The sequence below is a fragment of the Flavobacterium sp. DG2-3 genome, assembly GCF_030730925.1.
Taxonomy (GTDB): domain Bacteria; phylum Bacteroidota; class Bacteroidia; order Flavobacteriales; family Flavobacteriaceae; genus Flavobacterium.
The window spans coordinates 1-102,474 of sequence record NZ_JAVAMB010000017.1 but is presented as its reverse complement, the minus strand read 5'-3'; the positions used below and the strand labels follow the sequence as shown (position 1 = coordinate 102,474).

Annotated in this window: 86 protein-coding genes and 1 tRNA gene; 25 read left to right on the top strand and 62 right to left on the bottom strand. The window is 34.7% G+C overall.

The features are described 5' to 3' along the window. Positions 1-294: 294 nt before the first annotated feature. Entirely contained in the window at positions 295-2,136 is a 1,842-nt protein-coding gene (locus tag Q9Q97_RS19165) for an endonuclease (protein WP_306160048.1), read from the bottom strand. Between the two features lie 706 nt (positions 2,137-2,842). Further along, positions 2,843-4,354 carry a right-handed parallel beta-helix repeat-containing protein gene (locus Q9Q97_RS19160; RefSeq protein WP_306160046.1) on the bottom strand — a complete coding sequence of 504 codons (1,512 nt, stop codon included), beginning with the start codon at positions 4,352-4,354 and terminating at the stop codon, positions 2,843-2,845. A gap of 241 nt (positions 4,355-4,595) precedes the next feature. Here Q9Q97_RS19160 and Q9Q97_RS19155 point away from each other — a divergent pair, with 241 nt between their 5' ends. The 4 genes from Q9Q97_RS19155 to Q9Q97_RS19140 all read left to right on the top strand — a co-directional run bounded on the left by Q9Q97_RS19155 (position 4,596) and on the right by Q9Q97_RS19140 (position 7,281). After that, positions 4,596-5,027 carry a PaaI family thioesterase gene (locus Q9Q97_RS19155; RefSeq protein WP_213258162.1) on the top strand — a complete coding sequence of 144 codons (432 nt, stop codon included), beginning with the start codon at positions 4,596-4,598 and terminating at the stop codon, positions 5,025-5,027. A gap of 3 nt (positions 5,028-5,030) precedes the next feature. Further along, positions 5,031-6,095, top strand: a complete 1,065-nt coding sequence (locus tag Q9Q97_RS19150; RefSeq protein ID WP_306160044.1) for a chorismate-binding protein — start codon at positions 5,031-5,033, stop codon at positions 6,093-6,095. Positions 6,096-6,411: 316 nt separating this feature from the next. After that, a complete protein-coding gene (gene bshB1, locus Q9Q97_RS19145) occupies positions 6,412-7,128 on the top strand; it encodes a bacillithiol biosynthesis deacetylase BshB1 (protein ID WP_306160042.1) in 717 nt (238 codons plus the stop codon). Positions 7,129-7,207: 79 nt separating this feature from the next. Further along, positions 7,208-7,281, top strand: a tRNA-His gene (locus tag Q9Q97_RS19140). 285 nt (positions 7,282-7,566) lie between these two features. Here Q9Q97_RS19140 and Q9Q97_RS19135 read toward each other — a convergent pair. From Q9Q97_RS19135 to Q9Q97_RS19100, 8 genes are all read right to left on the bottom strand, one after another. Then, a complete protein-coding gene (locus tag Q9Q97_RS19135) occupies positions 7,567-8,418 on the bottom strand; it encodes a neutral zinc metallopeptidase (protein ID WP_306160040.1) in 852 nt (283 codons plus the stop codon). Between the two features lie 139 nt (positions 8,419-8,557). Continuing rightward, the gene (locus Q9Q97_RS19130; RefSeq protein ID WP_306160038.1) at positions 8,558-12,610 is read right to left on the bottom strand and encodes a PAS domain S-box protein; all 4,053 of its coding nucleotides are present in this window, start codon (positions 12,608-12,610) and stop codon (positions 8,558-8,560) included. Between the two features lie 91 nt (positions 12,611-12,701). Beyond that, a complete protein-coding gene (locus tag Q9Q97_RS19125) occupies positions 12,702-13,499 on the bottom strand; it encodes a hypothetical protein (protein ID WP_306160036.1) in 798 nt (265 codons plus the stop codon). Between the two features lie 120 nt (positions 13,500-13,619). Further along, entirely contained in the window at positions 13,620-14,948 is a 1,329-nt protein-coding gene (locus Q9Q97_RS19120) for an aldehyde dehydrogenase (RefSeq protein WP_306160035.1), read from the bottom strand. Between the two features lie 75 nt (positions 14,949-15,023). Continuing rightward, positions 15,024-15,713, bottom strand: coding sequence for an RluA family pseudouridine synthase (locus Q9Q97_RS19115; RefSeq protein WP_306160033.1), 690 nt, complete (start codon positions 15,711-15,713; stop codon positions 15,024-15,026). 192 nt (positions 15,714-15,905) lie between these two features. Continuing rightward, the gene (gene panB, locus Q9Q97_RS19110; RefSeq protein ID WP_306160031.1) at positions 15,906-16,724 is read right to left on the bottom strand and encodes a 3-methyl-2-oxobutanoate hydroxymethyltransferase; all 819 of its coding nucleotides are present in this window, start codon (positions 16,722-16,724) and stop codon (positions 15,906-15,908) included. Positions 16,725-16,775: 51 nt separating this feature from the next. Next, complete coding sequence (locus Q9Q97_RS19105; protein ID WP_306160029.1) at positions 16,776-17,969, bottom strand: SH3 domain-containing protein; 1,194 nt, start codon at positions 17,967-17,969, stop codon at positions 16,776-16,778. 108 nt (positions 17,970-18,077) lie between these two features. Next, on the bottom strand, positions 18,078-19,505 hold the full coding sequence (locus Q9Q97_RS19100) for an L-serine ammonia-lyase (protein WP_306160027.1): 1,428 nt from the start codon (positions 19,503-19,505) through the stop codon (positions 18,078-18,080). Between the two features lie 296 nt (positions 19,506-19,801). Here Q9Q97_RS19100 and Q9Q97_RS19095 point away from each other — a divergent pair, with 296 nt between their 5' ends. Both Q9Q97_RS19095 and Q9Q97_RS19090 read left to right on the top strand, forming a co-directional pair. Next, entirely contained in the window at positions 19,802-21,949 is a 2,148-nt protein-coding gene (locus tag Q9Q97_RS19095) for a cation:proton antiporter (protein WP_306160025.1), read from the top strand. 179 nt (positions 21,950-22,128) lie between these two features. After that, positions 22,129-22,488 (top strand): glyoxalase, encoded by a 360-nt coding sequence (locus Q9Q97_RS19090; RefSeq protein ID WP_306160023.1) that lies wholly within the window; start codon positions 22,129-22,131, stop codon positions 22,486-22,488. 45 nt (positions 22,489-22,533) lie between these two features. Here the strand turns inward: Q9Q97_RS19090 and Q9Q97_RS19085 are convergent, their stop codons facing one another. From Q9Q97_RS19085 to truA, 36 genes are all read right to left on the bottom strand, one after another. Further along, positions 22,534-23,217 (bottom strand): 2'-5' RNA ligase family protein, encoded by a 684-nt coding sequence (locus tag Q9Q97_RS19085; protein WP_306160021.1) that lies wholly within the window; start codon positions 23,215-23,217, stop codon positions 22,534-22,536. Between the two features lie 8 nt (positions 23,218-23,225). Beyond that, complete coding sequence (locus tag Q9Q97_RS19080) at positions 23,226-24,119, bottom strand: TlpA disulfide reductase family protein (RefSeq protein WP_306160019.1); 894 nt, start codon at positions 24,117-24,119, stop codon at positions 23,226-23,228. 26 nt (positions 24,120-24,145) lie between these two features. Continuing rightward, entirely contained in the window at positions 24,146-24,514 is a 369-nt protein-coding gene (locus Q9Q97_RS19075) for an iron chaperone (RefSeq protein ID WP_306160017.1), read from the bottom strand. 568 nt (positions 24,515-25,082) lie between these two features. Further along, entirely contained in the window at positions 25,083-25,550 is a 468-nt protein-coding gene (locus tag Q9Q97_RS19070) for an SRPBCC family protein (protein WP_306160015.1), read from the bottom strand. 81 nt (positions 25,551-25,631) lie between these two features. After that, entirely contained in the window at positions 25,632-26,213 is a 582-nt protein-coding gene (locus Q9Q97_RS19065; RefSeq protein WP_306160013.1) for a TIGR00730 family Rossman fold protein, read from the bottom strand. 105 nt (positions 26,214-26,318) lie between these two features. Then, positions 26,319-26,846, bottom strand: coding sequence for a GNAT family N-acetyltransferase (locus Q9Q97_RS19060; RefSeq protein WP_306160011.1), 528 nt, complete (start codon positions 26,844-26,846; stop codon positions 26,319-26,321). A gap of 29 nt (positions 26,847-26,875) precedes the next feature. Beyond that, complete coding sequence (locus tag Q9Q97_RS19055; RefSeq protein WP_306160009.1) at positions 26,876-28,000, bottom strand: lactonase family protein; 1,125 nt, start codon at positions 27,998-28,000, stop codon at positions 26,876-26,878. Positions 28,001-28,114: 114 nt separating this feature from the next. Then, the gene (locus Q9Q97_RS19050) at positions 28,115-29,218 is read right to left on the bottom strand and encodes an MBL fold metallo-hydrolase (RefSeq protein WP_306160008.1); all 1,104 of its coding nucleotides are present in this window, start codon (positions 29,216-29,218) and stop codon (positions 28,115-28,117) included. Position 29,219: 1 nt separating this feature from the next. Further along, complete coding sequence (locus tag Q9Q97_RS19045; RefSeq protein WP_306160006.1) at positions 29,220-29,642, bottom strand: DUF1801 domain-containing protein; 423 nt, start codon at positions 29,640-29,642, stop codon at positions 29,220-29,222. Between the two features lie 2 nt (positions 29,643-29,644). After that, positions 29,645-30,694, bottom strand: a complete 1,050-nt coding sequence (locus Q9Q97_RS19040; protein ID WP_306160004.1) for a serine hydrolase — start codon at positions 30,692-30,694, stop codon at positions 29,645-29,647. A 62-nt stretch (positions 30,695-30,756) separates the two neighbouring features. Further along, the gene (locus tag Q9Q97_RS19035; RefSeq protein ID WP_306160002.1) at positions 30,757-31,125 is read right to left on the bottom strand and encodes a nuclear transport factor 2 family protein; all 369 of its coding nucleotides are present in this window, start codon (positions 31,123-31,125) and stop codon (positions 30,757-30,759) included. Between the two features lie 146 nt (positions 31,126-31,271). Beyond that, on the bottom strand, positions 31,272-31,760 hold the full coding sequence (locus Q9Q97_RS19030; protein ID WP_306160000.1) for an SRPBCC domain-containing protein: 489 nt from the start codon (positions 31,758-31,760) through the stop codon (positions 31,272-31,274). A gap of 176 nt (positions 31,761-31,936) precedes the next feature. Beyond that, positions 31,937-32,530 carry an NAD(P)H-dependent oxidoreductase gene (locus Q9Q97_RS19025; protein ID WP_306159998.1) on the bottom strand — a complete coding sequence of 198 codons (594 nt, stop codon included), beginning with the start codon at positions 32,528-32,530 and terminating at the stop codon, positions 31,937-31,939. Between the two features lie 78 nt (positions 32,531-32,608). After that, positions 32,609-32,815, bottom strand: coding sequence for a helix-turn-helix transcriptional regulator (locus tag Q9Q97_RS19020; RefSeq protein ID WP_057116634.1), 207 nt, complete (start codon positions 32,813-32,815; stop codon positions 32,609-32,611). Between the two features lie 10 nt (positions 32,816-32,825). Next, the gene (locus tag Q9Q97_RS19015; protein WP_306159995.1) at positions 32,826-33,368 is read right to left on the bottom strand and encodes a DUF2975 domain-containing protein; all 543 of its coding nucleotides are present in this window, start codon (positions 33,366-33,368) and stop codon (positions 32,826-32,828) included. A 136-nt stretch (positions 33,369-33,504) separates the two neighbouring features. Continuing rightward, positions 33,505-34,185 (bottom strand): DUF4919 domain-containing protein, encoded by a 681-nt coding sequence (locus tag Q9Q97_RS19010; protein WP_306159993.1) that lies wholly within the window; start codon positions 34,183-34,185, stop codon positions 33,505-33,507. A 110-nt stretch (positions 34,186-34,295) separates the two neighbouring features. Then, on the bottom strand, positions 34,296-34,682 hold the full coding sequence (locus Q9Q97_RS19005; protein WP_306159991.1) for a YdeI family protein: 387 nt from the start codon (positions 34,680-34,682) through the stop codon (positions 34,296-34,298). Positions 34,683-34,786: 104 nt separating this feature from the next. Then, positions 34,787-35,521, bottom strand: coding sequence for a DUF2625 domain-containing protein (locus Q9Q97_RS19000; protein WP_306159989.1), 735 nt, complete (start codon positions 35,519-35,521; stop codon positions 34,787-34,789). 34 nt (positions 35,522-35,555) lie between these two features. Beyond that, positions 35,556-35,942 (bottom strand): DUF1801 domain-containing protein, encoded by a 387-nt coding sequence (locus Q9Q97_RS18995; RefSeq protein ID WP_306159987.1) that lies wholly within the window; start codon positions 35,940-35,942, stop codon positions 35,556-35,558. 17 nt (positions 35,943-35,959) lie between these two features. Beyond that, positions 35,960-36,394 carry a GNAT family N-acetyltransferase gene (locus Q9Q97_RS18990; RefSeq protein WP_306159985.1) on the bottom strand — a complete coding sequence of 145 codons (435 nt, stop codon included), beginning with the start codon at positions 36,392-36,394 and terminating at the stop codon, positions 35,960-35,962. Positions 36,395-36,406: 12 nt separating this feature from the next. Further along, the gene (locus Q9Q97_RS18985; protein ID WP_306159983.1) at positions 36,407-37,060 is read right to left on the bottom strand and encodes a suppressor of fused domain protein; all 654 of its coding nucleotides are present in this window, start codon (positions 37,058-37,060) and stop codon (positions 36,407-36,409) included. A gap of 126 nt (positions 37,061-37,186) precedes the next feature. After that, complete coding sequence (locus Q9Q97_RS18980; protein WP_306159982.1) at positions 37,187-37,870, bottom strand: carbonic anhydrase; 684 nt, start codon at positions 37,868-37,870, stop codon at positions 37,187-37,189. 165 nt (positions 37,871-38,035) lie between these two features. Beyond that, on the bottom strand, positions 38,036-38,527 hold the full coding sequence (locus tag Q9Q97_RS18975; protein WP_306159980.1) for a YgcG family protein: 492 nt from the start codon (positions 38,525-38,527) through the stop codon (positions 38,036-38,038). 140 nt (positions 38,528-38,667) lie between these two features. Continuing rightward, positions 38,668-39,417: a DUF2314 domain-containing protein gene (locus tag Q9Q97_RS18970; protein WP_306159978.1), complete on the bottom strand. Its 750-nt coding sequence runs from the start codon at positions 39,415-39,417 to the stop codon at positions 38,668-38,670. A gap of 85 nt (positions 39,418-39,502) precedes the next feature. After that, positions 39,503-39,886 carry a DUF5367 family protein gene (locus Q9Q97_RS18965; RefSeq protein WP_306159977.1) on the bottom strand — a complete coding sequence of 128 codons (384 nt, stop codon included), beginning with the start codon at positions 39,884-39,886 and terminating at the stop codon, positions 39,503-39,505. Continuing rightward, positions 39,883-40,725 carry an NmrA family NAD(P)-binding protein gene (locus tag Q9Q97_RS18960; RefSeq protein ID WP_306159975.1) on the bottom strand — a complete coding sequence of 281 codons (843 nt, stop codon included), beginning with the start codon at positions 40,723-40,725 and terminating at the stop codon, positions 39,883-39,885. Before Q9Q97_RS18960 ends, Q9Q97_RS18965 begins: the two co-directional genes overlap by 4 nt. A gap of 72 nt (positions 40,726-40,797) precedes the next feature. Further along, positions 40,798-41,676 (bottom strand): AraC family transcriptional regulator, encoded by an 879-nt coding sequence (locus tag Q9Q97_RS18955; RefSeq protein WP_306159973.1) that lies wholly within the window; start codon positions 41,674-41,676, stop codon positions 40,798-40,800. Positions 41,677-42,020: 344 nt separating this feature from the next. Next, on the bottom strand, positions 42,021-43,409 hold the full coding sequence (gene lpdA / locus Q9Q97_RS18950) for a dihydrolipoyl dehydrogenase (protein WP_194139878.1): 1,389 nt from the start codon (positions 43,407-43,409) through the stop codon (positions 42,021-42,023). Between the two features lie 701 nt (positions 43,410-44,110). Then, complete coding sequence (locus tag Q9Q97_RS18945; protein WP_306159970.1) at positions 44,111-44,695, bottom strand: NUMOD4 domain-containing protein; 585 nt, start codon at positions 44,693-44,695, stop codon at positions 44,111-44,113. Positions 44,696-44,920: 225 nt separating this feature from the next. Then, positions 44,921-45,685, bottom strand: coding sequence for a LytTR family DNA-binding domain-containing protein (locus Q9Q97_RS18940; RefSeq protein WP_306159968.1), 765 nt, complete (start codon positions 45,683-45,685; stop codon positions 44,921-44,923). A gap of 147 nt (positions 45,686-45,832) precedes the next feature. Next, complete coding sequence (locus Q9Q97_RS18935; RefSeq protein WP_306159966.1) at positions 45,833-47,152, bottom strand: RagB/SusD family nutrient uptake outer membrane protein; 1,320 nt, start codon at positions 47,150-47,152, stop codon at positions 45,833-45,835. Between the two features lie 11 nt (positions 47,153-47,163). Continuing rightward, a complete protein-coding gene (locus Q9Q97_RS18930) occupies positions 47,164-50,502 on the bottom strand; it encodes a SusC/RagA family TonB-linked outer membrane protein (protein ID WP_306159964.1) in 3,339 nt (1,112 codons plus the stop codon). Positions 50,503-50,518: 16 nt separating this feature from the next. Continuing rightward, positions 50,519-53,116: a zinc-dependent metalloprotease gene (locus Q9Q97_RS18925; protein ID WP_306159962.1), complete on the bottom strand. Its 2,598-nt coding sequence runs from the start codon at positions 53,114-53,116 to the stop codon at positions 50,519-50,521. An 86-nt stretch (positions 53,117-53,202) separates the two neighbouring features. Next, entirely contained in the window at positions 53,203-54,777 is a 1,575-nt protein-coding gene (locus Q9Q97_RS18920; RefSeq protein WP_306159960.1) for a histidine kinase, read from the bottom strand. A 16-nt stretch (positions 54,778-54,793) separates the two neighbouring features. Next, positions 54,794-56,548, bottom strand: coding sequence for an ABC transporter ATP-binding protein (locus tag Q9Q97_RS18915; protein WP_306159957.1), 1,755 nt, complete (start codon positions 56,546-56,548; stop codon positions 54,794-54,796). Positions 56,549-56,686: 138 nt separating this feature from the next. Then, a complete protein-coding gene (gene truA / locus Q9Q97_RS18910; RefSeq protein WP_306159955.1) occupies positions 56,687-57,433 on the bottom strand; it encodes a tRNA pseudouridine(38-40) synthase TruA in 747 nt (248 codons plus the stop codon). A gap of 433 nt (positions 57,434-57,866) precedes the next feature. On the opposite strand from truA, the gene Q9Q97_RS18905 reads away from it, so the two are divergent. After that, the gene (locus tag Q9Q97_RS18905) at positions 57,867-58,361 is read left to right on the top strand and encodes a metallophosphoesterase (RefSeq protein WP_306159953.1); all 495 of its coding nucleotides are present in this window, start codon (positions 57,867-57,869) and stop codon (positions 58,359-58,361) included. Here Q9Q97_RS18905 and Q9Q97_RS18900 read toward each other — a convergent pair whose 3' ends face one another. From Q9Q97_RS18900 to Q9Q97_RS18890, 3 genes are all read right to left on the bottom strand, one after another. Then, positions 58,362-59,276: a sensor histidine kinase gene (locus tag Q9Q97_RS18900; RefSeq protein WP_306159951.1), complete on the bottom strand. Its 915-nt coding sequence runs from the start codon at positions 59,274-59,276 to the stop codon at positions 58,362-58,364. 11 nt (positions 59,277-59,287) lie between these two features. Beyond that, positions 59,288-59,947, bottom strand: coding sequence for a response regulator transcription factor (locus tag Q9Q97_RS18895; RefSeq protein WP_306159949.1), 660 nt, complete (start codon positions 59,945-59,947; stop codon positions 59,288-59,290). Positions 59,948-60,095: 148 nt separating this feature from the next. Beyond that, positions 60,096-60,506, bottom strand: coding sequence for a DUF4293 domain-containing protein (locus tag Q9Q97_RS18890; protein WP_306159947.1), 411 nt, complete (start codon positions 60,504-60,506; stop codon positions 60,096-60,098). Between the two features lie 181 nt (positions 60,507-60,687). Between Q9Q97_RS18890 and rho the strand changes: the two genes are divergently transcribed. Further along, entirely contained in the window at positions 60,688-62,532 is a 1,845-nt protein-coding gene (gene rho / locus Q9Q97_RS18885; protein WP_306159945.1) for a transcription termination factor Rho, read from the top strand. Between the two features lie 185 nt (positions 62,533-62,717). On the opposite strand, the gene Q9Q97_RS18880 is transcribed toward rho, so the two are convergent. From Q9Q97_RS18880 to Q9Q97_RS18865, 4 genes are all read right to left on the bottom strand, one after another. Continuing rightward, positions 62,718-63,734: a M28 family peptidase gene (locus tag Q9Q97_RS18880; protein WP_306159943.1), complete on the bottom strand. Its 1,017-nt coding sequence runs from the start codon at positions 63,732-63,734 to the stop codon at positions 62,718-62,720. Positions 63,735-63,742: 8 nt separating this feature from the next. Continuing rightward, the gene (locus Q9Q97_RS18875; RefSeq protein WP_306159941.1) at positions 63,743-64,744 is read right to left on the bottom strand and encodes a DUF3667 domain-containing protein; all 1,002 of its coding nucleotides are present in this window, start codon (positions 64,742-64,744) and stop codon (positions 63,743-63,745) included. Positions 64,745-64,781: 37 nt separating this feature from the next. Beyond that, entirely contained in the window at positions 64,782-65,555 is a 774-nt protein-coding gene (locus Q9Q97_RS18870) for a dienelactone hydrolase family protein (RefSeq protein ID WP_306159939.1), read from the bottom strand. A 108-nt stretch (positions 65,556-65,663) separates the two neighbouring features. Beyond that, the gene (locus Q9Q97_RS18865; RefSeq protein ID WP_057116602.1) at positions 65,664-66,116 is read right to left on the bottom strand and encodes an Lrp/AsnC family transcriptional regulator; all 453 of its coding nucleotides are present in this window, start codon (positions 66,114-66,116) and stop codon (positions 65,664-65,666) included. Positions 66,117-66,340: 224 nt separating this feature from the next. Here Q9Q97_RS18865 and rocD point away from each other — a divergent pair, with 224 nt between their 5' ends. Then, complete coding sequence (rocD, locus tag Q9Q97_RS18860) at positions 66,341-67,594, top strand: ornithine--oxo-acid transaminase (RefSeq protein WP_306159936.1); 1,254 nt, start codon at positions 66,341-66,343, stop codon at positions 67,592-67,594. Between the two features lie 139 nt (positions 67,595-67,733). Here rocD and Q9Q97_RS18855 read toward each other — a convergent pair whose 3' ends face one another. The 9 genes from Q9Q97_RS18855 to Q9Q97_RS18815 all read right to left on the bottom strand — a co-directional run bounded on the left by Q9Q97_RS18855 (position 67,734) and on the right by Q9Q97_RS18815 (position 85,796). Next, a complete protein-coding gene (locus Q9Q97_RS18855) occupies positions 67,734-69,386 on the bottom strand; it encodes an arylsulfatase (RefSeq protein ID WP_306159934.1) in 1,653 nt (550 codons plus the stop codon). A 389-nt stretch (positions 69,387-69,775) separates the two neighbouring features. Next, positions 69,776-71,227, bottom strand: a complete 1,452-nt coding sequence (locus Q9Q97_RS18850) for a RagB/SusD family nutrient uptake outer membrane protein (RefSeq protein ID WP_306159932.1) — start codon at positions 71,225-71,227, stop codon at positions 69,776-69,778. Between the two features lie 10 nt (positions 71,228-71,237). After that, the gene (locus tag Q9Q97_RS18845) at positions 71,238-74,285 is read right to left on the bottom strand and encodes a TonB-dependent receptor (RefSeq protein ID WP_306159930.1); all 3,048 of its coding nucleotides are present in this window, start codon (positions 74,283-74,285) and stop codon (positions 71,238-71,240) included. 894 nt (positions 74,286-75,179) lie between these two features. After that, positions 75,180-76,799: a sulfatase-like hydrolase/transferase gene (locus Q9Q97_RS18840; RefSeq protein WP_306159928.1), complete on the bottom strand. Its 1,620-nt coding sequence runs from the start codon at positions 76,797-76,799 to the stop codon at positions 75,180-75,182. A gap of 151 nt (positions 76,800-76,950) precedes the next feature. Beyond that, the gene (locus Q9Q97_RS18835) at positions 76,951-77,667 is read right to left on the bottom strand and encodes a thioredoxin domain-containing protein (protein WP_306159926.1); all 717 of its coding nucleotides are present in this window, start codon (positions 77,665-77,667) and stop codon (positions 76,951-76,953) included. A gap of 10 nt (positions 77,668-77,677) precedes the next feature. After that, positions 77,678-78,736, bottom strand: a complete 1,059-nt coding sequence (locus Q9Q97_RS18830) for a sterol desaturase family protein (RefSeq protein WP_306159925.1) — start codon at positions 78,734-78,736, stop codon at positions 77,678-77,680. Between the two features lie 243 nt (positions 78,737-78,979). Beyond that, on the bottom strand, positions 78,980-80,896 hold the full coding sequence (locus Q9Q97_RS18825; RefSeq protein WP_306159923.1) for an arylsulfatase: 1,917 nt from the start codon (positions 80,894-80,896) through the stop codon (positions 78,980-78,982). A gap of 285 nt (positions 80,897-81,181) precedes the next feature. After that, positions 81,182-82,654, bottom strand: a complete 1,473-nt coding sequence (locus Q9Q97_RS18820) for a RagB/SusD family nutrient uptake outer membrane protein (protein ID WP_306159921.1) — start codon at positions 82,652-82,654, stop codon at positions 81,182-81,184. Between the two features lie 10 nt (positions 82,655-82,664). Further along, positions 82,665-85,796, bottom strand: coding sequence for a TonB-dependent receptor (locus Q9Q97_RS18815; protein WP_306159919.1), 3,132 nt, complete (start codon positions 85,794-85,796; stop codon positions 82,665-82,667). A 923-nt stretch (positions 85,797-86,719) separates the two neighbouring features. Between Q9Q97_RS18815 and Q9Q97_RS18810 the strand changes: the two genes are divergently transcribed. The 16 genes from Q9Q97_RS18810 to moaA all read left to right on the top strand — a co-directional run bounded on the left by Q9Q97_RS18810 (position 86,720) and on the right by moaA (position 102,323). Beyond that, complete coding sequence (locus Q9Q97_RS18810; RefSeq protein WP_306159917.1) at positions 86,720-88,198, top strand: nitrate/nitrite transporter; 1,479 nt, start codon at positions 86,720-86,722, stop codon at positions 88,196-88,198. A 15-nt stretch (positions 88,199-88,213) separates the two neighbouring features. Continuing rightward, a complete protein-coding gene (locus tag Q9Q97_RS18805; protein ID WP_306159916.1) occupies positions 88,214-89,806 on the top strand; it encodes a magnesium transporter MgtE N-terminal domain-containing protein in 1,593 nt (530 codons plus the stop codon). Positions 89,807-89,833: 27 nt separating this feature from the next. Continuing rightward, complete coding sequence (locus Q9Q97_RS18800; RefSeq protein WP_306159914.1) at positions 89,834-90,883, top strand: MFS transporter; 1,050 nt, start codon at positions 89,834-89,836, stop codon at positions 90,881-90,883. Between the two features lie 87 nt (positions 90,884-90,970). Continuing rightward, positions 90,971-93,187 (top strand): molybdopterin oxidoreductase family protein, encoded by a 2,217-nt coding sequence (locus Q9Q97_RS18795; RefSeq protein WP_306159912.1) that lies wholly within the window; start codon positions 90,971-90,973, stop codon positions 93,185-93,187. A 17-nt stretch (positions 93,188-93,204) separates the two neighbouring features. Then, a complete protein-coding gene (locus Q9Q97_RS18790; protein ID WP_306159910.1) occupies positions 93,205-93,774 on the top strand; it encodes a 4Fe-4S dicluster domain-containing protein in 570 nt (189 codons plus the stop codon). 10 nt (positions 93,775-93,784) lie between these two features. Beyond that, a complete protein-coding gene (locus tag Q9Q97_RS18785; RefSeq protein WP_306159908.1) occupies positions 93,785-94,297 on the top strand; it encodes a ubiquinol-cytochrome c reductase iron-sulfur subunit in 513 nt (170 codons plus the stop codon). 15 nt (positions 94,298-94,312) lie between these two features. After that, a complete protein-coding gene (locus Q9Q97_RS18780; RefSeq protein ID WP_306159906.1) occupies positions 94,313-94,561 on the top strand; it encodes a DUF6755 family protein in 249 nt (82 codons plus the stop codon). 164 nt (positions 94,562-94,725) lie between these two features. Continuing rightward, positions 94,726-95,898, top strand: coding sequence for a gephyrin-like molybdotransferase Glp (gene glp, locus Q9Q97_RS18775; protein WP_306159904.1), 1,173 nt, complete (start codon positions 94,726-94,728; stop codon positions 95,896-95,898). 166 nt (positions 95,899-96,064) lie between these two features. Further along, entirely contained in the window at positions 96,065-96,811 is a 747-nt protein-coding gene (locus Q9Q97_RS18770) for a sulfite exporter TauE/SafE family protein (RefSeq protein ID WP_306159902.1), read from the top strand. Positions 96,812-97,152: 341 nt separating this feature from the next. Next, entirely contained in the window at positions 97,153-97,725 is a 573-nt protein-coding gene (locus Q9Q97_RS18765; protein WP_306159900.1) for a molybdenum cofactor guanylyltransferase, read from the top strand. 5 nt (positions 97,726-97,730) lie between these two features. Next, complete coding sequence (gene cobA, locus Q9Q97_RS18760) at positions 97,731-98,519, top strand: uroporphyrinogen-III C-methyltransferase (protein WP_306159898.1); 789 nt, start codon at positions 97,731-97,733, stop codon at positions 98,517-98,519. A gap of 2 nt (positions 98,520-98,521) precedes the next feature. Next, positions 98,522-98,761 carry a MoaD/ThiS family protein gene (locus Q9Q97_RS18755; protein WP_306159896.1) on the top strand — a complete coding sequence of 80 codons (240 nt, stop codon included), beginning with the start codon at positions 98,522-98,524 and terminating at the stop codon, positions 98,759-98,761. 10 nt (positions 98,762-98,771) lie between these two features. After that, positions 98,772-99,866 carry a HesA/MoeB/ThiF family protein gene (locus Q9Q97_RS18750; protein WP_306159895.1) on the top strand — a complete coding sequence of 365 codons (1,095 nt, stop codon included), beginning with the start codon at positions 98,772-98,774 and terminating at the stop codon, positions 99,864-99,866. A 107-nt stretch (positions 99,867-99,973) separates the two neighbouring features. Next, entirely contained in the window at positions 99,974-100,405 is a 432-nt protein-coding gene (locus tag Q9Q97_RS18745) for a molybdenum cofactor biosynthesis protein MoaE (protein WP_306159893.1), read from the top strand. A gap of 9 nt (positions 100,406-100,414) precedes the next feature. Beyond that, positions 100,415-101,329, top strand: a complete 915-nt coding sequence (gene moaCB / locus Q9Q97_RS18740) for a bifunctional molybdenum cofactor biosynthesis protein MoaC/MoaB (protein WP_306159891.1) — start codon at positions 100,415-100,417, stop codon at positions 101,327-101,329. Beyond that, positions 101,316-102,323, top strand: a complete 1,008-nt coding sequence (moaA, locus tag Q9Q97_RS18735; RefSeq protein WP_306159889.1) for a GTP 3',8-cyclase MoaA — start codon at positions 101,316-101,318, stop codon at positions 102,321-102,323. The genes moaCB and moaA overlap by 14 nt, the downstream gene beginning before the upstream one ends. Positions 102,324-102,474: the final 151 nt, after the last annotated feature.

The following is a 102,474-nucleotide window of genomic DNA, read 5'->3' as shown; positions in this document are numbered from 1 at the left end:
GATTCTATTTTAAAAATCTGCGCAGATCTTTACTCACGAAGCTAATCTGCTTTATCTGCTAAATCTGCGAGAAAAAAAAATAATGGTATTTTACAGAAATGATTAAAAAAGTTTCACGCAGATTTATAAAAATTTGAGCAGATTTTAATGGATTCAATTTTAAAAATCTGCGCAAATCTTTAATCGATAATTTAATCTGCCTTATCTTGCTAAATCTGCGTGAAAAAATATCCCCATTTCAAAAAATAAAAAAAGCGACAAAATTTGCCGCTTTTTAGTTAACCTAAATTATAATTAGTCGATGATTATTTTTTTAGTCACAGTTTTTTCTGCTGTAGTAATTTGAACTACGTAGATTCCTTTTGGAAGATTTCTTACTGAAATTTCCGAATCTGAAGTGTTCTGTTTTTCGAATACTTTTTGTCCTGTAAACGAAATAATCTCTATAGAATATGATGTTGAACTTCCATAACCAATATTGAAATTCCCATCAGAAGGATTTGGATAAATGGCGATTTCGTCTGTACTAACTTTTTCTTCAATTTCGGCAATTTCAACCATTTTGCTGGCTAGGTTGTTGCAGGTATCTTGAGAGAAAGAATCCCATTGCGCACTTAAATTGAATGTAGTGCTCGGAGACGTTATAGTCGATTTTCGTCTTAGAGTCACATCGATGGCAAAATTTGAAGTTCCGCCATTGAAAGTTCCGATTATATCAATTAAAACACCATTTTTAAATAAACCGACAGCATCATTTCCGTTAAAAGTTAATTCGGTTGCAGTTGTAGAAATATTGGCGGCGCTGGTAGAAAAACAGCTTGATGACATAGAACTGTTTACAATTACAAATTTACTTCCCGTTGTCAAAGTACCGCTCAAAGCCAAACCGGTACTCCAAGAACCCGCGCCATTGGTTTGTTTTTTAATAGTGTACGCGGATAAGTTTACAGAACTTCCAGTATTGTTGGCAATTTCTAATGCTTTATTGTTTCCAGAACCTTCAATGTATTCAGAGAAAAGTAGATCGGTTGCCGTTCCAGTTCCACTGCTGTTCGTTGTAACCGAAATAGTGTTGCTTGATGCCGAAGCATTTCCTGCAGCATCTTTTGCTTTTACATAAATAGAATAACTTGTCGAAGCCGTTAATCCTGTTATTGTTGCTGTAGTTCCTGAAACAGTAGTTTTTAAAGCACTATTTGCATAAACATCATAACCCGTAACAGCTAAATTGTCGGTAGATGCTGTCCAGCTTAAAGAAATCGAGGTGACAGTTTTGGTTGTTAAAGCTAAACTTGCAGGAGCAGTCGGTGCTTGAGTATCTCCAGAAGGTGTTCCGCCCCAAATTTGATTTACATATTCAGGATGATCAATAAACGGATTTCGATTGTTTTGGCGTGCATAAATAGCATTGTTTCTCGCAATTTCTCTTGCGCTTACAGGATCTTGCGCGTGCCAAGCCAATAGCAGATTTAGAAAAGCTGTTGTGAAAACCTGATTGCTAGAACCATTAAACATCGGATAAGAATAACCGGCAACAGTATTTTCATAACGCGTTGCAAAATAAAAATACATTCTGGCAATATCGCCTTTAAAAGCATTGATAGGTTCGAAAACGGTTCCTGAATATCCAGAAACGGCACTTGAGCCTAATTTGCTTCCGTTTTGAGAAGTGTAGGTTGCTGAACTTACATTTCCGTGCGGATAATTGGAGCGTATTCCGTTTACTTTTCCATCAGTTGGCGTAATAAAATGGGCATCGGCAACCATTGGCGACTGCTCATTAAAAACAGATTGCGGAATAATATGCTCTCTATTGTAGCAATCTCCTTCAACCGAATAACTGCCACATCGCTGAGTCGTTCCCGTAGTATAGGTATATGGATCTGATCCCGAAGGATTTTCAGAATACATGTCTAAAATAGTTCCATCGTTTTCGTAAAAACTATCGACATCAGAAGTTAGGTAAGTGGTGTAAAGTCCGGCGTAACCATTATTAGTGTGGTCTTTAATAATGTTATACAATTGTGTTTTCAAAGTATAACCCGTTCCTGTTGCGGTATTGTAATATCCAGATGGGATTTGAGCAAAACCAATTGTAGTAAACAGCAATAACAATAAATAGTAGTTTTTTTTCATAATAATAGTTTTAAAGATTTGGTTGAGAATTGAAATTTTAATCTTTTTAAATGGTTGAATTTTAGAAAGTTAAAATATCGTTTAATCAAATTTACTATTTTAATGAATTCGAAATGTTAAGCGATGTTTAATTTTGGAGATATTTTCTTACGGAGTTTTTTTAGCCACTAAGGCGCCAAGACACGAAGTTTTTTTAGAAAAAAGGAATTAAAAAAATCTCGCAAAGGCGCCAAGTTTTTTCTCGCAGATTCTGCAGATTAAGGAGATTGTTTTATTTTGATAGTGTTTAAAAAATGTTTCCCGCAGATTTGTTTGGATTTGAGCTGATTTTGCAGATTTTTATTTTAAATCTGCGCAAATCTATATGCATTGCGATAATCTGCTTTATCTGCAGAATCTGCGAGAATACTTTTTTGATTGAATAATACTTGACTGATTTACCGCTGATTTGCCACTAAGGCGTCAAGTTTTTTTTCTGTCGCAGATTTAGCAGATTAAGGAGATTTTTTTATTTTGATTGTGTTTAAAAAATGTTTCACGCAGATTTGTTTGGATTTGAGCTGATTTTGTAGATTTTTTTTTAAATCTGCGCAAATCTATATGCATTGCGATAATTTGCTATATCTGCTAAATCTGCGAGAAATAAAAAGTAACATTATCAAAAGAAAAAACTTTGCGTCTTAGCGCCTTCGTGGCAAAAAAAAACTTATTTCGGGAATTCAGCGCTTTGATAAGCACCCAAATCTGGCGGAGAAGTTCTCGTAACTCCCAAAATATCAGTTGGAATGAGGTATGCCTGATTCCCTTTCGCGAAAGCGGCAGAAGTTTTATCGATATTGAATTTATTTTCAGCAGCATTATAAAACTTCGGATTTTCATTCAAAATAATATTGTTATAATGCTCTGTATCCGTTTTGAATTGATACAACGGATTTGTTGTAGAACTGCTGAATTTCAATAAACAATTATTCAATTGATAAACAAAGGCTGCAGTTGTATTTTTATCTAAATTGAGTTCGTTTGTCGCAGAACCATAAATAATGCAGTTATTAAAAGTAGCATTTGTCAGTGGATTGGTTTCTGGAGTTGCGCCTGCCAAAGCATTGCTTAAATTCACTGCAAATTGAACGCCGCCAGACCAATTGTTGTTAAATGTGCAATGCGTAAAGCTGTAATTTCCGCCGTAAACACAAGATAAACTAGCTAGTCCTGCATGATTTATAACAATGTTTTCTCCCGTAATTCGTTCATTTTGAGCTAAAATTCCGTATTCGGCACAATTGTAAATTTGAGTGTTTTTAATTTGAATCGGATTAAGCGCACTTCTGAAATCTAAACCAATAACGGCATTTTTTAAAGTTAGATGATTGATAGCATGATTGGTACTGCCTTTTTCAAAAATAACCGATTTCCACTGTCCAGGAATATCAGAATACATAGATTCTAAACGATCGCCTTCAAAAATAACTTCTTTTTCTAGTTTATCAGTTGCTGAAGCGGCTCCGTTAATTTGAAGCGAAGCTTTATTGCCAACATATAATCCAGAATTGGCATGAAAATGAACTCTGGCGCCAGCTTCAAAAGTTACTGTTTTGTTTTCTGGAACTCCTGCATATCCATAAATAACATACGGTTTTTCATTTGTAAAAACAAATTCATTTCCGTTTGTTGGATCATTTTCACTCAAATAAAATCCGTCAACATCTTTGCCGTCAATTTTAATTTTTTCTTTAGAGCCGTCAGGATTTTGGTTTGGATATAAAAAGACAGCGTCCTGAATTAAAGTTACCAAAGCAACTTCTTGAAGATTGGCGCCGCTGTCAAATTGGATTTCATCGGTATATAAAAAATCGTCTGGATTGGCGTCTGTAATATCTGCTGTGGTTTCTATAAAAATATACAAACTGTCTTTCGCCAAAAGCGTGACATTATTAAAAATCTTTCCATTATTGCCCGTCATTCCGTCAACGGTCATTCTGTATTTAGAGGTTAACCCTTTTTTGAATTGCACAACTGGAATCGAAATGTCATTTTTACTCTGATTGTACACTTTTAATTGATAAGTGCTTGAACCAATATTTTTGAAAACAGTATCTAAATAAACGGTGTCTTTCGAAAACTTTAAATCTCCTGAACTTGCAATAGTATCAAAATCAGTTCTGCAAGAGCTGAAAGCCAGAATTATTCCGAAGATAAAAAGTAAAAAGTATTGACGCATTTAGATAGTTTTTTTGCCACAGATTAAAAGGATTAAAATGATTTTTTGCTTGGTGCATAAAAAAATTAATCTGTGAAAATCTGTGTAATCTGTGGCAAAAAAAAGCCAAAGATTGATTCTGTTTATTTTTGTAAAAATAGCAAAAAACTGACAAGTTTGAAGTTGAATTTTAAATTTTAGAATCTGATTTTAGATTTATGTCTTATCTTTCTTTAATTTTACGATTTTAAAGATTATTTTAATGAATTATACAAAAGAACAGATTTTGGCACGCTGCAATGAGTTTTCTAAAAACACATTGATGGAGACGCTAAAAATTGAATATATCGACGCTGGAGAAGATTTTTTAACTGCAAAAATGCCTGTAAATCCAAGCGTTCACCAGCCAATGGGATTATTGCATGGCGGTGCTTCTGTAGCTTTGGCAGAAAGTGTTGGGAGTGCGGCTTCCTTCTTTTTTATCAATCCGAAAGAGCAGGAGGTAAGAGGTATCGAAATTTCGGCAAATCACCTGAAAAGTATTCGTGAAGGCTACGTTTTTGGTACAGCCAGAATTATTCATAAAGGAAGAAGTCTTCATCTTTGGGAAATCAAAATTACCGATGAAGAAGGAAACTTGATTTCGCTTTGTAAACTGACGAATATGGTTTTGGATAGAAAGAAAAGCGAATAAATCATGAATTCATTTTTCTTAAAAATTAAAAATCATAAAGAACAAAATTTACCCTTTGTACTTTATTCAAAACCCAATACAGTAAACTACGTTGGGATTTTACAACAGAATACTATTTTAAATACCGTTTCGGATTACAGCGAAAAAGGATTTGTTTTTGCTTCTTTTGACGAAAAACAGCTGATTTTAATTCCTGAAAACGAATCGGAAATTATTACCGCAGAAAAAGAAACGACTTCTTTTGAACCAATCGAAATTGATGATTTTAATTTTGATCCTGAAGCTAAGTTTCAGTATGAATATTTAGTAGCGCAGGGAATTCAGGCTATTAAAAACGAAGAATTCAAAAAGGTAGTTTTATCAAGAAGCGAAGAAGTGCCTTTAGCTGAATTTGATTTTATTGAAACTTTTCAGCACTTGGTTCAGCTCTATCCTGCCACTTTTTGTTATTGTTTCTTTCATCCTAAAATTGGACTTTGGATGGGAGCAACACCAGAAAAACTGCTAAAAGCAAACGGAAATGTTTTTGAAACTATGGCTTTGGCAGGAACGCAGAAAGACAATCAGGAAACAGAAATCGTTTGGCAGCAAAAAGAAAAAGACGAACAGCAATTTGTGACTGATTTTATTGTAAAACGCCTTCGCGAATTTACAGCTTCAGTTGTGATTTCTGAACCTTACAGCTTAAAAGCGGGATCGATCTGGCACATAAAAACCGATATTTCTGGGGTTTTAAAAGACAATTCAACTTTAGAAGAAGTGATTGATACTTTGCATCCAACACCAGCTGTTTGCGGACTTCCGAAAAAGAAATCAAAAGTATTTATTTTAGAAAATGAAAACTATGATAGAACTTTTTACACCGGTTTTTTAGGGGAACTAAATAGCACTTTCGTAGGAAATAATTCAAGTTCTGATTTATTTGTAAATTTACGTTGCATGCAGATTCAGGAAGAAAAAGCGATTTTGTATATGGGCTGCGGTATCACAAAAGAAAGTATTCCAGAAAAAGAGTGGGAAGAAAGCGTCAATAAATCGATGACGATGAAGAGAGTTTTGAAGTTATAAGTTATGAATTATGAATGATTGTCTCCCTGAGCGATCCCGAGGCTTCGGGAGAAGGGCACAAAGGTCTTCGACTCCACTCAGCCTGACAATGCGCAGAACTTGAGATAAAATTAATAGCAAAGAAAGCAATGTTCTCTTGATGTAAATCAATCGAACAAGCATAGTTCATAAAGCTTTGCGAACTTTTTTAAACATAATAATAAATAAAAAAAACTTAGCGCACTTTGCGTTAGTTTATATCATTTCAGGATTTAGTTTCCAATTGGCAACTTGAAACATGAAACATGAAACCTGAAACAAAAACAAACAAAAAAACATGAAATTAGATATATTAGCCTTTGGGGCACACCCAGACGATGTAGAATTGGGTTGTGCGGGAACCATTTTAAAAGAAGTTTCCCTTGGAAAAAAAGTAGGGATTGTTGATTTAACGCGTGGCGAATTAGGAACGCGCGGAACGGCAGAAACTAGAGATCAGGAAGCAAAAGATGCTGCGGAAATTTTGGGCGTTGTTGTACGCGAAAATTTGCGCATGCGTGACGGATTTTTCGTTAACGATGAAAAACATCAGCTGGAAGTCATAAAAATGATTCGCAAGTATAAACCAGAAATTGTATTGTGTAATGCTATTGATGATCGCCATATCGATCACGGAAAAGGAAGCAAATTGGTTTCTGATTCTTGTTTTTTATCTGGTTTAATGAAAATCGAAACTACTCTTGATGGAGAAAAACAGGAAGCTTGGCGTCCAAAAGTAGTTTACCATTATATTCAATGGAAAAATCTTACTCCAGATTTTGTGGTAGACATTACTGGATTTGAAAAAAAGAAAGTAGAAGCAATTTCTGCCTATAAAACCCAATTTTACGACCCGAATTCAAAAGAACCAGCAACGCCAATTACGAGTAAAAACTTTTTTGAAAGCTTAAATTATCGTGCGCAGGACTTAGGAAGACTGGTTGGAAAAGATTTTGCAGAAGGTTTTACAGTTGAAAGGTGTTTGGCAGTCAATAGCTTAGAAAATTTGATTTAATTTTTATAAAAATTTTTCATTTTTTTCTTTGTAGAACTGAACCTTTGTTCTATATTTGCACTCGCTAAGCAGAAAAATGGTGGTTGTAGCTCAGCTGGTTAGAGTAGCGGTTTGTGGTGCCGCGGGTCGCCGGTTCGAACCCGGTCAGCCACCCAGATTTAAAGCCTTGAAGAAATTCAAGGCTTTTTTTGTGCTTTTATGTTTTGGGAACCATATAAGTTCATTTAAGTGATTTGAGTTTTGTTTTTTTTAAAGAAGAATCTTTAAGAGAAATGTTTGTAACAATTCATATGTACAGCTTCTAATATGTTCTTTCTCCCGTTTAGGAAAACAACAATATGGCTTCGAAAAAAAACTTATATAACTTATATGGTTTATAAAAAAAAGCACGACGATTAAGTCATGCTTTTCTGGTGGTTATTATATTTGGTTTATGTATTATCGAATTTCTTCAAATGTAGTGCCTTGCGTGATATCTCCGCTTTTAAAACCTTTATTAAACCAATACATTCTTTGTTCTGATGTTCCGTGGGTAAAAGAATCGGGAACGACATGTCCTTGCATTTTGCTCTGAATAGCATCGTCACCAACTGCATTTGCTGCGCTTAGGGCTTCTTCGATATCTCCAGTGTCTAGATTTGCTTGATTATAGTGTGTCCAAACTCCAGCATAAAAATCGGCTTGTAATTCTAATGCTACAGATAATTTATTGGCTTCCGCCTCACTTTTTCCTTGCTGCATTTGACGCATTTTAGAAGACGTCCCGATTAAAGTCTGAATGTGATGTCCAATTTCATGTGCAATAACGTAAGCAATGGCAAAATCGCCCCCTTTTGCACCAAATCTACTTTTTAATTCTTCAAAAAAAGCTAAGTCCATATACACTTTACGATCGCCAGGGCAATAAAAAGGCCCAGAAGCAGATGATGCGCCGCCACAAGCTGTCTGTACAGAACCTTTGAAAAGAACCAATTTTGGTTTTTCGTAGGTCATGCCATGTTCAGCAAAAATTTTGCTCCAAATGTCTTCGTTGTCCGCTAGAACAACTCTAACAAAATTCCCCATTTCTTCATCTTCCTTGCTTAAAGGAGCTGCAGCTTCGGTTTGTTGCTGTCCGCCTTGCATTTGTTCTAAAATTGGGGCTATTTGCTGACCCGTTTCACCACCAAAAACATTCAGCAGTAAAATAATAATCCCAATAACGCCACCGCCGACTAGTGCTTTGCCACCGCCAGAAATTGATCTTCTGTCTTCTACATTGTCACTTTGTCTTCTGCCTTGCCATTTCATATTGAATTGTTTTTTAACTTGTTATTAAAACCTTGTACGAATTTAGAGATTTTTTGTGATAAATTTCACAAACAGGACATTTAGTTTTCAGCCGTTCTTGGAGTTTTGAGCTTGAAGCTATTTTTACAGGAGAAACCAATTATCCTAGCCATTTTACTAAAGCTTCTTCAACAGTTCCTTTCATAATAGGTTTAGAAATATAATCGTCCATTCCAGCAGAAATGCATTTGTTTCGCTCTTCTTTTTCAGCTCCTGCGGTAACTGCAATTATCGGAATGTCTCGCCCTTTTTTGGTGTTTCTAATGGCTTTTGCAGTTTCATAGCCATTCATAATTGGCATTTGGATATCCATAAAAATAATGGTCGGATTGATTTTTTCAAATTGCTGAATGGCTTCGTATCCGTTTTCGCATTCGAAAATAAAAGCATTATTGTAGAGATTTTTTATAATGGTTTTAAGAAGGAGCATGTTCACCTTATTATCTTCAACAATTAAAAAAGTGATGTTGCTGTCGCTTGTTTCAATTTCATTAGAATCGACATTGATATTTAAACTTTTGAGTTCGGCATTGTATTTATCATTAATGCTTTGGTTGCTTGTTTTTAAGTTTAAATCAAAGAAAAAAGTACTTCCTTCGTCAATTTTGCTTTCTAGCTGTAAACGGCTTTCCATCAAAGCAAGCAACTGATTTGATATGGTTAAGCCCAAGCCAGTTCCTCCAAATTTTCTAGTTGTAGAGCTGTCTTCTTGCAAGAAAGCTTTGAATATTTTCTTCTGATTTTTTTCAAGAATACCAATTCCAGTGTCGATTACTGCAAAACGAATAAGACAATTGTTATTTTGTTTTTTTTCTAAAAGAGTGACATTTAATTTTATAGAACCCTCGGTTGTAAATTTCACCGCATTTGAAAGCAGGTTTATCAAAATCTGTTTGATTCGAACCATATCTGTCCAAATATAGTTTGGAACATCGGGATCAATATTCAGTTCAAGTTCCAGATTTTTTCTGTTAGACTCGTAAACAATTAAATCAAAAACTTGTCCTAAGATTTTTTTAATATCGTATAAATCAATAAAAAGTTCGAGTTTTCCGGCTTCAATTTTCGAAAAATCTAAAATATCATTTATAATTTCAAGAAGAGAATGAGCTGACTGGTTAATTGTAGTCATGTATTTTTCTTGAATTTCTTCCAAATCCGTTTTCATTAATAGGTGTGTAAAACCAATAATTCCGTTTAGTGGAGTTCTGATTTCGTGAGACATATTGGCCAAAAAGTCAGATTTTGATTTGTTTGCCGCTTCTGCCAGCTGTTTGGCTTTTATGGCATCTTCGATTTCTTTTTTGCTTGTAATGTCAAAATAAATTCCACCGACAAATTCAATCTCATCATCTCTTTTAATTACGTCTCCAAATTCTTCTATCCAAATAAACTCGCCGCTTTTGCGCTTAATGCGATACACATTATGCAAAGGCATTCCGTTTTGTAAATTATCAATTTGGTTGTTAATTACTTCTTCTTTATCATCAGGATGAATTAACGAGAGAAAAGACAAATTATTTTCGATAAACTCGGATTTTGAATATCCGGTCAGGTTTAAAACTTCGTCGTTTAAGAATATTTTGGTCGAAAAAGCATCAAATTTAGATAGATAAACTGTTCCCGGAATGTTGTTTGCAATCAGTTTGAATTTTTCTTCACTTTCAATGATTTTAGTTTCATTTCGGTTTCGTTCTAAAGCAGACGAAATATTATTTGCTAAGACTTGAAAGATATTAATTTCGTCTTCAGACCATTTTCTTTCCACTGTACAGTCATCAAAACCAATAAAACCACTGAAAATATCGTTAATATAAAGCGGTAAAATTAAAATAGACTGTATTTCGTTAGCAATCAGTAGATTTTTGAAGAAACCGTCAGAAAGATTTCTAGTTAATGTATTAACAATTTTTCTTTGCGATGCGGCCTCGTAAATTTCTTTCAGATTTTCTTCAGACATAAGACGAAGCGGAGTAATCTGATGCGTAACGCCCTCACGAGACCATTTGTATTTTTGGCTCACTACATTATAAATGGCATCTTTTTCGTAGTAATACATGTGGTCAACCTTCGCTGCTTTTCCAATAATGTTGTACGTTTCCTGAAACATTTGGTGCGTGGTTTTGCTCAGCAAGAACTTTTCGGTGCATAAAGAAAGTGCAGACAAAAGCTGACTTTTAAGTTCTAATTTTCTTTCAGCCTCTAAACGCATTTGAGAAGAAATGGCAAGCGAAATTACATCTGAAATAGTTCTGGCGTAATTAATATCTTCATTGTCCCATTCTCTTTTTTGTTCTGTACTTTCAAAACAAGCTACACCAGCCAATTGACCCGTAAGGAAAATTGGCACATCAAGCATTGACTTTATGTTGTTTTTGGTAAAGTAAAGTTTTTCAAATTCAGAGGTTTCCAGTTTATTGAATACATCTGGCGCATTAATGATCGCTTTGTTGTTTAATGTTTCAAAATAAATAGGATACGATTCTTTCTTTAGAATATTCTTATCGTTTAAGCTTTGATTGTCAAGACTGAAGAGATTTTTGCAAGTGATTAAATCATTATCATATTTCCAGAAACTTATACGGTTGACTTGACTTATTGTAGCGGCTTCTTTTAATATTAAATCAATGACCGTGTTTAATTGGTCATACTTGCTAAAGTCGGTCGTTGATAATTTTTTGGTCGAACTATTATAGGCCTCAATTTTTTTAAGACGTCTTTTTTTCTCGTTTTCGATATTTTTTTTCTCTGTAATATCCCTTGCAATTCCAGAAAATCCAATCGTTAATCCTAAGTCATTTTTACGGACAATGATTTTTTGTGAAATCCAGATTTCTTCACCATTTTTTTTCAGAATCGGAATTTCAATAATTGGGTAATTACTTTCATTAAGGACCAGATTTTCATAAAAATCTACGGCGCTGCTGATATAATTTTCGTGTATAAAATTGGAATAATGTTTTGTAATGATTTCGTTTTCGGGATAGCCAAGAGCAGAAATTCCGAATTCATTTATAAAAGTGAAATGACCTTCGGCATCAATTTCAAAAATAATATCGGTCGCTGTCTGAATTAAATTTTTGTACTGATCTTGAACAATTACCTGTTCTGTAACATCTTGCCCAATACTGATAATTAAATCGTCTGAGAACTTTTTATCTTTCCACTGAATGTATTTGTATTCGCCGTTTTCGGTTTTTAATTTTCTAATGTAAAGTTTATTTTCTTGACTTCCGGCTACATTTATATTTCCTTTTGATTCAGGATCTTGGGTCAATTCCCAGAATTTTAAGCCCATAACAGCATCAGGCTGATATCCTAAAATTGGGGTTATGGTTTCGCTACAAAAAAGAATTTCGCCTTTTTGGTTGGATGCAATTGTAAGCGAGTTTCCTTTATGGACAATTTCGCTTGCAAACCTAAAATTGTCACGATTGTTTAATAAAACCGCATATTTTACCTGATTTATAATGAAAATCAGAATGCAGAAATTGAGCAGTAAAATAGAAGATTTTATAGGGATGAGATGCAGGGCTAACGTGACAATTAAAAAAGTAAACGTTAAAGCAACAAAAAGCCAGTAAATTTTTATGGGTTTGAGAATGTTGTACGAAAAGAAAAAAGAAATCAAGAAAACGATGATAGGAACAACATCATTTCTTAAATTAACAATATTGTAGGCAACGTAACTGATATAAATAAAAAAACAGAAGATAAAAATCTGCTGAATTTGATCTCGCAGCCACTTGATTTTGTCTGTTATCGCATAAGTAATAAGAACAAAAACACCTATTAGAACATTTACAACCAATAGGCTTTTTGGTCTAATTTTAAAGATTTCATTTATAATTTCAATAACAATTACCGCAATACCAAAAAACAAAATATAAAGCTGGTATTCTCTGCTAACAGTTTCGTGTTCTTTCTTTTTTTCGATGAAATTTCCAATTTTAGATTTAATTCTAAAAAACTGGTAAATCAGCAGCGAAAGAAAAGCAAAAAGCGATAATCCTAAAACAAAAAGTTTATGATTATTGTAATAAATAATATCGGAATTGAATACATACCATCCGGTCATAATTGATTCAAAGGCATTTCCAGCAGTGGAAATTCCTGAAATAACCGAATTGAAAAAACTATAGTTGGCGACCATAGAATTTGGGGTATGTTGGTTTAGTAAATAGGGTTTTGAAAATTCTTAAAGAGAAGTGGTTAGATTCTCTACGAAATAAGAATTTTCTATTTTAATCTACATCGTATCTTCCAATAGAATCAATTGAATCTTCTTCTTCCGAATCTGTTCCAAAAATGGCAAAATAAGTTGCGTAAATCATAGAGCTATTAAAAACAACGGTAAAAATGATTCCGACACAGCAGCCAATAAAGCCGACCATTGAACCAAGAAAACCTATGATGAAAAAAGCAAATATGTTAATCGGATTTTTTGTAACGATAATAATGCTGGATTTTATAGCATCGAATGCTTTAAGATTTCCGAAAACAATTAACGGAATCGATAGATACATAAAGAAAGAAACGGTAAACGAAATTATATTCCCGACAAATAACACGCCCAGACTATCAATTAAATTGGCAAGAGCCGTTCCTAGCAGTGCAGGAATAAATGCTGCAACAAAAATTTGCCCAAAATAAGGAGATTTGTAATAGCTGAAAATAGTTGAAACATTAAATTCTACATCTTTATCTGCTGAATCTGCCATTTTTAGAAAACCTGCGCCAAAAGGAGCTGTAATTCCTGCAACTACAGAAACAGCAACGGTTTGTATAACAAGCTGAATAGCGGTGAATTCTTGGTTTTCAAAATTCTGAATAAAATCTTTAGTCAAGGCCTCGGCTCCAAAATAGGCAATCATGATGCCCATAAAAGCTATGGCGGCAATAATTGAAAATACTAAGATGATAAGCCCAGAGTAAAGAGCTATTTTTTTATAATTTTCGAAAGCGTGATTAAAAACTGTAGCAAAATCAAGGGAATAGCCATTTTTTTTAATGTCCTCAATTTGGTTAAGTGTAGATTTCATTTTAATGTAAAATTGTTTTATAGACTTGTACTATTTGAAAGGTATCTTGACGTAAATATAGTATTTTTAATCAATTCCGTATCAAAATCTACAAAACATTCCGAAATGTTTTTAACTGATTTATAGCCAGTCTAAAACTCGTTTTATGGAAGCCAATTTATCCTTGTAAGGCGCATAACGCATAGGCAAATCGAGCCAGTTTCCTTTTTTTACAATTGCTTTATGATGAGAAAAAGTGTCGAAGCTTAATTTACCATGATAAGCACCGATTCCGCTGTGGCCGACACCGCCAAAAGGCAGTCTTTTATTAGAAAAATGAACAACAGTATCATTGATACACCCGCCTCCAAAAGAGTATTTTGAAATTAATTGCTGCGAAAATGAATTATTTTCACTAAAAATATAAAATGAAAGAGGTTTCTCATAACGGCTCACGACCTTTTCAATGTCATTTTCATTCTCGTAAACCAGTATCGGCAGAATTGGTCCGAAGATTTCTTCTTTCATAACGGCACTGTCCAAATCGGGTTCTTCAAGAAGGGTAGGAGCAATGTAAAGTGAATTGGCATCACTTTCTCCGCCAAACAAAACATGCTCGTTTTGAATCATATTGGTCAATCGAAACCAGTTTTTGGTATTTATAATTCGAGCAAAATCGGGCGATTTGTCTATTTTTTTTCCGTAAGCCTTAATGATTTCTTCAATTAAATAAGAAATGAAATTGACCTTCATGTTTTTCTGAATGAGAATATAATCGGGAGCAATGCAAGTTTGTCCTGCATTAATAAATTTTCCCCAGACAATTCGTTTGGCAGCAAGTTTTAAGTTGGCCGTTTCATCAACAATACAAGGATTTTTTCCGCCCAATTCTAGAGTTACCGGAGTTAGATTCTCTGCTGCTGCTTTTGCGACAATTTTGCCGACAGCAACGCTTCCCGTAAAAAAGATATAATCCCAGCGCTGAGCCAGTAATTTATTAGAAACTTCGACTCCGCCTTCAAAAACTTCGACGTGATTTACATGAAATGTTTTTTCTATAATTTTTGCAATTATAGCAGATGTATGTGGCGTTAATTCAGAAGGCTTTAAAACAACGCGGTTTCCAGCTGCGACTGCGGCAACTAGCGGACATAAGGCAAGCTGAAAAGGATAGTTCCAAGGAGCAATGATTAATACATCTCCGTAAGGTTCTTTATAAAGATAATCGCTAGAAGGAAAATTAAGCAGTGAAGGAAAAACACGATCGGGTTTTGCCCATTTGCTGATGTTTTTTATGACGTCTTTCAGTTCTGAAATAACGTAATTAGTTTCGGTCAAAACAGCCTCGAACTCTGGTTTTTTAAAGTCATCATATAAAGCTTTTACGATTAAATCTTCACTTTTCTGAATATTGTATAATAACTTTTTTAGAGTTTCCTTTCGATATTTGATGTTGCTTTTATAATCCATTTTCCGATTAGCTTGTTTTTTACTCTATGCAAGTTAATCGATAAAAATTAAAAAATTAACAATTAAATCATAAAATCATACCGCATTCCAAATTGGATCGTCTGGAGTTGGGGCAATAATTGTGATATCTTCTTTTGAAACAGGATGAACAAAAGTAAGTTTTCTAGCATGCAGATGAATTCCGCCATCAGGATTGCTTCGGTCTGCGCCGTATTTTAAATCACCTTTAATTGGCGATCCAATAGCGCTTAACTGAGCACGAATCTGATGATGTCTTCCCGTATGCAAATTGATTTCCAGAGCAGTGTAATTCTGTAGTTCTTTGATTATCGTATAATCTAAACTCGCTAATTTACTGTCCGGAACTTCTTTTAAATGCGCTTTAGAAGTATTGTTTTTTTCGTTTCTTTTTAAATAATGAACCAATTTTGCTTTTGCTTCTTTTGGTTTATTTTTGACAACAGCCCAATAGGTTTTTTTAGTTTCCCGATTGCTAAACAATTCATTCATTCGCGAAAGCGCTTTACTTGTTCGGGCAAAAACTACAATTCCAGTTGTCGGTCGATCCAAACGATGAATAACTCCTAAAAAAACATCTCCAGGTTTATTGTATTTTTCTTTAATATATTCCTTTACAATATCAGAAAGAGGTTTGTCGCCCGTTTTATCTCCCTGCACAATATCACCTACACGTTTGTTAACCACAATAATATGATTGTCTTCGTGTAAAATTTGTAAATTATTTTTATTGGAAACTATTTTCAAAACCGATTTTTAGATTGTTGAATTTTAAAATTTTGAGAACTTTGGCTAAAGCCTTTTCGAAGCTTAAACAAAACCTCCAGCTAAAGCTGGAGGCAATTTATATTCTTAAACATTAAGTTTAAACTTTGCAACTTTGTCACTTTGTCCCTAAGAAACTCAGCACCTTAGAACCTTAGTAGCTTAGCGGCTTTTCTAGTACTGTTCACTAGCATTAGGAAAATCACTAGCCTTAACATCAGCGGCATATTGGCCGATTGCTTTCGTCATTTCTTCGTAAAGATTTAAGTAACGACGTAAGAAACGCGGACTGAATTCATTGTTCATTCCCAACATATCATGAATTACTAATACCTGACCGTCAACACCGCCACCAGCTCCAATTCCGATTACAGGAATAGAAATGCTTTCTGCTACTTTTTTAGCCAAGTCAGCTGGGATTTTTTCAAGAACAACAGCAAAACATCCTATTTTTTCAAGCATTTGAGCATCTTCAATAAGTTTTTCAGCCTCTTCCTCTTCTTTTGCTCGAACGCTGTAAGTTCCGAATTTGTAAATAGATTGAGGAGTTAAACCTAAATGTCCCATTACTGGAATTCCAGCATGCAATATTTTTTTGATCGATTCTTTAATTTCTTTTCCGCCTTCTAATTTTACCGCGTGAGCACCGCTTTCTTTCATAATTCTGATCGAAGAACGCAACGCTTCTTTTGGGTCAGACTGGTAACTTCCAAAAGGCAAATCAACGACAACCAAACCTCTTTCTACTGCGCGAACTACAGAAGAAGCATGGTAAATCATTTGGTCCAAAGTAATTGGCAAAGTCGTTTCGTGACCAGCCATTACGTTTGATGCTGAATCTCCAACTAAAATAACGTCAATACCAGCGGTATCAACAATTTTCGCCATTGTATAATCATACGCAGTAAGCATAGAGATTTTTTCTCCGTTGCTTTTCATTTCAATTAATGACTTTGTTGTGATTCTTTTATAATCTTTTTTTGCTACTGACATTTTCTTGTTTTTTTGATATTGTAAAAGTATTGAATAATTGTAAGATGGGAATCAGCAATAATAGAATATTTCGACAGAAAATAGTTTTCCGTCTTTAAATTCTAAACGAAATTGGCTGTCTTCCATTACAATAGAATAATTGTGCGGTGATTTTAGAGAAGCTTCAATATAAGTTCCATATTTTTCAATGAAAGCTTTTTCAGACAGCGTATGATCTAAAACCGCATTTGAATTTATGATGAATTTATTGTTTTCGTTAATGAAAACTTTGATGATTTCTCCTTGCTTTTGTTTTTCATCAACAGAGACTTCCAAATCTGGATAATAATAAAATAAATCGCTTAGATAAATACCGCATTCATCAGAAATCTTAGCTTTTTTAGAAGGATTTCCCATTGTTTTAATTAAATCAGTTTGCGAAATAGTAACCGATTTTGTTTTAAAACCTTTGAGCGAGTAATGTGATTTTTGTATGAATGCAATAATCTGTTCCGATAATTTGTGATTGGATAATGCTTTCGCTAAAGCCATATTGAGTTCTGTTTCAGCAAGTAATTTTGGATCATTGAGCTGTTTGACAACTTCACAATATCTTTGGTATGCAGGAATTAATTTAGAATAATCGCTATTCCAAGCCAATTCTACAATTCTTTCGCTTACTGTTTTTCGTTCAGAAAGAGCATTTTTATCTAAGGTGTCAAAATCATTTAATAAAGTATCAAAATCAGGTCTCGTACCTAGAAATTTTCTTAGTGTGTATTTTGCAGATTCTTCATTTAGGCTTCCGCTAATATTGACCCATTCGTCAGGATTTAATGGTAGATAATTTACAGCAACAGGATCTCCTGTAAACAGAATTTCTCTAATTTTTGAGTTTTTATCTTGTAAAGCTCTGGCTTTTAATCCGGCAGCGAGAATAAAAAGATGATTTCCGCCGTAATACGCGTCGCCACCTTCAAGAATTGGATTTTTAGGGTCTTTAATTTTTACATCTTTTGCATTCAGGCTTTTCGCAATATATTTCTCCTGCACATATCCTTCGTTCAAATTATCTGCCTGTATTTTGTACCAGCCATTTTCATTTTCAGACAACAATCGAATTTGAGCCCCATATTTAAAATAGCCTAAAAAATCGGCAGTTGTGTTTGGAGCAGTAAAAAGTCTTGTGTCAGAATTTAGAAAATAACGTTCTTGAGAATGCAGTAAAATAGAACAGAAAAAGAGTAAAAAGTAAAGTTTTTTCATGAATCTCGTTTGTGTTTTTTAGCCACGAATTTCACGAATTACACCAATTTTTTAAACTTAAAAAAAATGAATTTGTGTAATTCGTGAAATTCGTGGCAAACTTAAATATTAGCAATCAGCCATATTTACGGCAATTGCAAGACCTCCTTCAGAAGTTTCTTTGTATTTTGAATTCATATCTTTTGCTGTTTCCCACATCGTGTTGATCACTTTGTCTAGAGGAACTTTAGCATTTTTAGAATCAGTTTCAAGAGCCAGTTCGGCTGCATTTATCGCTTTAATGGCACCCATTGTATTTCTTTCAATACAAGGAATCTGAACCAGTCCGCCAATAGGATCGCAGGTTAAACCTAAATGATGTTCCATGGCGATTTCTGCAGCCATTAGAACTTGAGCAGGAGTTCCGCCCATTAATTCACAAAGAGCCGCCGCCGCCATAGAAGACGAAACGCCAATCTCAGCTTGACATCCTCCCATTGCAGCTGAAATAGTAGATCCTTTTTTGAATATACTGCCAATTTCGCCCGCAACCATCAAAAATTGTTTGATTTCTTTTTCGCCTGCATTGTGATTTTCGATCACCATATAATACATTAAAACGGCTGGAATTACTCCAGAACTTCCATTAGTCGGAGCAGTAACTACGCGCCCTAAAGAAGCATTTACTTCATTCACGGCAAGTGCAAAACAGCTTACCCATTTTAAGATCTGGCGAAATTTAACTTCTGTTTTTCTAATTTCTTCCAGCCAGCTTTGCGGATCGGTATAATTTGATAAACCAATTAAGTTTTGGTGCATGTCAAAAGCTCTTCTGCGTACATGAAGTCCACCCGGAAGAATTCCTTCAGAATGGCAGCCAATATACATGCACTCTAGCATTGTGTTCCAGATACGCATTAATTCAGAATGCACTTCGGCTTCTGGACGCATCGAAATTTCATTTTCATATACAATCTCAGAAATCGATTTGTTTTCTTTAATCGTATAATTCAATAATTCAGCTGCGTTTTGAACTGGATATGGAAAGGCGCATTTTATTACTTGTTTTGCTTTGGCATTGGTACGTTCTTCTTTCACTACAAATCCGCCTCCGATAGAATAGAAAGTCGATTCGTATTCAGAATCATCAGATTTGTAAGCTGTAAATTTCAGTCCGTTGGCATGAAAAGGAAGAAAATCTTTATTGAAAACAATGTCTTGAAGAAAAAAGAACGGAATCACTTTCTGGTTGCCCAAATTGATTTGGTTTGTGGTTTCGATTTTTTTAATAATCCCTGCAATATCTTCTACAGGAATATATTCAGGATCTTGCCCGCTCAATCCGAGCATTACGGCAAGATCTGTTGCGTGGCCTTTTCCAGTTAAAGAAAGCGAGCCATATAAATCGACTTTTACTCTTGTGATATCGTCTAAAATTGCTTCATCTTTCAGTTCTTCCAGAAAGCGTTCGGCAGCGCGCCACGGACCTAAAGTATGTGAGCTTGAAGGGCCAACGCCAATTTTAAGCATATCAAAAACAGAGATACATTCTTCCATTGTTCAATTTTTGTTAAGACAAAGATAATCGAATAATGCAATGATGATTTCTTTTTTAATGTTAATCTTGCGTATTTGTTAAAATAAATATTAAAATTTAATAATTCGGCAACGAAATAAATTTAAAGCCTTAATATGCAGTTTGCGTAAAAAGTTCACGTTTTTTAGGTATTTTTGTAAAAGAACGAGTTATATCAAACACTTGATTCTTTAATATTAATACTTCATGGATTTTGTTTTAATTCTGAAAATGTCTTTTTACAAATATTAGTGCCACAAGAAGATAAAGTTACCATATGATAGAATTTTTCAGACATCTATTACAAGAATTCGAATTACCTTTAAGCAACCCTGTATTGATCTTTTCGTTAATACTTTTTATAATTCTGCTTTCGCCAATTTTACTTAAAAAGATTAATATTCCAGGAATTATCGGACTTATTATTTCGGGTGTTATAATTGGACCTCACGGATTAAATATTCTGGCAAAAAACTCCGCTGTTGATCTATTTTCGACAATCGGACTTTTGTATATCATGTTTATTGCGGGACTTGAACTGGATATGAATGAGTTTAAAGCCAACAGAAACAAGAGTTTACTTTTTGGTTTTTTTACTTTTATTCTGCCGCTTTCAATTGGCTTTCCAGTTTGTTTTTATTTGCTTCAATACGATTTTAATGCCAGTTTCTTAACCGCGAGCATGTTTGCAACGCATACTTTGGTTGCGTATCCGATTGTGAGTAAATTAGGAATTGCTAAAAATCAAGCGGTTGCCATTACAGTCGGCGGAACTATTTTGACTGATACAGCGGTTTTGATTATTCTGGCTGTAATTATGGGAAGCAGTCAAGGCAATCTAACTCAGGCATTTTGGGTTAAGCTGATAGTTTCCTTAGCCATTTTTTCAGCTATAATGTTTATCATTATTCCGCGTGTTGCAAAATGGTTTTTTAAAAAATTAGAAAGTGAGAAACATGCGCATTATATATTTGTGCTTTCAGTAGTTTTCTTTGCTGCCTTTTTGGCCGAAGTAGCAGGAGTGGAGCCAATTATTGGAGCTTTCGTTGCTGGTTTGGCGTTAAATCCCTTGATTCCGCATTCTTCAGCTTTAATGAACAGAATTGAGTTTATTGGAAATTCATTATTTATTCCATTCTTCTTGATTTCTGTGGGAATGTTGGTCGATGTTAGCGTTATTTTGAGCGGACCGACAGCTTTAATTGTAGCAGGAACTTTGAGTGTTGTGGCGATATTCGGAAAATGGATTGCAGCATTTTTTACTCAAATTGTTTTTAAATATACTAGAACCGAAAGACAGCTTATTTTCGGATTGAGCAGTGCGCACGCAGCAGCAACTTTAGCAGTAATTTTAGTTGGTTATAAAGCAAAAATTTTAGATGAAAATATCTTAAACGGAACTATTATTCTAATTCTGATTACCTGTATTGTGGCTTCTTTTGCAACAGAAAAAGCGGCTAAGAAAATTGCGATTTGCGAAGAGGAAATTTCACCGCAAGATGCAGGAAAAGATCAGATTTTAGACGAGCATATATTAATTCCGTTAGCAAAAACTTCTGCTGCGGCAAGTTTATTGGATTTTGCACTTTTAATAAAAGACAAAAAATCGTCTAATCCAGTTACTTTATTGACCATTGTTCCGAACAATAATCAAGCAGAAAAGAACATTTTAAAATACAGAAAAGCAGCTGATAAATTTGTAATTCAAGGATCGGCTTCAGAAGTGAAAATAAATACCATTGCCAGAATTGACCATAATCCAGCGAGCGGAATTGCCAGAACTTCAAAGGAAATTATGTCGGATATCGTGATTGTAGGCTGGCCAAGAAAGACTGGATTTATTGATAAAATCTTCGGAGAAAATGTAGATTCGATTATCAATAATGTTGATAAGAATTTGTTTATCTGCAGGTTTCAAAGAAATTTTATAGAAGAAAAAAGATTGGTTTTTATCTGTCCGCCATTTTCAGAAAGAGGAATCGGATTTCATTTATTATTGCAGAAAATGTGCCGTTTGTCTCAGGAATTAAGTATTCCGATTGTAATTTATGCAGAATACAATACCCATCAGATGATTCAGCAAATTGTAACTAATTTAAAGCTTAATGCAAAATTAGGATTCAAAAGCATAATGGACTGGGAAGATTTTGAAGCGATTACAGATGAAATAAAGCCAACAGATTTAGTGGTTTTCAATTTATCAAGAAAAGGTTCGGTTTCGTATCAGTCTATCTTTGATAAATTGCCTTCAAAATTCGAAAAATCATTTAGTGAAAACAATGTGATTTTGGTTTATCCGCACGACGACAGAAAAGAAAGCGCCATGGATGCCTACGAAGATTTTACAGCTTCGCCTTTAACCAAAGGAATTGAAGCGATTGAGCAGATTGGTCGTGGTTTGGGAAGTATTTTGAAGAAGGGATAATTTTTTAAACAAAATGGCATGGTGAAAAATAATAATGAAAACGATAAATTGTTACTTCTAAAAAAAATGATACACGAAGGAATAAGAAGTGGTCGAGCGGAAAATTTCGATCCAAAGAAATATTTGGAAACATTAAAAATGCAAAAAAAGAATAAACCTAATCTTTAATATATTTTTTGATGAATCACAACGCAAAATCAATTCGACCATTTATAGGTTCTAAAAACTTTGAGATTTCAAGAAGTTTTTACCGCGATTTAGGTTTTGAAGAAACCGTTTTAGATTCAAAAATGTCGGTTTTTAAAACAGACGAAATCGCTTTTTATCTTCAGGATTACTACGATAAAAACTGGATTGAAAATACCATGATTTTTCTTGAAGTTGATGATGTTGAAAGATATTACAGTGAACTTCAGAGCTTAATTCTCACAGAAAAATATGGAGTAAAACTAACTCCAATTCGTTACGAAGATTGGGGAAGCGAATGTTTTCTGCATGATCCTTCTGGTGTTTTATGGCATTTTGGTAAATTTAAATAAAGAAAAAATGAATTGGTGAAATTGGTGTAATTCGTGGCAAAAAAACTATCTCAAACCAAAATCACCCAAAACACGCGTGGTACTTTTACGCTGATACCAGTCATTATAAACCAATTCTAAATTTTTGACTTCGAATGTTCCGAAATCATAATCACGGAATCTTTCAGCTATTTCTATTAGTTTTTTCGGATTATGAAGTTTTTCCTGAAAACGCATTACGGTAGCATGCGCTGTTGCTATAGAATAACGGCTGTCTATGCTTTGCTGTAATCCTGAATTTTTGAAATTTTCGCGAAGTCTGTTTCGCAAGTTATTTAAAGTTTCATCACTCGGAAATCCCTGAATCATAAGAGCAGACGGAGAAGCAGTTATTCCTTTAAACTGAATCGAGATTTTCTCAACATCAACAAGACTTCTGCAAATCACTTCAATATATTCGTTTGGCGAAATCTGATTTAAATTGAAATCTGAGGAACAAGAAATAATTGACATAACCGTAATATGAATATCTGAATCTGGATAAAAATACTGTTCAGGCTCCGTTTTTTTCAATTCGCTAATAAAATCTTGAATATTAGCTTTAATTTCATCATTTGGGCGAATAAGCAATGTAATTCCAAAACGGGAATCTGACTCGTTTTTAAGTTCAGAATCAATTGAATATTTTCCTGCCGAAATGATTTCAGAAGATGATTTATAAAGGTCGTTGTAGTGTTCGGTTAAATTCATTTTAAAAATTATTCACTTTCAAAAATTGATTTTAAAAGCTGTTGTAAGTCTGCTTTGTTAATTTCGCCACTGCCTTTCCATTTTCCAATAATTATACCATTTTTATCGATTAAGACTTTATGGGGAATTCCGTATACAAAATAATCAGTAATGATTTTTTTATCGTTTTCTGTAATAAAAATATGTTTCCAATATTCAATTTTTTCTTTTGCAATTGCGTTTTTCCACAAGTCAGATTTGTCATCTTTTGCAATGCTAATAATTTCAAAACCCTGGTCTTTATATTTTTTATATAATTCTTTTATATAGGGTAATTCCTCTCTGCAAGGTCCGCACCAGCTTGCCCAAAAATCAATTAAAACATATTTTTTGTTTTTGAAATCTGAAAGTGAAATTGTTTTATCATCAATATCTTTTAAAGTAAATTCGGGAGCAAAACTCCCAATTTTGCTTTGTTTGAAGTATTTAAGCTTTTCGGCCATCTCTTTTCCTTTTTCAGAATTTTTTATTTCGGGAGTAAAATTTTCAAAGACTTCTACAAAATTGTCGTAAAAATTCATACCAATAAAACGACTAACGTGTAAACGCATTAAGCGTAATGCAGTAAATGAATTCGGATGTTTTTTGGCGAAAATAAAATCAAGTTTTAATTCGTTTATGGCATTTTGATCTTTAGCATTTTCAAGTGTATCTAAACGAAGTATTAATTGTTTTTTAGCAACAGAATCTTTTTCAAATTCAATCTTTGATAAAACTTCTTTTTGCAGTTTAACGATAGAATCCTGAACGATTTTGGTAGGTTGGTGCAGTTCTAAAATTTCTTTTTCTAATGCAGTTTCAACCTGAGCAGTAATCAAGTAACTAATAAAGAAAAGCATCACAGTAAAAGAAAATCGAATCATGAAAAGAGTTTTTTGAATTAATAAATTTATTTCTTTTTTCCTTTTTCCAGATTTTCTTTGACCCTAAATTTAACGATTTCGGCAATTAAATCATAAGGTATTGGATCTTTTAAAGGAAACTGAACGGAGCCTTTTCCAGATTTATATCTAGAAAGTCTTTCCGCAAAAGCTTCGTGCCCGCTTGGGAGAGCATAAAGTCCGATGTGGTTTTTAAAAGCAGCAAAATAAACGACAATTCCATTCTGGTCAAAAGCCGGCATCGAATAACTGATTTTTTCTTTAGCATCTGGAGCCGCTTTTTGAATCGTCATTCTAACTTTCTCCAAAATTTCCTGAACATCATTTGGAAATCCACCAATGTATTCGTCTATATTTTCAGGTTTTTTAATGTCCATGATTTTTTGTTTCAAGTTTAATGTTTCATGTTTCAAGTTGTCTGTGCGTAAAAACTTTGCGTTTAATTTTTTTACCGCAAAGTGCGCAAAGGTATTTTAATTGCTAGGCTAATTGGAATCTATATTTTAAGTTCGCGAAGCGTTATCTAGAGAAAGCTTTGTGATCTTTTCATTATTAATAATACTCAAAACTTCGCGTTCTTTGCGTAAAAACTTTTGCGTTCTTTGCGGTTAAATTTTTACGCAAAGTTCGCTAAGATTATTTTAATTGTTAGACTAAGCAGAATCTACATATTAAGTTCGCAAAGCGTTATGTTGACAAATCTCTGTTTAGTTAAAACTTTTTTTACACAAAGCTTTGCGATCTTTTTCATTTTAATGATCCCCTCAAAAAAACTTTGCGCCCTTTGCGTAAAACCTTTGCGTTCTCTGCGGTTAAATTTTTAACATAAAGTGACACTATTTATATTGACATAGCTTTGCGATCTTTTTCATTTTAATGACTTCTCAAAAAAAACTTCGCGTTCTCTGTGTAAAAACCTTTGCGTGCTCTGCGGTTAAATCACAATCAGGCAAGCCCTTTCGGGAAACGATCCAAAACCAAATTTAACTGCAAATGATGTTCCAAATAAGCTTTAGCACCAGCCAAAACCAAAGTAAAACCTTCAGTCGAATTACGAACCTGATCGATTATTTTATCAGCATCGCCATGAAAACCAGAATTAGTAATACTTACAAAAGTTTCATTTTCGTTTAACGGACTGAAAACCCATTCTACCAAAGTAATTTCATCAGGATTTCCCCATTCAATGACAATCTTTTTATTTTCTTGAACGACAAGCGTCGTAACCGAAAGCGAAAAACCATACATTTCCCAAGTCCATTCCGTTTTCTGATTTTCTTCTAATTTTCCAGATCCTTTAGTAAACCAAAATTTACTCGTAATCTGAGGATCAATAAAAGCCTGAAAAACTTCTGAAACAGGTTTTCGAATCAGCATTTCGGCTTTTGCAAATTTGTTGTTTTCTGTTTTCATTTTGTTTGAAGTTAGAGTTAGAAGTAAGGAGGAAATGTAAATATAAGGCTAAATTTTTTACTGAGCCTTCTGACAATTTACTTATAACGTTTTTTTATCAATCCATTTACCAACTGTTGGAGCAGTGTAATTTTTCATTTGTTCTAATAAATCTTCAATAGTATCGCTTACCAAAAGCATTTTTTGATTGACTTCTTTCAGCAGTCCTTTTTCTGTCATAGTTTGCAGCAATTCGATAAGCGAGTCGTAAAAGCCGTTTATGTTTAAAACTGCAATTGGTTTTTTATGTAATCCTAATTGTGCCCAAGTCAGCATTTCAAAAAGTTCTTCGAGTGTTCCAAAACCGCCTGGAAGCGCAATTACGCCATCGCATAAATCGTTCATTTTGGTTTTTCTTTCGTGCATGCTTTCTACCAAAATTAATTCGGTTAAGCCTAAATGAGCTATTTCTTTCGACCTTAAAAAATTAGGCAATACGCCAATTACTTTTCCGCCCGCGTTCAAAGCTCCGTCTGCAACGGCGCCCATTAAACCGACATTTGCACCGCCATAAATTAATTCTATATTTTGTTCAGCCAACGTTTTACCCAAAGCAGTAGCTTGTTCTTCGTAAATTTTTTCAGTGCCAAAACTTGAAGCACAGAAAACGGTTATTCTTTTCATTTTTTTTAATTATAAGTTATGAATTAGGAGTTATGAATTTTAGAATTGTAAACGAATATCAGTTTGCTTTCTGACTTATAATTCATAATTAATAACTCATAATTTTTATCTGTTTTTCTTCAATTCATATTCAAAATACGGAACGTCTACGCCATTTATGTTAAACGTAAGATCATTTATTTTTTCTGCTCCGAGTTTTAAAACGGCCTTTTGCGAACGGAAATTTTCTGATCCAACATGAAAAAGTACCGAATCAACGTGCTGAAAAGCATAGTCCATCATTAATTTTTTGTTGGATTTATTATACGGGCCGCCCCAATATTTTCTCGTAATAAAAGTGTAGCCAATTCCAACATTCGATTTTTCTGGATTGTAATCGTAGAAACTTGTTGTTCCCATTACTTCATTAGTCTGTTTATCGAGAATCAGAAATGGATTTTTTGTAATTATAATATCGAAAAAAGTTTTAAAACCTTCTTTTGTATATCGGTCTTTAACTGGATTTTGTTCCCAAATTAAGGGATCAGAAGCAGCTTCAAATAACGCTTCAAAATGTTTTTCTTCTAACGGAATTAACTTTGAAATTTCGTTTTCTAAAAAATCTGGCTGTAAATTGAAATTTGATGTTTGCATTTTATGGTTTTTAGTTAAAAGCTAATTTTTTAAATTCTCTTAATCTGTACACAAGAAACATTTTCCATTTTAATCTGTTTTCCTGTTTTTTTCAATAGTCCGGTTTTAGAATCTCTTTTAAAAACAACCACATTTCCAGTTTGAACATTGGATGCTACTAAAAATTTCCCGCTTTCATCAAGAGCAAAAACTCTCGGATGTTTTCCTAAAGTAGATTGATAACCAATGTTTTTCAGCAGTCCGTTTTCGTCAATAGCGAAAATGGCAATATTATTTTCTTTACCGCGGTTGGTTGCATACAGAAACTTTCCATCAGGAGAAATGTGAATATCAGAGCTTTCAAATCCGTCTTTTATTTCATTTGAATGTGTGGCAATTCGCTGAATTTTAGTTAAAATGCCATTTTCATATTTATAAACGCTTATTTGTCCAGCCATTTCTTCAATGCAATATGCCCATTTTTGATTGGGATGAAAAGTAAAATGTCTTGGACCAGCTTCTAAATCAGTTTTCGTAAACGGATTTGCAGTTTCTAATAAAGGCTTTTTTTGATTTTCATCAAAAGCATAACAGCGTATTTTATCGGCTCCTAAATCGGGTAAAAATAAATAATCGCATTGTGGTGAAAATACCGCTGAATGCACATGAGACTTGGTTTGTCGTTCTTTGTTCACACTTCCGTCTGTATACTGAAAATTCTGTGCAATTGAATCGATTTTACCATTTTCTAAAAGGGGAAAAACCGATACGCTTCCTTCTGTGTAATTCGCAGTGGCAAGCCATTTTCCGTTTTTATGTACGCTCACATAAACCGGATTTTCGCCACCGCTTCTCTGACTGTTTAAAAAGGTCAAAGTTTTTGTAGATGGATTAAATTCGAAACTGCTTATACTTCCCGCATTTGGAGTTTTGGTATCAGTACAGGCATAAACATATTTTCCGTTTGGAGAAACCGTCAAATACGACGGATTTACAATATTTTTGACTGAAGTAAATTTGGTTAGTTTTCCGCTTACTGTGTCTAATTGATAAACTTGAATGGCTTCAGCTGTTTTATCACGATTGTAAGATCCTAAAAACACGTAGGTGTTTTGAGAAAATAGGGTTATTGTGAATAAAAGTGCAAGTGCAGAATAGTATATTTTTGGTTTCATTTTTGGTTTCAGGTTTTGCCCTTCGACTTCGCTCAGGGAGACAGTTGGTTTAAAAATTTTAAGTCAGATTTGATATACGTTTCTGGCTGAGCGTCCCGAAACTTCGGGAGAAGCCTAGTGGATTCCTTCCCACCACTTTTTAAACTGCTGATTCTTATTTCTGAGTTCAACTTTTTCACCAATCATAGGAGTAATTAATGGAATCGGGTTTTCAGATAAACTATTCAATTCTGTTACTTTTTTCAAAGGCTCATCCCACGAGTGAAGCGATAAAGCAAATTTTGAAGAATGTACCGGAAATACTCTTTTTGCTTTCAAATCTTTCATAGCTTTTATGACATCTTCGGGTAAATTATGAATATATTTCCAACTCTGGTTGTATTGTCCATTGTCAATTAAAGCAATATCAAAAGGCCCGTATTTTTCGCCAATTTCAGCAAAATGTTTGTCGTAGCCACTGTCTCCGCCTAAATACATCTTAAAATCTTTGCTTTCTAAAATAAAAGAAGTCCAAAGCGTATTACATCGTTTAAATCCTCTGCCCGAAAAATGTCTTGATGGAGCTGTATGAATGGTCAGATTTTCATCTAATTGAACAGTGCTGTACCAGTCTTTTTCGATAATTATTTCTTTTGAGAAACCCCAGAATTCAAAATGCGAACCTACGCCAAGAGCTGTGATTATTTTCCTTGTTTTAGGTTTTAATTTTAAAATCGTTTCATAATCCAAATGATCGTAATGATCGTGTGTAATCAGTAAATAATCAATTTCTGGAAGATCATCAACAGTATAAATATCAGAACCTTTGAAAGATTTTGTGGTTCCTGGAATAGGAGAGGCGTTTCCGCTGAAAACGGGATCGATCAAAAAGCGTTTTCCTTCCAACTGAATGAAATAAGATGAATGTCCAAACCAAACCAAAATATCCTGATCTAAAGCAAGTTCAAGTAAATTGGTTTTTACAGACGGAATTAAATCGGTCGGAATTTTTCTTGCTACTTTTTTAAAGAAAAAATCATAAAAAACTTTAGAATAACTCGCGCCTTCAGCAAGATCTGGCGTAAAACTTTGGTTTTCGAATTTTCCGTTTTTATATTGAGGCGAGTTTTGAATCTGTATCAATCTTTCGCCAGACGGCGCTTTTCCAAATTTAGGATGTTGAAGAAAAAGGTAAACGGCAAGTATTAGTGCAAATATCAGAATTAAGAATGTGATCATTTTATTTGGAAGGATATAAATTTTGGGTGTATTCCATTGAACGTAAAATTATCTTTTTTAAGATTTCGATATCAATGTCAGCTAATTTTTTAATGTAAATGCAGGCTTTAGAAGAGGTATGTTTTCCGAGTTGAGACAAAAGTTCTTCTCTGTTTTCTTCTGGCAGATAAAAATAGACAGTTGTAGCTGCTTTTCTTGGCGAGAATCCAGCCAATGGCGCATCGCCTTCGTGTCCGCTGTCATATTTGTAATGGTAACTTCCAAAACCAATAATGCTCGCCCCCCACATTTTAGGTTCAAAACCTGTGACTTCCTGCATTATTTTTACCAATTCAAAAGCATCATTTCTCTTCGCTTCATTTTCTACAGCGTTTATAAAATCAGTAACGCTGTTGGAGGTTTCGGTTGTTTTATTAGTAGCCATTTTTATTGTTTTTGATTGAATAAATCACTTTTTAAAAGCAGATTTTTGATTGTAATTCCGGCTTTATAAAACAAATCAGAATTTGCATTCATTTCATTTTCTAAAACAATCATACTCACATCGCTTTCAGGGAAATACAAATTTACAGAAGAAAACCCATTGCCTAAACCAGTATGTCCATAATATTTAGGCGATTCTTTATCTACAATTCTAAGTCCGTAGCCATATCCGACTTTTTCTTTTCCAAAAACATTGTGCTGATTTTCAATATTGTATTGAAGCATCAATTGGTAAGTTTCCGGCTTTAAGATTTTTCCTTTGTGCAGATTATTGTTCCAAATCAATAAATCATTTGCGGTTGAAACAATGCCGGCAGACGGAACTTTTTCTGGAGCAATTAGAGTATTTTCAGCTTTTTCTAAATGATTATTGTCATTCATGTATCCTGTAACCAAATTTCGAGTGTTGTCTTTAGCATAACAGAAAGTATTGTTCATTTTGAGTTTCTTAAAAAGAGCGCTTGCCACTTCTGCATACGTTTTTTTAGAAACAGATTCAATAATCAGTCCCAGAAAAGGATAGCCTTCGTTGCCATATTTAAATTGGCTTCCGGGTTTAAAAGCCAAAGGTTTATTGGCGTCTACAATTCCATGCGTATGATTTAATAATTGATGAACTGTAATCGAATCTGCCCAGCTCTGTTTTAGATTTGGCAAATATTTTCTAATGGGAACTTGCAAATCGATTTTTCCTTGTTCCACTTCTTTCATAATCAAGACTGCAGTAATCTGTCTGGTATTCGACATGATTTCAAATTGACTGTCCATTTTTAAAGGTGTTTTTTTGTCAAAATCTGCAAAACCTACAGCTTTACTGTAAATTGATTTTCCATTTTTAGAAATTAAAATTGTCCCATTAAATTTTAGAGAAGAAATGTTTAAAACACTGTCAATCTGTGTAGAAAGATTCGTCTTTTTTTGTGCGAACGAATTGCAATTTGAAAATAAAAAAAGGACAGCTACTAATGGAGAAAATCTAAGAATAGAATTCATTGAAAGGTCTATGGTTTGTTGTTTATAGGTTGTTGTTTTTGATATTTCTGTTTAAATCATTTTTAAAACATTCCATTTTTGTTTACTGAATCTTTGGGAACGGGCTGTCCTAAATCCCAGAGTTCGATGATTTTGTCGCCATCAAATTTGAGAATATGGACGACGGCAAAACCAATATCTGAAGGTGTTTGTTTAAGATGCGAATGTACAGCAACCAAATTGCCGTCTTCTAAAATATGATGAATTTTAAAAAGCTTATTCGGATTTGTTCTGGCAGACTCTTCCATAGCGAGCATTAAAGTTTCTGCATCGCCTTTGAAGTAGGCATTATGATGTTTGAAATTCTTCCCAACATACAATCGAAAGCCTTCGTGAGAATGTCCTTTTGCTGCCAATTTCAGGAAGTTTTTAGCGATTTCTTTCTTAGTCATGATTCAGGATTTAAAAGCAAACTAAGTTATGAAATTAACCGCTATAAATTTTGCAGAAAAGGACGTAATATTTATAAAATTAAATGGCTTCCGATTTTATTTTACAAAAGATCGACAACCAATTTTATCTAACGAATTGACGCAATTTATTCTTTTGCTGACAATTTTCTTTCGGTTTCAATTTGAGGTTTCCCCGTTGCATTTGGCTCACCTTTACCAGTTTCAATTAGTTTTTTTAAACTATTCTCAATATAATTTGTCCAGCCGGCTTTGCAAACGTCAAAACATTCGTATTTTGGAGCCAAACCAACATGGGTAAAAGTGAGTTTTGTTTTGTCATTTTCTTTCGAAATATCAAAAACGGCTGTTGTGTTCGTCCATTCGGTATCGTCTTTTGTAAAGCTGAAATAATTTTCTTCAATCAACCAAACGATTTTCCGATTCGGAATTACTTCAATCAACTTTATTTTACAGCGGTGTACATCTTCGTAATGATATTTAAATTCGTCACCTTGATTGGCTGTTTTTCCTTCAATTTCTTCCGACCACCAGCCACGAACATTTTGTATCGCTTTAAAAACGTCTTCTGGTGATTGATTGACAATTATAGTTGTGGTAAAATCTTGCGGACTCATAATGAATTGATTTTTAAATTGGTAAAGTAAAATTACAATCTAAAGATCAATTATTTACGGTGTTTAAAAGACAATTTTAAGGTGTGTTTCGGACAAGTGCTATTGTAGATTTCTGATTTTAGATTTTAGATTTTAGATTTTAGATTTTTGGAATTTCAAAAACTTGGAATTTAAAATTAAATGACTGTCTTGATTTTTTCTGGAATTTTTTTAATCAAGTCAAAATGTGTTGCCATTACATTTTCAAGCTCTAAAGTTCCGCCAAGAATAATCATTTCTTTATAGGTAAAACGCTTTCCAAGACGGTCTTCGAGCATAATTTTTTCCATGCTTTGCGCCATTTCAATTTCATGCAAGAAAGTATTCGGATGTCCTGCCGTGCAAATTACAAGTCCGTACGGAATGGTTTTCATTTTCCTCGAAGTCTCATTTTGTCCGTAAGCATATCCAACAGAATACACGCGGTCAAACCAACCTTTTAATTTTGCAGGACAATCGCTCCACCAAACAGGATATAGAAAAATAATACAGTCAGCTTTTTCTATTTTTTCTTGTTCGGCTAAAACATCTGTCGGAATCGGAAGTTCTGTTTTGGCAAAACCTTCACGCTCGTATTCTTCTTCAGACATATCGCTGACAAAATTTGATGCGTATAAATCAGAAATAGTAACATTCCAGTTTTCTTTATCTAAGGCAAGTTTTATTCTTTCCAAAACCTGAAAAGTATACGATTTTTTGCTCGGATGCGCGTAAACAATTAAAATATTCATTTCTAGATTTTTTAGATTTTTAGTTATTTTAAAAGTATTTCTGATTTGTTCGAAAATACGAATTAAATCAAAATAAAATTATTCTTCAGAAAATTCTAAAATATCTCCAGGCTGGCAATCCAAAACTTTGCAGATGGCTTCGAGTGTACTGAAACGAATGGCTTTTGCTTTACCTGTTTTTAAGATGGAAAGATTGGATAAAGTGAGGTCTACTTTTTCTGAAAGCTCGTTTAATGACATTTTTCTTTTAGCCATCATGACGTCTAAATTTACTATAATAGGCATAATTTTTCGTTTAAATGGTTAAATCAATTTCAGACTGAATTTCAATTCCTCTTTTGAAAATTTGGCCAATTACAAACATTACAATAGCCATAAAAATCCAAATGCTGTGGCCTTCAAGATTAAGTGATTCTAAAGAAGGAAGCTTTACGCCATTAGTAATCAGCCAATTGTTGAATTTGAAAGCCCAGTAAGAAAATAGCCCGATTCCGAAAGCCAAATAGGAGAGATAAGAGATAAAGCGTCCAGTTTCTGCGGTAAATGGTTTTTCGATATTTAATTTTTTCTCGTGCAGCATTTTGACAATCAGATAAAACATAATTGCTTTTAAAATGGCAACAATGCTGATAAAACATATTTCCTGAATGTAAAAGCTAGGACTGTAATTGTACAAATCAAGCAAATTAAGAAAACGAGCGTTATACGAATTTATCGTCATCGTATAAATTCCGTTAAAAAGATACATTCCGGCTTCTACACATAAGCCGACAAAAATAATCCAAGATAAAACATTCAGGATTTTTAGAATCTGTGGTGTTCCAATTTTAATTTCCATAGCAGTTAAGATTAAAATTTATTGCTGCTAAAATAATAAAAATTTATTGATAAACAATAAATAAATAGTTTTTGTCAAAAAAAAGCTTCAGCATAATATTTGCTGAAGCTTCTGTTTTATATTTAAAAAAAGGATTTTAGCGAAGTACTTTTCGCTCGTTTTCCAGCATTTTTTCGATATTAAAATAAATTCCGTCTACTTTATAAACGCCTTTTTCAAAACTTAGATAATCACAATCGCCAACGAGTGATTGTCCCTTAGATTCAATTTCAAAAAGATTGAGCAAAATATATTCATGATCGACCATTAAGACATGAAAACCAGTTTCGCAATTCTTGCCGTCACCAGAAGAAAGAATCACATTCATAATACTGTGAAATTTAAAATAAGTTGTTTTTGCTGCAGCCTCGTCACCTTTTAAGTGATAAACGTAGGCTAGATAATTTAGCTGTCGCAAGTCAAACGGAAAGTCGGTTAGAGAATTATTGGCCAGTTTGATAATCTCATCATAATCTGAAGTTTCGAGTTTTTCCTTATTGTAATAAGTGCGCAGTTTTTCGTCATCTGGTGCTGTCCAAAAAGCATTGTATTTGGGCTGAAAAACATAACCAAGATACAAATGTCGATATTCTTCAGGATTTAAAAGCGTATCGTTTTTTACTAGCCTTTCCATTAATTTTGGATAATAGAATTTCGAATTTTTATCGGAGATTTCTTTTTCGATTGCTTTATAATCTGGTTTTGTAAAACCAGTATCTTGCGCATTCAATTGGATTCCGAAACAAAAAACAAAAATAAGAAGTAGTTGTTTTAGCATGATTTATAAGGTTTTAGGTTGAAGTTTTGGTCTTATTAAAAATACAAATTATTCCAACACAAAATCTTCTTGTATAATCATGGAAAGAAATGCTTGCTAAAAAAGAAATATTATTCTTCTGGAGTATCCACAATCCATTTTCCTTTTTCTTTGGCAATATCGATTAATTTCTGGCCGTGTTCGGTCATTAAATTTTGCTGAATCATTCGCTCGGCCCTTTCAATATTAGGCTTGCTCCATTTACTGGTTTTCGGATTTCGATGAGAGAAAGTAAGATAATAACTTTCGGCATCGCGTTTTTTGCAGAGACTGTCAATCCAGCCAAAACAAAGCGCTTCTTCTGTTGCTTCGACTAAATTGACGCTTTCTGTTTTACTTTTTTTGTGATACAAGATTAACCAAACCGATTTTTCTGTCTGGCTATTTGCCTCGAGCCAATTGCGCCAATCTTGTCGGGTTGGCGCGTAAACCGCTAATTTTCCGTCTTTAGTTTCCATCTCTTTAGTTTTATTTTATAAAAGTAAAAGGAGTTTGTGACAACAGTGTGTCAGCAATAAAATTAAAACTAAAAAACTGGAAATTAAAATGTTATGAACTTAGATTAATGTCCAAGCTGTTTTCTTAAATCTAAATTAAGGCTGTATTGTTCTTCAACAGGAATCATTTTTCTTTGAACTTTGTTGATGTCGCTTCCTTCTTCAGTCCATAAAAACGGATAAAAATTGAAAACCTGATCGCCTTGTAACGCAGCAAGATCTTTTTTCCAGTTTTCCCAGCGGCTGCCAGAATAATATTTGTCTAAATCATTATTAAAACAAAATTCTAAAAACTCAGAATAAGTAATGTCAAGCTTCTCGTATTCTAAATTGTCTGGCGCAAAATAATATACTTTTCCAAGATCTTCGCCAAGCGCGCCTCCGTTCAAAATATAAAATCCGCCCAAAGCATCATCAGCAATTAGAAAAAATGAAGGGGCTTCGCCATATTCTTTAAAACTTTTTCCTTTGTTCCATTCCGGAAGACTTCGGGTAAGTTTGGTACTTCCAGAACCCAAAATTCTAATCCAGCCATTATCAATTAATATTCCGCCAGTTTTATAAACAATGGCGCCCATTGGTGAACTTGTTGTAACTTGTGTATTATATAAAGCATCTTTTGCTTTTTGAGGATCTGCGGGTAGAATTTCTATTTTATTTTTGGCAGAATCTGTCCATTCTTTTACAAGTTTCCATCCAGAATCTTTCTGATCTATAAGTTCGTCTACTGGTCGCATTTTTGTCTGAGAATAAGAGGTAATAGTTAAAAAAATAAAGGCGGTTAAGGATAAAAATTTCATTTTGGTTGTATGTGTTTTTTGGTTTTTTGGTTGATTATTTCAGTCGGATTAAAACTCCTTTTCGTTTGACAATGTTTTTATAATCCCATTGAATTTCTCTGCCTTTTTCAAGCCAGCGTTTCAAATCTTCTTCGTTTATTTGGTCGGCATTTGTATAACGTTTTTCGGCAGCTTTAAAGGAACCTTCATTTTGAAGTTTTTCTTCTTCAAAAGATTGTCCGCTCCAGAAAAGCAATCTAACAGAATCTTTTAATTTACTGTATCCAACAATCGGATTTCCGTCTAAAAACCAAACGGGATGTGCGTGCCAGATTTTATTTTCGGCTTCAGAAAGATTTTTGCTTATTACAGCATAAAGTCTATCGCAGATTGCTTTGTTTTCTGATGTTTGCAAATCGTTGTAATCTTGAATCGGATTCATTTTATAGCATTTTTTGGTTATACAATCTCTTTTGTTAACTCAAATAAAATATAAGTTCCGTTGCCTGAATAGCCTCTGGATTTTTCTGTAAATCCTTTTTTGATATAAAATTCAATTGCTTTGGTATTGGTTTCAAGGCATTTTAAAGTAATAGGAAATGTAGTTTTCTGTATAGCAGCTTTTAATAATTCGGTACCAATATTTTTTCCCTGAAATGGAGCAGCAACGTAAAGATGATGAATAAAACTAGTTGGTATCCAAATCGAAATGAATCCAACAAGAACATCGTCTAGAAAAGCCGTTAGAATATATTCTCCCTGTGTTTGCTTGTCAAAATCTTCTAATTTGAATTCAGATGTGTCTTGCTCTGCAAAGGTACGCTGTCTTTCACTTAAGAATAGTTTTCTTAAAGGCTGTAAATCGATTTCTCTAAATTCTATTATGCGTATCATTTTAGAATTGAATTAAGCCTTATTTTTTCGGTTCAAATCGGTAATTAATAAAGGATTATTTTCTTTTAATTTATCGACTAATTCTTCTACCGTAATTTGATTTTCAAGAATAGCATTGTATTCTTCTCCAGTTATTCCGACAATTTGTAAAAAGGAAACTTCTCCGTGCGGAGTCTGCTTTTTTTCGATTTCGGGATCATTTATAAATAGGAGTGCGGTAATTTCAGTTTCTGTTCCTAATCGGATTGGTCCATTTGCGGGCATATAATGAAACTCTTCAAACCATTTTCCAGAACTAAAAACATATTTGGCAATGTTTTGCAACAGTGCCACAGCCCAGCTTGGGTTTTCATTATCAGCTTCAAATGGTTTTAGCCTGAAAGTAAGTTCAAATCCCCATTTGCTGAATTCGCCATTGATCTTTTCTTCATCATAATACAATTCAGAAAAACCGTAGGTTATAAAATGATAATGATCTTCTTGCTTTTTACTTTCGTAATAACTCACGCCGTCAAGCGGATTATCGCCGCCCAGCATATAACTTATAGCGGGAGCAAAATGTTTTGGCTCCTGTCCAGGATAAAGGCGATCAAATTCCTTGTCGATTTCTAGCCATCCAACAGCATCTTCTTCTGAAAATTCTTTTTTATACTCTTCTAATGTCATCGTGTGAATTTTTAACAGAGACAAGATATGGATTTTACGATAAAGAGTAAATTAAGTTTTGGTTTAATTTTTCAAAAAAAATCCGACTTCAGAAGAAATCGGATTTTTACTTTTTTAGATGCTGATTTACAATTGTGTAACTTTTCCTGTATGAACATCATATCGCATAGAGATGATATTTACTTTGTGTTCTTTTACAATTGGATTATCCTGAATCATTTTAGTCGAATGTTTGATGTTGGCATCAATTGCTCCCAGATAATTGGTTGCCTTTGGAGTAGTTTTGTCTGCGTCTATCTCTTCTTTTTCGTTGGCAATGGTTTCAACAATATTATCAATGTGATTAAAGTGTTTTTTGTAAGCTCCATCTTTATCATTTATGTAGGCTTTTACAGCCCCACATTCGGTATGCCCAAGAATAACGATAAGTTTAGTGTCTAAATGTTCTACCGCATATTCAATGCTACCCATATCAAGGTCTGAGATTAGATTTCCGGCATTTCGTATTACAAAAAGATCTCCGATTCCTTGGTCAAAAACGATTTCTGGCGAAACCCTGCTGTCTGAGCAAGTTACAACAACAGCAAATGGTTTTTGGCCGTCTTGATTGGCAAGAACAGTTTTCTTGTCTTGGTGCGGATGATTTGATTTTCCGTCTAAGAATCTGTTGTTTCCGTCTAACAATTCTTTTACAGGATCAGATTTAATTTCTTTCGCAGCAGAGGCATTTTGATCTTGGTGATTTTGACAGCTAATTGCGGAAAAAATAAAAATTAGTGCTAGAAATGCAGCTATAATAACTTTTTTCATTTTTCAAGTTTTTAAAAATTTTAATTTGTTTAAATAACTTGGCAAAATTATTTTCATTAGCTTTTTTGATCAGCCTCCAGAAGTTTTTTTTATATTAAATAAAAGTATTTTAAATAAATGAAAAGTTTTAATTGTTTGATTATGAGTTTTTTGCTTGTAAACAATTTACCCCACTTTTTTTATTAGCTGAACTGCTGCTTGCTGTAAACCTTTGTAATAATCTCCTTTTTTCAATTCAGGAATAGAATAAGTCGAAATAATATCTTTCATTTCCTGATCGCTCATTTTGGCACGTATTTTATCAATTCCCTGAACCTGAATTTGTCTAAGTTGTTTGCTTATAACAATTAAAATCGAAGTGTCAATTTTTAATTTTGAAAGCAGATATTTGTCTAAATCCATAGAATAATCGGTTAAATCGGTATACGGATTTATAGAAGAGGTTGTAACAACTAGGAGTTTAATTTTTGTTTTTTCTTCGCTAGATTTTAAAAAATCGTTTAATTCTTTAATTTGACTCGGAGTCAGAATTTTTTCGAAGTCATTTACATAATCATACGATTTTGCAAAAATAGAGGGATCGGCAGGTTTTGTTTGCGCTGAAGAACAATGTGTTAAAAAAAGAGCAATTGTTAAAAAGAATACTAATTTTTTCATGACAGATTTATTTGGGCGCTGCAAAATTAGGGCTTTATTATTTAAAATCGGTCTTTAAATTGTGAAGAAAAATTAATATTTGTTCTGAATGGAAAGTATAAAAAAATCCGATTTACTTACTAAATCGGATTTTTGAATTTTTATTGAAGAAGAGGCAGTAAATGATCCCATTTTAGCTCTTTAGCAAAATCTAAAGCTGTTTTTCCGCTATTGGTTTTGGCATTTTTATCTGCACCATGTTCTAGAATAACCTCGACTGAACTCTGATTTCCTGCAATCGCTTCGCGGTGTAAAAAGGTAAAGCCTAAATCGTCTTGCCCGTTTACTTCTTCTGGATTATTTTTTAAGAATTCGATTAAGCTTTCTTTCATGTTTTTGCTCATTGGGTGTTCAATAAGATTTTCTGGTTTTTCGTTCTGTTCAAAAACGACCTGAATATCATTAAAATCACCAAATTCTAAGCCCCAAGCTTCATCGTGCGCTGCTCTTTCGTCGTCGCTCATTTCAGAACGCATAGCATGAATAGTAAATGCTCCGTAGGTTTTTCCCTGAGAAGCAAATAGCCAATCGCTAATTTGATTAACGGGAATTGCAATTTCGTCGCCGTTATTTACATTCGTCAATACATCTGGATCATTGACTAAAATGCCGTATATATTTTCGCCGTCAAAGTTTACATCATTAATCCACATGTGTTCGACTTCGATTTCACTGTCTATTTCTTGCGTAAAAGCCAGTTTTACACACGCAACATCCAATCCAGGAACGATTCTTCTATATTCCCATGATAATTCTCTCCAGAAATATTTAAAAGTTTCCTGAGCTTTTTTGTAAGCTTCGATCATTTTTGGGTTTTCTCCGTCGGCGTAGAATATTTTTGTATCAGACATGATTTTGAATTTTATATTTCTTGTAAGATAAATAATCCGACTTACTTCTGCAAGCCGGATCAAAATTTAAAATCTGTTTTTACAATTATTTAATTTTAAAGTTCTTTTTCCAATAAAAATATACAGCAGCTATATTTATTGTAGCAAGTATCCATAATAATGGATTGCTGAAGAAATCCTGATAGGTATTGCCTTTCGGAATTTCTACTAACGGAACAAATAGCAAAGCATCCATAAAAACGGCTGTAAAGGACATAATGATGGCAAGTTGAATCCCAGATAAATTATTTTCTTTTTTATAATAAAAGGAAGCTCCGATAAAAGAATAGAAGATAATTAATATACAAATAATGATGGTTTGCATGTTTAATGATTCTTTTACAACTGGCGTATGCTCTAGGATGAAAAAAGATGTTGCGACACAAATCCAGAGTATTAATCCAGATAGAACGGCTCTGAAATATTTCATGACAGCTGATTTACTTCATCCCAAACTTTGGTTTGAGCAGTTTTCTGAACGTATTCTGAGAAAGTTTTGGCTTTTCGTCCCAGAATTTTTTCAATATCATTGGTAATGCTTGAATTTCGACCATCAAGAACTTCAGAAAAAAGATAATTTACCAACCAAATTTCATCTTCTGGAACCTGATATTCGCGAAGCATATTTACGTATTCGTCTAATTCAAGTGGCTGAAAAACAATATTTCTTTCTGTCACTTTTGCTATTTCTGCGACAGCTTGTTCAAAAGTAAGCAATTGCGGGCCAGTTAATTCGTAAGTTTTTCCGTTGTGTTTTTCGTCTAATAATGCTTCTGCAACTACTTCGGCAATATCGTCTGCATCGGTAAAAGGTTCTAGTGTTTCAGCTTTCGGCAATGCCACATATCCAGCTAAAATAGGTTCTAGAAAAAAGCTTTCGCTAAAGTTTTGATTGAACCAGCTTGCTCTTACAATTGTCCATTTTTGCGCAGTTGCTTTTATGATTTCTTCGCAAATTTGGGCTTCTTTTTCGCCTCTTCCAGAAAGAAGTACAATTTTTTCTACTCCGCTTTTCACTGCTTGAATACTAAATTGCTTAATGATTTCTGGCGCTGAAGGAACAGCTAAATCGGGCTGAAAGGTAAGATAGATTGCATTTATGTCTTTTAAAATCTCAGCCCAAGTTTCTGGTTTTTCCCAATCAAATGATGGATTTCCCGAACGCGATGCGATTGTGATTTCAATGTTTTCTTTTTCGTTTAATAATTGTGCTACTCTTTTTCCAGTTTTTCCGTTTCCGCCTATCAGCAGGATTTTTGTTGTTTTCATGATAAATTGTTTTTTGATTATTGATAAAGCAAAGTTGCAATGATCATCACAAAAACATTTGTCGGAAAGGAATTAAGATTTGTTTGAAAGGAATTGTTTTTTGACTTCGTTTGGTCGTGATCCGAATTTTTTCTGAAAGGCGTTGGAGAAAGAACTCAAGCTTTCATAACCTACATCCCAAGCTGCTTCTTGTACTGTTTTCTCGCTGTTGCAAAGCAATTCGTAGGCTTTGTTTAGGCGTTCTTCATGAATGAATTTGTAAACCGGAATACCGAATAATTCTTTGAAGTTCTTTTTTAATTTACTGCTGTTTAAACCAATTAATTTAGAAAGTTCTGTTATAGTTGGCGGTTTAGAATAATTAGTGCTTACGATATCTTTTGCTTGAAAAAGTTTTTCTTTGTCTTTTTCGGTAAGTTCTGTTTTCTTTTCTTCAGATAAAAGTGCAAAATAATGCGCCAGTAATTCGTTTACCTGACTTTTTAAAAATAAAAGCCTTGTATTGCCTGTGTAAGTTGTATTAAAGACCTTTTGAACAGCCAATTGCATTTCTAAACTCATAAATAGAGTAGGGCCCTTTACAAAATGTGCATTCGGATTGACCAATTCGGGCAATTGCTTTTCGAAAATTTCTCTTTCGGTCTGAGGCAAATTTTGAATGGTTTTTAGCTTGGCAAAAATACTAATGGATTGCAACGGTTTTTCTGGAGCTATTTTGTGTGCAAAACCCACTTTCTGATTTCCAAAAAATGAAATCGCTAAGCCAGTTGTATTCATTAAATATTTAGTCTGGTCGTTGTGTTTGATTTCTAATTCGACATTTCCAGAACCGTAAAAAGCAAAACCGACTGTATCGCCATCAATCTCGCATTTTTGCACAAACTCTTTATCAGAATTGGACTGCTCAATCAATACAATGAAATTGTTTACTTCTATGATATCGGTGGTCATTTTTTTGAATTAGATAATATGAGAATGTGCCAATTAGATAATTTGTAAATGCTTAAAATTTAGTCAAATATACAAAAGTAATTTAAGGAGAAAATTGTTGTTTGAACTTAAATATATTTTCAATGTATGTCATCCTGACGAAGGAAGGATCTCCGCAAGTAGCTCGACAAAGATTGATTCTCTATGAGGAATTACTAACGGAGATCCTTCCTTCGTCAGGATGACAAACTTTGAACGAATTAGCAAAGACCACATAAAAAAATCCGATTCACTTTCGCAAATCGGATTTTATAAATTGAAAATTATATATAACTCCGTAAAGACGAATCTTTACTTTGTATATTTTACAAGTGAATTACTTCGCCGTAAGCATCAGCTACAGCTTCCATAACAGCCTCGCTCATTGTTGGGTGAGGGTGGATCGATTTTAAGATTTCGTGACCAGTAGTTTCTAGTTTACGAGCTACAACTGCTTCAGCAATCATATCTGTAACACCAGCACCAATCATGTGGCATCCTAACCATTCTCCGTATTTAGCATCAAAGATTACTTTTACGAATCCGTCAGCAGCTCCAGCAGCTTTAGCTTTTCCAGAAGCTGAGAATGGGAATTTACCAATTTTTAATTCGTATCCTTTTTCTTTTGCTTGTTTTTCTGTTAAACCAACAGAAGCGATTTCTGGAGTTGCATAAGTACAACCAGGAATGTTTCCGTAATCGATTGGGTCAACGTGTAAACCTTTAATTTTTTCTACACAGTTAATTCCTTCAGCAGAAGCAACGTGTGCTAAAGCTTGACCTGGAGTAACGTCTCCAATTGCGTAGTATCCTGGAATATTAGTTTGGTTGTAAGCGTTTACTAAGATTTTATCTCTATCAACAGCGATACCAACTTCTTCTAATCCGATGTTTTCAATGTTTGTTTTGATTCCAACTGCAGAAAGTACGATGTCAGCTTCTAAGATTTCTTCTCCTTTTGCTGTTTTTACAGTTGCTTTTACTCCGTTTCCAGAAGTATCGATTTTTTCTACAGAAGAGTTTGTCATGATTTTTACACCCGCTTTCTTCATAGAACGCTCCATTTGTTTAGAAACGTCTTCGTCTTCTACAGGAACAATGTTTGGCATAAATTCTACAATAGTAACGTCTGTTCCCATTGAGTTGTAGAAGTGAGCAAACTCAACTCCAATTGCTCCAGAACCTACAATGATCATAGATTTTGGCTGAGTTGGTAATGTCATTGCTTGACGGTATCCAATTACTTTTACACCATCTTGAGGTAAGTTTGGCAACTCACGAGAACGAGCACCAGTTGCGATGATAATGTGATCAGCGCTGTATTCTGTAACTTTATTGTCTTTATCAGTAACGTCAAGTTTTTTTCCTGGTTTTAGTTTTCCAAAACCTTCGATAACGTCAATTTTGTTTTTTTTCATTAAGAATTGAACTCCTTTGCTCATTCCTTCTGCAACACCACGGCTACGCTGAATAACTGCAGGGAAATCTTTATCGAATTCAGAAACTTTCAATCCGTAGTCAGAAGCGTGTTTAAGGTAATCAAAAACCTGAGCAGATTTTAAAAGCGCTTTTGTTGGGATACAACCCCAGTTAAGGCAAACTCCACCAAGATTTTCTTTTTCTACTACAGCTACTTTAAAGCCTAATTGAGAAGCTCTAATCGCTGTTACATATCCTCCAGGACCACTTCCTAAAACAATAACGTCGTATTTCATTTTTTTTGTTTTTAGTATTAACTATCGAAAATGAAGTTTGTATTTCCGAAACTCATCTTTCGATTTATTCTTTTGTTATTTGTGATTGCGAATTTAAGGATTTATTTTATATGAACACTTGAAAATTTGATTTTGCAACAGCAGATTTTGATATTTTCACATAGAACAAGGAAATTGTGAATTGCAAATTATGAATTGTGAAGTGTAAATCGAAATTTAGATCATAAAACTGAAAAAAGTTGTGAAATGTCTGCTGTGAATGGAATAAGCCACGAATTTCCCGAATTGTCGCGAATTTTATTTTAATTTAAGGGATTTGCCACAAACTAAATAAGCCACAGATTATTAGGATTAAAAAGATTTTTTTAAATCTGTGTTAATCTGTGGCTATTATATTTTTAATTTGAATGGCTCCTTTCGAAGTGTTGTAACGTTCAATCTGACAGGTGTTTAGGTTAAACTTTTGAAAAAAATCCAACCACAAATTGCACAAATTTTCACAAATTATTAAAAATAGTATTGATTCGTGGATTCGTGGTGAACCAAAAAAGCCACAGATTATTAGGATTAAAAGGATTTTTTTAAATCTGTGTTAATCTGTGTAATCTGTGGCTATTATATTTTCTATGCGAATGGTTTCTCCCGAAGTCTCGAGATGCTCAGCCTGACAACTTGAAACAAATAAACTTGAAACAAAATTTTTAAATCTTAACGTGTCCCCAGTTTTCTCCGCTGGCAATTCTTCTGATTTGCATTTCGCTTACTCCAAATTGTTTTGCAATCATTTTAAGACGTGTTTTTTGTTCTGGTCTTGCAAGGATTTTTTTGATTAACATCACTTTTGTGGTGGTCAATTTTCGTCCGTCTGCTTTCAGATTGTGTTCAATTAAGTTCTTTTTGGCTTGGATAACGCGCGGACTTTTGCGGCTGTGCGCCATCATTTCTTGTTTGGTTGCCCAGCGTAAATTGCGTACGTCATCGTTAGCCCTATTATAATCTAAGTGCAGAACGTATGTCTGGTCTTCAGATTCTTTGGGAATGAAATATTGAGCAACTAATTTGTATAAGAAGAGATATTTATTAACGATTTTATCGTCTTTTTTGACTTTAAAACGGAAAGTTGGGTATCCGTCGCTTAGTCCGCCTTTTAGGATGCGGCCGTTTTCAATTTCGTCTGTAAAACTTATTAATCGACCTCTGTTCGAAATGGCGTATCTTAATTGTAATGAGGCGTTTATTTCTATTTCTTTGAACTTTTCATCAGGATAAAATCTATTTTGTGGCATTTTCTTTTACATTTGATTTCTACATTCTCAAAGATAAATAATAAACCAAAAATTCCTGCTATCTTCCTGATTGTGAAAGGTCAATTTTATGATTTCTATAACGCTAATTTAACGTTTTAAAGTGTTTTTAGCAGTTTTTAGTCGGATTTTAAATCACAATTTGTGAATTCTGCAGTTTTTTAATTTAGGAAACGAAGATTAATTTATAGCTAAATAATGATTAAATTATTGATCTAGCCAGTTTTTGAAATTGTTGATTTCCTTTTTACTGATGAAAATTGCGTCAGATTCTGCTGGCGGAACAGTCAAAATCAATTCGATCTTTTGGTTAGAATGTTTTACAACTTCTTTAATGCTGTTTCTGGTAACAATATACTTTCGGTTTACTTTAAAGAAATTAAAAGGATCTAAGCTATTTATAATATCAGTTAAGGTATTATTGTACAAATAGCTGTTTCCTGATATTATATGAATGAAAAGATGTTTTCCTGTTGCCGAAAAATAAGTGATTTCACTTTCGTTAATAGAAATCATTTTATAGCCGTGATTTACTAAGAAATGACGCTGAATTTTACTGCTTTCGGGATTTTCTATTGCAACTAAAGATTGAAGTGTGGAATTGTTGTTAAAACTATCTTTTATTTTTTTGAATTTTTGAAGCGCTTCCAAAAGTTCGTCTTCTTCAAATGGTTTTAAAAGATAGTCAATTGTAAAATGTTTGAAAACCGAAATAGCATAAGAATCATAAGCGGTGATGAAAATTACTGGACAGGTAATAGTGGTTTTTTCGAAAATTTCGAGACTTTTTCCATCGCCTAAATGAATGTCCATAAAAGCGAGATCGACTTTGTTTTCGCTAAAAAAAACAACCGCTTCTTTTACCGATTTTAAAACGCTGATTGCTGCAATCGATAAAACGTCCTGCTGCTCTAAAATCGATTTTAGATAGCTAGAAGCAAGGTGTTCGTCTTCTATAATGGCAATTTTCATTTTACGGAAATTTTGAACCGGTTATGCTGCAAAGATAATTTCAGTAATTCTTATTCGCAATAAACTGTGCATTTTCTTGTATGGATTTTATAAAAAAAAAGGTTCAGCTGTAAAAACTGAACCTTTAAAAAAAAAACAATAGGTGTATTATAGATTGGGATTGTTCAATCTCGCGTCTGCTGGATAAATAATAGTATAACGCGGATCATTTTGTATCAAAGTATAATTTTCTCCTTTTAAGGTATGAACAATCTGTTTTTGAGTTGTTCTTCTTAAATCAAACCAACGCTGACCTTCAACGACAAATTCGCGCTGTCTTTCTGCTAGAATAAAGTTGGTTAAATCTGCTGCATTCATCGCGTTTACTTCGCTTTCAAGCTGTGCGTATCCTGTTGCAGAATATCTGTTTTTTGCAAAACTTAAAACCGTTGTTTTAGCATCTGCAATATTGTTCAATTTTACAGACGTTTCAGCTTTTGTTAAATATAACTCAGAAGTTCTGATAGTACATTTGTTCTCGTCGAATCTTCCTTTTTTAATTATGTAATTGCTTCCGCTAGTTGAAAAATAAAGAGGAAAACGCAAATCTGTTGTTTTGCTATAAGTATTAATTAAATCTGCTGATGCGAAAGAAGATTCCATAATATCGGTAGTATAGCCAGGTTCTATAGCTAAAATAGATTCTGCAGCATCAAACTTTGTTGGAATAACAGAAGTCGAATTTAGATTAACCAAGTTGCTGTTTATGGCAAGTGCTTTATTGACAGCATCTAGAGATTTTTGCCATTGCTGCTGGTAAAGATAAATTCGGCTTTGAAAGCTATACAAAGCAACTTTAGAAAAACGATAGTTTATGCCTTTAGTTTGAGAATTTACATTTAGTAACTTTTCAGCTTCATTAGTATCTGAAATAATCTGGTTGTAAATAACTTCAACACTTTGCGGAACAAAAGCTTGCTCTAAGTCGATTTCTAAAGCTAGCGGAACTCCTTTGTCTGAAGCTGCTGTTGCCGCATTGTATGGCTTTCCATAAAGATTTACCAAGTCAAAATAAGCTAAGGCTCTTAGTGCATAAGCTTCTCCAATTAATTGGTCTTTCTCAGGAGAATCTTTTACTTTTTTTGAAGCTTCATTGATTACTACATTCGCATAAAAAATAGTAGTGTATAGACCTTGGTACGGAAATGTTTTGGTGAATTGGTCTGGGTTTCCGTCTTTCCAGATATGAATATCTCTGTAACCTACAGTACGATCGCTTTCTTCATTTAAAGTCAATTCGTCTGTACGCATAGATGTCAATGCTTTGTGCTCTGGATATGTTGAATAACCAGTTGTTAAAACCGCACGAAATTGTTCTAAAGTTTCTGGAATCACTTTTCCGACAGGAGTGATATCCAGATATTCGTCGCAACTGCTTACCGCAATTGAAGCAATAAAAAGGAATATATATTTTGAGAATTTTTTCATCTTTAATTGTATTAGAAAGTTACATTACATCCTATAGTAAATGATCTAGGAACTGGCTGTGCATAAATGTTTCCGTATGTCTCAGGATCAAAATATCCTTTGAAATCTGAACCTACTACAAATAGGTTTCTTGCTTCAACATTTAATCTGATGCTTTGAATGTTAATTTGATCTGTGAAAGCTTTAGGGAATGTATAACCTAAACGCATACTGCTCAATCTCATATAGCTCATTTCGCTCACCCATGTATCTAAATAGTTGTATGTTGGAATGTTATTTCCTCCAGCAAACCATAAGTACGCTAAATAAGAATCTCCTGTTCCAGAATCTTTACTTGTAATTCCAGGTAAATTAGAAGATGTATTTGTTGGCGACCAAGCATTTAAAATATCTGTAGTATAGTTTTGTCCTCTATCTACTTGTGTTCCGTTGTAAGGAGGTGTTTTAACTACAGTTTGTTTTAAATTGAAAGCTGCTGCAACTGTAAAATCAAAATTGCTAACTTTAAATGTGTTGGTAATACCTCCAGTAAATTTTGGGTCTTTGTCGCCTAAATAAACAAATAAATCTCTAAATTCTGCAGCCGTTAAACTTGATTGTGCAAATTCTCCAGGGAAAAAGTCTGCATAAGGATCAAATAAACCAAAGAAAGTCTGTGCGTTTACAGTTTCTCCTTTTTTGTTTACAAATAATGGGTAACCATTTTCATCAATTCCGTTTGTTTTAAATCCGAAAACAGCATTTACAGCGTGACCTTGTTGGTTTGGCGTATAAGTGTTGTCACGAATTTCTAAACGGTCAACGTTACTTTTGTTATGAGCAAAGTTGATGTTTGTGGTCCATTTAAAATTAGGATTGTTAATGTTTTTTGTCGCAATAGCGATTTCATACCCTTTGTTGCTTACTTGCGCCCAGTTCATGTTTGTAAACTCAAAACCATTTTCTAATGGTAAAGATCTCATACCAATTAAGTCTGTACTTTTTCTTCCGTAAACATCTGTAACAATGCTGATGCGGTTATTGAATAATCCTAAATCTAAACCAAAGTTGGTATTTTGTGTTTTTTCCCAACGCAATTTATCGTTTGGTGGGCTTATAACAACGATTGTTGGCTCTGTTGTTCCAGGCAAAATAGTTGTTATTTTGTTATTCCCAACTACGAAAGGAGAAGTTCCTTTATCAATATTTCCTTGTAAACCGTAAGAAGAACGAAGTCTTAAATTAGAAATCACTCTGCTGTCTTGAAGGAATTTCTCTTGAGAAACTAACCAAGATCCAGATACAGACCAAAGCGGTAAGTATTTGTATTTAGGATCTACACCAAATAAGTCAGAACCATCATATCTAACACTTCCGAAGAAACTATATTTTCTGTCGTAAGTATAAGAACCAGTTGCGTAGAAAGAAGCAAAAGCATTTTCGTTCTGGTTTTTTGTATATGTTCTGTATTCAGGATTGTTTGCAAAATCTGAATTTGGGAAAATAATCTGTTGTGTTGTCAATGTGTTTTCGTCAAAACCAAAACCTTTTGTAGCAATACTTGTAGCGTAAGTTCTTCTCAACTCATTACCTACCATTGCTTCAATTTCATGTTTTTCACCCAAAGTCTTGCTATAATTAACCATTGTTTTTAGGTTATATTGAAAGAAGTCGGTGTTTGAATTTTGAATAATACCGCCAGTAGGAAGGAAATAATTGTATTTTCCGTCTTTGTAATAACGTGTTTGTTCTTTTGTTCTTCTTGTAAAGTAAGTTTCTTTCCCAGCAAATTTTTCGCTTGAGCTGTTGTCTAACTGTAAACCTAATTGGCTGGTTACTTTTAAGTCTTTTGTAATTTTATATTCAGCGTCTAATATAGCCTTAATTGCTCTAGTTTTTAAATCGTAAGAAGTGTTGTTTCTTTCTTCGATGAAGTTGAAAGGAACATAAATATCAGAATAACCAGCGATGTCTGGATCATATTTGTAGCTTCCGTCAGCATTGTAAGGAGTCAAATAAGGATTTACGTTTCTTGAATAATTAGCAGGATTGGTAAAACCGCTTGTATCTGTGATATAAGAAGTAGTTTTGTTTTCAGAACCAAAAATTCCAACACCAACTTTAAATTTATCAGTTATTTCAAAATTGTTTTTTAAAGTTAAGTTGTAACGTTTTAAGCCCGTTCCAATAGTAGTTCCTTTTTCATCATAGTATCCTAAAGAGAAATAGTAATCTGATCTTTCGCCACCTCCAGATAAGCTTAAACCATGCTGCGTATTAATTGCAGTTTGGTATAATAAGTTACCCCAGTTGGTATTAATTCCTCTTAAACTATTAATTGATTGCTGTGTTTGCGGACTCAAAGAAGAGAATCCACCGGTTCTGTATGCGTCTAATTCATTCGCTCCATTCAGGATACGAGCAACATCACCACCGGTGTCTCTGTAAGTCAAATCAGCACGGCTAGCCAAACCAAGTTCAAAATCAACTTTTTGATTTGAATTCATCAAATTTAATTTTGACATTTCTGGTCTTAACGTAATAAATGTGTTCGTGTTGAAACTAATAGACATTTTACCGCTTTTTCCTTTTTTGGTTGTAACCACAATTACACCATTTGCTGCACGAGCACCATAAATAGCTGTTGCCGCCGCATCTTTTAAGATGGTAATGTCTTTAATATCATCTGGATTTAAACCAGCGATAGAGTAGTTGTTTAGAACATCGATATTGTCTTTATCGTAGTTTTTAGGAACATCATTATTCTCTAATGGAAGTCCGTCTAAAACCCATAAAGGATCTTGAGAGCCGTTTAAAGAAGCTGTACCTCTAATTCTGATTTTTGCAGCTGCTCCAGGCGCTCCTGATGGTGTAGTAACTGCAACTCCAGCAACTTGTCCAACTAACAATTGGTCGATACTAGAAACCCCAGCTTGCTGAATAGAAGCCATATCTACTTTTGTAATCGCAGCTGTCAGTTTTCTCTTTTCAATTTTTTGGTATCCAGTTACCACAATTTCCTGAAGTTTTGCAACCTCAGATTTTAAGTTGATTGTATATTCTTTTTGAGCAGACAATTCAAGGGTATAAGGCTGATATCCCATGAAAGTGATTCTCAAAGCAGAAACTTTTTTTCCTATTTTTAATTGAAACTTTCCATCAAAATCTGTTGTAGTTCCGATGCTTTCACTCTGAATAATTCCTGATTGTGATGTTTTGCTTCCGATAGAATTGTTTTCAACAAAAATCGAAGCTCCAGGAATAGGCTGGTGATCATTTTCATCTAGAATAATTCCCGAGATGGTTCGGGTTTCCTGCGAATATCCTGCGATGGCCAGGAACAGCAGTAAGGCTTGTAAAATTTTCTTCATGTTTTTGGGTTGTGTATTAAAAGGTTGTGTTATTTAGAGCTTTTTCGATTCGTTGGATCAAATCGCGGTAATGGTTTTGGGTAGATTGGTTTCCTGTGTTCTTTTTAGTTTTTAATAATTGAAGCACTTTATTTAATTCTCCTTTTTTATCTGAAGTCACTTCTGTAACTCTTTTTAAAGAAGATTGATTAATGTTTTTTGCCATGTGGGCATTATCTAAATACGTGCACAAATGAGGCATATTTAAAGTCTGCTGAATATCTAATAGTTTCTTAGCATCTGTTTTTTCAAATAATTTATTGGTCGAAACAATTAAAACATCTACGTAATTCTTTTGTGTCATACGCTCCAGAATCGATAATGATTTATTGGCAATTGTTGCAGCAAAAACGCTTTGGTGCATTTTTTTAAGCAAATCATTTACGGTAAAAACGGGATCTTTGGATTTATTTCGCTGATACAATTCATTTTCAGTCATTCTCAGCAAACGATCATCGCTCAATAAATCATACAGAATACTATATTGTAATTCTCTCGAAAGTGTATACGGAGTATATTCGTAAGGTCCAAGAGGAGAATCTTTCAGCGGATTTGTTTTGTCTAAAATGTCATTGAAAAATAGCCATTGCGGAATCGTAAGTACATTTTTAGCTAAATAATCGGCAGCCCTTTTCTGCATCTCAGCAGAAACTGGAATATAGCTTTGTTTGTTATCTCCGTGAACCGTTTCATTCAAATAAACCCCACCAATATTATTCATTACGTGACGATTGTACAATTGCCATTGACCGATCGTGCCGATGTACAATTTTCCTGTTTCATAATAAGACTGATCTTTATCGTAAGTCCAGTTTAAGATATTCTCGACAACACGTTTAAGGTTTTTTAAACCGTATTCGCTTGCTTTTACGGCATCATTTCCTAAATCTTCTGATTGCGAACGCGGATCAACGATATTTTCCTGCTGCTGGCCATAGAAATAAATGGGGTCATTTTGATGTTTTGTAATTAAGGCGTTTAGTTTTGCTGTCTCGTTTTCGTTAGGCGAATACCATCTGTAACCCCATTCAATAGCATATTTATCATATTCTCCAATTTTTGGAGTAATAACCGTTACATTGTCTTCTGGCTGAGCCACATAATTGTAGCGTGCGTAATCCATAATAGACGGAGCAGTTCCGCCCATTTTTGCTGTAAATTCTTTAGAACGCAATGATTCAACATCATAAGCAAAAGAAGAACCCATATTATGTTTCAAACCAAAAGTATGACCAACTTCGTGAGAAGAAACAAAACGAATTGCCTCTCCCATATGTTCGTCACTAAATTTATTTCCGCGAGCTTTCGGATCGATTGGGCCAGTCTGAATACGCATCCAACTTTGAAGCGAAGTCATAACATTATGCCACCAGATAATATCAGATTCGATAATTTCACCGCTTCTTGGGTCAACCACAGAAGGTCCCATAGCGTTTGATTTTGGAGATGCAGCATACGTAATTACAGAATAGCGTACGTCGTCAATATCAAAATCCAAATCTTGTTCAGTAGGTTCTTTTGCGATAATGGCATTTTTAAATCCTGCCTTTTCAAAAGCTGCCTGCCAATCGTGTACGCCATCAATAATATACTTTCTCCATTGTTTTGGAGTAGACGGGTCGATGTAATAAACGATTGGTTTTTTCGGCTCTACTAATTCACCTTTTAAATAACGCTCTTCGTCTTCCTTTTTAGGTTCTAAACGCCAGCGTGTTATTAATTCTTTTTCAAGCATTGCCTGCTGAGAGTCGGCAAAATACCAGTGTTTTTCTGTAAAGAAACCAATTCTATTATCAGAAAAACGAGGTTTCATAGGAGTTTTATCCAATAAAATAATATTGCTTGTAACACCAAGAGTTACAGATAATGCAGGACCGCCTTCGCTAACAGAAGTAGTCAGCTGCGATTTTACCACAATGTTTTTTGGAAAAGATTTTAAACCTTCAATATAAGAAAGCTCAGATTTTACCGAACCGCCAAAACCAATGTTGCTCAAAACATCATTGAAGCTTTTTTGTTTTCCGTCAAAAATCTTATTTACTTTAATTACAACAGCTGTCGAATCATTATTTTTTGTTTCAATATCAAAAACTTCAATAATCGATTCGGCAAAATTATTTTGAACCGATTGTGTAATGGCATCTTCTTTTGGAGAAGAAACTTTTGGCACATACGATTTTACCCAAACTTTCTTTGCAATGGTATCTTTATAAAAACTGATAATCTTGTTTTCATAATTCATTCCTTTATTTAAACCAGCTTCGTTTACTTGAAAAGGAACTTGAGATAATTTGTTTACAACTAAAAACTCTCTTTGGAATAAACTGTCTTGAATTTCAAAATAAACATCGGTTTTAACCTGAATAATATTGAAAAGTCCTTTTTTGACAACGCCCTTTTTTACAAGGTCACCATATTTTTTACCTTTTTTAGAATCGGTAGAATCTTTTTTAATTTCAGTTGTATCTTCTTTTTTGTTCTTCTTTTCCTTTTGAGATTGAACAGTAAGCGGTGATAATAATAATAAAAGTATGCAAATTGTTACCAAATTATGCAGGAATGACTTTTCCTTCATCAGATGTTAAGTTTAGGTTAATTTTCGATCCGAAACTATTTTATTTTAGTTAAGGAAAAAAACAAAAAGGAGTGAGTGGCTTTTTTTTAGGAGTGAATGTTTATTAATGGAAGAATACAAACAAAATAGCCATCTTTTTCTGATGTCTTAAAATCGTTTTTTGAATAATAGTTGTAAATACTCTTTAGGTAGTTTAACCCAAATTTAGTACTCGGTTCTGCAGCCAATTTCTTCTGGAGATTGTTGCTAATGATTACCTGGTTTTCTTGAATCAGGATTTTTGTAGTTAAGGGACTTTCCTGAGTGGCAGTATTATGCTTAATAGCATTTTCTACCGCAATCTGAAAAGATAGATAGGGGATGTGTTTGTTTAAAGCAGTTTCGTTTTCGATTTCTATAGAAAAGAATAATTCGTCTTTAAAACGAGTCTGCTGTAAAAAGATGTATTTTTCGATAAATAAAAGTTCGTCCTTCAGAGGAACAACGTTCTTTTCTGGCGGATCAATTAAATAACGATAAATGCGAGATAAGTTTAATGTAAATTTCTGCGCCACTTTAATATCACTTCCTATAAGCATATAAAGGGAGTTGAGCGAATTAAATAAAAAGTGCGGATTAATCTGCTCTTTTAATTGCTGTAACTGGATTAGCGCTTTTTCTTTGATGATTTTTTCGTTTTCGACCAAGAGCTTATTTTTCTCTTTTATCGCAATACCTTTTTCTCGGTAGGCACGCCTGTTGGCATAAGAGAAAAGATAAAAAATCAATAACAACATTATAGTCGTAATCGAATAGGTTAAAGTCGAATATCTTTTAATAATCGCTACATTTTCGTCTACAAAGATTTTCGGAAAATTAACGGAGATAAACCAATTAGAATTTTTAACATCCAGTTTTTGGGTAAAACGTATTACATCGAGTTTCAAAAACTCAGACATTGTAACTCTTTTTACAAAATCATCTTTTTCTCTAAAAATAGTGTCACAAGGATTAAATGACGAAATCTTAAAAATGTTTTTTCCAATAAAAGCGGCTTCTGGATGATAAAGGCATGTTCCTTTTTTATCAAAAACAAAAGCATAGTTGGAAGCCGTTTTGTCTGTTTTAGAAAAATAAGTATGCAGCAATCTTAAATTAATGTCATAACCATATTTGACAACAGTATTATCATCTGAAATCAGTTTGAAGTAAATACGCCAAACCAATTCTTTTCCCTGACGAACAACAATACTTACATGCTGCGCCTTTTTATTTTGCTGCAGAAGAAAAGCTTTTATATCATTTTTGGTTTCATCTGAGATAGTTTTGTTCCCGTACTGAATAGGGTTTTCATTAATCTGAAACCAAGTATTCTCGACCAATCTGCTGTTGTCTTGCAGCTGAGACATAAGCTGCAGATTATTATCAAGATTATTGGAGTTGCTTATTTTTAGAACATGCGCTATCTTTTTTTCCTGCTCCAGAAATTTTGAAAATTCCTGAGACATGAATTCCTGTTTTTTAACTAAAGTACGCAACGATGCATCTTCATTCGCTTTTTCTGTAAGATCAGTAATAAGATTACTTAAAATATAAACAGATAAAACGGTAATCAGAATCGAAACAATGACGTATATTAAGAACGCGCGTCGAGAAGTAATATTTTTTATTCTAAATTTCAAAAAGTATCATCATGACTTAATTTGCCACGGCAAATTGCGAGTCATATAAATTTTTATAGTACCCATCAGTTTTTTGCAATAATTCCTGATGCGTTCCTTGTTCAACAATTAATCCCTTATCCATCACCACAATTTTATCTGCATTTACAATTGTTGCTAATCTGTGCGCAATAATAATCGAAGTTCTTCCTTTTGTAATCGTTTCTGTTGCGCGCTGAATCATTTCTTCAGAATACGTATCGATAGAAGAAGTCGCTTCGTCCAAAATTAAAATACTCGGATTACTTACATACGAACGTAAAAAAGCAATCAACTGTCTTTGTCCAGACGAAAGCATAACACCGCGCTCTTTTACATCAAAATCATAATTATCGGGCAGATTCATAATAAAATCATGAACGCCAATTTTCTTCGCAGCATCAATTACTCTATCTCTCGTAATTTCTGGATTATGCAAAGTGATATTATTATAAATCGTATCGGCAAACAAAAATACATCTTGCAGAACGACAGCAATCTGTTTTCTTAACGAAGCCAAAGTATAATTTTCGATATTTTCTCCGTCAATGCAAATCGTACCGCTGTTAATTTCGTAAAAACGATTCAGTAAATTAATAATCGTAGATTTTCCTGCACCTGTCGAACCAACAATGGCAATAGTCTGTCCAGCCGAAACCGATAAGTCAATTCCTTTTATAACTTCTTCTTCTGGTATATAACTGAAGCGAACGTCTTTGAAATCAATTTTTCCGTTAAAAACTGGAGCTTCAATTGTTCCTGTATCCTGAATGTGATCTTGAGTGTCGATAATATCAAAAACACGATTGGCCGCAATCATTCCCAATTGCATCTCATTAAATTTATCCGCAATTTGTCTTAATGGATTAAACAGCATTCCGATAAACATCGTATATGAAAACAAATCTCCAAAAGTCGTAAAATGATCACCGTTTAATATTCGGAATCCGCCATAAACCACAACCAAACCTAAAGTAATAGACGAAATAATATCGGCAATCGGGAAGAAGATCGAGTTGTATAAAATGGTTTTAATCCAAGCGACTCTGTGTTTGTTATTGATTTCTTTAAAGTTTTCGGCTTCTATTTTTTCGCGGTTAAAAAGCTGTACGATTTTCATTCCCGTAACACGTTCCTGCACAAACGAGTTCATATTAGCAATCTGTGTTCGTACTTCTTCAAAAGCAACCTGCATTTTACGCTGAAAAATTCTAGTAATGTAAACCAAAATAGGCATTGCAACGATAACAATCCAGGTCAGTTTCCAGTTCATGTAAAACATAAAAATCAAGACTACAACCATTTTCATCAAATCGCTTATAATCATAAACAAACCTTGGCTGAAAATTCGCGCAATCGACTCAATATCCGAAACAGCACGCGTAACAAGTTGTCCAACTGGAACCAAATCAAAATATTTCATTCTGAAACTCAAAATGTGCTTGAAAAGTTTCGTTCTAATATCTTTTACAATATCCTGCCCGAGCCAGTTTGCCCAATAAACAAAATAGAATTGCGAAAAAACCTCCATCAGCAAAACCACGCCCATCAAAATGATGTACATCAACAACCCCATTTTATCATGAGTTTTGATGTAACCATCGACCGTTTCTTTTAATAAATAAGGACGAAGTGCAGCGAAGATAGACAGCGAAATGGCAAATAGGATAACGCCATAATAACGCCATTTATAAGGACGCGTATATTTTAATATTCGTTTGAATAATCCAGTATCGAATGCTTTTGCTTTCATTTATTTTTAGGAGCTGTTTCCTGCTTTCCGTTACAAGTTTTTTTCAAAAATATGTTTTTGTACTGTTTTGCTAAGAGCTTCCGTTGGTCGCTTTATCAAAACACAAAAACTATATTTTTTTCAAAAAAGCTTTTCACTTCAATCAGGGCTATTTATGTAATCATACACTATTTTGGTTAAATATAAACCATGTGCAGGAACCGAAAATCCTGCTTTTTCTCTGCTTTTGCTGGCAATGATATTTTCAAAATCTATTAAAGAAATTTTCTTTAAACCGATATTGATCAAAGTGCCAACAATCGCGCGAACCATATTCCTTAAAAAACGATTTGCTGAAATGGTAAAAACCAGTTTTCCATTTTCTTGTTTCCAGTATGCCTCAAAAATCGTGCAATCAAATGTATTGACATCAGTATGAACTTTCGAAAAACATTCGAAATCAGTATGTTTTAATAAGAGCTGAGCCGCTTCATTCATTAATTCAACATCCAATTTCTGCGTGACATACCAGCTCAATTCCTGTAAAAACGGATTTTTAACGGTATTGATATGATATTCATACGTTCGCTTTGTCGCATCAAATCGGCAATGCGCATCATCGTGAACGAGTATAATGTCAAAAATCGCAATATCTTTTGGTAAATACGAATTCAGTTTATGAATTAAAACCGGAATATCTAAGGTTTTTTCTGTATCAAAATGCCCGTACATTTCGCTTGCATGAACACCACTGTCAGTTCTTCCAGCACCCATAATGCTGATAGTTTCATTTAGTAAAACCGAAAAAGCCTTATTTAAAGTTTCCTGAACTGAAGAAGCGTTTGGCTGTATTTGCCAGCCATGATAATGGGTTCCGTTATAAGCGAATTGAATAAAATATCTCATTTTAAGGGACAGAGGTTCTGAGAGGCAAAGGTACAAAGGTTTTTTTTAAGATGCTAAGATTCTGAGATGCTAAGGTTCTAAGGTTTTTCTTTTAGGTGGCAAAGGTTCAAAGTGACAAAGTAACAAAGGTTTTTTTGTGTTTTGGATTGTAGAGTCGCACCGCAGTGCGTCTCACGCTAGATTGGTTTTGCCACAAAGTCGCGAAGGCACAAAGTTTTTTATTTTTCATTGTAGAGGCACACTGCAGTGTGTCTAACGCTCAGAATGGTTTTGCCACAAAGGCGCAAAGACAAAAAAATATTTACATTAATCGTTTTCCAATCCAAATGTTAGACGCACTGCGGTGCGTCTCTACAAAAAAACTTTGCGACTACGTGCCTTCGTGGCAGAAAAAACTTAGAATCTTAGTATCTTAGCAACTTAGAACCTTAGAATGAAAAAAATCCTACTGCTTTCCGATACTCACAGTCATATCGACGATACCATTTTAAAATATGTTGCTCAGGCAGATGAAGTCTGGCATGCTGGAGATATCGGAGATTTGACGGTAACCGATACCATTAAAAAACTAAAGCCTCTCAGAGCGGTTTACGGAAATATCGATGACGCAAAAGCGAGATTAGAATTTCCGTTAAACAATCGTTTTTCATGTGAAAATGTTTCTGTTTGGATTACGCATATTGGAGGTTATCCAGGAAAATACAATCAAAATGTTAGGGAAGAATTGGCTCTGAATCCGCCTAAATTATTTATTTGCGGACATTCGCATATTTTGAAAGTCATGTTTGATAAAAAGAACAATTTATTGCACATGAACCCAGGTGCGGCGGGAAAAAGCGGTTTTCATAAGGTAAGAACCATGCTTCGCTTTGTAATTGATGACGATAAAATCAAAGATTTAGAAATTGTTGAAATAGGAGTGAAGTAATTAGTGTGGCAGCGGAATCTGGATTTTTATTTTAGTTCCCAGATTTTCTTTGGAAACGATAGATAAAGTTCCTTTATATTTTTTAATTCGGGCTCTAATTCTGTTTAAGCCGAAACCTTCTGCATCGTTTAATTTTTGGGTTTTAAAACCAATTCCGTCATCATGAATGAGCAGGATTAACTGATTTTCTTTTTCGGTCAAAGAAAGTTTTGCCTTTTTTGCATTGCTATGTTTGGTAATGTTGCTGAACAATTCGCTGACAATAAAATAGATCTTCATTTCGAATTTTTCAATATATCTTCTACTAGTTGGAATAGCACTTGAAAACGCAAATTCGATTGCCGAATTGGAGTTCTTTTCGCATAAATCTTCTAACGCATAAATTAATCCAAAACGAACCAAAAGTGACGGAACAAGATCGTGTGACATGTCTCGTAAAAGTTCATGTGCTTCAGACAGAATGGTTTTTGCTTTCTGTATTTCGTTTGATTTTATATCGTGCTGCGCTGTAAAAGTATTTAAATGTAATCCCGCAGAAGATAAGAGCGAATTGATATTGTCATGCAGAAAAGAAGCAATTTTTTTACGCTCTATCTCTTGAGAATCAATGCTAGAATTGATAATGTTGAGAAGGATTTTTTGTTTCGTATCCTTTCTTTTTATTTTTTGTTTTAGTTTATTGTTTTGGTATAAAAAGTAAAATAAAAGAAAAATGATAACGATAAGTATTATAGATAAGCTAACGACTTTTTTATTTCGAAGCTGTTCTGTTTTGCTAATGTGATTTGGTTTGCTTACACTGCTTATCTCTGTCTGTGCCGCCCTTGCGTTTATTCTATCATTTGGCTGTGCAATGCTGGTGCTTTTAACGGCAAAAAGCAATAGCAAAGAGATAAGAAAATTGAAACGAAACATTAGAGGGATTTTTAAGGATTAATCAAATTGTTTTTGAGCGCATATTTTACCAAACCTATTGTGCTTTTAATATTCAGTTTCTTCATAATGTTTTTGCGATGCGTTTCAACAGTATGAGCGCTGATAAAGAGTTTTTCGCTGATTTCCTTTCCGCTGTATTCTAAGGCAATCAAAATAATGATTTCAAGCTCTCGCGGACTCAAAAGCGGATTCTCTATAATGGCATTAGGGTTAAGTTTCGGATTGTCTTTGAAGGTGTTGAAGATTTTTTGTCTTACGGCATCGCTAAAGTATTCCTGACCTTGATAAACAGCTTCGACAGCTTCAATAATGTTTTCGCCAGCACAATTTTTGGTCAAATAGCCTTTTGCGCCTAATTTCATTACCTCTTTAATGATTTTGAGATCATCGTAGCTGGATAAAATAATGACATTGCAAGGCAGTTGTTTTTCGTTAAATTCCTTAAGGGTTTCAATGCCGTCTTTTTTAGGCATGCTGATGTCTAGAATCAAAACATCGGCTTTGTCATTTACAACATCGTCATAAACAGTAGTTCCGTCTAATGAAGTTCCTGCCACCTCAAAGTTTGACACGGTTTGCAGTAGGTTTGAAAGACCATCAATGAGTACCTGATGGTCATCTGCAAGATGAATCCTTATTTTTGGTGTCATGATTGTTTGAATTTGAAAATGCAAATTTATGACGTAAACAGATTTTTATTATGCTCTTTAGGTTTGATTTATAATACAATAGGGCATAAAAAAAACCCGAATATAGATTCGGGTTTTTCTTCGCACAAAATAAACTAAGTTTATAGGTTTACCTCAAACGATCAACAGATTTTACAAGATCTTCGTCCTTTTTGATGGCCTTATTAGCTAAAACTAATAACACGATAGCAACAATCGGCATGAACATCCCAATACCTTTCTCAGAGACTTCTGCCTCTCCAGATAAATTTAGTGATCGATATACAAATAATCCTAATAAAATTAAATTTAATATTATATTCAGTCTGTTTAGCACAAACTGATTTTGTCTCTTTTTAAATGAAATTATACTGATAATACTAAGCATAGTTGTTAAACCTAATATAAAAGCATAAAGCTGATCCTGCATAAAAAAGAATGGCTTTCCTGCACTAGTTGTCCAAAGCGGAACAAAAAGCATTAAAATGCCAGTTGCAGCAAAAGCTAGAAATAAATATACAGTTTGAATTCTTTGTATCATGGCCTAAAAATGTTTTACAAAAATATATTTTCTTTTTTTAAAATACTATTGTATGATAAAATTTTATTCGTATTATTGCATCATAATACCGTAAGCACTTCATACTGCGGTCAATTCAAATTAATTATCTACCTATTCTTTTTACAGTATTCCTTAAAATAATTAAATTCATAGAACATTCATGTTTGATATTTCTGCATTAAAAGAAATGAAGCTTGCTGAGCTTCAAGAAATAGCTAAGTTAGCTAAAACAATAAAGATTACTGGTGTCAAAAAAGAGACTTTAATTAGTCAGATTTTAGCACACCAAGAAGCATCTAATGCACCAGCTGAAGCTCCTCAAACAACAGCAGTTTCTGAAGCCAAAGAAGAAAAACCGAAACGCGCTAGAATCGCGCCAGCAAAACCAAAAGCAGCAAATACCAAAAATACTCCTGTTTTAGAATTTGATAAAGTAGAGGAAACTGTTCAAAATAACGATACTGCTGAAACAGTTCAGCCAATTGCAGAAACGGCAACTGAAGCAGTACAGGAAAATAAAACAGCTGCAAAAAAAGAGCCTAAAGTTGTAAAATTTAACAAACAGGCATACGAAAAGAAAGTAGCGCTGAAAAAGGAGAAAGAAATTGTAAAAGAAGTGGTTGCTAATGAAGAAGTTGCAGAAGCAGCTCCGTCAGAATCAATAGTTTCTGAGCCAACAGCCGAAACAGCTGAAAAAACTCCACAAATTGCTCCTGCAAAAAAGATCAATCCGAATCAGAATAAAAATTCGAGCCAGAACCAAAATCAAAACCCGAATCAGAACCAAAATCAGAGTGGGAATGGCAATGGAAACGGAAATCATAACAATCAAAACCCTAACCACAAGAATAAAAAGAACAATAATAACTTCAGAGATTCAGATTTTGAATTTGACGGAATTATTGAAAGTGAAGGCGTTTTAGAAATGATGCCAGACGGTTACGGATTTTTACGTTCATCAGATTATAATTATTTAGCTTCTCCAGATGATATTTATTTATCAACTTCACAAATCAGATTATTTGGTCTAAAAACCGGAGATACTGTAAAAGGAGTGGTTCGTCCTCCTAAAGAAGGTGAGAAGTTTTTTCCATTGGTTCGTGTGTTAAAAATTAACGGACACGATCCGCAAGTCGTTCGTGACAGAGTTTCTTTCGAACACTTGACACCAGTTTTCCCTTCAGAAAAATTTAAACTAGCCGAAAAAGGCAGTTCTATTTCAACAAGAATTATAGATTTGTTTTCACCAATAGGTAAAGGTCAGCGTGGTATGATCGTTGCACAGCCTAAAACGGGTAAAACAATGTTACTTAAAGATATTGCAAATGCAATTGCTGCCAATCATCCTGAAGTTTATTTGATTGTTCTTCTTATTGACGAGCGTCCAGAGGAGGTTACAGATATGCAAAGAAGTGTTCGCGGTGAAGTTATCGCTTCAACTTTCGACAGAGAGCCGCAAGAACACGTAAAAATTGCCAACATTGTATTAGAAAAAGCAAAACGTTTGGTAGAATGCGGTCACGATGTAGTGATTTTATTAGATTCTATTACTCGTTTAGCAAGAGCTTACAACACCGTTCAGCCAGCATCTGGAAAAGTATTAAGTGGAGGTGTTGATGCGAATGCATTACAAAAACCAAAACGTTTCTTTGGAGCGGCTAGAAATGTAGAAAACGGCGGATCTTTAAGTATCATCGCAACTGCATTAACAGAAACAGGTTCTAAAATGGACGAAGTGATCTTCGAAGAATTTAAAGGAACGGGTAACATGGAATTACAATTAGACCGTAAGATAGCCAATAAACGTATTTTCCCAGCAATCGATCTTACATCTTCTAGTACACGTCGCGACGACCTATTATTAGACGAAAAGACATTGCAAAGAATGTGGATTATGCGTAAATATTTATCAGATATGAACCCAGTAGAATCTATGGACTTCGTAAACGACCGTTTCAAGAAAACGAAGAATAATGAAGAGTTTTTGATTTCGATGAATGATTAATTGAAAGGTTCTAAGATGCTAAGCTTCTGAGCTTCTAAGTTTTTTTAAAGCTGCTAAGAATGTAAGCTTCAAAGTTTATAAAATTAAAAACATAAAAAATGGATGAGATTTATCTCATCCATTTTTTTTTAATCACTAAGAGAAAACTTAGAACCTTAGCAGCTCAGAAGCTTAGCCCCTTAGAATTATTTCTTATCAACCACCGGTCTCTCTGCTCTATTAGCCAAATCCCAAGCTAGTACAAAAGCAAGTTTCGTTCTTTTTGTTAAAGCATCGTATTCAATTTTTTCTGGAGTATCGTCTTTTCCGTGGTAATCTTCGTGAACTCCGTTAAAGAAGAAAACAGATGGAATACCGTGTTTTGCAAAGTTATAGTGGTCAGAACGCTCGTAGAAATGGTTTGGATCTTTCGGATCATTAAATTTAAAATCTAAGTCCATTTTAATGTATTTGTCATTTTGAGAAACGACAGCATTGTGCAAGTCAGAAGATAATCTGTCTGCACCAATAACATACACATAATTGTTTGTGTTTGAATGCTCCACATCGCGACGTCCGATCATGTCAATATTGATATCTGCAATTGTATTTGCGATTGGAAACAATGGATTTTCAGAATAAAAACGCGATCCGTGTAAACCGTGCTCTTCACCAGTTACATGAAGAAACAAGATAGAACGTTTTGGTCCGTGTCCTTGTTTTTTCGCTTTAGCAAAAGCTTTAGCCATTTCCATAACGGCTACAGTTCCAGAGCCATCATCGTCAGCTCCGTTGTAAACTTCGCCATCTTTAATACCTACGTGATCGTAGTGCGCAGAAATTACTAAAACTTCATTTGGTTTTTCTGTACCTTCAATATATGCCCAGATGTTTTCTGAATCTGGAAGGTTCTGATTGCGTTTTGCATTCATAAATGTTGCAGGAACAGGCTGGTAGTAATTTGATGCTCCTTTTGGAAAAGACACGCCACTTTTTTTGTATTGCTCAATCATGTAAAGACCCGCTTTTTTCTGTCCTTGAGAACCTGTTTCGCGGCCTTCCATTTCATCAGAAGCGATAGTATAAAGCATTTTCTTTAAGTCTTTTTCGCTGATAGCTTTAACATATTTCGTTGGATCCGAATTGTCTTTAGATGCTGTTGACTGCGCGGTTTTACAAGAATACGCAGAAACAACTAGTAATAAAAGGAGTAATTTTTTCATTCCTATAGTTAGTGTAAATTAATAAATGTGTAAAGAACGTATAAAGTGAGTAAAAATAGGATAAATAGTGAGTTTATTATAAAAAGCAATACACTTTTAACAAATGACACTATTCTCGATTCGCCATAAAAACGATGATGTGCAGGATAAAAATAATAACACATCCAGATGGTTCCTGCAAAATTGGTAATGGCAGAGATATATAACAACGGACTATCTTTTCCAAAAAGCCCAATACCTCTGTCAATTATAAACATAATGAGAAATATCAAAAGCAGAAACGAAAAATAATGAAGCGTAAAAATGCCGTGATCAAAATAATACCATTTTTTCTTGCTATGAAACAGCCATAAAAAGAATGCGAAAAACGGCATAATTATAAATAGGATTTTGGGTAGATTATGAAAGAACGATTCTATGAATTTTATAATGATTTCTTTTTTGGTATATTTTTCAGTCACATGAACGGCTTTTTCATAGAACCAATACGAGGTTGCATTTAATTTTTCGCTTTCCTTTCCATATTTCTGAATTGAATCGATTTCTTTCATTGGTTTCAATTGAAAATAGGACTTGTCCACTACTTTCGATTTTAAATATGATTTTTCTTTCCAGCTCTCCTTTTCTTTTGCAGTTTCTTTTTCAAAACTGGTTGTAATTTCCTTCTCATTTTTTGTTAGCTCATCCGTTAGATTATTTGGAAATAAAGCAATTAAAAGAAAAGTAATAAAACTGATAAAGATATAAAGACGAACAGGAGCCAGATAAGACAAACGCTTTCCTGAAAGATATTCTTTAGTTAGTGTTGAAGGCTTAAAAAGTAGATTTTTGATGGTTTTCCAAAATGCGTTTTCATAGTGCGTTAAATCTTCAAAAAAGTGTACAAATAAATGATGAAAAGTCTTTCTCGAATCGCTGTTTTCCTGCCCGCAATTAGGACAGAATTTTTGTTCAACAACGTGCCTGCAATTCAGACAGGTTTTATCTTCTCTAATTTTACTGTGTGACATTGGTTTATTTTGGTTTGTTTTCTAGGTAGTTTTTGGTTTATTTTTTCAGAACTTCATTTAAAAAGAGCTGTAAATGATCAAACGATCTTTTTGCTGCAACAGGATTGTAGGCCGCACCTTTAGAATTATCATTTCCAGCTTCAGGATTTGTAAAAGAGTGTACAGAGTTTGCATAATAAATCATTTGCCAATCAGCTTTAGCGTCGCGCATTTCTTGTTGGAATGAAGCAATTTCGTCTTTAGAAACAAACGGATCATCAGCGCCATGACAGATTAAAACTTTTGTATTAATGGTTTCTGTTTTTCTGCTGGCATCTTTTCCTAAACCGCCATGAAATGAAGCGATACCTTTAAGTTTTAAATCGCCTCTAGCAGCTTCTAAAACTCCAGTTCCGCCAAAACAATAGCCAATAGCAACAATGTTATCGGCATTGGCTCCTAGTTTTATAAGTTCATGCAAAGCAATATCAATTCTTTTTTGATAAGCTTCATAATTTTGTTTGTAGTAACCAGCTTGTTTTCCCGCTTCTCCAGTATTTTTAGGATAGTTTCCTTCGCCATAAATGTCTGCGATAAAAACGTGATAACCTAGCTTAGATAATTCTTCAGCGATTCCTTTTGAGGCATTGTCAATTCCGAGCCAAGCTGGCAAAAGCAAGATCCCAGGATTATTGGCACTTTTTTTAGCAGATTTTATAAATAAGCCATTCAACTGCTGACTTCCTTCGGTATATTTTACTGGTTTTAATTGCGCATTCATAAGATTGGAAAATAAGATTGCACTGAATAAAATGATTATGCTATTTTTCATGATTTCTTCAATTTTTAACAAATATCAGAAATATTATGTTACAAAAAAACCTCACAACTAAATTCTTGTGAGGTTTGTAACGAATATTTAAAAGACTGTTTTTCTTCTTTATAACGATATATTTCGCTTAAAGGCGCAGCCCAGTTCTACAATAGAATCGGTTTTGGCAATGCCTGGAATTCCGTCGATTTTTTCGTAAAGAATGCGGCGCATGTGTTCGTGATTTTTGGCAATGATTTTGATGTAAAGCGTAAACGAACCCGTTACATAATAGCATTCTGTGATTTCTGGAATCTCTTTTAGCGCTTCAATAATACGATCAGAATCCGAATCTTTGTTCAAAGTAATTCCTGTGAAAGAAGCCCAATCGTAGCCTATTTTTTTTTCTTGAATAATCGGTTTGATTCCGCCAATTACACCTTGTTCAATCATTCTGTTAATACGCTGATGCACCATCGTATTTGATATTTTTAAATTAGCAGCTATGGCAGAAAAAGCCATTCTTCCGTCTTTTTCTAATTCTTTAATAATGCTAATATCAAATTCGTCTAATAATTCCATGCAGTAAAAAATCGTTTTAAAAATTACGTTTTGTGATTCATAAAAGTAATTATTTTTTTTAATAAACATTCATAAAAGTATATTTCTGTTAAAGGGAATTTATCTTTTTTATGGTTAAAAAATATATGTTTTGACTTGTAATTTGTTATTTATAAGTCAAAATTTAATTCTAATGCCTTTTTTTAATTTAATTTTGATATTTTTGTAGAAATAAAAAGCATATTATGATAAGTACAGAAAAAACACTTTCGTCAAAATCTGAAGTTTTGATTGAAAAAGAAAACAAATATGGAGCTCATAATTATCATCCGCTTCCTGTCGTTTTAGAACGCGGAGAAGGCGTATATGTTTGGGATGTTGACGGAAAGAAATATTACGATTTTTTATCTGCTTATTCTGCAGTTAATCAAGGGCATTGCCATCCAAAAATTGTGAATGCAATGGTGGAACAAGCTCAAAAACTGACTTTGACTTCGCGTGCTTTTTACAATGATAAATTAGGAAACTACGAAGAATACGTAACGAAATATTTTGGTTTCGATAAAGTACTGCCAATGAATACAGGAGCAGAGGCGGTTGAAACAGCTTTAAAGATTTCTAGAAAATGGGCTTATGAAGTAAAAGGAATTCCAGAAAATCAAGCGCAGATTATTGTGTGTGAGAATAATTTTCACGGAAGAACGACAACCATCATTTCATTTTCTAATGATGAAACGGCTCGTAAAAACTTCGGACCTTTTACAGACGGATTTATTAAAATTGAATATGATAATCTGGAAGCGCTAGAAAACGCTTTAAATTCATCTAAAAATATTGCTGGATTTTTGGTTGAGCCAATTCAAGGTGAAGCAGGAGTTTATGTTCCTTCTGAAGGTTATTTAGCGAAAGCGAAAGCACTTTGCGAAAAGCATAATGTATTGTTTATTGCAGATGAAGTTCAGACCGGAATTGCAAGAACAGGAAAATTGTTAGCTGTTCATCACGAAAATGTGCAACCAGATGTTTTAATTTTAGGAAAAGCAATTTCTGGTGGGGTTTACCCAGTTTCTGCAGTTTTATGTAATAACGAAATCATGAATGTTATTAAGCCAGGACAACACGGTTCTACTTTTGGAGGAAATCCTGTTGCGGCGGCTGTTGCGATTGCTGCTTTAGAAGTAGTAAAAGACGAAAAACTGGCTGAAAATGCGGAACGTTTAGGAATTATTTTAAGAAAAGGATTAAACGAAATTGCCGAAAGAAATAACTTGATCACTCTAGTTCGTGGTAAAGGTTTATTAAATGCAATTGTAATCAATAGTGGAGAAGACTCGGATTTAGCGTGGGAAATCTGCTTAAAATTTAGAGACAACGGATTATTGGCAAAACCAACGCACGGAAACAAAATTAGATTCGCGCCGCCTTTGGTAATGACCGAAGCGCAAATTCACGAATGTTTGGAGATTATCAAAAAATCTTTGAATGAATTTAAAAACTAAGAAGTTCTCTTTTGAGATTTAAAATAGAAAAAGCAGCAAATTCAATTGCTGCTTTTTTTGTAGACACCATTTTTTTTAAAAGCGGTTACTTATTCGGTAACCGCTTTTTCATAATTGCTAAAAATATCAAAAAAAGCAATTATTTTTTTGCAGCAGCTCCAGGAATTAATTCTCCTTTTTGCTTGAATTTGCTGTATTCAACAACTCCTGTTTTATCTGCCCAGTCAAAATATTTAGCGGAAAGATCGTTTACAATCCCTGCATTTTGAGCTGCGACGTTTGTTGTTTCGCCTCGGTCTGCTTCAAGATCGTAAAGTTCCCATTGGTAAGAAGGGTAAATAGAAACCAATTTCCATTTTCCTTCCCTTACAGCTCTGTTTCCGGCTCTTTCCCAGAATATAGGTGCACCTCGATTTACTTCAGAAGCATTGTCAAATAAAACTGGCAATAAACTTTTTCCTGCTAACGGATTAGAATTTACACCGTTAAGTGTTTTTGGATATTCAATTCCAGCCAATTCGTAAAAAGTAGGAGCAAGGTCAATAATATGTCCCGTTCCTTTATCGATTCTTCCTGCTTTAATTTTTGAAGGGTACCAAGCGATAAACGGAGAACTGAATCCGCCTTCGTGCATATTGTTTTTATAATCCTGTAACGGAGTATTGGATAAATAAGCCCAGTTTTGTTCCTGATAATCAAAAGATCCAGAAGAACCAATTGGCCCGTCGTTGCGAACTAAACCTCTTTTTAACGGATTGTAAGTATTAAATCCGCCTTGAGCGCCATTGTCGGCAATGAAAACAATCAACGTGTTTTTGTCTTTTTTCAACGCTTTTAGTTTGTCTAAAACTTTACCCACGTTTTGATCCATGTTGTCGACCATTGCGGCGTAAACTTCCATTTTAGCTTTCCAGAATTGTTTTTCGTCATACGTTAATTTGTCCCATTCTGGAACTTCTGGATCGCGTGGAGCGATAGTTTGGTTAGGAAGCAGAATCCCGTTTTCTCTTAATTTTTTAATTCTTTTTTCTCTTAAAACATCCCAGCCTTCATCAAACTTGCCTCTGTATTTGGCAATGTCAACTTGTTTGGCTTGCAATGGCCAGTGTGGCGCCGTAAAAGCCAAATACAAGAAGAAAGGCTTGTTTTCTTTGTTTTGTTCGTCTAAGAAAGTAACCGCATTGTTTCCAATTTCATCTGTAAAATAGTACGAATCATCTTTTGGATGCAATTCTTCGTTATTACGAATCATTTTTACAGGATAAGCCGTTTTTCCGAACGGAAGCGGTTTAGTATCAAAATAATTTGCAGCACCTTTTAAAATTCCGTAAAACTTATCAAAACCTCTCTGATTCGGCCATTGCGCTTGATCTTCAGAACCAACGTGCCATTTTCCAGACATTAAAGTGCTGTAACCTCCAGAACGGAAAACTTCTCCAAGAGTTAGCGATTCTTTGTTTAAATACCCTTGATAAGCAGGTAAACCTAAATTCACATCAAAATAACCCACACCCGCTTTGTGCTGATATTGTCCCGTTAATAAAGAAGCTCTTGTTGGCGCACAAATCGAGTTGTTGTAAAATTCACGAAGACGTGTTCCTTCCTTTGCCAAGCGATCTAGATTTGGGGTTTTAATTTCAGAACCGTAGTTTCCTAAATCTGAATAGCCCATATCATCAACCATAATTAAAATTACGTTTGGTTTTGAAGATGCGTTTTGGGCATCGATTTCAGCAGCACCTATTATTCCCGTCAGCAAGACTGAGAATAAAATGTTTATTTTTTTATTCATCTTATTTTATAATTTACTGTTTGTATATTTTTAATTCGTTAAAATATTTTTGAAACACATAGAGACATAGATTTTTTTGCTTTTGAAAAGAATACAAAAGAGAAATTCATTTCTCCACACATAGTCTATGTTTATTCAAACAAGTGAAACGCCTTTACGCAGCATTATAAACTATGTTTCTATGTGTTTAAATTTGCTCTCGCAGATTTAGCAGATTTTACAGATTTTTTAATCCATTTAATCTTCAATCTATGTGTATTCAAACAAGTGAAACGCCTTTATGCAGCATTATAAACTATGTTTCTATGTGTTTAAATTTGCTCTCGCAGATTTAGCAGATTTAGCAGATTTTTTAATCCATTTAATCCGTGTAATCTGTGGCAAAAAAATTACTGCCTCCAAGCCGGAACCTGCTTCAAATTCGGATTCAAATCCAATTCTCTTTGCGGAATCGGAAAGTGAACGTGTTTGGGCTGTGCATTGGTTTTTCCTGCTGCTTTTAATTTCGCCACAAAATAATCTGGACCTCTTCTAGCCAAATCAAACCAGCGTTGGTATTCATAAACCAATTCTTTTCTTCTTTCTTCAAAAACCGCTTCTCTAAAAGCATCTTGACTTAAAGCTGGCGAAGTTTCAGCTAACAACGCAATTCCTGCTCTTGTTCTCACGCGATCAACCGCTGCATACGCTTCTGCAGTTGGTCCGCTGTTTTGTTCGTTCAAAGCTTCTGCATAAATCAATAGTACTTCTGCAAATCGTATAATTGGCGTATTTTTAGAAGATTGTCCAGGCGAAGTTGGCGTTGCAGGATCAAAATATTTATTGAAATGCGGCGTAACTTTATAGGTTTTACCGTCCGTCGGACTCACAAATTCTACGGCAAAAGTGATATACTTTCTTTTGTCGGTTTCAGCGAAAGCTTCAAAAAGTCCACCTTCTTTATGCAAAGCATCGGCTTGATCACCTGCAATTCCAGGAACCGAAGTTGGCGCGGCGGTTGAAGCCAACATATTTCCGTTCCAGTTCGTTAGACCTTTAAACTGAGCAGAGAAAATATGTTCTTTTCCGTTTTTAGTGGCAACATTAAAAACGTCAGCGTAATTTTCGAATAAATCATACACTTTGCTGTCAATGATTTCTTTGCTTTTTTCGGCTGCTTTCTGCCATTTTTTTTCCGTCAAATACACTTTCGCTAAAATACTTTTTGCAGCGCCAGCAGTTACACGGCCTTTATTTTGCTGCACTGCAGGAAGCGCTTCAGCATCAATCAAATCATTTTCAATTTGTGTGTAGACATCTGCTTCAGGCGTGTTGCTTACATTGATAGCTTCAGCTGACAAAACGGTAGTTTCGTGCAAAACGAGCGGCACATCTCCAAACCATCTTACCAAATTGAAATATAAAAGAGCTCTTAAAAACTTCGCTTCATTAATCAAATCTTTGTCTTTTTGCGAATTTAGATTTGGATTTTTAGCAATATTATCAATCGCAGCATTGGCTCTATTGATTCCGTCATAACTTTGTCTCCATATCTCAATCATACGATCGTTGGAAGCATCATGAGTCAAGTTAGATAAAGCTCTAACATGTGCATTTCTCGCTCGCGGTCCCGCTTCGTAATCGTCGGTCGCCATTTCGGTCGAAATCTGAATTAATCGATTGTATAAAGTGTGCGTGGAACTGTTGATCGCATTATGAATGGCAATAACAGCAGCATCTGCATCTTCGGTTGTTTTATAAAAATTGGTAGACGAAATAAAAGCTTTTGGATCTTCGTCTAAAGAATTGCAGGAACTTATTAAAAAAAGCGCTGCGAAACTGAATATAAGGGTCTTTTTCATGATAAATCTTTTAGAATGTTACGCTTAAACCGCCTGAAATTGTTTTAGATGCCGGATAAATTCCAGTATCTGTTCCTGGCGAAATTGTCGTTCCGTTAGTAACTTCAGGATCGTAGCCTGTGTATTTTGTCCATGTCAATAAGTTTTCTCCAACAACACGGAATTTCACTGCCGTCAATCTTAATTTTTCAGATATTTTTTTCGGAAGGTTATAGCTTAAAGTGATGTTTTTTACACGAACAAATGAACCGTCTTCTACAAATCGGTTAGAGAAAACAGGAGCAGGGTCCAATTTTGCTCTTGGCGTTGTGTTACTCGGATTTGTTGGCGTCCAAGCATCTAAAGCTGAGGTTGAAGCATTTTGCTGTCCGTTGTACAATTCGAGCGCTTGCAAGTTTCCGTTAAGAATTTTATTTCCAACAGAACCATTTACCAAAATCGCTAATTCAAAACCTCTGTAAGTGAAATTATTAGAGAAACCGAAAACGAAGTCTGGCTGTGCATCACCAATGCTTGTTCTGTCTGCCGCAGTGGTAAATGCACCGTCTCCATTGATATCTTTATACAAACGATCACCCGCTTTTGGAGTTGCATTTCCAGTGTAAACACCTTTTGTAGCGACTTCATCAGTTTGAAGAATTCCGTCTGTAACTGCTCCGTAAAAAGTTCCAAGAGATTGACCTACTTTTAAAATATAATTTCCGAAAGTGTAAAATTCGGCACCATTTCCTAGCGCTATAATTTTGTTTTGGTTGAATGCTATATTGAAGTTTGAAGTCCAAGAAAAAGCGGTATTTCCAAGAGAAGCATTCAAACCAAATTCAATTCCCTGATTCTGCACAGAACCAAAATTCTGTAGAGAAGAAGTAAACCCAGTAGTGTACGGAAGCTGAACGTCTAGCAATAAATCTTTAGTCGTTTTACGATACACATCAACGGTTAAATTCAGTTTATCATTAAAAAAGCCAACATCAACTCCAGCATCAAACTGATTGGTTAATTCCCAACCTAAATTGTCGTTTGCAATTCGCGTAGGCGTAAAACCAGTATAAATCTGATCGCCAAAAAGATATTTCACACTTGTCAAAGTAGACAAAGACTGATATTCTCCAATTTCTTGATTTCCTGTTGCTCCCCAACTCGTTCTAATTTTTAAGCTGTTAATGACATCTTTTACAGGAGCAAAGAAATTTTCTGAACTAATTTGCCACGCCGCCGCAACAGAAGGAAAGTAACCCCATTTGTTGTCTTTTCCAAAACGCGAAGAACCATCGGCTCTTAAACTTCCCGTTAAGAAATACTTCGAATCGTAGTTGTAATTTACTCTCGTTAAATAAGAGTTTAGCACCCAAGTGCTTTCTCCAGAAGTTGGCATTAAAGCAATATTACCACTTTGCAAACTGTAATAGCCAGTAATATCATTTACATATTGCTGCGATCCAGATGTAACATATTCTCTGGTAGAGCTTTGCTGTGTATAACCCGCCAAAGCGTTTAAGCGATGTTTCTCGCCAAATACAGTTGTATAGGTTAATGTATTTTCGTTTAGCCAGCTTCTCGAATCGGCAGTTCCAATTTTTCCTTCTCCATTTGTAATCGAACCTTCGTAAATGCTGGACGGCAAATAGCTTTTTTCTTTATTGAAAATCATATCGGTTCCAAAAGAAACTTTCAAAACCAGACTTTTCAAAATATCATACTCGCCATAAATTGTCCCTAAAATACGATCAGTAATAGACTGATTTTGACGCTCGTTTAAAGTTGCAATTGGATTGGCAAAAATATTCTCAAACGGATTTCTTAGCGTGTAACTTCCATCTGGTTCGTAAATCGTTGCCGTTGGAGGCATAACCAATAGTGAAGTTATCAAACCCGTTGGAGCAACTTTCGATTTCGTTTCGGCAATAGTCAAGTTTAACCCGAATCTAGCTTTACTGCTTATTTTTGAATTTAAATTCACGCGTCCGCTAAAACGTTCAAAGCCTGTATTTTTTATAATTCCTTCCTGATTGTAATAGTTTCCAGAAACCGCATATTTAGTCTGATTATTTCCTCCCGAAACACTCAACTGATGATTTTGTGTCAAACCTTTTTGAAAAGCCGCATCTTGCCAATCGGTTCCTTTTCCTAGTTGCGCAATCTGTGCATCAGTTAAATATTGATTTGTTCCTCCCGCAGGATTTGAATCGTACAAAGCGGCATTTCTCAATCTAGAAAAACCTTGAGCATCTAATACATCTACTTTTTTACGAACGGATTGCTGACCGATTGTAAAATCGTAATTTACTGTAGTTGCCGTATTTGAACCTTTTTTGGTTGTAATGATAACCACTCCGTTTGCACCTCTAGAACCATAAATGGCTGTTGAAGAAGCATCTTTTAAAACTGTAATCGATTCAATATCTGACGGATTTATGGTAGAAAGCGGATTGGTCGGCGTACCGCTCAAAACACCAGAAGTAACTTCTGAACTGTATAACGGGAAACCATCGATAACGTACAAAGGTTCGTTTCCGCCTTGAATCGAACTTCCGCCTCGAATACGAATGCTCATTCCAGCGCCCGGCTGTCCAGAAGTCTGAGTTACATTAACTCCCGCTACAGAACCTTGCAGCGAACTTTCGAGTGTTTTTTGTGTTGCTTTTAATGACATTTGAGCAACTGTTTCGGCCGCTCCTGTATAGTCTTTTTTAGAAGTGCTTCCGTATCCAATGATTACAATTTCATTTAATTCTTTTACATCTTCTTTTAATGAAATCTGTACAAAATCTTTGGTTGCGATATGTTCTGCAGTGATATATCCCATATAGCTTACAACTAAAGTGTAAGGGAATATTTGTCCAGTTTGAAAATAGAATTTTCCGTCTAAATCGGTTACTGCTGCGTGCGTAGTTCCTTTAATTTGAACGGTAACTCCTGGAATTGGCTGATTGGTTACCTGATCTACAACGGTACCATTTAAGGTCGAATTGATTAAGGGTTTTGTGTTTTGGGCTTTAATTCCGATCGAAATCAAGAATGCAAAAAGCCACACAAAGGCATGTAATTGCTTGTTCATTACTTTTTGATTTTAAATAATAAAGCGATACGAGAAATTGAGTTTTCAATTCCCGAGGGCTTTCTTTAGTGATAAATGTTCTTTAAGTCTTGCCATTTCTGTTGCCGCAGAAATGCCTTTTTTATGAAAGAATAGGGCAGTGCATCATTGTCATTTTAGAATTTTGATTTAGTTATTATTTTTTTTTAGTTATGGAGTTTTGACATAATTATGCTTAAGATAACAGTCAATAAGAATTTTAGTTTGATTTTCATTTTATGAATTGAAAATGAAAGAAAGGGATTTTAACAGCACATGCACATATAACCAAAGATGTTGTATGTGAATTTTTTAGGAAGAATGTAATGCGATGTGTAAGCTGTTGTTTTCAAAATGTAGTTTTTTAATATTTAAACTCTACTAATCCTATAGACAAAGTTAATTTTATTGTAATAAAAACCAAAAGATTATTTAATTTTTTTGAAGAAATGAAATGAGAATATAAGAGGAAGTACTTTTGATTATGTTTAAATTGCTGGTAATTAATATTTTGTGGTTTGTTTGTAGAAATAAGAAAGCAAGTAAAACTAGTATGGTTTATACAGTTTTTACTTGCTTTTATTGCGTTTTAAACCTGACAGGTTTTTAAAACCTGTCAGGTTTCGTTATAAATGAGTGGAGATTTATTTGAATTGCCTCCAGCTTTAGCTGGAGGTAAAAAATTTGAATATAAAAAAGGCTTTAGCCAAATATGAGTTTGGCTAAAGCCGGTACCCCTTTTCGAAATTAAAACCTCCAGCTAAAGCTGGAGGCAATTGATTGATCTTAGTTTAAAGGGTTTTGAAAAGTAATTACTTCGTTTTAAACCTGACAGGTTTTTAAAACCTGTCAGGTTTCTTTATAAATGATTATGTTTTACAAATCAACATAATACTTCTGTTTTCCAAAGTTGAATTCGTAATAAGTCAAATTTGGCCAAAGCGGTTTAATCAATCCTTTTTCCCAAGTTTGTAAAGCAGTTTCCAATTCTTTTACTTTTTCTGGATTGAGCTGTGAGAGGTCTTTCGTTTCCGATTTATCTTTAGTAAGGTTATAAAGCCATTTTTTATGTGTTTTTCCGCTAATGACCAATTTCCAGTCGCCGCTTCGAACAGCTTTTGCATCGCCTGAGCGCCAGAATAAGTCGTTGTGCGCTATTTTGTTTTCATTTACCGTTTTAACCAAATCAACGCCATCATAAACTCGATCTTTTGGCAAATCTGAACCAATCGCGGCTGCAATAGTTGTAAAAATATCCAAAGTGCTAACAGGTGTTTTATAAACCGTATGAGGCTTAATTTTTCCCTTCCACGAAAGTGCAAAAGGAATATTGATTCCGCCTTCGAAATGAGAAAATTTTCCGCCTTTCAAAGGAGCATTTGTGGTAGCAAAAGTATAATCGGCACCGCCATTGTCGCTGGCAAAAATGATCAGCGTATTTTCTTCCAAACCTTCCTTTTTTACTTTTTCGCGAATTCTGCCAATCGCATCATCCAAAGCGCTGATCATGGCAAAATACACACGTTTGTTTTCGTCTTTTACATTCGGAAAACGATCGTAATATTTTTTACGAACCTGAAATGGCGTGTGTGGCGCATTAAACGGAATGTAAAGAAGAAACGGCTTATTTTTATTTTTGTCAATAAAAGCTTCTGCTTCTTCAGCGAATTTTTCGGTTAAATATTCCTTTTCGTCAATAATGGTAGTGTCTCGGCGAATTTGTCCGATTCCGACGCGGCCTTTACCCCAAATCATTTTATCGGTAAAATCTTTATGATGATGATTGATGATATCTGGATTATCGTCTTCGGGAGCAAAAAGCGAAAAAGCCTGATAAAATCCGTAATGATAATCGAAACCACGGTCTAAAGGAAAAAATCCTTTGTTATGACCCAAATGCCATTTTCCGATTATTCCAGTGCTATAACCTTGTCTTTTGGCCAAATCAGCAAAAGTAATCTCCGATTTTGGAAGACCTTGAGTTGTAATTGAAGCATCATTTGGATATGTGATTTTGTCATTTAATCTCCAGCTATTCGTGTTGATTAAATATTTAAAGGCATAATATTCCAAATTGTTTTTCGGATATCGGTCTCCAGGCTGATATTCGTGCCCAAAACGTTCCTGATATCTTCCTGTAAGTAGTCCCGCTCTTGAAGGCGAGCAAATGGATGCCGAGGCATAACCATCAGTAAAGGTTGCGCCCGAAGCTGCCAGAGAATCTATCTGCGGAGTAGGAGTCGATTTTCCGCCGTAGAGCGAAATATCATATTTTCCTAAATCATCGGCAAGAAGAATGATAATGTTGGTCTTTTTTCCAGAAATAGAATCGGTGGGTTTTGAAGCCAGAAATTCTTTTTTTCCTTCTGCCAATTTTTGATCTTCTTTTATTAAAGTGCCGTCAGTGTTAATGGGCCAGAATAAAAAGGCGAAGAGAAGGAGCAGTATTATTAAAATGGGGATTATAATTTTGGTTATTTTTTTATAGTTTGGCATAATGGTTTTGGTTAATTTTTTAATAGAATTATAAGAAGCTTTGTCAAAGTTCAAAACTTTGACAAAGCTTCATGTTGCTCAAATGCGAAATCCAATCTTTGTAGAGCTACTTGCGTGTCCTTCGACTTCGCTCAGGATGACAATAATTGTCTTATTTCGAAGCTAAAGCAACATCAACTTCATTTTTCAAATCATTGATTCCTTCTTTCTTAAAAACAATCTTTCCGTTTTCATATAAAATTAAAGTCGGAAAAACTTTTACCGTTTTTAAATCGGCAATAACCTGCGGACTGTCTTCTAACTCGATTTCTACGATTTTCAAATTGTTGCCGTATTCAGATCGAATGTTTTCGAGAATCGGTTTGACTTTTTTGCAAGGACCGCAGTATTTGGAACCAATATCAACCAAAACGTTTTTATTTTCGGCAATGATTTTATTGAATTCGGCCAGCGATAATTTGCTTTTTAAATTAGAATAAAACGGTTTGCCATTTCCAATCCAATTCGCGATTCCGCCTTCTAAACTATATGCTTCACTAAATCCGATTTTTAGAAGTTCCTTTTCTAACTGTACACTTCTTCCTGCTCCGATCGAATAAATAAAAACGGGTTTAGATTTATCTAGTTTGGCAATTTGTTGCGAATAGTTTTCAGATTGAAGATTGAAATTTACAGCGCCCTCAATATGGTTCAAAGCAAATTCTTCGGGAGTTCTGGCGTCAACAATCTGTGGATTCGTCTGGTTTTTTATTTTCGAATAAAAAGAATCTAACGATAAAGAACTATGAATTTCATTTTGCGAAAAAGCAGCAACCGCCCACAAAAAGGCAATTGCTGTTAAACTGGTTTTTAAAATTTGATTTTTCATATCCCAAATATTAAACCTGTTCTAAAACTGGCGCAGGAGTTTCTTCGGCAATAACAGCTTTTGGCTTTTGCGGAACTGCTAATACGCCTTCAGCCAAAGCACTTCCTTCCTTTTTAGATTTAAAAATTGGCCAAAGAAACTGTGCGTACCATTCTTCTTGTTTGTATGATTTCATTCCGTAAGATTCTGGATATTTACGAGTAATTAATCCAGTCCCGAAAATCATATCCCAGATAAAAAACATATTTCCGAAGTTTCCTTTAAAATGTCCTACACCGTCTCCGCTTGTATCGGCATGATGTGCATGATGCGTTGCAGGAGTAGAAATTAATCTTTCTAAAACCCAAGCAATCGGATGCAAAACTTTGTATTTGTAAAATGGTTTGTCCCATTTAATACTTGAATGCGCGCCTAATGTGATGAAACTTTTAATAACCAAAACAAACAAAGCTGGCAATCCTAAACCTAAATACGTTAGCGTTGCAGTCAGATAAATTTGAGAAAAGAAAACCGTGTAAATAAAGTTTTGTCGAGAAGCCATCGCCATTCCCATGTATGGAGCAGAATGATGTGTTCTATGAAAACGCCATAAAAACGGAACTTGATGATGCAAACGATGGTACCAATACTGTGTTAAATCATCGGCAATTGCGATTAGGAAAAAGCCTCCCCAAAACGGAACCCATGATAATGAATTTGCCAAATTCGGTATTAAATAAGGCAAAGCGGTTAAACTGAAAAAAGCAATTATTGGAGGTAGAAGCAATTTTGGAGCAAGAAAAGAAACAATGTCAATTTTGCGTTCTTCTCCTGTCCATTCATCGTCATATAAACCTGCTGCAAATTCGATAATTCCTAGTACAATCATAAATACGATTAATCCCCACGATCTAATGTTAGCGAAAGCAGGCTGTAGAAATTGTAAAAATGCAGGTACTGTCAAATGAGATTCGGTTACTGAAGCGCCGCCCAGCTGAAAATAAAGGTAAATTGCCAACACTGGCAATGAATAAATAAAAAGACTAATGGTCAAGTCTCTTGTCAATTTTGAATTTTGAACTGCTGCCATGATTTCTTATTTTAAAAATTGATTAATAATGGTTAATCCTCCGGCCAAAATCGCCAGCGGAACTAAAAACAAGATTATCCCAACGACAATCTTTTTTCCTATAATTTCATAATCTACTCGTTTCATATTGTTTTGTTTTTAGATTTCCTGCATCCCGAAGCTTCGGGACAAAACCTTGTAGGGATAATTTTTAAGACTTAGTTAAACCTACAAGGTTTTGGAAACCTTGCAGGTTGTGATGTATTAATTTGTAGTTCCCCCAGGTTTAGTTGCCTGTTTGATTAAATCAGAAACTGTTTTTCCTTTGTCAGCTCCAGTGTTATGGATTCTTCTGTTGTAAACATCCTGCCAGTCAATCAGCGGGTATACATTGTTTTCTTTGGCCTGTTCGTCAAACAGTTTTTGAAGTTCGGCCAGTTTTTCAGGATATTTTTTCGCCAGATTGTTACGTTCGTTAAAATCTTCGTTTAGATTGTATAATTCCCAAACATCAGTGTCAAAATTGCTTGGCGCAGGTTTTTCACTACTTCCTAAAGATTTTTTCACTGCAAAAGAATCTGGTAAGTGCGCGGCAGAAGCTTTCCATCCGTCTTTATAAATTGCTCTATTTCCGAAGATGTAGTAATACTGCACTTTGTGTAAAGATTCTGCTTTCGGATTATCTAATGAAGCTTTGAAAGTAGAACCCTGAATAATATCTTGTTTTATATTTTTAATATATTCTGGGGCTTTAATTCCAGCAATATCCAAAGTTGTCGGCAAAAGATCGGTTACGTGGCTGTATTGGTTTCTGATGCCACCTTTGTCTTTAATTCCGTTCGGATAAAAAACGATCAACGGATTACGCGTTCCGCCTTCAGACTGTGCATCTTGTTTCCAGTTTTTGAAAGGAGCATTGGTTGCCTGCGCCCATCCCAACGGATAATTGGTATTTAAGCCTTTTGCCGTTCCAATTTCTCCAATGTTTTTCAAGTTACTTTCAAAATTTTCTTCATCAGTTTTTCCTTGAGAAAACAAACTTTGATTGATTGTTCCCTGTAAAGTTCCTTCTTTACTCGCTCCATTATCTCCAATAGCAACAAAAATCAATGTATTATCAAGTTGTCCGCTTTGTTTTAAATAATCGACAACTCTTCCAATTTCATAATCCGTATACGTCAGGAATCCAGCGTAAACTTCCATAAATCTTGCATACACTTTCTTTTGTTCTGGAGTTAATTTTTTCCATTCTGTAATAAGCGTATTACGATCAGGAAGTACAGCATTTTGCGGAATTACGCCTAGTTTCTTTTGGTTTGCCAATACCTTTTCGCGGTAAACATCCCAGCCTTCATCAAATTTTCCTTTATACGGTTCAACCCATTTTTCCGCAACCTGATGAGGTGCATGAACCGCTCCTGGCGCGTAGTACAAGAAAAATGGTTTTCCTGGCGCTGCTTTTTGTTGTTTCTGGATATAACTGATCGCTTTATCAGTAATCAATTCGTTCAAATGGCGTCCGTCTGGTTTAATATGAACTTGATCTTCAACCAAATCTGGATTATATTGATCGGTTTGAGAACCTAAGAATCCATAAAAATGATCGAAACCTTTTCCAGTCGGCCAACGATCAAACGGACCCGCATCTGAAGCTTCTTCATCGGGCGTAACGCCGTATTTTCCAACCGCAAAAGTGTTGTAGCCGTTGTCACGTAAAATTTCTGCGATAGTTCCTTTATCAGATGGAATTCTTCCGTCCCAACCTGGGAAACCGGCAGAAAGAATAGTGTGAGAGAAACCGCTAACGTGAACTCTTCCAGAATTTCTTCCAGTCAACAAAGCCGCTCGGGTAGGGGCGCAAATTGCTGTTGTGTGAAAGTTGGTGTAGCGAAGTCCGTTGTTTGCCAGATTATCAAAAGTCGGAGTATTGATCAAACCTCCAAAAACACTTGCAGCTCCAAATCCGACATCATCCAATAAAATCCAAACCACGTTCGGCGCGCCTTTTGGAGCCTTTACAGGATCTGGCCAATATTCTTTAGAATCGGCTAACGTTTTACCGATTGTACCTTTGAATTCTTCTTTTTCCTGTGCAAATCCCAGTTGTGCCACTAGGAAAGCAGTAACCAAAAGCCTCTTCTTAGAGCTTTTGATTGAAATGCTATTTTTAAAATTTTTCATTTTTTATAGTTTTTTAGTTATATGGTTTTAAATAAAGGTTCTTATTTTTTTTAGGAGCTAATCCCGCTATCCGTTACAATCTTTTGTGGTCTCGTTAAAGAAACGAGACCACAAAAGGATTTCCACTTCTATCGGGGCTAGAAAATCATTTTCATAAAAAGATTTTTGTTCAATTTGTCAGGCTAAGCGAAGTCGAAGCCCACGCAATAATAATCGCCAATCTTTCTTGACAAACTAGTGCGATTTCTCGTTCCTCGAAATGACAAAATCGTATGTTTAAATATTTTAATACCCAGGATTTTGCGGCAATCCATCTGGATTAATATTTCTCTCACTTTGCGGAATTGGATAAAGATTATTTCTTTCTGAAACAGAGTTTTTGGCCGTAACCTTTTTTATTTCTGTAACCAAAGTTCCCCATCTCACTAAGTCAAACCATCTTTGTCCTTCCTGAACAAATTCTTTTTTACGCTCTTCCTGAATCGCGGCTCTAAAAGAAGTTTGGTCTAACCCAGCTATATCTACCGTAGGATCTGGAGTCGTAATGGCTTTTCCGAAAGCTCTTCTTCGTACCTGATTGATTAATTCGTAAGCTTCAGCTGTCGGCCCACTTTGTTCATTTATCGCTTCCGCTAAAGACAAAAGGATGTCGGCATAACGAATAACCGGAAAGTTGATCGCTACGTTTCCAGGAGTTGCCAAATTGGTTAAATCCAGATACTTTTTGAAGATAGGTTTCGGAAATGTGTAAAGTGTTCCTGTTGCTGGGTTAAGCAGCTGTTTAGCGTAACTAACATCTCTTCTTTTGTCTCCGGCTGCATAAATGTCATAAAACAAAGCAACGTCTGAGATAATATCTGCCGGTTCTGTAGCAGTGAATCCGGTAAAAGCGGTTGCTTGAAAAGTGCTTCCGCTAGAACCATTTCCAGCCTGATTTGGTTCAAACTGAACAGAGAAAATATGCTCTTTTCCGTTCTTTTTAGTTTTAGTGAAAATGTCCTGAAAATCTTCAAACAAAGCATATCCGTAACCGCCGTCAATTACTTCTCTTGATTTTGCAATCGCATTTGGCCAATCTTTTCTAGTCAGATAAACTTTTGCTAAGATTGCTTTTGCAGCACCGGAAGTAGCACGTCCAGCATCTGCTGCTGTGTACGTTTTTGGCAAAGCTTCAGCATCTGTCAAATCTTTGATGATTTGATTGTAAACTTCATCCACCGTAGAACGATTAGTTTTTAGATCACCTAAATTGATAGAAGTTGCTTCATGCAACACAATCGGAACACCGCCCCAAAGACGAACTGCTTGGAAATAAAGCAAGCCTCTAATGAATTTCGCTTCATTGATTAATCTGGTTTTAACTACTTCAGAACCAGAAACTTTCTGAATATTATCTATAGAAACATTGGCTCTGTTGATTCCCGCATAAATTTGTCTCCAAGCGACTTGAACACGGTCTGAAGTAGCATCATGGGTCAAACTGCTCAACGCTCGAACTTGCGGATTGGTGGCAGAAACTCCCGCCGCCGCATAATCTGAAGCCATATCGGTTAAGAAATAAAGGTTTCTTCCAAACAGACTCTGTTCGCCTGGATCAAGACTTAAAGAAGCATAAACAGCCGTAACGCTCGCCACAGCATCATCTTGAGTGACAAAATAATTGTCTTCGGTTACAAAAGAGGTAGGCGTTACCTCAAGATCTGCGCACGATGTCAAAATTCCTGCGCTTAGTATAATTGTTAGGATTATCTTTTTCATTGTATTTTGCTTAGAATGTTACGTTAAGGCCAGAAATAAAAGTTTTAGAATTTGGATAAGAACCAAAATCAATTCCTGGATATAAGTTGTTTTGCTCGTATGAACTTACTTCTGGATCGTAGCCCGTATATTTAGTCCATGTAATTAAGTTTTCTGCTGATACGTAGATTTTTACGCTTTTTGTTCCCAGTTTTTTCGAAACGCTTTTAGGTAAAGTATATCCCAAAGTGATTAATTTCAATCGCAAGAAAGAAGCGTCTTCAACGTAGCGTTCCGAAACGATTCCCAACGGAGAACTCGAAGCTCTCGGAATTTCGTTGCTCGGATTCGTTGGTGTCCAACGGTCATTTAAAGTTGCGGCAGCATTGGTTCCAAGTGTTGAAATTTCTAACTGCTGATTTAAAGCATTAAAGATTTTTCCTCCGTAAGCTCCTTGAAAAGAGAAATTCAAATCAAAATCATTGTAGGAAACCGTATTGCTGAAACTTCCAACAAATTTGGGTTGAGAAGTGCCTAAATTTCCTTTATCCAAAGCTGTAATTACGCCGTCGCCATTGCTGTCAACATATTTTCTGTCTCCCACTTTTGTATTAGCTAAACTGTTGATTTTTGGTTGGGTATTCACCTCTTCCTGAGTCTGGAAAATTCCATTGGTTTTGTATCCCCAGAAAGATCCCAAAGGCAGACCAACTTTTACAATAACAGGCTGTTGCTGCAATAAAGAACCGTTTGGAACGACTGGGAAAAATTCATTTACACCATTTCCAATCTCGGTAACTTTATTTCGATTAAGAGAAAATACGATATTCGAATTCCAAGCAAAGTTTTTTGTTTTTACATTTTCAGTTGTTAAACCAATTTCGAGACCTTTATTTTCAACTCCACCAATATTTTGAAGCACTGTAGCATAACCAGAACTCAACGGAACTGGAACATTGATTAATAAATCTTTTGTCTTTTTGTAATACACATCAAAAACAAAATTGATTTTTCGGTCAAGCAATGATAAATCCAATCCAACATTATATTGATTCGTTTTTTCCCATTTCAAATCTGGGTTTGCCAATCGGGTAGGAGCCAGACCTGTGTATAAAGTCCCTCCGAAAGAATAGTTTACAGATCCCATAGAAGCTAGCGGAAGATAATTTCCAATTTCTTGGTTTCCTGTTGTTCCTGCTGTAATTCTTAGTTTGGCTTCGGTTACACCTTTAATGTTGTTTGCGAATTCTTCGTCTGTAATATTCCATGAAAATCCAGCAGAAGGAAAGTAGCCCCAAAGCGATTCAGAACCAAATCTTGAAGAACCGTCAGCACGGCCAGATAAAGTGAAATTATATTTTCCTTTATAAGAATAATTTACCCTAGCCAACCAAGATTTTAATACACTTTCATAAGCGTCGCTGTAAGGTTTTACAGGAACACCATCTTGAATAGCGTTATAAGTATTGGCATCGTTTACAAAAGTTTGGGCTCCAGCATTTGAAACTTCACCTTTTGTGTATTGAAGGGTATAACCTCCTAAAGCAGAAAATTTATGGTTTTCGCCAAAATGGGTGTTATAATTAAGCGTGTTTTCATTTAAAACAGAACTCACTAATCTTTCTCCAATAGAAGCCAGTCCCTTTGTTCCAGCGCCTGTTGTAGTGTTAGACGGAGCGTAGTAATTTTGTTTGGTATTCAATACATCACCGCTTACTGCAACCTTAGCCGTTAATTCTTTATTGAATTTATACTCGCCAAATAAACTGGTTAGAATTCTATTCAATTTCGTTTCATTTGTCGTATTATCCAAATCGTTAATCGGGTTCGGAACATAACCGTTTACAGACGTTGCATACGGATTGTTGGTTACATTGTAGCTCCCGTCTGCATTTTTAATAGGAACCACTGGCGCTGTCAAAACCACACTAACCAACGGGTTCGGATTTCTTCCGGCTCCTGCGCCTCCATTGGTACCCACACCATTTGAAATAGAGTTGGTATAATTAGCGTTTACACCAAATTTGAATTTCTGAGAATAGTTTCTTTCGTAGTTTACTCTAAGCGATATACGTTTAAAATCAGATCCTAAAACAATTCCATCTTGATCAAAATATCCTGCAGAGACTGCATATCTAGATTTTTCGTCTCCACCAGAAAAAGATAAATTATGATTTTGAACTGGAGCAGCTGTAATAAATGCCGCAGATTGCCAATCATAATTTCCAGAAGTTTTTAAAGCTTCAATTTGTGCAGCAGAAAAGGATGGAGCTTGTCCGATACTTGCTTGAACATCATTTCTTAAACTTGCCCATTCGCTGGCATTCATTAATCTTAGTTTTTTCGAAATATTTTGGAATCCGAAATAGCCTTGATACGAAATATTATCCTGTCCTTTTGTTCCTTTTTTAGTCGTAATAATCACAACTCCATTAGCGCCTCGAGAACCGTAAATAGCTGTTGCAGAAGCATCTTTAAGAACTTCCATCGATTCGATATCAGCAGGATTAATAGTAGAAAGAACGTTTACAGTTGCTCCAGCAAAACTTACTCCAGCCGAACTGTTGCTGTTATCATTGTAAATTAAAATGCCATCTACAACATAAAGCGGTTCATTACCAGCCGTAATGGAATTTCCTCCGCGAATGCGGACACTTGAAGAAGCACCAGGACGGCCAGAACTTTGTGTAACTACAACTCCAGCAACAGCACCTCTTAATAGGTTGTCTGCAGAAGAAGTCACCTGCGACAAATTGGCTTTTGGAACCGAAGCGACAGAACCTGTAATGTCTTTTCTTTTCTGAGTTCCGTATCCCACAACAACCAATTCTTCCAGTTCTTGACGCTCTTCTTTAAGATTTATGATTACTGGATTTTTCTCCACAATTATTTCCAGTTTTTTGTATCCGATGTAACTTATAATCAAAGTATAGGGGAATTTTTGTCCTGTCTGAAAATAAAATTTTCCTTCTGCATCTGTCACAACACCGTGAGTAGTTCCTTTAATGGTAACAGAAGCACCGATAATAGGCTGATTTGTAATATCATCTACAACAGTTCCGTCTAGTTTTGATTGTATAAGAGGCGTGGTATTCTGGGCTTGTATTCCTGCCGTTATCAAGAGTAGAAACAGCAGTATGTGTATGTTTAACTTTTTTTTCATTTCTTTGTATTGGTTTTAAGTAATTAACAAGACGCCCTGAGCACTGTTTATACAGCACTCTAAAAAGTGTTCTTGATTTAGTGATAAATGTTCTTTAAGCCTTGCCATTTCTGTTGCCGCAGAAATGGCTTTTTTTATTTACAGCAACACGTTTGCATTGTTTTCATTTTAGTTTTTTTAGTTGTTAGTTATTTAATTTGTTGAAAAACAGGTATAGTTTCAAGAATCTGACCCACACAATTGAATGCATTGGAAAGACCTTTAGTTATAAATTCAGTAAAAATTTAGTGGTGTTTTTAGATTTGCTTAGATTAAATTCTAAAGGCAAATTAAGGTAAGAAGGTTTTTAACAACAGAAACACATATAACAAATAGTGCTATAAGTGTTTTTTTTAGGAAGAATGTAACGCGATATGCTTTCTGTTGTTTTCACAATAATAATTTTTATGGTTTGAAATATTATTTTAAACTCTACTAATCCTATAGACAAAGTTAAATTTTATATAATAAAAACCAAAAGTTTATTGATTTTTTTTTGAAAAACTTTGCTGAATAGGAGCAACTTAGAAAATTTTTTCTTTTAGAAGCCTTAATTTTAAAGGCTTTTCAATAGACAGTAAAAAAATAAGAATGTTAAATTTATTCTTTAATAAACTATAGAAATGTAGTATTATTCTTTTGGTTTAATGAGTTTAAAACTCTAAATAATTAAAGATGAGATGTAAAAAACATCTTTAAAAGCCTTTTTTTTGTCTTAGCTTTAGGTATTTTTTTAAGATCTATATGATTCTTGCATATTTATATCAAATAAAGACAAAATTATCCTTTATATGATATTTGTCATTTTTTGTAAGAATGTATGAAGGTAATTTTGATTCGATAATTGAGGGAATAGTTACTCAGTTAGAATCAAAATTAAAACTATGAGTAATCTATCGCAATCTCACAAAATCTTATTTCTTAATACACTTGCCTTTACCATCTGTTTTGCTTGTTGGACACTAAACGGTGTATTAATTACTTTTCTTGCAGACAAAGGAATATTCAGTTTTTCTGTTGTAGAAATGGGCTGGCTTCTTGGAATTCCTATTCTTTCAGGTTCTATTTTTAGACTTCCAATAGGAATTTTAACAGACAAATATGGAGGTAAAATTGTATTTTCTGCTTTATTAATAGCGTGTTCAATACCGCTTTTTTTACTTCCTTTTGCCGATTCATTCTGGAGCTTTGCTGTTCTAAGTTTTTTCTTCGGGTTAGTAGGAACTAGTTTCGCAGTCGGAATTGGCTATACTTCTGTCTGGTACCCAAAAGAATGGCAGGGTCGAGCACTAGGAATTTTCGGAATGGGAAATGCCGGAGCAGCAATTACGACTTTTGTGGCGCCTACATTATTAAATAATTTATCTGCAAATGACCCGATAAATGGCTGGAAAACACTTCCTATTATATATGCCGCGTCTTTAGTCATAATCGGAATACTTTTTATCGCTTTCGCTAAAAACAAAACTAATCAAGGCGTTTCAAAAAGCATGGGCGAATTGCTATCTCCATTAAAGAAAACCAGAGTCTGGCGTTTTGGAGCCTACTACTTTTTAGTTTTCGGTTTTTTTGTCGCCTATTCGCAATGGCTGCTTCCCAACTTTATGAATGTTTATAACACAACATTAGTAATGGGTGGAATGTTTGCCACAATGTTCAGTCTGCCTTCAGGCGTAATTAGAGCTTTTGGCGGTTATCTCTCAGATAAATTTGGGGCAAGAAAAGTCATGTATTGGGTTTTAGGTTCTTCAGTTGTAATCAGCTTTTTATTGATGTTTCCAAAAATGGAAATCATTACTGCTGGTCCCGGAGTTATGTCACTTACTAATGGAAAAGTAACTGAAATTACTGATAATAAAATAGTTGTAAACGGAAAAACACACCAGATCAGCAATAAAAGAGAGGTAGAAACAAGCAATGAATCCGCAATTTTTCCAGTAAAAAAATCATGGCAGGAAGTTGTTGTTGAACAAAATCAAGAAGTTAAAAAGAAAGAATTATTAGCGCACGGAATAACGCAGATTAATTTCAGCGCCAATCTTTGGGTTTATGTGATTTTGGTAACACTCATTGGAATTTCGTGGGGAATTGGAAAAGCCGCAGTTTACAAACACATTCCAGAATATTTTCCAAATGAAGTCGGTGTAGTCGGCGGAATGGTCGGCCTAATTGGTGGTTTGGGAGGATTTTTAGGGCCAATAATTTTCGGATACCTCCTTAATTATACAGGACTTTGGACGAGTTCGTGGATATTTATCTGCGCCGTTTCTGTAGCATGTTTAATCTGGATGCACAGAACAATTATAAAGGCGATGCACAGTAAATCGCCAAATTTTACAAAACAAATAGAAGATAAACAATAAATTAAATTGAAATAAATGAAAACTTGGTTAGACAAATGGAATCCTGAAGATGACGCGTATTGGAATGCTGACGGAAGTAAAATTGCCTGGAGAACTTTAACAATAACAACGATTACGCTTGTATTGTCTTTTGCCTCTTGGTTCATGATGAGTGTAATTGCTGTAAAATTGCCAGGCTTAGGCTTTAATTTTTCAAAAGATCAGCTTTTTTGGCTAACTGCAATTCCCGGGTTAGCTGCTGGTTTTTTAAGAATCATTCATACTTTTTTATTACCGATTTTTGGCACACGCCACATTATATCTTTCGCAACAGCGATAAAATTAATTCCCGTAATCGGAATTGGATTTGCAATTATGAATGTAAATACACCTTTTTGGGTTTTTGCAGTTTTAGCTTTTACAACAGGTTTTGGCGGAGGAGATTTCTCTTCTTACATGCCAAGCACAAGTCTGTTTTTTCCGCAAAGATTAAAAGGAACAGCATTAGGAATTCAGGCAGGAATTGGAAACTTTGGAGTTTCACTTGCCCAATTTGTAACGCCTTTAGTTATTAGCGTTGGTATTTTTGGAGCTTCAACAGTATTTACAAGTATTGATCCTAAAGAGACTGCAGCCGTTTTTCAAAACACACCAGTCGAAAAACAAAAGGAAGTTTTTGCAACTCTTGATTCCGAAGTGCAAACTAAAATACTTTTGAACGTAAAGAAAACTGTAATTGATTCTGTACAAATAGCTGTAAATTCAAAAGAAAATGTAATCGTATTTACTTCACTTCCGGTTAAGGCAAAAGCAAAAGCCATTGCCAATGCAAATCCGAAATTAGCTGAAAAAATTTTAAATAACATTCAAAGCGAAAACACGGCGGTAAAAAACAAACCAATTTATATGCAGTCAGCTGCATTTTGGTATGCGCCGTTTTTAATTATCATGGCACTAGTTAGCTGGTTTTATTTAAGAAGCATTCCTATGAAAGCTTCTGTAAAAGAACAGTTGGATATTTTTTCTAATAAACATACTTGGTATTGTACCATAACTTACGTAATGACTTTTGGAACTTTTGCGGGCTTATCTGCAGCTTTTCCGTTAATGATTAAATTCTTGTACGGAGATTTTCCAAACGCACCTGATCCTTTAGTTTATGCATTCTACGGTCCATTAATTGGTTCTGCCAGCCGAATTGCTTTCGGTTTTGTGGCAGATAAAGTTGGTGGCGCGATTTTAACGACTATAACAGGTCTAGGAATTTTAGCAGGATCAATACTTTTAATAACTCAAGGGTTAGTTGCTCCAACAAGTATAGATCAATTTCCACTTTTTGTAGCGGTAATTTTAGCCATGTTCTTTTTTACAGGAATTGGAAATGCAGGGACATTTAGACAATATCCAATCATTTTTAAAGAAAATCCTCGTCAAGCAGCAGGAGTAATTGGTTGGACTGCAGCAATTGCAGCTTTTGGACCATTCATTTTTTCTAAGTTAATAGGAAATAATATTTCTGCAAATGGCTCAGTAAATCAGTTTTTTATTGGTCTTGCTTTTTTTGCAATACTAGCGACAGCTATTAATTGGTGGTTTTACAATCGTAAAAATTGTGAGAAGCCAAGTTAATTAAATAATCATAAAATTTTAGTAGAGATGAAAAATAAAACATTTAATACCAAAGCGTTACTAGTAGCAACTCTAGTATCTGTGCTTATGATCGTATTCGTGTTTTTAGGATCAAGACAGCTTCAGAATTTTGATGCAGCATTGGTAACCTATCTGTTCGGAACCATCTTTGCATTCTTCGGAATTGTTTATCGATATACAGTTTGGCTGCAGCGCCCTCCGACTTGGATGTATTTCAAAAGAAGTCTTAAATTTCTTTTTACAGGAAAAGTGTTTTCTCATTTATGGTTTTTAGGAAAAGAATCGGTTCAAAATATAGCTATTCAGAAATTCATTTATCCAAGAGGAAAATACCGCTGGATAGCGCATTTTTGTATTGCCATCGGCTGTTTATCTGCTTTTGCCATTACTTTTCCGTTGACATTTGGATGGATTCATTTTACTTTAGCTCCAAATTCCATTTCTGTTTACGAAGCCCATTTTTTTGGTTTTAAAGTAATGGATTTTGAATTGGGTTCCATAATGGCATTTTTGACTTTTCATGCCTTAAACTGGTCCTCTTATTTGGTTATAATTGGATCTGTTTATTATTTGAGACGCCGCTTAACCAACCCAGGTTTAATTGCGACGCAGACCTTTGAAGGCGATTTGCTGCCACTGATTTTATTGATTGCAATTTCAGTAACAGGTTTGTGCCTGACGTATTCCTATCAGTTCATGAAAGGATTTGCATTTGATTTCCTAGCTGTAATTCATGCTGTGACGGTTATTATGTTTCTGATCTGGATTCCGTTTGGGAAATTCTTCCATATTATTCAGCGTCCGGCTCAGATTGGAGCACACATTTACAAGCAAGAAGGAATTAAAAAAGGAATGGCTGTTTGTCCGCATACAGGAGAAGAATTTGCAACAAAACTTCATATCGACGATTTAAAAATTGTAACCAAACAATTAGGTTTCGATTTTACCCACGAAGACGGAACATCTCATCTTGATCTTAGTCCCGAAGGAAAAAGATCACGATTAGCACAAGCGCACTTAAAAGCTAGAGTAGGTGGCGGAAACTTATTTGGATAATTTTTAAAGTTTCAAGTTTAAGGTTTCAAGTTCCTAACAAAACGTGAAACTTGAAACGTGAAACAAAAATATAACAAAACAAAAAACATGGCAAAACTACCAGTAGAAATAGAAAAAATTATAGACGATTTTGGGCCACACTTAAATTATGCTCCAGTTGACGGTTATGACGGAAGAGACGAACCTGATGATATTGTAAAAACACATTGCTGCTTCTGCGGTATGCAATGTGGCATACAATTATCTGTAAAAGACAATAAAGTAGTGGGTTTTGAACCGTGGATGGAATTTCCTTTCAACGAAGGTCGTCTGTGCCCAAAAGGAGTGCAGCGCTATCTTCAAAACAATCATCCCGACAGACTTTTACATCCGCTTCAAAGAGTAGAAGGGAAAGGCTTTGAAAAAATTTCATGGGATAATGCCATGGATAAAACCGTTTCTGAAATCAAAAGAATTCAGGAAAAATACGGCAAGCATGCTTTCTCGATGTTGTCGGGAGTTTCATTAACCAATGAGAAAAGTTATTTAGTAGGGAAATTTGCTCGTGTCGCTTTAAAAACAAGAAATTTAGATTACAACGGAAGACTTTGTATGGTAAGTGCTGGCGCGGGAAATAAGAAGGCTTTTGGCTTGGATCGCGCATCCAACAATTACTCAGATTTAGAATATGCCGAGGTAATTATTGTGACAGGAGCCAATATCAGTGAGACTTTTCCAACTTTAACCCATTGGATATGGAAGGCCAGAGATCGCGGAGCAAAATTAATTGTAATTGACCCAAGAATGATTCCTTTGGCAAGAACAGCCGATATCCATCTCGATGTCAGACCGGGAACAGATTCTGCTTTATATGGCGCCATGCTGAAATATTTAGTAGATCACGATATGCTCGATCATGATTTTATTGATAATGATACTTCTGGGTTTCAGGAAACGATTGATGCCGTAAAAGACTATACTTTAGAATGGGCAGAAGAAGTTACAGGAATTGATAAAGAAAAAATAAAAGCTGCGGCCGAATTATGGGGTAAAGCAAAAACAAGCTTTTTATTGCACGCAAGAGGAATTGAGCATCACTCAAAAGGTGTTGATAATGTGGTGGGATGTATTAATCTGGTTTTGGCGACAGGCAGAATCGGAAAGCCATATTGTGGCTACGCAACCATTACTGGACAAGGTAATGGTCAGGGAGGAAGAGAGCATGGCCATAAATGCGATCAATTGCCTGGAAACAGAGATATTGAAAACCCTGTGCATCGACAATATATTGCGGATGTTTGGGGAATTAAAGAAGAAGATTTGCCGCACACAGGGCTTACAGCTTATGAAATTATTGAAGCCATTCACAGAGATGAAATAAAAGGGTTGATTTCAATCTGTTTCAATCCGCTGGTTTCGCTTCCAAACAATAATTATGTGCGCTCTGCTCTTGAAAAATTAGAGTTTTACGTCTGTATCGATTTCTTCTTGAATGAAACCGCGCGCCACGCCGATATTATTCTCGCTGGATCTTTACAGGAAGAAGAAGAAGGAACCACAACTTCTGCAGAAGGACGCGTAATTCGAATCAGACAAGCGGTTACGCCTCCGGGAGAAGCGCGAACCGATACTTCTATATTATTGGAAATCGCTGAAAGATTGGGAGAAAAAGACAAATTCACCTATAAGAACAGCGAAGAAATTTTCAATGAATTGCGTGTTGCTTCAAAAGGAGGAACAGCAGATTATTTTGGAATTACCTATAAAAAAGTTGAAGACCATATGGGTGTTTTCTGGCCTTGCCCAACCGAGGATCATCCAGGAACACCAAGATTGTGGGAAGACAGGAAATTTAAAACCCCAGACGGAAAAGCACATTTCAATCCTGCTCCATACAAACTGCCGGGCGAAGTTACCGATGATGAATATCCGATAACCCTAACAACGGGACGTGTGGTTTCGCAATATTTAAGTGGAACACAAACGAGAAGAATAGGAAAACTGGTTGATCAGTTTCCAGAACCAATGGTAGAGATTCATCCCGAAATGGCTTCTAAATACGGAATCAAACAACGCGAATTAGTACGTGTGGCAACGAGAAGAGGAGAAGGAATTTTTCCTGCCAATATTGTAGAAACCATTAGAAAAGATACCGTTTTTATTCCATACCACTGGCCAGGGAAAAAATCGGCCAATCAATTAACGCCTGGAACTTTAGATCCAATTTCTAAAATTCCTGAGTTTAAAGTATGTGCGTGCAAATTGGAGCCACAAGGAACAATTGCCCCACCGGCTAAAGAATCTGAAGCTTACGCAAGTATTTAATCTATAAAAAGAACTTTATGAATTTAACCAATTTTAATACAAGCGAAGAATTTTTTGTAGATATGCAGCGCTGTATTGGCTGTAAAGCCTGTGAAATGGCTTGTGCTGAATGTGAAACAAATGGTCAGCAGACTCTTATTAGTGTAAATTATGTAGATCGTGCATCAACCATTCAAACCACGGTCCAGGTTTGCATGCATTGCGAAGATCCAGTTTGTGCGAATGTTTGTCCAGCCGATGCTATTTCTCAGGACGAATTTGGAGTGGTTCACACTGCAAACACCGAAAGATGCATTGGCTGTTCTAACTGTGTTATGGCATGTCCATTCGGAGTTCCAAAGAAAGTCGAAGAATACGATTTGATGATGAAATGTACAATGTGTTACGACAGAACAAGCGTTGGTAAAAAGCCAATGTGCGCAACAGTTTGCCCAAGTGGTGCTTTATTCTACGGTACTAGAGAACAGATTGAAGAAATGAGGCCGAATAGTACACCGATCAATAATTTCATTTTTGGAAAAGAAAAAGTGAAAACTAAAGTCAATATCATGATGCCAAAAGGCAGTACAGAATTAAGAATTTATTAAAAATGGAGTCATGTCTAAAGAAGATAATTTAAATCAGAACTGGAAAAAAGATTTTCCGATAAAAAAACAAGAATCAACTCAAGTCAGCCGACGCGATTTTGCTAAATTCTTAACTTTTGTTTCAGGAGGACTAATGGTTGGAAGCGGTTTTGTTACCGCCAAAGCTTTTTTAATGCCTAAAGAAGAAGTGGAAGGGGAGCATTTTATTTGTAATAAAGAAGATATTCCTGTTGGCGGAACTAGAGGTTTTGTTTTAGAAGGCAGTACGATTCCGTATATTTTGATTCATTTAGAAAGCGGAGATTTTAGAGCTTATGAACAAAAATGTACGCACCTTTCTTGTTCCGTATTCTACAAACCTGGAACAGGAATTATACATTGCCCTTGCCACGAAGGTTCTTTTGATGCAATGACCGGAGATGTACTAGCTGGACCGCCGCCTCGTGCCTTGCCTCAATTAGAAGTGTTTTTTAAAGAAAATGCTGTTTTTGTAAAATCATTAATTAAAAAGAAAGACAGTTAATTTAATTTTTGAATTATGAGTACGTTTAGAAGAAGTCAGAATAGCGCCAACCCAAATAAACTGAACAATATACTTTCGACATTGATTTTTATTTTAATTCTTAATGTCAGCATTCAGATTTGGCTTTTGTACGCCTCTTTGAATAATGCATTAGATAATAATAAAGAAATTTTAATTCCTGCTTTTATAGCTTCTGCAATTTTATTTTTTATTGGTTTCTCATGGCTATATTATCTTCCTAAGGGAAATTTTAAAAGGAAATAGAACGAATTCTTAATTAAAATAGCTATTTTGTGTTTTTATAAAAGTTTTGAAAATAAATGCATTAAATTTATAATTCTAAAATTAAATTAGAACTAAATAGATTTTAAATAAGTAAAAGTACTTATATTTGTATAAGTATTTTTTGCTTTTAATAAAATAGCATAATGATTAAAGTTGAAGAAGCCATCGCTATTATTGAGGCAAATAGCACGAAAATGCCAACAAAACAGATTGCTGTTAGTAAAGCGCTGGGATATATATTGGCGGATAAAGTAATTTCGCCAATCAATATGCCTCCATTTCGTCAATCAGCGATGGATGGATACGCTTTTACACACAGTATTCGGCATCAATACGATATAGTTGGGACTTCGCAAGCTGGAGATCATTCGAATATAAAATTAAAAGCAAGCGAAGCGATCCGAATTTTTACTGGCGCTTATGTTCCTGACAATGCAGATACAGTTGTAATGCAAGAGCATGTAATGGCAAATGAAAATTCAATTTTGATTGCCACAATGCCAGATAAATTAGCAAATGTGCGTCCTAAAGGGGAGCAAATTGCTAAGAATGATGTAGTTTTTGAAGCTGACACTTTAGTCACTCCAGCAGCAGTTGGATTTTTGGCTTGTTTAGGAATTACTGAAGTTGAGGTTTATAAAAAGCCCAAAGTAGCAATTTTGGTTACTGGAAATGAATTGGTTGCTCCAGGTGAGAAACTTACAAAAGGAAAGATATTCGAAAGTAACTCGATTATGCTTCAGGCTGCGCTTCAAACTATTGGAATTGAAAAAACGAAAGTGTACAGAGTAAAAGATAATTTAAAAGCGACGAAAAAAGCTTTAAAAGAAATCTTAAAAAAAAATGATATTGTTTTGATTTCCGGCGGAATTTCAGTTGGAGATTATGATTTTGTAAAGGAAGCTTTGTTGCAAAATGATGTAAAAGAGCTTTTCTATAAAATCAATCAAAAACCAGGAAAGCCAATGTTTTTTGGTTCTAAAAAGGAAACTCTGGTATTTGCACTTCCAGGAAATCCTGCTTCATCGCTTACAAATTTTTATATTTATGTAGCGCCAGCGGTTAAGTATAGAATGGGTTTTGCAGCAATTCATAGACCAAAAGTAGTTCGAAAATTAAATTCTGATATTAAAAACAATACTGGAAAAACCTTGTTTTTAAAAGCAAAATATGACGAAACCAATGTAACAGTTTTAGACGGTCAAAGTTCTGCAATGCTGAATACATTTGCTGTAGCGAACAGTTTATTAATTGTTCCTGAGAATATTGAAGAGTATAAAAAAGGTCAAGAGGTTGTTTTATTGCCAATTGATTAGATTTTTTAGAGAATAGAATAAAGAAAAGAGAATATAGAGCAAAGAAAATAGATTTTATAGTGGATGATAAAAAGCGCTGTATAAATAAAAACATATAGCTAGTAATTTCCAGATCGATTGGGAAAACTTGAAACCTGAAACTTGAAACAAAAAACAAAGAACAAGAATGAACTTATTAAGCTCAGAAAATATAGTACTATTTAGTTTTGCTTTAATTGTAATTGCATTTTTATATTCAAGTGTAGGACATGGCGGAGCTTCGGGATATTTGGCTTTGATGAGCATTTTTGCATTTCCGATTTCGATTATGAAACCATCGGCTTTATTGTTGAATTTGTTTGTTTCGAGTATTTCATTTTGGTTTTATTACAAGAATAATTATTTCAAACCCAAACTGTTTTATCCATTTGCAATTGCTTCGATTCCAGCAGCATTTATAGGAGGGTTTATAACTCTAGATAATACGATTTACAAAATAATTTTAGGAATTGTATTGGTTTTTGCAGCATTGAGGCTGTTTGGCGTTTTTAATTTTAAAGAAAAAGAAGAAGTAAAAATCAATCTTCCGTTTGCTCTGGCAATTGGTTTTTGCATCGGATTATTGTCTGGAATGCTGGGAATTGGCGGCGGAATTATTTTGAGTCCGATTCTATTGTTTTTAGGATGGGCTTCGGTTAAAGAATCGGCGGCGATTTCAAGTTTATTCATTTTTGTGAATTCTTTCGCAGGAATGTTAGGATTCTTTTTAGGAGGAAAAACAATACCAATGGAAAGTTTTTATTTGGTTCCAATTGCAATTGTTGGAGGAATGTTGGGAGGTTTTTACGGAAGTGGCTCTTTCTCAAACAGAACATTAAAAATGGTTTTGGGAACTGTGATTTTAATGGCAAGCGTTAAATTGATTTTTCCTTAAATAATGAAATGTTGTGGAAAATCTAAAATAAAAATTAACCGCAAAGTACGCAAAGTTCTTTATCTGAAATGATTTTATTGAAGATAGTAAAGTTCGCAAAGCTTTGTGTTGATTTAGCTTTGCGAATTTGAATAAAAATATATTACAACATAATGAACATTGCCTACGGTTTCAACCGTGGAAACGCATTGTAAATCACCTCTGCGAATCATTATGTAACCACGGTTGAAACCGGGGCTAAGGTAAAAAAGAGAAGGGAATGACAAAGATTGGGAAAACTTGAAACTTGAAACCTGAAACAAAAGAAACCTGAAACAAAAGAAACCTGAAATAGAAAAACTATGAAAACACTATCAGTATTTATTCTTTGCGGCGGAAAAAGCACCAGAATGCAATCAGAGAAAGGATTGGTTTTGTTTCAGGATAAGCCATTCATTGAGCATATCATTCAGGCGATTTTACCAATTACAGATCAAATTAAACTGATTACGGCATCAAAGGAATATGATTATTTGCAATATGAAAAGATACCGGATCTAATTGAAGATAAAGGTCCGTTGGGAGGAATTTACACCGCGTTATCACATTCTGAAACTAAGTTCAATCTGATTTTAAGTTGCGATATTCCGTTAATTTCAACCAAATTATTACAAGAATTAATTTCAAAACATACCAAAGAAGCTGGAATCACAGTTTTTGCTTCGGAAAGCAAAACACATCCGTTAATTGGAATTTATTCTAAAAATATTCTTCCAGTTATAAAAGAAGCAATTGATTCTAATGAACTAAAGATGATGGATTTGTTGGCAAAACTGCCTCATCAGATAATCAATATAGAAGAAAGTGAAAACTTTCCTTTAACCAATATTAATTCGGCAGACGAATTAAACGACCTGAATATCAATTTAACTTAAAGACTATGCGAAATTTAAAAACACCAAAATTGACGATTGTAGGCGCAGGTCCAGGCGATGTTGAATTGATTACGCTAAAAGCAATTAAAGCTTTAGAAAGTGCCGATGTAGTTTTGTACGATGCTTTAGTAAACGAAGAATTGCTGGATTATGCGTCAAATGCAGAAATTGTTTTTGTTGGAAAACGATTAGGATGTCACGCTTACACACAAGATCAGATTAACGAATTGATTGTTTCAATGGCAAATCGTTACGGTCATGTGGTACGTTTAAAAGGAGGAGATTCTTTTGTTTTTGGAAGAGGAAGTGAAGAAATTGATTATGCGGTGAAATTTGGTTTGGAAACGGCTGTTGTGCCAGGAATTTCTTCTGCATTGGGCGTTCCGGCATCGGCTGGAATCAGTTTAACACAGCGTAAAACTGCAGAAAGTTTTTGGGTTATTACAGGAACAACTTCGAATCATGAGTTATCAAAAGATATTCATTTGGCCTCAAAATCAGCTGCAACTGTAGTTATTTTGATGGGAATGCATAAATTAGAAGAGATAATTTCAATCTATCAAGAAAATAGAAATGATGATTTACCGATTGCGATTATTCAAAACGGAACAAAAAATTCAGAGCAAAAAGTAATTGGAACTATAAACACAATTACTAAATTGGTGTCCGATAAAAACATTTCATCTCCAGCCATTATTGTGATTGGTGAAGTAGTAAAAAACACATCAAAATTGACGGAATATTTTCAAGAGCATTTTGATGATGAATTCATTTTTCAGAATTTAAATTTATAAAAATGATTGAAGTTAAATATTTTGGAGCTGTCGCTGAAAAAACAAGATGCGAATTCGAAAAATTGTCTTTTTCAGAAGAATTATCACTGCAAAAATTATTGCAGGATTTAGACGAAAAATATCAATTGGAATCGCTTACTTTCAGCGTTGCGGTAAATCAAAAAATAGTTTCAAAAGCAAGTGATTATACATTGCAAACCAGTGATGTTATTGCTTTGTTGCCACCATTTGCTGGAGGTTAAAAATAAATTTATGAGCGGAACGGCACGATATAACAGACAAATCATACTTCCTGAAATAGGAGATGTCGGCCAGTACAAATTGCTGAAATCTAGAGTTTTGGTAATTGGCGCTGGAGGTTTGGGCGCTTCAATTTTACCCTATCTGGCTGGTGCTGGAGTGGGCGAAATCGGGATCGTCGATGATGATGTTATCGAAGTTTCCAATCTGCACAGACAAGTTATTTACAAAACTTCGGCGGTAGGAAAAGGAAAAGCCGCAGAAGCAAAAGTGATGATTTCAGAATTAAATCCGCTTATTCAAGTGAATGTTTTTGCGGAGAAATTGTCGGGAAATAATGCAATTTCCTTATTTGAAAAATATGATATTATAGTTGATGCAACGGATAATATTGCCATTAAATATCTGATTAATGATGCGTGTCTTGTGACCAATAAGCCAATGGTTTATGGGTCTATTTTTAGGTTTCAGGGGCAGGTTTCGGTTTTCAATTACGAAAATGGTCCAACGTACAGATGTTTGTATCCAGATGAAAAAGCAAATGCGCTAAATTGTGAAGATGCTGGAGTTATAGGCGTTTCAGTTGGAATTATCGGAATGTTTCAAGCCAATGAAGTCATAAAAATGATTCTTGGAAACGGAGAAATTTTAAGCGGAAAAATATTGGTTTACAATATGCTGAAAAATGATCAGCAAAAGTATGATTTTGATAAAAGGTCTACTTTAGAAATGACTAAAGAAGATTTTGATAAAAAATACAATTCGACTGAAAATCAAATAGAAGAAATCAAGTTTGAACTTCTTTTGAGTCAAATAGAAAATGATGAGGTTCTTTTTTTAGACGTTCGAAATGAAGACGAACTGCCAAAAATAAAATTGAAAAATAGTATTCAGATTCCGTTAATGAATTTAGAAAATGAAATGGAAAAACTGAATAAAAACCAAACGATTTATGTTTTCTGTCAATCTGGAATTCGAAGTAAAATCGCAACTGAAGCGCTTCATAAAAATCAATTTCAAAAGGTAAAAAGTGTTATTGGCGGAGCTTTGGCAATGAAAAATTTATTAAAAGAAGAAAAAAAGAATAGCCACGAATTCACGAATTAATCCAATACTTTACGCATAGATTTTAAAAAATAAAATTAATGAAATATGAATTACATCAATTTATTACGAAATAATTCGTGAATTCGTGGCGAATAAAAATATAAAAAATGAGTAAAAATGTATTTGTAGAAGGACCGATCTCGCCTGAGTTTATAGCAGAATCGATCGCTAAACACCAATCTAAACATACGATTGGAGCGCATAATATTTTCTTGGGGCAAGTTCGCGCGGACGTGATTCATGACAATATAGTTGTTGCTATCGATTATTCGGCATATAAAGACATGGCAAATGAAGCGTTGTATGCAATTCGAGAAAAAGCTTTCGCTAAGTTTGATTTAACCTGCATGCACATTTATCACAGTTTAGGCGTTGTAAAAGCAGGCGAAATCTGTTTGTTCGTTTTTGTTTCGGCTACACGACGAAAACAAGTTTATGAAGCCACAGAAGCCATTGTAAATTGGATTAAAACCGATGTGCCGATTTTTGGTAAAGAAATGTTTGAAAACGATACATTCACTTGGAAACAAAATACCTAAGTAACTATAATGGTAGATATTACGCATAAAATAAACACTTTAAGGAAAGCAACTGCGACTGCAATCGTAAAAGTCAGCAAACAAGAAACGATTGATGCTGTTGTCAATAACTTGGTGCCAAAGGGGAATGTGTTCGAAATGGCCAAAACGGCGGGATTATTTGCAGTAAAAAACACGCATTTATCCATTCCTGATTGTCATCCGCTTCCGATTGAATTTACTTCTGTTGAATATGTAATTGAAGGTTTAGAAATTCATATTATTTTCAATGTAAAAACCGTTTACAAAACAGGAGTTGAGGTTGAAGCCATGCACGGAGCTTCAATTGTGGCGTTGACGATGTACGATATGCTGAAACCGATTGATAAAGAAATCGAGATTTCGACCATCAAATTAATAAATAAAGAAGGCGGAAAATCTTCGTTTAAAAATAAATTTTCGAATGCAATTAAAGCTGCGGTTTTCGTTTGTTCCGATTCGATTTTTGCGGGAGATAAAGAAGACCGATCTGGAAAAGTTATTGTAGAGAAATTAGATTCATACGGAGTTGAAACTTCTCATTATGAAATTATTCCAGACGAACTGGATATTATTCAGGAAAAAACAAAAGCTTTCGTTAAAGAAAACCAGCTAGTTATTTTTACTGGAGGAACGGGATTGTCTCCGAGAGATGTGACGCCAGAAGCTTTGGAGCCATTGTTGGAAAGCAGAATTCCAGGAATTGAAGAAGCTATTCGCAGTTACGGCCAGCAAAGAATGCCGTATGCAATGCTTTCGAGAACAGTTGCAGGAACTTTAGGTAAAACTGTAATTTTGGCTTTACCAGGTTCTACAAATGGAGCGAGAGAGTCAATGGATGCAGTTTTTCCACATCTTTTGCACGTTTTTCATATTTTAAAAGGAAAAAATCATGACAGCCTCTAACACTATTTTGACGGATGGTTTTGGGCGCAAGCACAATTATCTGCGCATTTCGCTGCTGGAAAAATGCAACCTGCGTTGTACATACTGCATGCCAGCTGACGGAATCGCACTTTCTCCAAAAGCAAGTTTAATGACGGCTGAGGAAATTTTTGCCATTGCCCAGACTTTCGTAAATAATGGTGTTGACAAAATAAGATTAACAGGAGGCGAACCTCTGTTGAGAAAAGATTTTCCTGAGATTGTTTCGAAATTAGCAGCGCTTAATATTTCGCTTTCCATCACAACAAACGGAATTTTAATTGACCGTCATATTGAGGTTTTAAAGCAGTTTAAAATCAAAAAAATCAATTTGAGTTTAGATACTTTAATTGCCTCAAAATTTCATTCTATTACGCTTAGAAATCAGTTTGAGAAAGTAATTGATAATCTGCATCTACTTTTAAATAATGATTTTAAAGTAAAAGTTAATGTCGTTTTGATGAAAGGCTTCAATGACAACGAAATTGTTGATTTTGTAAAACTGACTCAGTTTCTGCCTATTTCTGTACGATTTATCGAGTTTATGCCTTTTGCAGGAAACGAGTGGGATAGAAGCAAAATGGTTTCTCAGAAAGAAGTATTGTCTTTTGTAAATACTCATTTTGATGAGAATCAGGTTGAGAAACTTGAAGATGAAAAAAACTTTACAGCAAGAACGTATAAAATAAAAGGCTTTCAAGGCGATTTTGGAATCATCAGTTCGATTACCAATCCGTTTTGTGACAGCTGCAACCGCATCCGCTTGACGGCAGACGGAAAAATAAAAAACTGCCTTTTCTCCAATTCAGAAACCGATTTGCTGACTCCTTTTAGAAATGGAGAATCTATCACCGATTTGATTTCGGATTCCATTCAAAATAAAAAGAAAGTAAGGGCAGGAATGACTACAATTGCTAAGATAAATGACCCTACGCTTCACTCTGATAATCGCAGCATGATTTCGATTGGGGGGTAGAGTTTTAATATAAAAGCCCTTCGACTTCGCTCAGGGTGACAAGACGATCGTCTGGCTACAAAGTTTGTCATTCCTGTAAAGGTTAGATAATTCGGTAACAAAATTTAACTTTAATAAATTTTGTTACGATGAGACATAATAGCAGAGATTC

Excerpts from the sequence above, each read along its gene's own strand:
- Q9Q97_RS19060 (WP_306160011.1), bottom strand. The coding sequence starts at position 26,846 with ATGCAAACATCAAATTTCAATTTACAGCCAGATTTTTTAGAAAACGAA.
- Q9Q97_RS19130 (WP_306160038.1), bottom strand. The coding sequence starts at position 12,610 with ATGGTCGCCAACTATAGTTTTTTCAATTCGGTTATTTCAGGAATTTCC.
- Q9Q97_RS18765 (WP_306159900.1), top strand. The coding sequence starts at position 97,153 with ATGAAAACACTATCAGTATTTATTCTTTGCGGCGGAAAAAGCACCAGA.
- Q9Q97_RS19030 (WP_306160000.1), bottom strand. The coding sequence starts at position 31,760 with ATGAGTCCGCAAGATTTTACCACAACTATAATTGTCAATCAATCACCA.
- lpdA (WP_194139878.1), bottom strand. The coding sequence starts at position 43,409 with ATGAAATACGACGTTATTGTTTTAGGAAGTGGTCCTGGAGGATATGTA.
- Q9Q97_RS18955 (WP_306159973.1), bottom strand. The coding sequence starts at position 41,676 with ATGACCACCGATATCATAGAAGTAAACAATTTCATTGTATTGATTGAG.
- Q9Q97_RS19070 (WP_306160015.1), bottom strand. The coding sequence starts at position 25,550 with ATGAAAACAGAAAACAACAAATTTGCAAAAGCCGAAATGCTGATTCGA.
- Q9Q97_RS19035 (WP_306160002.1), bottom strand. The coding sequence starts at position 31,125 with ATGACTAAGAAAGAAATCGCTAAAAACTTCCTGAAATTGGCAGCAAAA.
- Q9Q97_RS19010 (WP_306159993.1), bottom strand. The coding sequence starts at position 34,185 with ATGCTAAAACAACTACTTCTTATTTTTGTTTTTTGTTTCGGAATCCAA.
- Q9Q97_RS19120 (WP_306160035.1), bottom strand. The coding sequence starts at position 14,948 with ATGGATTATAAAAGCAACATCAAATATCGAAAGGAAACTCTAAAAAAG.
- Q9Q97_RS19055 (WP_306160009.1), bottom strand. The coding sequence starts at position 28,000 with ATGAAACCAAAAATATACTATTCTGCACTTGCACTTTTATTCACAATA.
- Q9Q97_RS19015 (WP_306159995.1), bottom strand. The coding sequence starts at position 33,368 with ATGGAAATTAAAATTGGAACACCACAGATTCTAAAAATCCTGAATGTT.
- Q9Q97_RS19165 (WP_306160048.1), bottom strand. The coding sequence starts at position 2,136 with ATGAAAAAAAACTACTATTTATTGTTATTGCTGTTTACTACAATTGGT.
- Q9Q97_RS18945 (WP_306159970.1), bottom strand. The coding sequence starts at position 44,695 with ATGCCACAAAATAGATTTTATCCTGATGAAAAGTTCAAAGAAATAGAA.
- Q9Q97_RS18815 (WP_306159919.1), bottom strand. The coding sequence starts at position 85,796 with ATGAAAAAAAAGTTAAACATACACATACTGCTGTTTCTACTCTTGATA.
- Q9Q97_RS19000 (WP_306159989.1), bottom strand. The coding sequence starts at position 35,521 with ATGAAATTTTTATCCTTAACCGCCTTTATTTTTTTAACTATTACCTCT.
- Q9Q97_RS18995 (WP_306159987.1), bottom strand. The coding sequence starts at position 35,942 with ATGAATCCGATTCAAGATTACAACGATTTGCAAACATCAGAAAACAAA.
- Q9Q97_RS18980 (WP_306159982.1), bottom strand. The coding sequence starts at position 37,870 with ATGAAAAAAGTTATTATAGCTGCATTTCTAGCACTAATTTTTATTTTT.
- Q9Q97_RS19065 (WP_306160013.1), bottom strand. The coding sequence starts at position 26,213 with ATGAAAAGAATAACCGTTTTCTGTGCTTCAAGTTTTGGCACTGAAAAA.
- rocD (WP_306159936.1), top strand. The coding sequence starts at position 66,341 with ATGATAAGTACAGAAAAAACACTTTCGTCAAAATCTGAAGTTTTGATT.
- Q9Q97_RS19080 (WP_306160019.1), bottom strand. The coding sequence starts at position 24,119 with ATGATTCGATTTTCTTTTACTGTGATGCTTTTCTTTATTAGTTACTTG.
- Q9Q97_RS18985 (WP_306159983.1), bottom strand. The coding sequence starts at position 37,060 with ATGACATTAGAAGAGTATAAAAAAGAATTTTCAGAAGAAGATGCTGTT.
- Q9Q97_RS18800 (WP_306159914.1), top strand. The coding sequence starts at position 89,834 with ATGAAAAATAAAACATTTAATACCAAAGCGTTACTAGTAGCAACTCTA.
- Q9Q97_RS18845 (WP_306159930.1), bottom strand. The coding sequence starts at position 74,285 with ATGAACAAGCAATTACATGCCTTTGTGTGGCTTTTTGCATTCTTGATT.
- Q9Q97_RS18865 (WP_057116602.1), bottom strand. The coding sequence starts at position 66,116 with ATGGAATTATTAGACGAATTTGATATTAGCATTATTAAAGAATTAGAA.
- Q9Q97_RS18785 (WP_306159908.1), top strand. The coding sequence starts at position 93,785 with ATGTCTAAAGAAGATAATTTAAATCAGAACTGGAAAAAAGATTTTCCG.
- Q9Q97_RS18925 (WP_306159962.1), bottom strand. The coding sequence starts at position 53,116 with ATGAAGGAAAAGTCATTCCTGCATAATTTGGTAACAATTTGCATACTT.
- truA (WP_306159955.1), bottom strand. The coding sequence starts at position 57,433 with ATGAGATATTTTATTCAATTCGCTTATAACGGAACCCATTATCATGGC.
- Q9Q97_RS18795 (WP_306159912.1), top strand. The coding sequence starts at position 90,971 with ATGGCAAAACTACCAGTAGAAATAGAAAAAATTATAGACGATTTTGGG.
- cobA (WP_306159898.1), top strand. The coding sequence starts at position 97,731 with ATGCGAAATTTAAAAACACCAAAATTGACGATTGTAGGCGCAGGTCCA.
- Q9Q97_RS18805 (WP_306159916.1), top strand. The coding sequence starts at position 88,214 with ATGAAAACTTGGTTAGACAAATGGAATCCTGAAGATGACGCGTATTGG.
- Q9Q97_RS19050 (WP_306160008.1), bottom strand. The coding sequence starts at position 29,218 with ATGATCACATTCTTAATTCTGATATTTGCACTAATACTTGCCGTTTAC.
- Q9Q97_RS18840 (WP_306159928.1), bottom strand. The coding sequence starts at position 76,799 with ATGCCAAACTATAAAAAAATAACCAAAATTATAATCCCCATTTTAATA.
- Q9Q97_RS18810 (WP_306159917.1), top strand. The coding sequence starts at position 86,720 with ATGAGTAATCTATCGCAATCTCACAAAATCTTATTTCTTAATACACTT.
- moaCB (WP_306159891.1), top strand. The coding sequence starts at position 100,415 with ATGGTAGATATTACGCATAAAATAAACACTTTAAGGAAAGCAACTGCG.
- Q9Q97_RS18880 (WP_306159943.1), bottom strand. The coding sequence starts at position 63,734 with ATGAAAAAATTACTCCTTTTATTACTAGTTGTTTCTGCGTATTCTTGT.
- Q9Q97_RS19040 (WP_306160004.1), bottom strand. The coding sequence starts at position 30,694 with ATGAATTCTATTCTTAGATTTTCTCCATTAGTAGCTGTCCTTTTTTTA.
- Q9Q97_RS18790 (WP_306159910.1), top strand. The coding sequence starts at position 93,205 with ATGAATTTAACCAATTTTAATACAAGCGAAGAATTTTTTGTAGATATG.
- Q9Q97_RS18935 (WP_306159966.1), bottom strand. The coding sequence starts at position 47,152 with ATGAAAAAATTCTCAAAATATATATTCCTTTTTATTGCTTCAATTGCG.
- Q9Q97_RS18990 (WP_306159985.1), bottom strand. The coding sequence starts at position 36,394 with ATGATACGCATAATAGAATTTAGAGAAATCGATTTACAGCCTTTAAGA.
- Q9Q97_RS18745 (WP_306159893.1), top strand. The coding sequence starts at position 99,974 with ATGAGTAAAAATGTATTTGTAGAAGGACCGATCTCGCCTGAGTTTATA.
- moaA (WP_306159889.1), top strand. The coding sequence starts at position 101,316 with ATGACAGCCTCTAACACTATTTTGACGGATGGTTTTGGGCGCAAGCAC.
- Q9Q97_RS19005 (WP_306159991.1), bottom strand. The coding sequence starts at position 34,682 with ATGGAAACTAAAGACGGAAAATTAGCGGTTTACGCGCCAACCCGACAA.
- Q9Q97_RS19125 (WP_306160036.1), bottom strand. The coding sequence starts at position 13,499 with ATGAAATCTACACTTAACCAAATTGAGGACATTAAAAAAAATGGCTAT.
- Q9Q97_RS19135 (WP_306160040.1), bottom strand. The coding sequence starts at position 8,418 with ATGAAATGGCAAGGCAGAAGACAAAGTGACAATGTAGAAGACAGAAGA.
- Q9Q97_RS18780 (WP_306159906.1), top strand. The coding sequence starts at position 94,313 with ATGAGTACGTTTAGAAGAAGTCAGAATAGCGCCAACCCAAATAAACTG.
- Q9Q97_RS19150 (WP_306160044.1), top strand. The coding sequence starts at position 5,031 with ATGAATTCATTTTTCTTAAAAATTAAAAATCATAAAGAACAAAATTTA.
- bshB1 (WP_306160042.1), top strand. The coding sequence starts at position 6,412 with ATGAAATTAGATATATTAGCCTTTGGGGCACACCCAGACGATGTAGAA.
- Q9Q97_RS18850 (WP_306159932.1), bottom strand. The coding sequence starts at position 71,227 with ATGAAAAAGACCCTTATATTCAGTTTCGCAGCGCTTTTTTTAATAAGT.
- Q9Q97_RS19075 (WP_306160017.1), bottom strand. The coding sequence starts at position 24,514 with ATGGACATTAAAAAACCTGAAAATATAGACGAATACATTGGTGGATTT.
- Q9Q97_RS18900 (WP_306159951.1), bottom strand. The coding sequence starts at position 59,276 with ATGTTTCGTTTCAATTTTCTTATCTCTTTGCTATTGCTTTTTGCCGTT.
- Q9Q97_RS18965 (WP_306159977.1), bottom strand. The coding sequence starts at position 39,886 with ATGAAATATTTCAGAGCCGTTCTATCTGGATTAATACTCTGGATTTGT.
- Q9Q97_RS19045 (WP_306160006.1), bottom strand. The coding sequence starts at position 29,642 with ATGGCTACTAATAAAACAACCGAAACCTCCAACAGCGTTACTGATTTT.
- Q9Q97_RS18830 (WP_306159925.1), bottom strand. The coding sequence starts at position 78,736 with ATGGCAGCAGTTCAAAATTCAAAATTGACAAGAGACTTGACCATTAGT.
- glp (WP_306159904.1), top strand. The coding sequence starts at position 94,726 with ATGATTAAAGTTGAAGAAGCCATCGCTATTATTGAGGCAAATAGCACG.
- Q9Q97_RS18975 (WP_306159980.1), bottom strand. The coding sequence starts at position 38,527 with ATGAAAAAATTAGTATTCTTTTTAACAATTGCTCTTTTTTTAACACAT.
- Q9Q97_RS19095 (WP_306160025.1), top strand. The coding sequence starts at position 19,802 with ATGATAGAATTTTTCAGACATCTATTACAAGAATTCGAATTACCTTTA.
- Q9Q97_RS19100 (WP_306160027.1), bottom strand. The coding sequence starts at position 19,505 with ATGGAAGAATGTATCTCTGTTTTTGATATGCTTAAAATTGGCGTTGGC.
- Q9Q97_RS18750 (WP_306159895.1), top strand. The coding sequence starts at position 98,772 with ATGAGCGGAACGGCACGATATAACAGACAAATCATACTTCCTGAAATA.
- Q9Q97_RS18855 (WP_306159934.1), bottom strand. The coding sequence starts at position 69,386 with ATGAATAAAAAAATAAACATTTTATTCTCAGTCTTGCTGACGGGAATA.
- Q9Q97_RS19105 (WP_306160029.1), bottom strand. The coding sequence starts at position 17,969 with ATGAAAAAACTTTACTTTTTACTCTTTTTCTGTTCTATTTTACTGCAT.
- Q9Q97_RS19085 (WP_306160021.1), bottom strand. The coding sequence starts at position 23,217 with ATGAATTTAACCGAACACTACAACGACCTTTATAAATCATCTTCTGAA.
- Q9Q97_RS18890 (WP_306159947.1), bottom strand. The coding sequence starts at position 60,506 with ATGATACAAAGAATTCAAACTGTATATTTATTTCTAGCTTTTGCTGCA.
- Q9Q97_RS18895 (WP_306159949.1), bottom strand. The coding sequence starts at position 59,947 with ATGACACCAAAAATAAGGATTCATCTTGCAGATGACCATCAGGTACTC.
- Q9Q97_RS18770 (WP_306159902.1), top strand. The coding sequence starts at position 96,065 with ATGAACTTATTAAGCTCAGAAAATATAGTACTATTTAGTTTTGCTTTA.
- Q9Q97_RS19090 (WP_306160023.1), top strand. The coding sequence starts at position 22,129 with ATGAATCACAACGCAAAATCAATTCGACCATTTATAGGTTCTAAAAAC.
- Q9Q97_RS18915 (WP_306159957.1), bottom strand. The coding sequence starts at position 56,548 with ATGAAAGCAAAAGCATTCGATACTGGATTATTCAAACGAATATTAAAA.
- Q9Q97_RS18825 (WP_306159923.1), bottom strand. The coding sequence starts at position 80,896 with ATGAAAAATTTTAAAAATAGCATTTCAATCAAAAGCTCTAAGAAGAGG.
- Q9Q97_RS18820 (WP_306159921.1), bottom strand. The coding sequence starts at position 82,654 with ATGAAAAAGATAATCCTAACAATTATACTAAGCGCAGGAATTTTGACA.
- Q9Q97_RS18940 (WP_306159968.1), bottom strand. The coding sequence starts at position 45,685 with ATGAAAATTGCCATTATAGAAGACGAACACCTTGCTTCTAGCTATCTA.
- panB (WP_306160031.1), bottom strand. The coding sequence starts at position 16,724 with ATGTCAGTAGCAAAAAAAGATTATAAAAGAATCACAACAAAGTCATTA.
- rho (WP_306159945.1), top strand. The coding sequence starts at position 60,688 with ATGTTTGATATTTCTGCATTAAAAGAAATGAAGCTTGCTGAGCTTCAA.
- Q9Q97_RS19160 (WP_306160046.1), bottom strand. The coding sequence starts at position 4,354 with ATGCGTCAATACTTTTTACTTTTTATCTTCGGAATAATTCTGGCTTTC.
- Q9Q97_RS19155 (WP_213258162.1), top strand. The coding sequence starts at position 4,596 with ATGAATTATACAAAAGAACAGATTTTGGCACGCTGCAATGAGTTTTCT.
- Q9Q97_RS18960 (WP_306159975.1), bottom strand. The coding sequence starts at position 40,725 with ATGAAAACAACAAAAATCCTGCTGATAGGCGGAAACGGAAAAACTGGA.
- Q9Q97_RS19020 (WP_057116634.1), bottom strand. The coding sequence starts at position 32,815 with ATGCCTATTATAGTAAATTTAGACGTCATGATGGCTAAAAGAAAAATG.
- Q9Q97_RS18870 (WP_306159939.1), bottom strand. The coding sequence starts at position 65,555 with ATGAAAAATAGCATAATCATTTTATTCAGTGCAATCTTATTTTCCAAT.
- Q9Q97_RS18835 (WP_306159926.1), bottom strand. The coding sequence starts at position 77,667 with ATGAAAAATCAAATTTTAAAAACCAGTTTAACAGCAATTGCCTTTTTG.
- Q9Q97_RS18755 (WP_306159896.1), top strand. The coding sequence starts at position 98,522 with ATGATTGAAGTTAAATATTTTGGAGCTGTCGCTGAAAAAACAAGATGC.
- Q9Q97_RS18930 (WP_306159964.1), bottom strand. The coding sequence starts at position 50,502 with ATGAAGAAAATTTTACAAGCCTTACTGCTGTTCCTGGCCATCGCAGGA.
- Q9Q97_RS18970 (WP_306159978.1), bottom strand. The coding sequence starts at position 39,417 with ATGTCTGATACAAAAATATTCTACGCCGACGGAGAAAACCCAAAAATG.
- Q9Q97_RS19025 (WP_306159998.1), bottom strand. The coding sequence starts at position 32,530 with ATGAATATTTTAATTGTTTACGCGCATCCGAGCAAAAAATCGTATACT.
- Q9Q97_RS18905 (WP_306159953.1), top strand. The coding sequence starts at position 57,867 with ATGAAAAAAATCCTACTGCTTTCCGATACTCACAGTCATATCGACGAT.
- Q9Q97_RS18875 (WP_306159941.1), bottom strand. The coding sequence starts at position 64,744 with ATGTCACACAGTAAAATTAGAGAAGATAAAACCTGTCTGAATTGCAGG.